Here is a 115,343-nt window from a genome sequence, read left to right on the forward strand (position 1 = left end):
CCGGCACGCCCGTCAACGGCCACGGGCTACCAGCCGGACAACCCGTACCGATCATGTTCGGGGTGGGCGGCGAGCGCGACCTGACCGAACACACCCTCGACCACCTCGCCGGATACCGGGACTCGCGGCCGGTGCGGGTCGGCAACGACGCCTGGCGACAGCGGCAGCTCGACGTACTCGGCGAGGTGCTGCAGGGGGCCTGGATCATGCGCGACCACCTCGCCGACATCTCCCCCGGTACGGCACGATTCCTGCGCGCGCTGGCCGATCGGGCGGCGACCGGCTGGACCGAACCGGACGCCGGGATCTGGGAAGGCCGCGAGGGCCACCGGCACTACGTCACCTCGAAAGTGATGTGCTGGGTGGCACTCGACCGGGGGATCCGGTTGGCACGACTGATCGACGCCGACCCCGACACCGAGGTAGGCCGCTGGCGACGGGCCCGCGAAGACGTCCGAGCCGCGATCCTCGCCCACGGCTGGGACGCCCGGCGGCAGGCGTTCGTCGGCGCGTTCGGCTCGCCACACCTCGACGCCGGCGTACTGATCATGCCGATGGTGGGCTTCCTGCCCGGGACCGATCCTCGGATGGCGTCGACGATCGACGTCATCGAGCAGGAGCTGGGCCATGACGGACTGGTGCAACGCTGGACCGGCGCCGGCGACGAGGGAGCCTTCCTGATCTGCTCGTACTGGCTGGCCGAGGCGCATGCCCTGGCCGGCCGGCCGGACCGGGCACGGGCGGTGTTCGACCGGGCCACCCGGTGCGCCAACGACCTGGGTCTGCTGGCCGAGGAAGTCGACCGCCGCGACGACAGCCCGATCGGCAACTTCCCCCAGGGGCTGTCGCACATCGGGCTGATCAACGCGGCGTGGACCATCTCCGAAGCCGAGCTGGCCGTCGGCGTCCACCCCGCTCACACCGGCAGCGGCGCGGCCGACAACCGCAGCCCGGCCAGCGAGTCCCGGTAGGACCCGTCGTCGAGGACCCGGGCCACCGCATCGGCGATCCGGTCCGCGCAGCCGACGTCGAGCAACCGGTACGGCGCGTCCCGGTCGGTGCCCGCGCCCGCGTCGAGGTCGATCCCGATCCCCAACCGCCGCACCTGACGGGCGACCAACGGCTGGTCGCCGAAGAACGGTACGACGACCATCGGCACCCGGGCCAGGATCGCCTCGTGAAAGCTGTTGCCACCGCCGTGGGTGACGAACACGTCCGCCCGGCTGAGCACCCGCTGCTGGTCGACGGCGTGACAGACGGTCCAGTTGGCCGGATAACGGTCGAGGATCCGCCGCCCTCTGGTGGGAAACACGACGGTGACCTCGCCGCCACCCCAGCGCTCGGCCAGGCCGGCGACGCAGCGACGCAGCGCCCCGACCAGCCGTGGCTCGGCCTGCCACAGGTTGTCCAGCACCTCGGTGCCGAACGACAGGTAGATCAGCGGCCGACCGCCGCGCCCGGCCGGGCGTCGCCAACCATCGGAGAGGTAGCCGGCGAACTGGTACCGCCCGGTGGCCGCCCGGTTGGTCCGGAAGTCGGCCGGGGTCACCGACGGATACGACCAGAGGACGTCGAGGTCGCCGGGCAGGTGCAGGCTGTTGGAGACGAGTTCGACACCGGCCGGGTCGACACCGAGCCCGTACCGCCGGTCCAGCCGCTCGATCGCCGCCATGTTGGTCGCTGACCGCACACAGCGGAGCAGGTAGTCGGTGTCGACCAGCGGCCCGACCAGGCCCGGTATCGAACTCCACGCCGGCACGCCCAGATACCGGGCGACCAAGTGCCCCTCGACCGCGCAGAAGTCGTACAGGACCAGGTCGGGGTCGAAACCACGGGCCGCTGTCAGGCACTCGTCGAACAGCCGGTACGCCCGGTCGAACACCCGGTCGGCCGGGGTGTTGACGAAGTCGCGGCAGCCGGGCACCGAGACCGTCAGTCCGGCGAGGTCACCGAGGCGGGGCACGGTGGTCTGCCGGTCGACGAGCACGATCCGGAAGCTGTGCTCGGCCCGGTGGGCGCGGACCAGCCGCTTGAGGATGTTGAGATGCCCCTCGTTGGGAATACTGACGACCAGCACCCGTCGTCGTCGCGACATCGCGCCTCCCCGCACCCACCGCGCGGCCGCCGACCAGGCACGGCGCGCCTCAGCCCGGCTAGCGACTTCCCCGACGCGGGTCACCCAAACCGGCGGTCGCCGACGAGGCACCCGCCCACGACCCTGCCGGCCCGCTAACGTCGGCCGGGTGCCCCGCCAGCCGACCATCACCCAGCGACCGTGGCGGGTGGCCGAACTGTTGGGGCGGATGAGCCTGCCGGAAAAGGCGGGGCTGCTGTTCCACCCGATGATCGGCATCGGTCCGGGCGGAACGCTGGCCACCGCCGACCCGGACGCCGGCCTGCACGCCGCCGAGGAACTCGTCGCGCACCAGCACATCAGCCACGTCAACCTGGTCGGCTCCGCGTCGGCCGGGGAGCTGGCCCGTTGGCACAACCGGCTGCAGGAGCTGGCCGCGTCGACCCGGCTCGGCGTACCGGTGACGGTGTCCACCGACCCCCGGCACGCCCGATCGGCCAACCCCAACACAGCGGCGTTGGCCGGCCCGTTCTCCACCTGGCCGGAGCCGCTGGGGCTGGCCGCGATCGGCGACCCGGAGCTGGTCCGGCGACACGCCGACACCGTCCGACGCGAATACCTGGCGGTCGGCATCCGGGTCGCGCTGCACCCGCAGGCCGACGTCGCGACCGAGCCGCGCTGGCCACGCGTACTGGGCACGTTCGGTGAGGACCCGGAGCTGGTCAGCCGGCTCACCGTGGCGTACCTCGCGGGGTTGCAGGGCCCGACGCTCGGACCCGGCAGCGTCGCCGCGCTGGTCAAGCACTTCCCCGGCGGCGGCCCGGTCCGCACCGGCGAGGACCCCCATTTCCGGTACGGCGCCGAGCAGGCCTACCCGGGTGGCCGCCTCGCCGCTCACCTGGCGCCGTTCGTGGCCGCCGTACGGGCCGGCGCCGCGCAGGTGATGGTCGGCTACGGGCTGCCGGTCGGCACCGAGCTGCCGCCGGTCGCGTTCGCGTTCAACCACGAGGTGGTGACCGGCCTGCTGCGCCGCCGGCTCGGCTTCGACGGGGTGATCTGCGCCGACTGGGGGGTGCTGACCGACGCCTGCTTCCGGGGCGAGCACCGGCCGGCCCGCGCCTGGGGCGTCGAGCATCTCGACCCGGGGCAGCGGCTACGGACCGCGTTGCACGCCGGGGTCGACCAGTTCGGCGGTGAGGCCCGCCCGGACCTGGTGGTCGGCCTGGTCCGCGCCGGTCAGGTCACCGAGGAGCGGATCGACGCGTCGGCCGGCCGGGTGCTGCGGGACAAGCTCCGGCTCGGGTTGTTCGACCAGCGGTACGTCGATCCGGAGCGCGCCGAGGCCGAGGTCGGCAACGCGGCGGCCCGCGCCGACGGATTGGCCGCCCAGCGGGCCTGCGTGACGTTGCTGCGCAACGCCGCGCCGGGTGCCCATGCCCGGCTGCCGCTCGCCGCCGGCCTGCGGGTGTATGCCGAAGGGCCGTTGCGGGCCGCCTTGTCGCCCCGCTGGACGGTGGTGTCGCGGCCGGACCTGGCGGACGTGGCGGTGCTCCGGCTGGCCGCGCCGTACGAGCGGCGGGCCGGCCAGATCGAGGCGTACTTCCACGCCGGGCCGCTGGAGTTCCCGCCCGGCGCGCTGGACCGGGTGCTGGCAATCGCGGCGACCGTACCGACCGTGGTCGACGTCTACCTGGACCGGCCGGCGGTGCTGACCGAACTCGCCGCTCGGGTCGCGGCGCTGCTGGTCAGCTTCGGCGTCGACGACGCGGCCCTGGTCGACGTGCTCGCCGGGCAGGCGGCGCCGGCCGGCCGGCTGCCGTTCGACCTGCCCCGCAGTCAGCGGGCGGTGCTGGCCGGGCAACCGGACGCGCCGTTCGACGATCCTGACCCGGTGTTCCGCTACGGCCACGGACTGACGTACTGACCGGCGAGGTCCGTCGTCGATCTGCCCGGCACCCGTCAGCGGCGCGGTTCCCACGCGAAGAGTCGGGCGGCCAGCACGAGGGCGACGACGACCCAGCCCAGGGTGGGGGCCAGCAGGACCAGCGAGTCCGTCACGGCGACGCCGCCGTTCCAGGCGTCGACGACCAGTTCGGTGGCCGCGCCGCCGGGAAGTAGGCGCTTGAGCAGGGTGAAATCCTCGGTGCCGGTGATTCCCACCCAGCTCGTCACGGCGATCACCCCGAGGCTGACCGGCAGGGTCGTCACCTGGGCGTGCTCGGGTGAGTTCGTCAGCCCGGCGGTGGCCAACCCCAGGCCGATCAACATGATCAGCGTCGCGACGACCGCCGCCGCGAGCAGCGGCACGTTCGCCGGCTGGCCGGCCACCACCCCGAGTACGGTCAGGATCGCGGTGACCTGGACCAGGGCGATGACGGTCGCCGGGGTGAGCAGGCCGGCGAGGATCGTGGTGTCGCTCGCCGTGGTGGAACGCAGCCGTTTGAGGAAGAGGTTCTGCCGGCGGGAGGCGAGCGTGGTCACCGTGGTGGCGTACAACCCGAACGCGCCCACGGTGAACACCACCACCCCCGCGATGTAGCCGAGGCTGCCCAGCGTCGCGAAGGCGTCGTGCCGGTAGACGAAGAACCCGCTGACCACCACGGGCATGACGAAACTCGTGACCAGCACGAGCCGGTTCCGGAGGATCTGGGTCAGTTCACTGACAGCGATGGAGTGCATGGCGGCGCGGTCCGTCCTTGTTGTCATGGGGTTGTCACGGGTTCGGGGAGGTTCATTCGGTGCCGATGGTGCGAAACACGTCGTCGAGTCGGGTCGGCCCGGCTTCGAGGCCACGCAACTCCACGGTGTGCTCCTGCGCCCAGCGCAGCAGGATGTGCAGATCCCGCTGCAGGTCGAGGGTCTCGATGCGTACCGTGCCGCCGTCGCCCGGTTCGGCCGGCAGCGGCAGCGCCGGGGCGGATGCCGCCGGCAGCGAGAAGCTGATCACGGCCGGCAGGGACCGGGTCAGTTCCGCGACGGTTCCCTCCCGGCGCAGCGTGCCCTGGTGCATCAGACCGATCCGGTCGGCGCGCTGCTGGGCTTCTTCCAGGTAGTGCGTGGTGAGCACGACGGTCGAGCCGTCCTCGCGCAGCCTGTCGATGACGTCCCACAGACCGTCGCGGGACTGGATGTCCAGGCCGGTGGTCGGCTCGTCCAGGAAGATCAACTCCGGGGCACCGTACGCGGCGGTGGCGAAATCCAATCGCCGTTTCTCCCCGCCGGAGAGCTGGGCGACCAGGGTGCCGGACTTGCGGGTGAGGTCGACCATGCCGAGCACCCGGTCGACGTGGTCGACCCGCTGGCTGAGTCTGCCGATCAGCCGGACCGTCTCCCGCACGGTGAGATCCGGGGAGAACCCGCTCTCCTGCAGCATGATGCCCATCCGTGGTCGCACGGCCGCCCGGTCACGGGGGCTCTGCCCGAAGACCCGCACGACCCCCGAGGTCGCCGTACGGTGGCCTTCGACGGTTTCCAGCGCCGAGGTCTTGCCGGCTCCGTTCGTACCGAGCAGGGCGTAGAGCTCACCCTTGCGTATCTGGAGGGAAAGGTCCTTGACGGCGTGGAAATCACCGTAGGAGACGTTGAGGCGTTGGACGTCGATGACTGGTGTCGTGGACATGCCGTCAATTTCAGCGCTCAGCGCGCCCGCCGGTCAGTGCGACCACGTCACCACTTCGCGATGACATTCCCGCCGGTGCACCCGTGACGTAGTGTCACTGGTGGCCAGCCCGGAACCGGACGAATACTCAGGAGATGCCCGAGCACACCGAGCCCACGCGGCGGCGGCTACGCAAGCTCAACCTCGTCATGCTGGTCCCGCCGCTCGCGGTCGGCGGGGCTGCCGTGGTGGTGGCCGACTCCCGCACCTGGTGGGACGCGGTCATCCTGGCCTCGAGCGTGATCGGGGCGCTGGTGGCCTTCGAACGGTGGACTGCACGTGACTTGACCCGGTTCGCCCCGTTCTGTGTGATCGTCACCGCCGCCGTCTGGCCCCTCGGCGTACTGGTGATCGACAGCCCGAGAGCGTCGTACGGCCTGGCCCTCGCCGGCTCCCTCGTCGTCCCCCACCTGAAGCGGTACCGGGCCGCGGCGGCCGTGGGTCTCGTCGGCTACGTCGCCGTGGTGGGCGCCACACGGCTGCTGGTGTCGTCCGAGGACGTCTCCGATGTCCTCCTGCAGTACGTCGTCCTTCCCGCCGGTGCGGTCGCGGTGATCACCGGCCTGATGTTCCCGAACAAGCGGTTCTACGACGTCGTCGAGGAGTTGCAGGAGTCCCGCAGACGGGAAGCGGAGCTGGCCGTCTTCCGGGAACGGGTCCGGTTCGCCAGCGACCTACACGACATCCAGGGCCACACCTTGCACGTGGTGAAGCTCAAGATCGCGCTAACCCGCAAACTGGTCCGCAGCGACCCCGACCGGGTCGACAACGAACTGCGGGAGATCTACTCCCTGGTCAGCGACACGATCAAGCAGACCAAGGAGCTCGCCTACGCGCAGCGGCGGCTCAACCTCTCCGCCGAGTTGGAAAACGCCAAGAACCTCTTCGAAGCCGCCGGCATCCGGGTCCGCGTGGACCGCGAGGCCGAGGTCGACACCCGTGCGGACGAACTGCTCGGCCAGGTGCTGCGCGAGACGACGACCAACATCCTGCGGCACGCGCAGGCCACCCAGGTGAAAATCACTGTGTCCGGCTCGGGAATCAGCGTGGTCAACGACGGCGCGCCACCGAGTCCGCTGCCCGAGCTTCGCGGCCTGGCAACGCTGCGAGAACGGGTGGCCGACAGCGCCGGTGAGCTCACCGTGGAGCAGACCGACGGGCGCTTCCTGACCGCAGCGACCTTCCCGCGCCCGAGCTCTGGCGCCGGTGCCGGCCCCAGTGCCGAATCCCGTGTGGAGGACCGATGACGCAGGCCGCCGCCCCACCGACCACCGTGGTGCTCGCCGACGACGAAGTCCTGCTCCGCAAGGCGATGGCCGCACTGCTCCCACTCGAAGGCGACATCACCGTGCTCGCCGAAGCGGCCGACGGCGCGGCGGCCATCCAGGCGACCCTGCAGCACCGGCCCGACGTGCTCGTCATCGACTTGGAGATGCCCGGCGTGGACGGGCTCGCCGCCGTCGCGGAGATCCGCCGGACCCGGCCCGAGCAGGTCATCCTGATGCTGACCCGGCACGCCCGGCCGGGCGTGCTCCGCCGGGCTCTCCGACTCGGTGTCCAGGGCTTCGTCAGCAAGTCGGCCGAGCCGGCACACATCGCCTCGGTCATCGGCGCCCTGCACACGGGCAAGCGGTGGATCGATCCGGATGTCTCGGCGCTCGCCGTCATCGACGACTGCCCGCTGACCGACCGGGAGATCGACGTGCTGCGGGCGACCGGCGACGGGTATTCGGTAGCCGACATCGCCGCCCGGCTCCACCTCGCCGAAGGCACCGTCCGCAACTATCTGTCCAACGCGATGCAGAAGACCCAGACTCGGACCCGGCACGACGCCGCCCGCTACGCCCGCGAGCACGACTGGCTCTGAACCTGGTGGTACGCCGTGCACCGGCGCGGCGTCCGTGCTCAGTCTCGGGCGTGGACCTTGTGCAGCACAGCGGCGGCAACCAGACCGTACGCCAGATGCGGCACGACGTCCGACGCCCAGTCGGCGGCGCTCCACTGACGCGGATCGGACACCTTGAGCACGGTCATCGGGGCGTCGGAACCGGCCATCGCCAGCGCCGCGAGCAACCCGGTGGCCGCCCAGATCGGGACCCGCCGGGGGCCGACCACGGCGTAGAGCGCGGCTGCGCCGAGACCGGTGACGTAGCCGAGCAGCGGCCCGAGGCCGGCTCGCCGGTTGCTCGCCGTTTCCTCGTCACCGAGCGGTACGTGCAGCGTCTCGGCCAGCCGGCCGACACTGCGTTCCGGCGTGCTGCTCGCCGGCCTGGCCCGGCCGGCCATGTCGAGGTAGGTGACCATGTTGAGGGCGCTGGTGCCGGCCGCACCGGCCAGCAGCCCGCTCCAGATTCGCCGCATGCCGCCCGGGTACCCGGCCGTGCGGCGAGCTAACGCGCGCCCTGCTCCTCTGATGTCTGGACGCCTCTGATGTCTGGACGCCTGGAGTCGTCGGCCGCCGGCCCGGGCCGAGCCGGCCGGCCCTGGTACCCGTACTCCGTTTGGCGCTGATCCCCCTGCGGGATCATGATCCCGCAGGGGGATCACGGCGGAACACACAATTGTTCCCGCCCGGACTGCGCGGGGTGGCCGGCGGTCATGCGACGCCCCGCCTGGTCAGCCGTAGCCAGTCGATCGACGACAGCAGGTGAGGGTCAGGTGGTGAGGCGGGCGGCGAGGGCGGCGAGGTCGTCGACGAACCAGATCTGGTTGCCCCGGTTCGACTCGACGATCAGCTCACGCAGGGCCGTACTGGCGGCTGTCTGGGCGGTGAGGTCGCCGATCACGACCAGCCGCAGTCGGTAGTTGACGAACTTCTGCATGATCTCCCCGGCCACCCCGGTACGCAGCGTGAAGAACCGTTCGTCCAGTCGGCTCACCGGGACCGCCACGATCTCGGCGGCGGCGTACGCCAGGCCGATCACGTCGAGGGCGTCCTGGTCGCTGGCGATCAGCGGTCCGGCCGGGTCACAGACCAGCACCGGTACGCCGGACACCTCGACGATCTCGTCAGCCATCGCTGCCCGCTCCCTTGTTCGAACCGGTCTGGAACATGCCGCTGCCCGAGCGGGTCACCGTGTCGATCACCGACAGGATCTCGGTGACGGACGCCAGGCCACCGAACAGGATGATCTTGAGCCGCTGCCGGGTCGGGTCGTACGCGGTCTGTAGCCGCAGCGGCGGTTCGGTGGACTCCCGGACCCCGCCCTGCGATCCGGCGACGAGCAGGGTGCTCAACCGGTCGGCGTCACCGGCGCTCACCGCGTCCACGTCGACGATCGCCGAAACCTCGATGCCGGTCCGCGCCTCGCTCGCCGCAGCCACGGCACCCGCCGGTCGACCGGTGAACGCGTCGAGGTCGGCCGGCGCGATCCGGTACTGCTTGCCGATCCGTACGGCTGGTAGCCGGCCGTCTCGGATGTAGCCACGGACGGTACGCACGTGCAGGTCGAGGCGATCCGCCACCTGCTCGACCGACAACCAGGAACTACTCATTACTTCCCTATCCGCTCCGGCCAAGCTGACGATAGGTGAGCATAGCGGCGTCTTCCCTGCCGGTCCAAGATCCGGACGGTCCGCCGCCCGTACCCCAGGTTTGTCGCACCGGTTCGATACAACTTCTCGCGTAACGGATCACCGAAACACCCCTGGAGGGCAACTCAGTGGAAGCGGACGACGTCGCCTGGCAGCGGCGCAGCACGGTACGGGTGGTGCCCGCGACACGACCCCGCAAGCTGACGAAGGTCCCCTTCGTCGAGATGGCGGACGGACGGCTACAGGGCGTGGTGTCCAGCGGGTCGGACATCCAGCGGGTCTACGTCTCCTCGATCGCCGCCGGCACCCACGAGTTGAGCTGCGGCACCAACAACAACCGGCCCTGCGGCGGGCTGCACGGCGCGGCCTGCAACCACATCACCCTGCTGGCCGCGGAGGCGATCGTGCAGTACGGCGCCGACCAGGTCCTGCGCTTCCTCCGGCTGGAGACCGACGGCGAGATCACCTACGGTCACGAACTCATCTGGTTGCTCGACCGCTCCGTCACGATAGCGGCGACCTCGCCGGCACCGGCCGTGTTCAGCCGGTTCCTCCGCCATCTGTCCTACCTGGAACTTCCCGGCAGCAGCGACGCGCTGCCCGAGATGCACTGGTTCCCGGCCGGGGCGGTGAACCGCTGATGCGCGGCGCACAGCTCGCCGAACTCACCGGCGGTACGCCGGCCGGCGTACCGGAGGCGCTCGCCGTGGTCGACGGCTTCGACCAGGTCCTGGTCGGCGGCCTGGGCCGGCTCGCCCCGCAGCAGGCGGCGGCGCTGGCCGAGTTGGCCGGGGCGGTGGCGAGCACCCCGCTCGGTGCCGCCGTCGCCGAAGCGGTCGACAAGGTGGCCGCCGGATCGATCGGCGACGAACAGTTGCTGCGGCTGGCCGGTGCCCGTACGGCGATCCTCGGTGCCACCCACGACGCGCTACGCGACCGGCTCGACACCGCCCTCGGCCGGACGCGCGACGCGTGGACGGCGACGACGACCCCCGCCGGTACGGTGGACGGACGGCTGCTCGCCGCCCGGTCCTGGCTGGCCGAACTGGTCATCACCGGGTGGCGCAACGTCGACCACGACCTGGTGTCGACCAGCCAGCAGGCGCTGCACGCGCTGCTGGCCGAGCCGGCGCTGCGCCGCTGCGCGGTGCTACTCGACGGGTTCGCCGCCGAGTTGGCCTACGCCAGCCCGGTGGCGACCATGGATCGGCTGCCGGTACGCCGCTGGGCCGACCTGTGGACCCGCAGCATGCTGGCGACCAGCCCACCGGACCAACCGGCCGCGCCGGAGCCGGTCTCCGGTCGACTGCTGCCGCTCGGCGTCGACGTACACGAGCATTCGACCGCCGTACAGCTGCAGGTCCACGCCCTGCTGGAGACGGACGGCGGACCGGCCGGCGACGCCGCCGCGCGACTGGTCCGGGTCAACGTCTCCGCCGCCAAAGTCGACACGATCGTCGGCCCGGCGCTGTGGCAGTTGTTCGCCGAGCATCCGGTGCTGCTGGCCGCGTTGGCCGGGCGACTCAGCCTGGACGTCACCGACCTGCCCTTGCATCCCGGCGGTGACCTGGTGTGGCGCGACGACCAAGCCCGGCCCGGTACGCCAGCCGATCCGTTCGCGGCGGCCCGGGTGCGGCTCGGCGACGCACTCGCCCCGGCGGTGCCGCCACTGGACCGGCATCCGGCCACGATCGCCGAGCCGGTGCTGCTGGACGGCTACACGGTGGACACCGAGGGCGGGTTGACCTTCGACCTCGACGGCACCCGGATCGCGGTCGACGTCGACCGGCTGCCGGGCTGCGGCCCGCTCACCGCCGACCTGGTCGCCGCCTCGACGGCCTGCGTCGGGCTGCTGCGCTGGGACGATGCCGGCGGCGGCACCGCCGCCGCGACCGACACCGCGACCGCCGGCACCGCCGTCGGCGGCGGCTGGTCGGTGCAGCCGACCGGCGTACAGACGACGGTAAAGCGCAAGAAGGTCGACGTCCACACCGGAGACTGGGCGCAGGGACCGACCGACCCCAAGGTGGCCAAGGCGGTGGCCCGCTCCGGCGACACCATCGCGGTGCTGCGGGAACGGGCAGGACGGTTGTTGCGAAAATGACCCATTCGGTGAATCACCACGAGAACCGGCGGCAAGTGCTCTACTGGCGGCTGCTGGCCCGGCTGTTCGACGGGCAGGAGCAGGCCGCGTTGGAGCGGGCCAGCACGGCGGTGGTCGACGACGTCGGCCTGCCGGCCGCGCTGCTCGACCCGTCGGTCTCGGTCGACACCGTCGTGCAGCGGTTCCCGGAACTGGCCGACGAGCTGCCCGGCCTGCTCGCACCGAAGCCAGGGGACGAACCCGACGACGACGGAGCCGACGAGGTCGCAGCCGGCGACGTCGCGGACCAGGTCGGGGCCGATGAGGTACGCCGGGCCGCGCTGGCGTCGAAGCTGCTGCTCAACATCTTCGCCACCGGAAGCGGGGACGTGTCCGCGACCCAGTTGGCCACCTGGCAGGCCGACGCCGGCTGGTACCAGCAGGCCTGTGGGGTCACACCGGGCCGCCGCGACGGGGTGCTCGGCGCCATCGAAGGTGACCTGGTGCGCCGGATGCGACTGCGGGAGGTGCTGGCCGACCCGGCGTTGGCCCGTCAGCTCACGCCGAGCATGTCGCTGATCGAGCAGTTGCTGCGGGACAAGTCGAACCTGTCCGGGGTGGCGTTGGCCAACGCCAAAGCACTGATCCGGCGCTTCGTCGACGAGGTCGCCGAGGTGCTCAAGACGCAGGTGCAGCAGACCAGCGTCGGCACCATCGACCGGTCGATCCCGCCGAAGCGGGTGTTCCGCAACCTCGACCTGGACCGGACCATCTGGAAGAACCTGCCCAACTGGAGCCCCACCGACGAACGGCTCTACGTCGACCGGCTGTTCTACAAGCAGACCGCCAAGCGGACCACGCCGGCCCGGCTGATCGTCGTCGTCGACCAGTCGGGGTCGATGGTGGACGCCATGGTCAACTGCACGATCCTGGCGTCGATCTTCGCCGGGCTGCCCAAGGTGGACGTCCATCTGGTCGCCTACGACACCCGGGCGCTGGACCTGACGCCGTGGGTGCACGACCCGTTCGAGGTGCTGCTGCGTACCCAGCTCGGCGGCGGAACGGACGGCTCGGCGGCACTGGAACTGGCCCGACCCAAGATCGTCGACCCGCGCAACACCGTCATGGTGTGGATCTCCGACTTCTACGAGTGGAAGTCGCAGGAGGTCTTCGACGGGCTGCAGGCGGTGCACCGCAGCGGCGCCAAGCTGATCCCGGTCGGCTCGGTCTCCAGCGGCGGCCAGCAGAGCGTCAATCCGTGGTTCCGGCAGCGGCTCAAGGACCAAGGCACCCCCGTGCTCTCCGGGCACGTCCGCAAGCTCGTCGCCGAGCTCAAGAACTTCCTCACCTGAGACACCGAAGACACCGACCTCGCCGTACCGCCCGATCATTCCGATGAGGAGAAAACCGAGTCATGTCCGCAGAAATGCTGCGCGCCCCCGCCGAGATCAAGTACGCCGAGGAACTCGACTGGCTCGAATCGGTCGACGACGGCCCGAAGCCGTTCTCCTGGCGGCTCAGCCCCAAGATGGTGCGGCTGTTCATCCTCGGTTCGGAACGCGCCGACGGCTTGGACCGGACCATCGACCAGAAGTGGTTCGGTGACCGCAGCTTCGTTGAGCGCAGCATCGTCACCCTGGCCTCCGACCGGGGTCTGCTGCTGATCGGCGACCCGGGCACCGGCAAGAGCTGGCTGGCCGAGCTGCTGGCGGCGGCGCTCAGCCGCAACTCGACCCTGGTGGTGCAGGGCACCGCCGGCACCACCGAGGATCACATCAAGTATTCGTGGAACGTGTCGATGGTGATCGCCAAGGGACAGTCCCGGCAGTCGATGATCCCGTCGCCGATCATGACCGCGATGGAGCAGGGCGTGATCGGCCGGTTCGAGGAGCTGACCCGCTCCACCAGCGACGTGCAGGACGCGCTGATCTCGATCCTGTCGGAGAAGTACGTCTCGATCCCGGAGCTGGACTCGGACAACATCGTCTTCGCCCAGCCCGGCTTCTCGATCATCGCCACCGCCAACAGCCGCGACCGGGGCGTCAACGATTTGTCGTCGGCGCTCAAGCGGCGGTTCAACTTCGTGCGGATCCCGGTGGTGACCAACAAGCGCAGCGAGGCGGAGATCGTCAAGTTCCGCACCGCCGAGCTGCTGCGCCGCCACCAGATCGACCTGGAGGTGCCGCCGACCCTGCTCGACGTGCTGCTACAGAGCTTCGCCGACCTGCGTACCGCCGCCGCGTCGGCGACCAGCGACGACGAGAAGCTGGAGTCGGCGCTGTCCACCGCCGAGCAGATCGGGGTGTTGGAGGACGCGATCCTGCACAGCCAGTTCTTCGGCGACCGGACCCTGCGTGCCGAGACCCTGGCCGGCTCGATGGTCGGTTCGCTGGCCCGGCGCAGCCCGGAGGACCTGGCCATCCTCAACAAGTTCTGGCACGGGGTGATCGAGCCGCGTAGCAAGGCCGACGGCGGCGAGTGGCCGGCCTTCCTCGAAGGCGGCCGGCAGAGCATCGCGACCCTGTCGTGAGTACGCCGGCTGTGCACTCTGCCGCGGTCGGCGAGCCGGCACCCGGCCGGTTCGAGGCGCTGCGGGAGCAGTTGGCGAACGCCGCGACCACGTTCGCCGGCTCCCCGGACGCGCTGACCGGCATCCTCGCCGGCATGGTCGACGACGTCGACCGGGCGCTCGCCGAGGAGCTGGAGATCTTCCCGGTCTGTCACCACTCGCCGTCGTCGGCGTTGGCGATGGTCCGCCGGCTGCACCAGAAGCAGCCCAAGGTGATCTACCTGGAGCTCTGCGAGGACCTGCAGCCGCTGCTGACCGAACTACGCAACTGCGAGTTGCCGGTGGCGTTGCAGGCGTTCGCCAGCGACCTCGACGGGTTTCCGGCCGGGGCGGGACCGTTGAGTGTGATCGCGCCGATCACCGAGGCGTCCGCCGAGTACCAGGCGATCGCGTACGCCCTGGAGACGCCGGGGGTGGAGTTGCTGCTGGTGGACCGCTCCACCGACCACGTCTTCCAGTGGCAGTCCCCACCCGACGACGGGCCGGCGGCGACCCCGGCGACGGACGCCGACGACGCGGGTGACCCGACTCAGGAAGACGACAAGGCGCTGCACGGTGACGCGGTCGGGGTCGAGATCGGCGATCTGCGGCCGGGTTTCGCCGAACTGGAGGCGTACCTGCTGCACCACGGCAAGGTGCGGCACTGGTCGGAATGGTGGGACCAGTACGTCGAGCAGCCGCTGATCGGCGCCGACCACGACACGTACCGGCAGGTCATGGTCATGATCGGCAGCCTGTTCCGGCGGCTGCGGCCGGCGGACGCGCGGCGCACCGACCGCGACGAGGACCGGGAACGCTACATGTGGACCCGAATGCGCGAGCACCTGGCCGCCTCCGGCGTCGACCCGGCCGACTGCCTGTACGTCTGCGGCGCGTTCCACGCGGCGAGCCGGGTCGAGCAGTTCGGCGTACGGTCGACCGCGTCCTTCGAGATCACCCCGCGCACCGGCACCGAGTGGCGGTACGGGCTGATCCCGTCCAGCCACTCGGCGATCGAGGCGCAGTTCGGGCTGGCCGGCGGCGCGGTGTCGATCGCCGCCGCCACCTGGCAGAAGGCGCTGACCGCCAGCAAGGTCACCCCGTACCGGTTAGCGGGGCAGGCCGGTGGCCGCAAGCGTACGGCCCGCAAGTCGAAGGCGGCGGCCGTGGCGACGGCCGGAGCCACCGCCGGCGCGGCGGGCGGCGGCGCCGACCGGCTCACCAGCTTCCTGGCCACCCCGTCGCGGCCCGGTGAGCTCGACGAGACCGAACTGCTCGGCTGGTGTGTCGACATCGTGCGGCTGGCCCGGCGCAACAGCTACCTGGCCAGTACGGCCGACGCGATCGCCATCTTCGAGACGGCGGTGTTGCTGGCCGGGATGCGCAACCGGCGGCGGCCCACCCCGTACGACTTCGCCGACGCCGCCGTCACCTGTATCGAAAAGGACGTGGTGCCGGGGCGGCGCGACGTCCGCCGGCTCTGCGAGATCATGTTCGGTGGGGACCGGATCGGCCGGGTCGGCTACGACGCGTTGCCGCCGCTGGCCCGCGACGTCTACGACCGGCTGGCCCCGCTCGGGCTGGACCTGCGGAAACGGACCGTGCAGCGGGCGCTGCTGGATCTGCGTGGCGAGCCCACGTTGCGGGCCTGCTCCGATCTGCTGTGGATGCTGCGTCGGCTGCTACCGCCGGACGCGGTGCGCCCGATCATGGGCGAACGGCGGCTCGGGGAGCAGTCCGTACAGGAGAGCTGGGACGTGGCGATCGGCCGTCACCAGCGGTCGATCATCGAGCTCGGCTACGAGGGCGTCAGCATCGAGCAGGTCTTGGAGCTGCGGCTGCGCAAGGCCGCCTGGGATTCGCAGGCGACGGCGTCGACGGCGCTCGCGGCGGTCGAGGATTCGCTGCTCTATCTGCGCAACCGGCGGTTCACCGACGAGTTGGGTGCCCGCGCGGTGCAGTTGCTGGCCGCCGAACGTACCGTCGACCACGCCCCGGAGGTGCTGCGCCGGATCCGGTCACTGCTGTCGTATTACCGGACCACCGGCGGCGGTGAGCTGCCGGCCTGGTGTCAGGCGTTCGTCACCACCGGGTACGCCCACTACTGCACGCTGCTGCCGACCGCGTTCGTCGACGACGAGACCGGGTTGCGTCAGGTCGCCGCGATGTTGGGCTTCCTGATGAGCATGGAGAGCCTGGCGATGGCGCTCGGCTGCGACCGGGCACAGCTGGAGTTGGCGGTACGCCAGTCCCATCCGCAGGCCCCGGCGAAGGTGGCGCTGCTGTGGGCGGCGCAGTCCCAGCTTGGTCAGTTGCCGCTGGCCGAGTTGCGGGCCCGCTGTGCGGAGCTGCTGGCCAGCCCGTTGACCGTTGGGGCGTTTCCGCGTTACCTGAGTGGCTTCGTGCAAGCGTTGGAGCCTGTGCCGACGTTGGCACCGTTCGTCGTGGAGGTGTTGTCGGCGGCGTTCGGTCAGCTGCCCGATCGGGTGCTGCTGCCCTGGCTGCCGACGCTGCTGACCACGCTGCGCGATCAGGCCGGCGAGTTGTTGCCGGTGCTGGTCCGGGAGGCGGGTCGGACCTTCCCGGCGACGCTGCCGGCGTTGGACGCCTGGGCGCCGCCGTGGACGCCGGTTTCGGCGGCGGGCGGGTCGGCGGCGACCTCGCCGGCGGCGGGCGGATCGTCCGGCGGGCGGATCGCGCGGTACGCGATGGCTGGTCCGGTGCCGGAGTTGCTGGCCGGCTTTCCGCTGACCGGCGTCGCGGTGGCCGACCTGCTCGACTGCGCGGCCGAGCCGATCGGTACGGCGACCTCAGGGCACCGACCGGCCGCGCTGTCCGGTGATGTCGACCCGGCCGGCCCGCATCCGGCCGTGACCGACCTGCTGGAACGGTTCCCGGCGAGCGCGGTCGGGGCGGCGGCCCGGCTCGGACTGGTCGGCACCGCCGGTTGACCGGTCGGGGTGGGCTGGCCGACGCCAGCTGCCCGGTCGGGGTGGGCTGGCCGACGCTGGTCAGCCCACCCGACGGGTACGGATCACCCGACGGCGGCGATGGTGAGCAGGACCGCGAGGACGGCCGACAGTAGCGAGATCCCGAACGACCATCGTTGGAAACCGGCGTATCGGGTCGACAGTTCGGACGGCTCCGCGCCGACGACCGTCCCGTCCGTCCAGTCGTCCCGCGCCAGCTCCGGTTCGGCCCCGCGCCGGCGCACCACGCCGGCCACCGTCACCGGCCGGTCCGCCACGACGACGTACTCGTGCAACCGGTAGGTGATGCTCTTTCCCGGACGCGTGCCGCCGTCGCGGTCTGCCACCGACTGTCGGATCATCGGCGACCGGCTGGCCAACAGGCTCTGCCGACCGAGCGTGACGGTGACCGGAATGCGGGTCGGAGCGTCGCCATCGTCGGTGTAGAGGTGGCGGTCGCCCCATTCCTGCTCGACGGTCTCGGTCGTCTCGGTGGCCTCCGAGCTGATCTCGCGGGTCGCCCGTCGGACGATCTGATACCAGACACACGGCTCGCCGGAGAAGGGACCGTACCCGAGCCGGCCGTTGCCCGTCCGACCGGTGACGATCACCTTGGTGCCCGGCCGTGCGGCTGCCACCTGCGCGAAGGTGAGGACCGGTCGGCTCCGTAGCCGTCGCCACCGCAGCTGGCCGCGCCGGAACAGCACGGCGCTGAGCACCGCCACCACGTACAGCAGAAACGCGCTGAAGCCCACGACATCAGGATCGCCGAGTCGGGCAAGCGCACTGGCGCTCCAAGACCCCCTCGGCATGCTAGGTTTGCCGGGTTGCAGTTGATTTCCACATGGCACCGGAGCAACCGGGTGTCAGAACCGTCGGGCATTGGCAGACTCTGCCGGTCTCACCGGATGGATTGATGAGTGCGGCAGCAGGGGATCCGCACGTCGCGGATCCGCCACCCGGCAAGGAGCAGACATGGCAACTGGCACCGTCAAGTGGTTCAACGCCGACAAGGGCTTCGGCTTCATCACCCAGGACGGCGGAGAGCCCGACGTCTTCGCCCACTTCTCGGCGATCGCGTCCAGCGGCTTCCGCACTCTCGAGGAGAACCAGCGGGTCGAGTTCGACGTCGAACAGGGACAGAAGGGCCTGCAGGCCGCCAACATCCGGGTGATCTGAGGTTGTCCCCGTCCCTCGGGACGCGGCCGACGCCAGCGTCACCCAAGGGCGGGCACCTCTCCCCCGACGCCCTTCGTCGTCATTCGGATGCCCTGCAGCGTCAGCTCTTCGCCGACGCCGCCGGCTCGGGCGACGCTGGCGCCGATCAGCTCAGGCTGACCCGGGTCCCGCTCGCCCCGGAGATCCGGCTGTACCTCGCCGAGGACCCGACGCTGCTCTGGGCCCGGCTCGAAGCAGCGGCCGGTCGCCGACTACCACCGCCGTTCTGGGCTTCGGCCTGGGCCGGCGGTCAGGCGTTGGCCCGGTATCTGTTCGACCACCCGGAGGTCGTCGCCGGCCGGCGGGTGCTCGACCTCGCCTCCGGATCCGGCCTGGTCGCCATCGCGGCGGCCATGGCCGGTGCGGCCACCGTCGCCGCCAACGACATCGACCCGTACGCGACGACCGCGATCAGTCTCAACGCCATCGCCAACGAGGTGCGCGTCACCATCACGCGCGACGATCTGCTCGACGAGGGCCTCGTCGACGTCGACGTGGTGCTGGCCGGTGACGCCCTCTACAGCGGCGAGTTGGCGGCCCAGGTACTGCCGTTTCTCAGTCGGCACACCGACCAGGGCGTACGGGTGCTGGTCGGTGATCCGGGCCGGGGACACTGCACCGTCGACCGGCTCGAACCGGTGGCCAGGTACCGGCGCGCGACGCTCGGTGTCGCCGAGGATTCCTTGATCGACCGCGTTCAGGTGTTGGCGATGTCGCCGCGCCCCTGATTCGCATCGGGCGCGGGTCGCTGGGGCGCGGGTCGCTGGTCGCTGATGTCGGTCACCGATCGGGTCACCCCGGCCCCGGCGACCGGCTCGGCTCGGACGAGCCGGGCGGCCCGACGAGGCCGGCGTCGCGGGCCAGCAGCGCAGCCTGCACCCGGTCACCGACACCCAGTTTGGCGAAGACGGCCGAAAGCTGGTTACGGATGGTCTTGGCGCTCAGGCCGAACCGGCGGGCGATCTGCGTGTTGCCCTCCCCCGCCGCCAGATACCGCAGGATCTCCCGCTCGCGCGGGGTGAGCTGGTCGAACGGCGGGGGCAGCGCGGCCGGTCGCCGTGCTTCGCCGGCCAGCGCGGCCAGCCGGATGCCCGGCCCCAACACCAAACCTCCACCCGCGACGGTACGCAGTGCGTCGACCACCACGTCAGGATCGGTGTCCTTGAGCAGATAGCCCCGGGCGCCGGCCCGCATCGCGCGCGCCACCAACTCGTCGTCGTCGGCCATGGTCAACATCAGCACGGCGGTTCGCGGCCGGTGCCGCAGGATCCGCTCGGTGGCCGACACCCCGTCCCCGTCCGGCAGGGCGATGTCCATCGCGACCACGGTCACCTGCTCGTGGGCGACCGCGGCTATCGCCTCGGCGCAGGAGGCCGCCTCCAGCACCTGCCCCACCCACGACTCGCCGTCGAGCATCGTGCGCAGACCACGGCGTACCACCGGGTGATCATCCACGATCAACACTCGCGCCTGGTCCGGCATGCCCGCCCCTTCACCGTCCACCAGCTACCTCACTGTCCACCGGCTACCTCACCGGCCATCTTGCGGCACCGGCAGCGTCACCCGTACCACGGTCCCGCCGTCCGGTCCGTCGCCGATCTCGCTGCCGCCGCCGAGTTCGGCGGCCCGCTGCCGGATCGAGTCCAGCCCGACTCCGCCGGGCCGGGGCCGGGCAGCGCCGACGCCGTCGTCGGCCACTTCCAACGACAGTGTCCGGCCGACGCGGCGGACCCGGACCTCGCAGCGGTCGGCCTGGGCGTGCCGGGCCACGTTCGACAGGGCCTCGGTGACGATCCGGTACGCCGCCACCTCCACCGCCGCCGGCAGTTCCCGCAAGTCGTCGCCGACGGTCAGCCGTACCCGCAGGCCGGGGCCGTCGAAGCGCTGGCATTCGGCCCGTAGCCCGGATTCCAGCCCCTGGTCGAGGGCGGCCGGCCGGAGCTGGTCGACCAGGCGACGGACCTCGGCGGTGCAGGTACGCAGATCATCGGCGAGCCCGTCGAGGATCGGCCCGAGCCGTCCGGCACCGCTGGCGAGTTTGCTGGCCGCCCGTACCTGCATCGACATGCCGGCGAACGTCGGACCGAGACCGTCGTGCAGGTCCCGGCGGAGCCGGCGGCGTTCTTCCTCCCGGGCCAGGACCAGCCGTTCGCGGGAGTCCCGCAGTTCGCGGATCAGCCGGGCGGTGGACACCGCCACCGAGGCGTGCCGGGCGACGTCGGCGAGTAGTCGCCGTTCCACCGGGGTGAACCGGTCTCCGGGGCGGCGGTGCGCGACCACGAGCTGACCGATCCGTTCGCCGTGGGTCACCATGTCGAAGCGTTCGACCGATCCGGTCTGCTGGCCGTGGACCGCCGCGACGAGGTCGGCCCCGGCCGAGTCGGTGCCGGGCCGCTGGTCGACTTCGACGGCGACGTACGGCACCTGCAGCGACCGGGCGATGGTGCCGGTCAACAGCGCCGGTACGGCGTGTGGCTGCACGGTGTTGGCCAGCAGCCCGCCGAGGCGGGTCAACACCCCGTACGGGTCGTCGCGGTCGCCGTACAGCAGCCGGTTGACGCCGCGTTGCACCCGGTGCCGCAGCGGTTCGAAGGTGACCGCGATCAGTCCGGTCGCGACCAGCGACGCGTTGGAGGTGTCGCCGCCGAGGACCAGGTCACGCAGCACCGCGACCGTGGCCACGAAACCGACGATCACCAGCAGGCTCATCACCATCCAGACCAGGGTCCGGTTGATTACCTGTTCCAGCTGGTAGAGCCGGTAGCGCAGGACCGCCAGGGTGAGCCCGCCGGGGATGGCGACGACCATCAGCACCCAGGCGCCGGCCAGGTTGAGCCCGTCGAGGACCAGTCCGAGCAGGAACAGCGCGCCGGCGATCAGCAGGCAGGCGAGCTGCTGACGGGTCTCGCCGAGCGCCCGCCGCCACCGGCTGGCCAGGGCTGCCAGGACCGCGCCGACGGCGAGCAGTTCGACGGCGACCGCCACCAGGGCGATCTGGACGAACAGCCGGGCTCGGCCGGTGGCGGCCAGTTCGCCGGTCAGTAGCAGACCACGGGGGTCGTCGACGGCGGCGACCGCGAACCCGACGGTGGCGGTCACCGCGCCGCCGACGAGCACCCCGGCCACCGCCCGCCACCGCGCCCCGCCGGGCAGCCGCCCGTCCGGGAAGACCAGCAGGGCCAGGAACACCAGGGTGTACGGCGGCCACCACAGCCACTGCGCCAGCCAGGCCAGCGGCAGCCACGTCAGCCAGCTCAACGCCACCACCTCGACGGTGGCGAGCAGACCGGCGGCGAGCATCAACCGGCCGACCCGGTGGCCGGGCACCCCGGCCAGCACCAGGCCGCCGAGGGCGGTGAACGCGGCGGCGAAGACGGCGGTGAGCGCGATCGGGCCGAACAGCAGGTCGGCGCGTTGGTGGAGCTGGCCGGCGAACACGCCCAGCGCGACCGTCATCGTCGCCACGATCAACGGCCATCGGTACGGCCGGCGCCGGGCGGCGCCGCTCAATGGGTGGCCCAGCCGGCGGCGTGCATCGCGTTGTGCAGGAAGTTGCCCGAGTTGCCCTTGTTGTGCCAGGGCATCAGCTCGATGTCGTCGGTCAGGGTGCCGCCGCCCAGGTGTGGCAGGCTGCCGACGGCTTCGGCGACGCTCAGCCGGGCCTGTTCGGCGTAGTCCGGGTAGGTGGTGAGGAACCATTCGACGTGGTCGCGGACGGCCTGCAGCCGTAGTTGGATGGCGGCCGGGTCGGCCGGGTCGCCACCGGGCCGCAGGTCGGTCAGCTGCCACTGTGGGTCGAACACCGGTGCGAGTCGCCGCCCGGTGACATCGAAGAATTCGACGGCGCCGCCGAACTTGTCGCCGTCGGCCGGTTCGGCGAGCAGTTCGGCGAGGTCGGCGTAGGTGTGGGCGAAGGTGTTGTCGCTGGCGATCAGCAGGATTCGGCTGTCGGGGCCGCCGCCGAGGTCCAGACTCATCGGTTGTCCTCTCTCACGTGCTGGGTGTGTCGATTGTGCTGGTGCGGGGTGGGTCGGGACGCCCCCCGGTCGTCCCGACCCACCCCGGTCGACCGCCTGATCCGTGCGGGCTGGCCGGCGCTGACGCTCAGTGCAGGCTGGCGTTGACCGCGCGGGTGTAGTCGACCGACGCGGTCACCTTCGGCAGTCCTTCGACGTGACCGCCGGCGGCGATCCGCCCCGACCAGTACGCGTACCGGTCGGCGAGCAGCCCGACCCGGATGCTGCCGACGCTGACCAGGCACGATCCGATCGGATCCCGTGGTCTGCCCGGCACGTCCGCCACCGGGCAGGCGAAACCGTACTGCGGTTGATCCGTCCGGGGGTCGAACCCGGACCGGTCGTCGGCGCACGGGTCCCACGGCTCCGGTTGTACGCAGCCGTCGTAGTTGACCAGCGCCTGCCGGAACGTGTTCTGGAAGTGCTGGTTGACCGTCTGGTCGACGTCGGTGCGCGGTCGCGCCCAGTCGCCGGGCAGCGAACGGGTGCCGAACAGCATGCCGCTCATCTCGTCGTCGGACTCCAACGCCTTGGCCCAGCCCAGCTCCGAGTACGCCTGCAGCAGGCGAACCGCGTCGGTGACCTTCTTGCCGCGCTCCCACAGGATCCGGGAGTTGTCGTAGCCGAACCCGCCGGCCGGTGGGTTGACTCCGCTGCCGTCGAGCAGCACCCGGTAGAAGAAGCGTTGCCGGCCGGTGAGCATCGCGGCGGCCTTGGCCCGAGCGGCGTCGGTCGCGGCGGCCACCGGGGCGACCGGTGCCGACTCGAACGCCGGCCGGTACGTGTTGTTCCACCGCTGGTTGAGGTAGTGGATCTCGTCGTAGCAGTAGCCGTTCGGCTCGTGCGACCGTACGTCCCACGAGCAGTAGACGCCGATCGGGAGGACCCGCGTGGCGGTCTGCGCGACCTGCCAGTCACCGCCGTGCCACTTGACCCGCGACCGTACGGTGACCTGCAGGTCGCCGCTGGTGGTGTGGAAGCGTGGTCCCTCGTTCTCCACGACGTTGACGAAGCGTGCCTCGTAGCAGGTGTTGAACTGGGGACGTTTGGCGGTCGGCAGGCCGTGGTCGGCCAGGTGGTAGGCGTTGGGCAGAGTGGCCCGCAGCAGGGTGGACGGAATCGCGCGGGAACCCTGGGTGCCGACGCACGACGACATCGTGGACGCTTCCGGAATCCGGGCGGAGACCGCCTGGTCGGCGGTGCCCCACAGGTCGTACTGCGGCATCGGCACGTCGTGGCCGTTCCACAGCACGGCCTGCCGGATCTCCTCGACCTGGGCCGCCCAGCCGCTCATCGCGTCGCGGTAGTCCTGCACGAGTCTGGTGAACAGGGCGTTGGTGCCGCTGCCGGCCGGGGCGCTGAATCGGCGTACCTGGTTGTTGATCCGGTCTCCGGCGGCGGCGACCGCTTCGGCGCGGGCGGGGTTGACCTGGGCGGCGTACTGCGGGTTCTCCAGTTGCAGGACGTTGTAGGTGCGGGCGGCGGTGGTCCACGCGGCCGGGTTGGCGACCCGTTCGTTGGGCCAGCTGCCGCCGACCCGGCCGGCGGCCCAGCTGGTCAGATAGTTGATTGATCCTTCCGGCAGGTAGGTGTCGAGCACCGAGACCGGGTTGGTCAGGCTGGCACCGGCCGGTGCCGTGTAGGTCCCCTGGTTCGCCGCGTCGATGGTGGCGAACTTGAACGTGGGTGATTCCGCCAACGGGTAGTAGACGGTGGCGTAGTCCGGGATCGGCACGCCGGCGATCTCGTCGTGGTGCACGTACGTGGTGATCACCGTGTTGAGGTCGCCCTGTTCGATGCTCTGCAGTGCGACGTGGATCGCCAACGCCATCGAGTCGATCTTGCTTTCGATGGTCTGCAGTTGGGTGGCGATGTGCCCGAGTCGGGCGCGGACCTCGGCCACCGAGCGGGTCAGGTCGGTGAGCAGGCCGACCAGGTCGGCGTACATGGTGTTGAGCGCGGATTCGATCCGGTCGAACCGGTGGTGCATCCCGGTCGCGAGCCGGTTGATCTGCTCCCGCAGCTTGGCGATCTCACCGAGAATCAGCGCGTTGGGGTCCGGACCGCCGCCGGTGAACAGAGTCACCAGGCTCATCGCCGCGCCGAGCAGGTTGCCGGTGAGCACCGCAGTGCCCATCGCGGTCGCCGCCGCCGTCAGCCCCTGGTTGAGCACGGTGGTCAGGTACGAGTTGATCGCGGTCACCGAGGTGACGACCGCTTTGCCGACGGTCTGCAGCTGCTTGCCGAACCGTGGATCGGCGAAGCCCATCAGGGTGGACAGCACGTTGACCGTCTCCCCGAGACCTTCGAAGATCTTCTTGTTGCTCTCGGTCTTGATCCGCTCGGCTTCGCGGGTGGCGGCGTCCGGCTTCGGATCCTGGTTGAGCACGTACGTGGTCGAGTAGGCGATCACTTCGGTGAGCCGGGTGTTGCCGTCGGACTGCAGCACCGTCAGCACCCGAGTGGCCTGCTGTTCGACCAGCTCCCGGTATCCGACCCGGTCGCTGCTTTCGGCCCGCAGCGCGGCCAGCGGTACGTAGTGGCCGAGTGTGCCCGGGTTGTCGGGGCGGGCCGGGTGCACCCGCACCGCCAGCAGTCTGGTCTCGCTGGTCCGCACGCTGGTGCCGGTCCGGGTGGCGAACGCCGCGTCCCAGCCGGCGGCCAGGGCGTCGTCGGTGGCCGCCTGCTCGTGCAGGGTCCGCCAGGTCGTGCCGGTAACGTCGCGGACCCGGGCGTTCCATGCCGCGTCCTGGTAGCCGCCCCGGACCAGATCGAGGGCGTCCTCGACGACGTTGGCACCCTCCGCACCGACCGTGCTGGCCAGGAAGGCCCGGGTCGCCGCGCCGTCGGCCGTGGCCGGGCTACCCGGCTCGGCCAGCTTGGCCAGCACCGCCGAGGCGAACGCGAACCGGGACAGTTCGTCGCCCCGGCCCTCGGGCACGGCCTGGTCGGCTTGTGTCCGTACGGCTGCCGCGTGGGCGGCCACGTCGCCGCTGGACGCGGCCGGGTTGGCCGCCCGCCAGTCCAGCAGTTCGGCGGTGAGCAGGGCATTCTTGAGGCCGGCGGAATCCGGCCCGGTCAGCGCCACGGCGGCGGCGAACAGCGCCGCCCGCGCCTGGGCGTCGTCGAACGTCACCGGGTCGTTGGCCCGTACCGGCGTCTGGTGGGCGGTCGCCACGATCAGTCCGGCCAGGATGGTGGCGCAGCCCCGCCACCACGGGCCAGGGCCGGTCCGTCGCCGGCCGCGCGGTCTTTCTCTGGTACGCACGTGTGCTCCTCGTGCCAGGCGGGCCGCTACCTGGCCCGCTCACTGTCGAGCACGGTGCCGGGACGACTGTCCCGACCGACAGGGACACCTGTCCCGCCCTGTCGAATCCGGGCCGTCGGATTCCGGGCCGTCGAATCCGGTCCGTCAGATTTCGATACGCACCTCGTCCGGTCACGATCGAGAGGCCAGGGGCTGACGTTGACAATCCTCCCCGCCCTAAAGGACGGGGATTCCCTGGGTCGCCCCAGGGGGTTCCTGCTTCACCGACGACCGCCCCGTCCGAGAGGAGGACTCCCGGTGAGGTCTTACACCGCCTCCACAGGCAATCACGGAGAGCCCCTCCGCGAGAAGGTTGCGGGCCGCGTTCACGTCCCGGTCGTGGGCCTGCCCGCCATTGGGGATTTCGCAGCCCACGCCGACGTGCCGGAGACCCCGTTCTCCGGGTACAGCGGGTTGAGCTTGGAGCAGCGGATCCGGCGACGCCGCCTTCTCCCCCTGGTGGGCATCGCCACTCTGGTCACGCTGATGTTCATCGGGCCGGCCTGCTCCCAGTTGTTCTCCAGCGCCGATGGTCGTCCGGACGCGACGACAAGCGGTTGGCCCGCCGGCGACGGCACGACCGACGGCTGGCCCGCCGACACGACCGGCGGCGACGCAGCCACACCAACGGTGTTCAAGCCGTCCACGGTCGACCGGACCAGCGCGCCGCCGACGGTCACGTGGCCGGCGACGGACCCGCAGACGGTTGCGCTGGCCGAACTCGGCCGGATCCGGTCAGACGACCTGACCTGGCTGTACCCGCACGGACAGTACGTGGCGCAGCTGGCGTCCAAGAGCGTCGGCATCGTCGATCCACAGCAGGTCGCGGAGAACGGCTCGCACGTCTTCTATGCCAGCGACATCCTGGCCGAGCACGAGCGGCTTCGGCGCGAACACGAGGCGAGCGCGCCGGTCGCCCTGCTGCTGAGCACCGACTACGGCAAACGGCAGCTCTACGCCGGGCAGCCGCTGTGGATCACCATCGCGGTCGGCGACTTCACATCGGCTGACGAGGTCACCTCCTGGTGCGCCGACCGGTTCCCGTATCTGTCCGCCGCCGCGCTCGACAACCAGTGCGTGGCCCGCAAGCTGGAGCCGCCCCGTGACTAGCCAGCCGCCCGGACCGATGCCGCCGCCCGGACCCAAGCCGCATTCGGGGGCGGTGCCGCCGTACCAGCCGGGCTGGCTCGCCACGCCGACCCCGCCGCCGTTGGGACCGGGCGGTCCGTCGGTGCGCAAAAGCGGCGAGTTCGTCGGTACGGTGACCGGCGGCACCACCGTCGACGCCGTCACCCGTCACTTCCTCGGCGTACCGGTGCTGGTCGTCACGTCCCTGCTCGCCGGCGGCCTCCTGGCGGTCGACACCCTGACCGACGGCGGTCTGCTGGCCGCGCTGGTCTGGTCGGCCGTGGTGCTGGCCGCCCTGCTGCTGATCTACCGGATCACGCTGGGCCGCTGGTTCGGCCGGGCGCTCGGCGCGCTGGGCCGGCTGGCCGCCAGCGCGTTTCGGACCGTCGCCAGGATCGCGGCCCGCCTGGTGGCGTCCACCGTACGGACCGGTGTGGCCGTGCCCCGGCAGGGCACCCAGCTGCCGGTACGGCGGTTCCGGGTGCAGAGCCTCAGCGGCGAGATGGTGTCCTGTGTGTTGACCGGCGAGCTTGTCGGTGACGAGCCCCGCCACGGCGACGTCGTCCGGATCAGCGGTCACCAACGGCGCGACGGCCGGTACGCCGTACACCGGCTGTCCCGGCTGGCCCACCCGGCCGGCGCGGTGCTGGGCCGCGCCCATGCGCGGCCGTCGGTCGGTTACCGGCTGCAGCAGGTGGCCAGCGTCGCGGGTTTCGGGCTGTCCGCGCTGGTGCTGGCCGGAGCCGCCGCACTGATCGCCGGACTGATCGGCTGATCAGCCCGGCGACCATCCGGCCCGCCGGCTCCCGGCCCGGCAACCCGCCGGTCACCCGGTCAGTCGCCCAGCAGGACCATCCGCCGGCCGGCATGGGCGGTTCCGGCCATCGGGGTGGCCACCACCCGACCAGCCGGTACGGCGCGTTCCCGACCCCAGGACCGGATCTCGTCGATCTGCTCCGGGTTGGTCCGGCTCAACGGGAACGTGTTGGCGAACGTCTCGACGATGAACTCTGCCGAAATCTGGTCTGCCCCGCCCTTGATCAGCGCTTCCGCGCCGACGTCGTGCAGCGCCGACTCGATGTCCGAGCCGGCGAACCCCTCGGACAGCGAGACCAGCTTGTCCAGCAGTTCCGGTACCGCCGGCTGGTCCTGCCGGACGTACCGGCGGTAGTAGAGCTCGATGATCTCGCGCCGGTCGTCGGCGTCGGGCAGGTCGACGAAGAACAGCTCGTCGAATCGGCCCTTGCGCAGCAGCTCCGGCGGCAGGGCCTGGACGTCGTTGGCGGTCGCCACCACGAACACCCGGGCCCGGGATTCCTGCAGCCAGAACAGGAACTGGCCGACGAGTCGCCGCCCGATGCCGGTGCTGTCGGACTGGCCGGCCAGCCCTTTTTCGATCTCGTCGATCCACAGGACGCACGGGGCGACCCGGTCGGCGGTTTCCAGTGCCTCGCGGAGCCGGCCTTCGGACTGGCCGACGTACTGGCCGAGGGTGGCGGCCAGGTCCAGTCGGTACAGCGGCAGCCGCCATTCGGCGGCGATGGTTTTGGCCGACAGCGACTTGCCGCAGCCGGGCACCCCGACCAGCAGGACACCGCGCGGCGGGCGCAGCTGTGTGTTCCGCAGGTCGGCCACCATGATCTTGTGCTTGCGGTGGAGCCAGGACCGCAGGCTGGTCAGCCCGCCGACCGCGTAATCGGCCTCCCGGAGCCGGATTCGTTCCAGCCCGGCCAGGTCGCCGAAGTGCTTGTCCTTGAACTCGGCGAGGATCTCGACGTCCTCGCGCTCCACCGAGCCCTTGGTGACCATGGTCGCCAACACGTTGATCGCGGTCCCCTCGGGTACGCCGACCAGGAACTCGGCGGCCCGCCGGGCGTCACTGTCCGACCAGGCGATCGGCACCACCCCGTGGTGGTCCCGCAGGAACTCGGTGATCACCTCGTACATCTCGTTGGAGTCGGGCAGGTCGAGGCCGACACTCATGCCGAGCCGCTGCAGTCCGCTCCACAGTGGGGTGTCGGTGATCAGGATGATGCTGCCCGAGTTGCTTTCGGCGAGCCGGGCCAGCTCGGCGACGTGCCGGCTGGCGGTGTTGTCGTCGCTGAGATCTTCCGGGTCGACGAACACCATGGTGGCCTGGGCGCGGCTGGTGAACTGCGACGCGGCGAAGTCCATCGCCCCGGCCAGCGACCGGTCCTCGTACGCGGCACCGTTGGTCCGCAGGTCACGGACACCGGTGGCACGGGTGTAGATCCAGAACGGCAGGTTGGCCCGCTTGGGGGCGGTGGCCACCTGCTTGACCAGCCGCAGCGCCCGCATCTGCTCGATGGTGCGGACACCGATCAGCGGTACGCGGGCGGCGATGTAGCTTTCGAGGTCCCGGCGGGACTCGGCGTAGTTGGGCATGAGGTGCTCCTCGGCTGGTGGTCTTGCCCGGTGTTCAATCGACGATCCGGCGACGCGGCCGTACGGACAGGTCGGTCGACCACGCCGCCTCCGCCGCCGGAGCCGGTGTCGGAGCCGACACCGGCGGCGGGGTCGTCGGCCGTACGGTCAAAGGGTTGTCGCGCAGGGTCCGCAGCCGGGTTTCGACCAGGCGGCGGTCGACACCGTCGCGGCGGAGCCGGTCGACCTGTTCTTCCAGGGACTGCTGGGCGGAGCGGACCTGACGGTCGACCATGTCCACCAGCCGGTCCCGCAGCCCGACCGGCAGCCCGTGGTGTCCGGCCACCGCCCGGATCGACTCCAGCTCCCACCGGGCGTGGCCGAGGCTGCGGGCGACGGTGAACTCGTCGCGGGCCTGCCCCATCGCCCGGGTCAGCGCGGCGGCCCAGCTCTCCAGCCGCTGTGAGATCGCCCCGGTGATCCGGTTGGTGAGCCGCTCCCACGAGTCACCGGTGAAGTCCGTCTCGGCCAGCTGCGGCAGCTGACCGGGGTCGGCCGGCTCGGACCGGCCCCACCGGTCGAGGAACTCGGCCCACGCCCGGTAGTGGCCTCCTGTCCCGTACATGGTCAGTCGTCCCGGTGCTGGCCGCGCCGGACGATGATCTCGCCCGGCGGCAGCGGTTCCCAGTCGGGCAACGATTCGACGACCTTGCGGTGGCGTTCGGTGTGCCGTACGGACTGCGACCCGTTGACGGCGGGCGGCGAGTTGGCGGCCCGCAGCGAGTTGGCTGCCTGCGCCCACGGCGGGGTCGGTTCGGCTGGTCTGGTCATTCCTGGGTCACCGTCCTGTCTGCTGGTCGTCGTCGGCGGCGTCCGGGCGGGCGACCCGGCGCTCGTACGGTGCCGATGCCTGCCCGGCGGCGGCGAAGTCCGCGATCATCGCCCGGACCTGCTGCTCGCCGGAGTCGGCCTCGCGGAACGCGGTGTTCCAGTCGACGAGTTCGGCTCCGGCGGCCCGCAGCTGGACGATCGAGTCGTGGCGGGCGCGTTCGACGAGCTCCCGGGCCTCCTGCTGGCGTCGGGCGGCGGCGTCGGCCTTGCCGTACACGATCGCCGCCCCGACGCCGACGGCTACCACACCGGACAGCAGCGCGGCGGCGGCACTGCCGGTGCAGCCACCGAACACCGCCGCGACGACGGCGGCGGCGACCGCCACCATCACGTACCAGCCACCGGCGCGGAAGGCGAAGCCGTCGATGAACGGTTTGCCGTGCCGGTCCCAGTGCTGGCTGAGCGAGTCCTCCAGCGTCTCCATCGGCTGCTGGAACGAGCCCGTCCAGCGGGGCAGCTTGAAGGCGATCGCGCCGGCGTTGTGGTCGCCTTCGAAGACCGCCTGCACGTCGGTGGGCAGGGACCGCCGGTAGTCGAGGGTGAAGCTGGCGTGCGCCCGGCCGAACCATTCGTGGCAGGCGGCGATGGACAGTTGCTGGGTCGCCTTCGACACGCCGGCGGCCTGCGGGTCCAGCGCCGACGTGGTCTGGATGGTGAGGAAGTCCTGGACCGCGTCGAGCGCGGCGGACCGCGAGTCGTGTTCCCGCTGCGCGGCGGCCAGGTCACCCTTGTTGCGGACCACCGCTTCGTGGTGGGCCAGTTCGCGGCGCAGCGGCAGTTCCTCGGTGTCGTACTCGCCGACCAGCCGGTCCAGGATGTCGTCGACCGCGTCTTCGAGCCGATCGCTGCGGGGAGTCTCCTCCGCCATCAGGGCGCGGTACTTCGTCACCAGTGCTTCGTGCACGCCGGCGCTGGACAGCACCGAGTCCATCGCCAGCCATTGCGGGGACACCTTGGCCAGGCGGGGGAAACGGGTCACCGCCGAGGGTGACCGGTACCGCTCCACTTCGAACCGCCACCGCGCCACCTGGGCCTGCTGCTTGGCGTCGTCGTCGAGCAGCTTCCGCTGCCAGCCGTCGATGGTGGTCCGGACCAGATCGACGCCGGCCGGACCGAACGCGCCCTGTGCGACGGCCTCCAGGATCACCGCGAAGTCCCGGCCGAGGGCGCTCGGGTCCTGGGCGGCCAGGTAGTGCCGCAGCCACCGTACGGCGCTGGGGTTGCGGTCCTGTCGGCGCAGCACCAGGGCCATGAACAGCGAGGTACGGTCGGCGGAGCGCCGGAACGCCTCAGTGATCGCCCGGTCGCAGAGTTCCCGGTCGTCGCCGGCCCAGGCGGCCAGGGCGACCAGCACCGGGGCGAGCCAATAGCGAGGCGTCTGGATCATCAGGTGTTCGCCGATGGTCTGGACGGATTCCGGTGACACCAGGCCGACGTCGAACGCCTGCAGCATGCCGACGGAGCTGCGCCGTACCTGGTCGTGGTGGCGGAACTCGTGGTCGAGCTGATCCTGCACGATGCCGATCCGGGAGGTGGCGAGCTGAACGTTGTCGCGCAGTTCGCTCTGCCGGATGAACGCCAGGAAGTCTGCGCGCAGCAGGGTGAGCTCGGTGCGGGTCTCGCGGGTCTCCGCACCTACCTGGTCGACTTGCTCGCTGACATCTTGGACGCGCTGTCCGGTCTGCACGACCAGGGAGGCCAGGTTGTCCACCTTGTTGCGAAGTGCGTAATCGATTTCTGCCATGGTCGTCCAATCGGCTAGTCGACGACGGTGCCGTCAGGAAGGACCGGGCGCAGCGTGCCGCTGGCGTACACCTCGATGAAGGCGTATCCGCCGGTGCGGACCAGCGTCCGGGCCTGGGCGAAGGGTTCCGGCATCGGGTCCGCCGGGGCGAAGTGGTCGAGAATCGACTGGAACAGGTCCAGTCGGTGATCCACATAGGGTGGGCCGAGGAAGCATTCGGAGACGAAACCGAGCGGTACGTCGCCGTACTCCTGCTCGTATTCCTGGCGGACCCAGGCGGCGAGTTCGGCGCGGGCGGCGGTGTCGAGGCCGGCGTCGAGTCGCCGGACCGCCTCGAACAGGCCGGCGTGCCGGGGCCGCCGTTTCGCCCGTACGCCGGGGGTCACCGATTGTCGCGACCCCGTCTGTTGGCCGATGGTGGGCCGCAGCTCCACCCGGCGACGGTGTGTGAAGTCCATGCCAGTCCCCAGCCGAGTCCCGTGGTCCCGTAGTCCCGTGGTCCGTACGGTGCCGACCGGTCGGTCGCACCAGCACTGGGATCTGACGGACAGCATGTGGCGAGACTGGGCGACGGAGCAGGCTCCGCCGGGAAGGGGTAACTCGTTCGGCGGTGATCCTCCTGCGGGATCATGATCCCGCAGGAGGATCACCGCCAGACGGATATGGTGTCCGGCGCCGTCGTGAGCGGCGCCGCAGAGGGCTACGGTACGGCGACCGCCGCCTCGGAGCCCCTCGCCGCGGAGCCCGGCATCCGGGTCACGCTGGGCAGCAGCGGGGCGGCCTCGGCCGACCGGCTGTTCACGGCCGCGTCCGGGCACATCGCGGTGAGCAGGAACGTCTGCCAGGCGATGTCGATCGGGTGGGTGTCCGGCAGGCCGAGCTGGTAGTGGCTGAGGTTGATACCGGTAGACACCTGTCGGTTGCCGTCGCGGCTGTGCATCGAGTACGCCAGGTGGCCGAACACCGCGCCGTCGTGTCCCCAGAACACGCCGCACGGAGTCGGCAGCGAGTAGATTCCGAGCCCGTAGCCGCCGGCCTCGGGAACGTCCGGCAGGAACGGCACCGTGGTGAGCATCTCGTCGAGGGTGCCGTCGCTGAGCAGCTCGCCGTCGAGCAGCGCCCGGAAGAACGTGTTCAGGTCGGCGGTGGTGGCGATCATCTCGCCAGCGGTCCACGCCCAGCTCATGTTGAACTCGCTGAGGTCGCGGGTACCGAACGGGGCGAAGTAGGCACCGCCGTGCGGGCCACGGATGCTCGGGTCGGTGCCGGGCAAGTAGGTGTCGGTGAGCCGCAGCGGACGCAGGATCCGCCGCTGTACCTCGTCGGCGGCGTCGTTGCCGGTGACGGCTTCGATCAGCAGTCCGGCGAGGACGTAGTTGGTGTTGGAGTAGCTGAACGCGGCCCCCGGCGGGTTGGTCACCGGCATCGCCAGACCGATCGCCACCAGGTCGGCCGGCGCGTACGTGGTGACCTGCATCTGGTTGATCGCCGCGTACGAGTTGATCATGGCATTGGTGTAGTTGCCGATGCCGCTGGTGTGGTTGAGCAGCATCCGTACGGTGACCTGCTCGCCGACCTCTCCGGGTACCGTTTCGGGCAGCCACTGCCCGATCGGGTCGTCGAGGTCGAGCCGGCCTTCGTCGACGAGTTGCAGCACGGTGGTGGCGACGAACGACTTGGTGATGCTACCGACGCGGTGGCGCATCTGCGGGCGCATCGGTCGGGGCGTGGTCAGGTACGCCTGGCCGGCGGCGTCACGCCATTCGTGTCGGCCGTCGCGTACGGCGGCCAGGGCGCCGGGGACGCCGGCCTCGGGTACGGCGGCGAGCGCTTCGCGCAGTTGCGCCCGGTCGAGCGCGCCGGAGGACGGACCGCCGGCGGTGTCAGGTCCAGCGGTAGCTGGCCCGGCGGACGGTCCGGGCTGCGCCGTGGCGGACGTGGGTACGACAGCGATCGTGGCCACCAGCGCCGCACTGGTGGCCACGATCTTCAGTGTCCGAAGAATACTAGACATATTTACATGTTCGTCGCACCTCCGGATGAACGCATCCTGCTCAGGCGCGAGATTTGACTCCACGTCGACGGGCACCGACGACGAGCAGCACACCGAGCAGCACCGTCGCGCCGCCGACGGCGGCGATCAGCCCGGTCGAGGAACCGGTGATCGGCAGTTCGTCGTCTCCGCCACCGCCAGCACCGCCGCCGGCGGTCGTGAAGACGATAGGCACCGTGTTGTCCGACGGGTCGGACTCGGTCGACGGCCCAGAGCTGCCGGCGGTGATCGTGCCGTCGTCGCCGGGCGTCGAGATGACCTTCAACCGTACGGTGTGGGTGATCCGCCCGGCACCGGACGCGGTGGCCGGGAAGAGGCTCTCGAAGTTGCACCGCAGTGCGGGCGACTCGGGCAGCTGCGTACCCGGCTCACCCTCCGTGTAGCACCACTCGGCCGGCAGCAGGACGGTGCCGGTCGGCGCTGTGATCGTGACCCCCGGGCCGCCACCGTCGGACGGACCGTTGTTCACCACCGTGTACGTCAGGTCCACGGTGTCACCGGGCTCGCCGGTCACCGGCGCGGCCGTCACCTCGATGTCCAACGTGTTCGGCTTCGTGTATACGGCGAAGTAGGCGACGTTGTCGTCGGTGTCGATCTCGTCAGGGGTCGACGCCGCCCGGCCCGCCGATTCCTGGGCCTTCGCCAGTGCCTCGTTGATCGACTTACCGCTGGCCGCCGACGCCCGTGCCTGCGACGGTTCGCCAGCGCCGAGCCAGGTCTCGAACGATCCGCTGGTCTCCTGCGGGCCGGCCAGGTTGGTGCCGAAGTACAGGTCGAACAGGGACTCGCCCTGCTCGTCGACGAGATACAGCACGTCGCCCGGGGCCAGCGGCAGGGTCAGCGCACAGGTGACCCGGCTCGGGCCGTACGCGTACCCGTCCAGTTTGGGGTCGTTCGGCCAGTAGGTGGTGTACTCGCAGTCGTCGTACTGGTCGACGAAGCCGACACCGGTCGGCAGGTTCAGTGCGATCGTGTAGCTGTCGGCGGTGCTGTCGCCTTCGTTAGCCACGGCTGCGTGGAGCGGGGCGGTGTCGCCGGGTCCGACCGGATCCGCTTCGGTGTTGATGTCGTCGACCACGGCCACGAGGTCAGGGCCGGAGGTCAGCACGGTCACCGGGAAGGTGACCGTGTTGTCGCTCGGGTTGGCGTCCTCCTGCGCCGAGCTGATCGTCACGCTCATGGTGCCGGCGTCACCGGGCGGTGCGCCGGCCCGGCTCGCCAGCCGGGCCGGGTGGATGTGGTCGGTGAAGCCGGCGTCGAGTACGCCGTACGCGCAGGTCACGGTCCGACCGGTGAGCTCGCATCCGGGGTGGTCGCCCTCCGTCAGCTCCACGCTGTCGTCGACCCCGGTGGCGTCGAGGACGATCGTGACGTCGCTCGCGGGGGCCTCCCCGTAGTTGTAGACGTACATGCCGAGGGTGACGCCGGAGTTGTCCACTTCGGCGACTGGGTCCCGGTCGAACGAGACGAACAAGTCCGGCTTCGGCTCCTGGGCGGCCGCCGGCGCGGCGATCGCGACGACGACGGTGCCGGCGATCATCGCGCCGGCACCGATCCGGGCCCAGCTTGCAGTGTTCAGCTTCATGCTGCTCCTGAGTACGGGGGAAGTCGCGACTATAGCGACAGTGCACATAGGCACACTGCCCCATTGCACTCGGGAACCAGGACGCTACCGGAGGTTCATCTGGGCGTTGAATCCGTTCGTAGCTGTGCGAAGTCGGTGGTCAGGGCGAACGGGTCGGCGACCTGGGTCGGCTCGCGGCGGTGCATTTCGGCGGCCAGCTCCCGGCTGGCCCGGATCACCCGGCCGCGTAGCCCGGCACCGTCCTCGCCAGCACCGTCGATGGTGCCGCTCTGGCCGGACCAGTCCTCCGGTGCGGCGAAGATCGCTGTGGGCACGACCGCCGCCCGCAGGTAGGCGAACATCGGCCGTACGGCGAACTCCAGGGCGAGCGAGTGCCGGGCGGTGCCGCCGGTGGCCCCGATCAGCACCGGCTTGTCGGTCAACGCTCCTTCGGCGAGCACGTCGAAGAACGACTTGAACAGTCCGCTGTAGGAGGCGTTGAAGATCGGGCCGACCGCGATCAGCCCGTCCGCGCCGGCGACGGCGTCCAGCGCGGTCCGCAGGGCCGGTGCCGGAAAGCCGGTGAGGGTGTGGTCGACCACCTCGTGTGCGTGGTCACGGAGTTCGATCACCGTGCTGTCCAGGTCGACGCCCCGGCCGGCCAGCTCGGCGTGGACGGCCGCGGCGAGCTGGTCGGCGAGCAGCCGGCTGGTGGACGGCTGGCTGAGGCCGGCGGTGACGACGGCCAGGGAACGTCGGGTCATCGTCGTCACACCCGGGCGGCGGCCTGGCCGGCGTCGGCGGCAGCGTCGGCGGTCTGCTGGTTGGCGTCGACGGCCGACCGGCTGGCGGCGACGAGCGAGGCGTGGGTGGGCGCGTCCGGCACGTGCGCCGGCCGGCCGATGGCGAACTCGCGCCGCAGCACCGGTACGACCTCCTCGCCGAGCATGTCGAGCTGCTCCAGCACCGTCTTCAACGGCAGTCCGGCGTGGTCGACGAGGAACAGTTGCCGCTGGTAGTCGCCGACGTACTCGCGGAAGGTCAGCGTACGGTCGATGACCTGCTGCGGGCTGCCGACCGTGAGCGGCGTCTGCGAGCTGAAGTCTTCCAACGACGGACCGTGACCATAGACTGGGGCGTTGTCGAAGTACGGTCGGAACTCGCGGATCGCGTCCTGCGAGTTGCGGCGCATGAACACCTGCCCGCCGAGGCCGACGATCGCCTGGTCGGCGCTGCCGTGGCCGTAGTGGGCATACCGTTCCCGGTAGAGGCCGACCATCCGCTGGGTGTGCTCCTTGGGCCAGAAGATGTGGTTGGCGAAGAAGCCGTCACCGTAGTAGGCGGCCTGTTCGGCGATTTCCGGGCTGCGGATCGAGCCGTGCCAGACGAACGGCGGTACGCCGTCGAGCGGGCGCGGCGTCGAGGTGAAGCTCTGCAGCGGCGTACGGAACTTGCCCTTCCAGTCGACGACGTCCTCGCGCCACAGTCGGCGCAGCAGGTCGTAGTTTTCGATGGTGAGCGGGATACCGTTGCGGATGTCCTGGCCGAACCACGGGTAGACGGGGCCGGTGTTGCCGCGTCCCATCATCAGGTCGATCCGACCGTCGGCCAGGTGCTGCAGCATCGCGTAGTCCTCGGCGATCTTGACCGGGTCGTTGGTGGTGATCAGCGTGGTCGCGGTGGAGAGCAGCAGCCGCTCGGTCTTGGCCGCGATGTAGCCGAGCATCGTGGTGGGCGAGGACGGCACGAAGGGTGGGTTGTGGTGTTCGCCGCTGGCGAAGACGTCGAGGCCGACCTCTTCGGCCTTGAGCGCGATGGCGACCATGGCCTTGATCCGCTCGCGCTCGGTCGGTTCCCGTCCGTTGGTCGGGTCGGGGGTGACGTCACCGACGGTGAAGACGCCGAACTGCATGGTCTGCTCCTCTTCAGCGGCGAGGGCCGCTTGGTTCCCTCGGACTACCCGACCAAACATAGTTGCTTCGTCAACTATTCCGTCGGTCGGGGCGTGGGGAAGGCCGCGTCGACCAGGCACCCTTCCAAGGTGCGAAGAAACCGTTCGATGTCGTCGAGGGTGAAGTAGGTGGTGTCGGCGGTCAACGCCAGCCCGAGCCCGTCCGGTTTGTCAAGGATCTCGATCCGCGTCCGCCAGGTGAAATGCTCGAACCGCTCGGCGAGGACGAACGACGTACGGGACATGGCGTCGCGGACCTCGGATTCGGTCACCGGCCGGCCGAACAGGTCGACATCGGGCGCGAGGCGGATGTCGTTGAGGTAGCAGTGCGGGTTGACCCCGGTCGCGTACGGCAGGCCGGCAGCTTCGAACGCGGCGGCGAGTTCCAGCGGGTCGTAGTAGGCGTGCCGGTAGCCGTCGAGCGCCGCCTGCCACACCCTCGGCATCAACTCGGCCAGGCCCAGACGACCGGTCAGATCGGGTCGGCGGTCTGGCCCCGCTGGGCCGGCGGTCAGGTCGACCGGCACCAGGGCGAGCTGGTTGAGCTTGGCGATCGCCTCCGGATAGCCGGCGAGCATCCGGTTGTTGACCATCGTGTGCATCCCGACGACGGGCTGCCCGGACCACGCGCCGACGACGATCGCCGCCGCGCCGAGCAGCACGGTCGAGCTGGTCGTCTGGTGCCGTTCGGCGAGCAGCCGTACGGCAGTGTCGGCCGCTTGCGAGACCAGCACGCCACGGCGGAACCGGGGCGTCAGCGGGGCGAGTTCGGGCAGCCGGGTCTGCCGGGACAGCTGGCGGGTCACGTCGACCCAGTAGGCCGCCGCTCGGGCGGAACGGCGCTGGTGCCGGTCCTGCTGTTCGAGTTGGGCGACGTCGGCGGATTGCAGGCCGGGCGGGGTGTCGATCGCGCCTCGGGACAGCAGCAGCCGCAGGTCGCGCAGCACCAGTTCGGCCGCCCGGAAGTCGACGGTGGTGTGGCTGAAGACGACGACGATCTGGCGTACGGCATCGTCGACGGTGACCAGCGCGAACCGTTGTGGCCACTCGTCGGCGTGGGCGAACGGCGTCGCGGCCAGCCGTTCGGCGACCGTACGGCCGATGACCGTGGCGTCACCAGCGGAGTCGGTGACCATTGACACCGGGATCTCGCCCTGGTCGGCGACGAGCTGCCGGGGTTCGTCGCCGGTCAGGTCCAGTCGGGTACGCAGCGAGGCGTGCCGGCTGACCAGGGCGGCGACGGCGGCCAGCACCCGGTCGGGGTCATGCTGGTGCCGCCGGGGCACCGGGACGGCGCGACGCAGGGTGAACATCACCTGGCCGGGTCCGTGTCGGCGGATCGCCATCCACAGCGCCCGCTGGCCCCAGGTGATCGGGGCGGTCCTGGCCGTGCCGGGGGCGGCGAACCGGACCGTACGGATCTGCCAGTCGCCGGACGGCAGGTCGCCCGTGATGTCGGAGCCGGCCGGGGCCACCACCGATGCACACCTCCACGGTCGGTGAGGGGCGGCGCGCCACCAGTGGGCGCGGTACAGATGGCGTCAGTATCGATGACGATCTGGTTGTCGTACGAGGTCCGAGTAAGCGCTTTCCTTTGCCCGATCGGCTACTGGACAACCCCACCGACCCGGCCGGGTTGGCCGCGACCGGTACTCTGCGTCACGTGTGTCCCGCCTCCCTCGACGCCGACGCCGTCCCCGGTGCCGGCAACGCTGACCGTGCAGACCACGCAGACGACGCCGCTCTCGGGCCGGCGGCGGATCTCGTCGCGCCGGTAGCGGGACTGGACGACGACGGACACCAGCGTCTGCACCAGTCGACCGCCGTCTGTCAGGTCCGGGACCGGGTCCGGCTGCTGTTCGTCAACGCGCAGGAGACCGCGCCGCTGACGGCGATGGGACTGACCAGCTATCCACGGTGGATCGCCGAGGCGACCGGCTTGGCGCCGGAGCAGATCGTCACGATCGACGTGGCCGATGGTGCGCCGCTGCCGGCGACGATCGAGGCGGACGCGGTCGTCGGCGGCGGCTCCGGCCATTCGTCGTACGAGCCGTTGCCGTGGATCGCCAAGACCAAGGAGTTCTTCCGGGCCGCCGGTCGGGCGGGCCTGCCGGAGCTGCACATCTGCTGGTCGCATCAGGCCAGGTCGGAGTCGGTCGGCGGGCGGTCGGCGGGCGGCCCGCGCGGGCGACGGTTCGGCGTCGACACGGTACGGCTGACTCCGGCCGGCCGGCGTGACCCGCTGTTCGCCGGCCTGCCGGACGAGTTCGACCTGTTCACGTCGCATGTCGACGTGGTGGAGCGGCTGCCGGCGCGCGCCGACGAGGGGGCGGTCACCGAGTTGGCGTACAGCCGGATCTATCGCAACGAGGCGTTGGCGATCGGGCCGACCGTACGGACGATCCAGGCCCACCCCGAGATCACCGCGACCATCGTCGCGGCGCTGGCCCGCAGCCGGCGCGGCGCCCTGGTCCGCGAAGGCTGGCTCGGCCCGGACGACGCCGACCTCGACGCCTTCACCGCCACGCTGTACGCCCGGGAGGCGCGGATCGTGGCCACATCGCGGCAGCTGCTGGGCAACTGGCTGCGACACTACGTCCGGCCGGGCCGGCTGGACTGGTCGGCGACGATCGGCGCTGGTCAGCCTGGCGTCGACGACCGGGTACGGGTGCCCGCCGCTGTCGGCGGTGTGCTGTGACGGGTGTGCTGCCGGTGCCGCGCAGCAGCGCCGAGGCCCGGCTCTACGTCGAGCTGCACCCGTGCGACTGTGGCGAGGTCCGGTTCGCGCCGCAGGTCGACGTGGTGGCGCTCGACGACGGCGACCTGGCGACCCGCTACCACGGCGACTGTCCCCGCTGCGGATCCGCCCGTGAGTTCTTGTTCCGGCTGCCGGCCGAGCCGGTAGCCACGCCGGCCGGCGCCGGCTTCGCCTACGGCGGCCCGGAACCGTCGCAGCTGATCGACCCGGGCCAGTGGCTCGCCACCGCCGACCGGTACGCCGACCTGGTCCCCGCCGACATCACCGGACTCGACCCCGACCAGCAACGCCACGCCCGAGCGGCACTGACCCAGGCGGTCGCCGCCCTCGACGAAGTCCTCAAGTTCGCCCCGGCCGACGCCGCCGAGGTCCCGGCGGCAGCGTTCACCAGCGACACCGGACGACAGACACGGGTACGGGAACCGGGCCGCTTCCGCCGCGACCGCCTCACCGCCCTCCGCACCACGTACGCCACCCTCCTCACCGGTTCGCCGGCTGAACCGCCAGAACGAGCGCAGTAGCCAAGGACCTACAAGTCGCCGACCGCGATCTGCCCACCAGGGCCCACGGCAGCAGATCCAGGAAGCCGCCGTACCGCTATCCAGTGCGAAGTTGTCCCTTCGGTCGAAGCCACAGGAAACGCCCGGGAACGATCTCATCGCCGCTTGACTCGAACCGATTGCACATGGGGTAAGGAAGCCGGCATCTCGTCCCCAACCCAAGCTAGTTCGAGGGAAGAAAGCCGCCCACCAGAAAGCCATAGCACCAGTTCACCAACATATTCTCCAGCTATATCATAAATACGGGCATCAACCGGGTAGACGCCGTCAGCAACAGAAGCAGCAGGTATCTTTTCCGGAACGACTAGGTCGATGCTCGGCGACCCGAACGGCTGCCAGTGACCCGATACATACGCTGCACCGAGCTGGACCCTTAGTTCAACCACTCCAGGAGCACCGCCGACCAGAATTGCAAGGATAAGCCCATATTCATTAGGAGCAAGATCTCGCAGGCAACCGCCACCTCCATCGACTGGGTGCCGGCTACCTATCATGACACTGAGCCTTTCCGGGTAACGGCATGTGACTGCGCGTAGTGTCCGTTTCACGTGGTTCGGTTGTGTTCGATGTGGAGGATGACCAGGGCTGCCGCGACGATGTCGCCGATCTTCCATGGGCAGAGGGTCACGTTGCGCAGGGCTTTGAAGGTCATCTTGAGGAGGCTGTTGCCGCGTTCACCGACCGCGCGGAGCCGGTTGTGGGCTCGGTTGAACTGCTGCTGGATGTCGGTGAGTTCTCCGTTGGGTGGTGTCTTGAAGGCGACGGCGATGGTGTCGGCTTCTCCTTCGTATCCCAGGTCGGCGAGGGTGCGCACGTCGTCGCGGATCTCGGTGAGAGTGGTCAGCATGCCGGGGTGGGTACGCAGGCATCTGGTGTCGTGTTCTCTGCCGGGTCGGACCGGGGAGGTCCACAGCGGCCAGCCGTCCGGGGCGCTGACGACCTGGATGTTGCCGCCGTGGTTCTTGTGCTTCTTCGACCACCACAGGTCCACGCCGGGGGTGGGGCCGGGCGTGGAGATGCGGTCGGTCTCGATCAGGGTGCCGTCGAGGAGGATGTAGTCGTAGCCGGCCGTCTTGGCGGCCAGTAGGGCCGCGTGCAGGCCGGGAGCCTGGGCCGCCAGCACCTGGATGCCTTCGTGCGGGTTGTCGTAGCCGGTGGAGTTGCTGATCGTGTTGTCGCGGGCCAGCTGGGTCATGCGGGTGCCGTCGAGGAGCCAGCGCAGGACCAGGACGGCCTGCCGGAAGCAGGTCAGTGCCCTGCGGCCTTGGCGGGTGCCACGGCGTAGGCGTTCGGCGTGCAGCAGCGCCGACACGCGCAGCACGGTCTCGTCCCGGACGGGCAGGGCGGCGGTGTACGTGATACTCATAGGTGCGCGGGACTCCGGTGGCGGGTGATCGGTGAGAGGACCACTTCGTATCGGAGTTCCGCGTCTTCGCGTCGCGATCAGCCAGGAACGGGCGTTTCCCGCACACTTCGGACAGTCACTTTCTGCACCCGCAGCCTTACCCGGAATGGCTCACTCCAGGGAATTTAGATGAAATAAACGCCGTCCCGAGTCTAGAAACACCGAGGGTTATTCAGGCTAACGTCGAGCATAAGCTTGACCTGCGGCGATGTACACGCCTGAATAACCCTCACCATTAACCATGTACTTTGGTGCCGAGACGAAGTTATTTCTGCAGCTCGAACCGCTACCTATTCGCCACCACTATCAGCAAAACTGTCACATGCCACCAGGAGCTCAAGAAATTCCCCGAAAGAGCCGGCAATCCGCCGAGGGATGCGCTCCTCATCGACGTAGACGACGGCAGGCTCGCCTTGAGGTCCAGATTCAGAATAATCAAGCATAACCGCATCATGACCAGCCGAAGGCATATCACAAATGACAACACCGACGTCTGGGTAGCCCCACTCAGCAATCATGTCAGCGCTTCCGATACCGGAGCTTTCCTCGATTCCCCACTCTCCACCGATTCCACGAATTGCGCTGATCTGAATGTGGTCGGGCGCCCACGTGGTCTCGAATGCAGTCGGGCAGCACCTGTCCCTTGGAACCCCACCGTTCCTGCGGTACAGCAGGTCAATGTAAGCCGGAGGAAGACGCACACCCAGGAGATGCTCGGCCCGCTGAACCATCGAGGGCACCAATTGTGGGCCAGTATAGTAGTCGTCTTCCTCGAAAAGTGTGTCCATATCCCACCCGCTACTTGAAGCCACCAGTATGTCCCGTCTTTGCGTGGACGGTTCGATCAACGAGCTGCATGAGCCCTTTGTCTTGATGATGATGCCACGTGTACCCAGTCGGCGTACTGGAGAGCCCAGCTGCCCGATTAGCGCGGGCGAAATCAGTCGAACGATTACCCGAAAGCGTGATTCGAACATCTGGCACAGATGGATGCCGTACGGACGAAAAATCGGGAAAACCATTCCTATCGAATGGGATACCAGTGACGGGATGCGCGCTTCCCGCCAATGCCCCGTTGCGAACCTGCGGCACGCCTCCCGACGCGCATGCACACGTCGATGGATGCCCTTGGACCGAACCACCACAATTGTGCACCAGTACCGGCGTGTCGCCGGACATCACATAGTACGTGTGGATGTCGGCGATGGTGAGGTTGTGGACGGTGCGGGTTTCGTTCCAGGCTCGGATGGCGGTTATCTGCACATGGGTGCCGGCGGCGGTTCGCAGAAGCTGGCCGACTACGAGGTCGGCGGCGTCGACCCATTCGTTGAGCTCGGGGATCCAGAAGGGGTGTTTGTCGGTTGCGACGATCGTGGCGGTTGGTTCGTTGTCCTGGATGGTGATGGCGACGAGGTTCTTTTCACCGTTTCCGGTGATGGTGTCTGTGACTTGTTTGGGGGCGGTTTCTCCGGTTTCGGGGTCGGTGGCGAGGACGGTGTCGCCAACTTCGACCTGCTCGATGGGTTTGGTGGTCCCGTCGGCCATGAGAACCGGCGTACCGGGGATGAAGCTGTTTTTGCATGCACTCAGCTGGAGCCGGTGGCCGGTGCCTGCCCCGAATCCGCTGCCTCTTCTTTTGCCGCCGCCGCTGACGACGCCGACCCCGTCGAACATGCCGTACACGATTCCGATTAGAAAAATGTTGTCGTCAGCCACCTTCATGCGGAAGTCGTTGCTGCAGTAGCCCTTCTCGCAGATCTGCAGCAGGACAATGGTAGCTTCGACGTCGGTTTGAGCCGGATCACAGTTTAGGGTGTTTCCGCAGTAGAAATCGCCGTAACACCATTGGTCGCCATGGCAGTGCTCAGCCAGATACCCCACCAGCGCGGCGGCGTCGGGCCCACCCGGTGGGACCGGATAGCCGTTCAGGAGGACTTGACCAAATCCGTCGGCCTCGACCTCATATCTCTCATTCTCGACGATCGTTTTCGGGACGAACTTGTCAGGTGACGCGTATTTGGGCGGGTTACCGTGCACTTTGTTTTTGTCGTAGGACCTCAGGTGTCCGTCGTTGTCGGCTGTCGGGTACAGGCCGGTCGGGTCGGAGAAGGTGGTGGGGTTGTTGTTGGCGTAGGCGTAGCCGTTCATCTGCTGCGGGTCCGTCAGGTCCATGAGGGGGTCGACGGTGGTGAAGCGGCCGTGTGCGGGGTCGTAGAGGCGGGCGCCGATGTGGGTGAGGCCGGTGGGGTCTTGGGTGCCGCCGAGGAAGCCTTTGTCGCCGGGCCAGCCGGCCGGGGGTGGGGTGGTGCGGGGGTTGCCGAAGGGGAGGGTGCGGCGGTGGGTGAGGTCGAGGGTGGTGGGGTCGATGGCGATCTGGTGGGTGCCGTGGTGGTCGGGCACGAGCCAGGTGAGGCCGGTGACGGTGCGGACGGCGACGGTGGCACCGTTGTGGTGGTAGTAGCGGGTGCCGTCGATCTGGCCGTTGGCGTTGGTGCGGCGGAGTTCGGTGTGGCCGAGGTAGAGGGTGGTGCCGGTGTCGTCGCGGCGGAGGAGCCGGTTGCCTGAGGTGTCGTAGACGTAGGTGGTGTCGAGGCCGGTCTGCGTGGTGGCGGCGAGACGGCCTTCCGGATTGTAGGTGTGGGTTTGGGTGACGCCGTCGACGGTCCGTTCGTCGGTGTGTCCGCCGGTCGTGTAGGTGAAGGTGTCGGTGCGGGTGGTCTCACCGATGTAGTCGACCTCGGTGACGGCGTGCGGCTGAGGATTGGTGGGGGTGGGGTAGGTGTAGGTGGCGGTGGTGGACCCGGTCGCCGTCCAGGTGGTTTCGGTTTCCCGGTTGCCGGTGGCGTCGTCGTATTCCCATTGCTGCCGGTAGGGGTCGGCGCCGGTGCGTTGGGGGTTGGTGCAGGGGGTGGTGGTCTGGGTCCAGGCGTCGGTGAGGCGGCGGAAGTTGTCGTAGGTGAAGCATTCGGTCTGGTCCGCGACACCGGCTGTTTCGCCGGCCATGGAGGTGATGTTGCCGGCGGGGTCGTAGGTGTAGGTGGTGGTGGCCGCGTCGTCCCAGGTGTTCGGGGTTGTTTGGTGTTCGGTGTCGATCTGGGAGGCGGCGAGGCGGCGGGTGCCGGGCTCGACTGGTGAGGAGACCCGTACCCGGTCGGCGCCGGTGCCGAGGATGCGTTGGGCGATCTGGCCGTCGTAGTGGTAGCTGGTCGCGGCGACGTAGGTGTCGTTTTCGGTGGTGAGGGTGGTGGGCAGGCCGGAGGCGGTGTGGTAGCCGTATTCGATTGTTTCGGCGGGGAGACCGCCGACGGCGGGGATGGTGGTGGTTTCCGGGGCGCCGTTGTCGTGGTAGCTGTGGCTGGTGGTGTAGGTGCCGGCGAGTCCGGTCTCGGCGGCGGGGATGGTGACGGTGGTGCCGAGGGGTCGGTAGCCGTCGTCGTAGGCGGTGACCGTACTGGTGTAGGTGTCGGCGCCGACATGCCGGCTGGACGAGGTCAGCAGACCGGCTCCCAAGGTGTCGTACAGCCAGGAGGCCCGTAGGGTGCCGGTGGGGTTGTCGTCGCGGAGTTCGGTGGGGCGGCCGAGGGTGTCGTAGCCGTACCAGAGGGTTTCGCCCCGGCCGTCGGTGGTGGTGACCAGCTGCCCGGCGTTGTCGTAGACGCTGGTCGAGGTGCCCGCGTCCGGGTCGATGGTCTGCCAGCGGCGGCCGAGCAGGTCGTAGTCGTAGGTCCATTGGTTGTCGGCGGGGTCGGTGACCGAGGTCAGTTCGTCGCGCAGGTTGTAGCCGTAGCTGGTTTCCTGGAACGCGCTGGCCGTGGTGGCGCCGTCGTGCTGGCGTAGGTGGGTCAGCCGGCCCCGGACATCCGTCAGGGTGGTGGTGGGGGTGCCGCCGGCGGGTGGGGTGACGGTGACCCGGTCACCGCCGTAGCCGGTGATCGTTTCCCACTGGAGGCTGTCAGCCGACCAGAACTGGTCCCGGATGGGTCGCCCGGCGCCGTCGTACACGGTGCGGGTCTGGGTGTCGACAGCGGTGTCGGCGAAACCGACCAGCGTCCCGGTGGGTGCGGAGGCGTTGTTGTAGAACGTCGACGTCTTGACCGGCAGGCCCCGGCCGTCGTACCGGGTGTCGACGATGGTCCGTTTGCCGTCCGGGGCGGTCGCCTGGGTCTGGCGGGGGCGGAGCAGCCCGTCGGAGATGTCGAACGCGGACACCACACCGCCCGTGGGGCTCAACGTTTTGGTCTGGATCGTCGCCGGCGCCGTCAGGGAGACGGTGTACACGTATTCGGTGTCCGGGGTGTCGGTGGGGCCGCGTTCGGGTGCCCACACGTGGGTGAGCCGGCCGAGAGCGTCGAGCCACGCCGTGGTCGTCTTGTCGTTCGCGTCGACCGCGCTGGTCGGCAGCCCACGGGTGGTGTCCAGGGTGACCGTCGTCTCGTGGCCGGCCGGGTTCGTCGTGATCACGGTGCCGAGCAGGTCGTTGTTGTTGTGGACGTAGGTCGTGGTCGTCTCCCGGCCCAGGGCGTCACCCGCCACCTCGATCCGGCCCCACGTGTCGTAGTCGGCGGTGGCGACCATCACCCAGTCCGGACTCCCACCGGTGAAGTCGGCGACCTGCTCGACACGGGTCACCTCCCCCCTTCGTCGGGGCCGCGCCGTGGGTGGTGGCGTGGTCGTGGAACACCCGCGACTCCGACAACACCTGCCCGGACGTCGGCGCCACCTTGCAGGGACCCTCCGCGAGCTGGGTCCGGTTCGCCACCCCCACCAGATACAGGTTGGTGTTGATGTTGCTGCTGTACCAGGTACGGGTACAGCGGTCATCAGTGGTGACGGTCGGGTCACCGAGATCGGACAGTTCGGTGCGGTAGCCGAACGTCTGATGCCACGAATGCTCCGTCTCGGACCGCCGCCAACTCGCCGTGTCGGTCACCCACGTGAAATGCCGCTCCACCCCGACCCGGACGAGCACCGAATGGTGCACCGTCGGCACCGCCCAATGCGCCGGGTAGGTCCGTGCCCCGGTCTGCCAGCCCTCGACCGTGTACACCGACTTCGACAGCGGGATACCGCCGGCCCCGTCGAAGACGATCTCCTCCAACAGCTGACCCCGCCGCCACAGGTCGTCCCGGATCGCCTCGGACAGCGAGTTGCTCACCGTCGACACCCGGTCCTCACCCGTGTCCGTGAGGTCGAAGCTCAGCCCCCGGAAGTAGACCCGTCGCGTCTGCGACCGCATGCCGCCGCTCGTCGGGCCGACCGTCGTCGTCACGTCGGTGTAACCCCGCCAATCCGACCACGACCGGTACGGCAACGAACTCGCGTAGACCGCCGCCCCGTTCTCGTGCCCCCACAACACCTGCGCCGACCCCGACGCCGAGCCCAACGTGTACTGGTAGTCGTGCACCACCGGCGGTGACCCACCCACCAGATCGTTCTCCACCACCTGGGTCACGATGTACTTGTTCCACCACCCGAACCCCGCGCTGTTGTCCTCCGGCTTCCAATACTTCGGGAAACAGCGGTGGATGTTGTTGTCCGGATCCGGGAACGCCCCGCCGAACTGGCACCCCGACCCCGGACTCAGATACGTGACGTCGATCCGGCCACCCGTCTCGGTGAACACCTGCGACACCCGATACTTCCGCGGCTGCGCCATCCCCGCGTTCGGATCGTAGTCGGCCCGCTGATCCCGCCGTGTTCCCCCGAACCGCACCTGCGGCAACACCACCGCCGGCGTCCGCGACGACCCCGTCCGGGTGATCGACTGCAACCACAACGCCGCCGACGTGCTGTTCCCCGTCGCCGGGAACAACTGCTCCAACACCCACGAATCCACCACCGTCCGGTTCGCCCCCGGCCCCGTCCGCACCGACGTCGACACCGACGTCAACCGCTTGTCCGACCAGAACGACGGCGCCGGATTCGACGGACACGACGACGCCGACACCCCGCAATACAGATCCCACGGCGTGTCCGGCCAGTTCGCCGCCGCAGGCGACGACGGCGCGCTCCCGCACGACGACACACACCGGTCCGACCAGGTGAACTCCACCCGCGCCGGCGGATCACCCGCGAACCCCGTCGACGCCGTCACCCCGTAATCGATCCGCGTCAACCGGACCGCCCGGTCATACGACTGCGTCCCACCCGCGCCGAACCCCGACCGCTGCACCTCCTTCTCATAGAAATACGCCATCGCGTTCCCGTGCACATCCACCACATACGACAGAGACCACCGCCACGCCTGCCAACACGACGACACCGCGAACCCACCCAGGTCGAAACACGGCTCACCCTGATTGTTCGCCCGCACCCGCACCGTCGCCGTCGAATTCGTCTGCACATTGCCCGGCACCGTCTCCAACCCGAAGTAATACTGGGTGCCGTCCTGCGTCGTCAACCGCCAATACTCACCCGTGTTCGACGGCAAGTCGCCCTGATCCCCGTTGTTCGACCCCGCGAACGCCTGCACCATCTCCCCGTCATCATCCGCCAACCGCCACCTGTTCGACCCGTCCCGCACCAACTCCGTCGACTTCCCACCCCACACCAGGCGCAGATTCGGCAACCGCCAACACAAATCCCCGTTCGCCTCCGTATAGTGCGCCGGATTCTCCAGATCATCCGCACACGACCGATACGCCCGCTCGATATAACCACCCGCCCGCAGATCCCACCCCTCACCCACCGCACCCGCCTGCACATTCCGACCCGCCGTCTGCCCGTCCACCCCACCCGAGCTGTACCCCAACCCCACCCCCGGCTCCAACCCACCCGGCACCGGCGGCACACCCATCCCGTACGACCACCCGAAATCCCCCGACGACCCACCCGACGACCACTCCGCCGACACCGACAACGGCGTCTTCGTGAAATCCCCCGTCTCCCCCGACTGCACCCCCGTCACCGCGAACACCACCGCACCACCCGACGACAACGTCGACGACTCCCCCAACCCCGAAAACACCCCACCCCGCCGCACCTGATCCACCCCCGGCGCCGCCTCCACCACCGCCGACACCACACCCGACCCGTTGTCCAACCGCGACGACACCACCGGCCGCCCCACCCCACACCCCACACCCTCCGGCGACGTCACCACACACCCCGGAAACGCCACCACCCCCAACCGCGCACCCCAATCCCCACCAAACGCCCCCGAAAACCCCGACGTGTCCACCTCCACACCCACCCGACCCGCCCGCCACCAACCCACCATCCGCCCGCACCACCCGGAACAACACACCCGACACACCCGCCGACACCGCCACCGACCGATCCAACACCTCCACACCCACCCGCGACACCGACCCCGAACCATCCCCAGACCCCGGCCGGCCCACCGAACCACCCTCGACCGACGGCGCCGGACCCACCGCGAAACCCGACTCACCCACCGGCACCGAATCGACCGCCGGCACATCCACCACATCCGACACCGCCACCGGCCACACCGGCTCACGCGGCACGAACCCCGGCAACCCCGGCTCATCCCCAGCCCCAGCCGCGACCTTCGCCTCCGACACCGGCACCGACCGCTGCCCCACCCCCGGATCCCCGCCGACCCCACCGGAGCCGCCACCACCCCCGGCGCCGCCAACAACGACGCCGACACCACCACCACCATCACCACCGCCACCCGACCACGAACCCCGACCCACCACCCGAACCCACCACCACTACCAGCACGAAGACCACGACGACCCGACATCAACACACCCCCGTGAACACGACCGGCAACGTCCCGCCGACCCTAAACACCCCACCAGAAAGCTGTAAACACACCAACACAACCAGCCACCACAAACCCACCACCCAACCAGAAAACACCCCCAAAACTCACCAACAGCAACCGGCCACAGTGGATGATCGACAGAACCACCGGAACCCTGAACCAATCAACGGCAGCGCCGGCACAGGCTGAGAACCGAGCCAAACCAAGACGACAACCACATCACCCGGACAACGAAGCGCCGGCCCTGCCACGAGGCAGGGCCGGCGGTGGGGCGGTCAGGCGTCGAACGTACCGGCCTTGATCTCCTGGACGAAGCCGGTCCACTGGGCCGGAGTGAACGACAGCACCGGACCGGCCTGGTCCTTGCTGTCGCGTACCTGGGCGGTGCGGTCGGCGTACCGGCCTTCCACGCAGGCGCCGTTGTGGCCGCTGCGGCTGCTCGTCCGCCACTGGTTGTCGAGTGTCTTCATGCTGCCTCCCTGTCCCGAAGCGCCTTGATCATCTCGGCCGACGCCGCGGGCAACAGAGCCGACGCCCACAGCATGCCGAAGACCTTGGCGCGCCACGTCGAAGCCGACCACAGAAGGAAGAGGCTGATCAAGACAACTTGAGCAAAACATTTGGCAACGTCTATTCTTAGACACTTCGACCGGTTGACTCAAGGTGCTTCTCACATTACGTTCGGTACCCGTCACGTCATTGACACACGGGAGGAATGACCTTGACCAGGAGTATGCGTGCATCGAGCTTGGCTATCGCCCTGGCCGTCGCCTTGCTGTCGACCGGAGCGAGCGCCGTAGCCTCTCCACCGGCATCGGACCCGTCGCGGGCAGCGGCTCGGCCAGGGCTGGCGCCCGCCGGCGCGGAGGGCACGTACCTCGACGAGGAGGGCAACGTCCTGTCGATGCGGGGGCAGGACGCCGACCTGGTAGCAGGCAGTGCCCTGCTCCTTGGCTGCACACCGGGCAACGGAGCTGACTATCCGCACTACACGGCGCCTGACGTCTCGGGTCATGGAACCTACGTCAAGGGAACGTGCACCAACAACACGGCCAAGGTCTACAACTGCTTGTACGAGTGGTACACCGACGGCACCTGGCGCCGAAAGTCGTGTTCGAGCACGGTGACGGTGACGGCCGGCGGCGGGGCCGGGAACAGGTCCAACGCTCGGCATGTCTGTCACTCGACCAGCCAACTTATCTCCTGGCGCAATCACGAGGACGTTGACGTCATCGGCGAGATCGACGACAGCAACCGACCCTACAGGCAGGCCAACGTCTACTGCGTAGTGAACTAGCCGTAGCGTTTACGGTGGGTTATAAAGGCTTCCGGTAGGTATGGGCGTCAGCACCTCACACCTCGCCGAGGGCGTCCCCATGGATCAAGCCGACACGCCGCCAAAGACGCTCATGGCCACTACAACTAGCGGTTTATCATCCGACGATGACACTGCAGCCCACTGACGAGCTCTCTGCTGCGGCATGGCTGTATGCGACCGATGTCGACCCGACGCGGTTGATCACGTTCGGGCCGGCCTCATTCCCCGCGTACGCACGCCTTCGCTACCTGCCCGATCCGGACTTTCCGGGTATGCGCGAGTCGGACGTGCGGCTGCCATCTCGCCGATCCACTGAGATCGACATGGCCCGAACAGCGTTGGAGGCCCTCGCCGACTACGGCTCCTCCACGCGCGACTGCTATGTCTGCGTGTGGGAGGGCGGCGCGACGTTCCGGAATCCCGCACTGACTAGCGGACCCATGCTGGACCTTCCGCACCGGCGATACGTCCTGTTCACCGGCACCCTGGACGACTTGATGGAGTGGAGCGACTTGTTCGACTCCGAGGTTTACTCAGCGCCGGCATTTGTCTGGCCGGCGGATCATGCATGGTGTTTCGCCAGCGACGTCGACCCTCATTGGGCCGGCATCGGAGCCGACCGTGAGGTTGTCGACCGCCTCGTCGCGGACAGGAACCTCGATGTGGTGCGTGCGGACCCGGAAGAGCGGCAGCCGACGTACTACTGACAGCCATTTCATCGTGCGCGTAGATCACTGAAGGGTGAACGCCGACCCTGCTGAGGCGGGGTCGGCGTTCGTCGGCGGTCTCGCCGGGGTTGACGTCAGGTGGTCAGTGGTGCTGCTTGGCCAGCTCGACGAAGGAGCGCCACGCGTGCGGGGCGAAGGCCAGGGTGCCGCCGTCGCGGTTCTTGGTGTCCCGGACCAGGACACGGCCGGGAAGGTTGTCGGCAACCTCGACGCAGTCGCCGCTGTTGCCGTTGCTGCGGGTGCTCTTGCGCCACGTCGGTTCGCTGCTCATGTCATACCACCCTCAGGACTAGATCGCGGCCTTGCTCACGAGTCACTGGTTAACACGGAGAAGTGCCGACCCTGCCGAGGCAGGGCCGGCGGTGGGGCGGTGTCAGGCGTCGAACGCACCGGCCTTGATCTCCTGGACGAAGCCGGTCCACTGGGCCGGAGTGAACGACAGCACCGGACCGGCCTGGTCCTTGCTGTCGCGTACCTGGGCGGTGCGGTCGGCGTACCGGGCCTCCACGCAGGCGCCGTTGCCGCCGCTGCGGCTGCTCGTCCGCCACTGGTTGTCGAGTGTCTTCATGCCGTCTCCCTATCCCGGAGGTTCCTGATCATCTCGGCCGATGCTGTGGGCGACAGAGCCGATGCCCTGAGCATGCCGAAAACCTTGGCACACCGCTGCACGTCGTCACCCTCAGCGTAGAGGTCTCCGGTGGGTCCTTCGATGTAGACGACCCCCGGTCCCTCGTCGAAGCTGAGGATGTGGAAGCTCGACAACATCGAGGCGTATGCACCTTCTTGGGATGGGATGACCTGAATAGCGACGTTCCACTACTCCTGGGCATTTCCAGTAGTGCGGTGAGCTGCTCGGTCATGACCTCCGGACCGCCGATCTGGCGGTGCAGGACCGCCTCGTCGATAACCGCGACCAAGCGCAGCTTCTCCTCGGTGAGCAGCTTCTGCCGCCCCACCCGGACGGCGACGTTGGGCCGGCGACTGACGGAGATGATTCGGTGGAGCTGCTCGGCGTCGACGTCGTGCCGGAGCACGTTCATCGGGGGTCAGCGGTTGAACTGGCCGATCTTGATCCCGTGGACGAAGCCGGTCCAGGTGCTGGCGTTAAACGACAGTACCGGTCCGGCCTGGTCCTTGCTGTCGCGCACCTGGGCGGCGTGGTCGACGTACCGGGCTTCCACACAGTCACCGGAGGAACCAGACCGGGTGCTCTTGCGCCACGCTGAATCCACGTCATGCTCCTTTGCTAGGTTGCCAGATCGCTGGCGATCCTAGCCAAGGTATCGCGGGAGGCCGTTGGCGACAGAGCCTCGGCAGCGAGCTGCTCAAACGCGGCCGAGTAAGCGGCGACCTCGGCCGGTTGCTCCAGGTAGAGCGCAGCGGTGAGGGTGCCAACGTAGACCAAGCGATCTTCGGCCGCTTCAGGAAAGGGCTCGGGCATCGGCGGGAAGTCAAGGATGGCGAAGCTGCCGTCGAAACCAGCACCGGCCCCGAACGGCAGGATCTGAATCTGCACTCGGGTCCGGTCGCAGTCCGCGATCAAGCGGTCGAGCTGCGCGCGCAGCACCTTCGGTCCGCCAACCACTCGCCGTACCGCAGCCTCGTCGAGGATCATCCGCAGAACCGGCTGATCGTCTGTGCCGAGGACGGCCTGCCGGTCCATCCGGAGGGCGACCTGTTGTTCGAGCTCACTGTCGCGCATCGGAATCGGCGCGCCCCGGAAGGCTGCCCGCGCATACTCCTCGGTCTGCAGAAGGCCCGGGACCATCTGGCATTGGTACGACCGGATGACCGACGCTTCGGATTCCATACCGACGTAGGTCACGAACCACTCGGGTAGCACCTCGCTGTAGCGCTGCCACCAGCCGCGCTGCCGGGCTTGTCGTGCGACAGCGATGACCGCCTCAGCCTGCTTGCCAGCGACGCCGTAGAGCCCAAGGAGCGCCCGCACGTCGTTCGGATGCGGCCGGACCTCTGCGGTTTCGATACGGGACAGCCAGCTCCCGTCGTGATCGACCTGCCGGGCAGCCTCGGTCGATGAGAGACCTGCCTGCTCCCGCAGCCGTCGGAGCGTCATCGCCAGCCGTCGCCGTTTGACTGTTGGGCTTTGTCGTGATGGCACACACGCATCCTGCACTTCACCCAGCTGCCGATCAAGGCCTCTGCCTAGCGCAAGTTGATCAAGCGACTTCTGCGATACGCATATTGCGGATTTCATTGGCGCCTGTCATGGTGGTGGGGCACATGTGGACGCCGACCGCATCACCGGTACGGCGGCCAGCGCGGTGCGACTGACGCGGCACCGACGCTCTCGTCCTGCAGCGAGGAGACAGCCCGATGGTCACCTACGAGGCGTACGTCGTCGCCGTGGCAATGACCCTGGCCAGGCGACACCGGCCGGTGTGGTCCTGGAACAAGTGGCAGCAGGTCTGCCGGTGCGGATCGACGTTGCCCTGCCGGGCACGGCACCGCATACCGATCAACCGGGGCCACTGGCCGGACCAGGGGTGCTCGCCCCCGCCGCCAAGCGGTCGATCGAACAGGAGAGCGAATCAATGATTGAAGTGGGAGCGGTGTGCGGGGCGGCCCTGCTCGGCTTCTGCGCCGGACTGTTCTCGTTCCGGGTGAAGTCCAGGTGGTGTCCCCAGTGCGGGCTCACCACCTGGCCGACCGAACGAGGCGCCGACGGCGTCGAACGACCACGCCGCGACGCACGACTCGGTGAATAGCCGACTGCTCCGCACGCCAGAGCCCAACCCCGGCGACGTACTACTGATCGGCCGAGAAGCGAGCGTGCAGTTCGCCGGCGACCGACGACTCACGTTCCGCGTCATCTCCGTCGACCAGAAGCCGACCTACCACGGCTGGATCTGGCTCACCGGCTACGTCATCGACGAACGCGGATTGGCTGCCGAACGGCGAGAGATCTTCGTCCAACGACGCGGACTCTACCGACTACCCAAACGACAGACGACCTGACAACCGATCAAGGAGAGAAGAAATGATAATCCTCGACATGCTGCGGGACTGGTGGCTGCGCTGGCTCGACTGGCGCTCCGGCCGCTCCACCGCCTCCCGGCGACTCCACGCCCTCCGACTCCGACAGACGATAACCGCCCGACACCGCCGACTCGACAACAACCGAGGACGCCACTGGCGCTCCGAACCCACCACCCTCCTGCCGACCCTGCGCCCACTGATGACCTACGGCCAACAACTCGGCTACCGACTACCAACCACCGCCACACGGTGACCAGACGGTCGACGTACAAGATCAACCGCCGCAGGCGTCAGCGATGTGAGGCTGGGATACCTATCGAGTCGCGGGTTAGGTATCCCAGCCTCACATCGTGACAGCGACCGTCCCGAGCAGCAGTCAGCAGTGCGGCCGGCACGGCAGGCGGGGACGAGCCGGGCTGCAGACCCGCCGACTCCGTACCCGTGTTGGACAACTTCTTGTACGTGAAGTTGGGAGCCGCCATGCGTACCGTCACCTACTCGGAGGCCCGGCAGAACCTGGCCAAGCTGCTCGACCACGTTGTCGACGACGCCGAGGAAGTCGTGGTCACCCGCTCCGGCCGCGAGGCAGCGGTGATCATCTCCCTGCGCGAGTACGAATCCCTGAAAGAGACGGCATACCTGATGGCCAGCCCCGCCAACGCGCGTCGGCTCAACGAAGCCGTCGAAGAGCTGCGCAACGGCGGCGGCGAGCTACGCGACTGGATTGTCGACCAGTGAGCGGGCGGTGCAGCGTCGCGGCCGCGCTGGGTGACACCGGCAGCATCGCTGCAGCGTGCAGGTCCCGGTCCGCTAGCCTTGTCCGCGTAGACCCCGGTCGCCCCTACCCCTCGTGGGTACGCCGCCGGGGTTTTGTCTTGTCCGCATCCGGTTGCTCCAGACAGTTCGACGCGGCCGTTCCGGTACCGGCGGGCAGGCTCCAGATCGTCCGGCCGGCATCGCCGAGGTGAGGCCTATCCACCTCAAAAATTGAAAATAACGTGGATAGGCCTCACCTCAGCCTGCTCCGTCGGCGGATCGGGGTGCGGCCAATATGCCGGCGGCGGTCAGCCGCACCTGGTTGGCGGGTGACTGTCCCGGGGCGGCCGGGTCAGGGGTGCGGCGGCGGGTCGAGCGGGGTCAGGCTGCCGAGGAAATGGCCGATCGACTGGCCCACCCCGATCATCTGCCGCTCCCGCTGCGCGACCGCCTCCGGCGTACCCGGCCCGGCCAGCAGATCCTGCGGCAAAAAGGAGACGGAGTCGGCGTACGGGTCGGCCACCCGCACCACCAGCAAGCCTTCCATCGGCAGCGCGATCACCACGTACGCCTCGGACAGCTTGCCCACCCGCCACTGCCGGTCGGCCGCGACCAGGTCGTACGGCGGATAGTCCGGATGCACCCCGAGCAGCGGGCGCTGCGAAAACAGCGTGAACGGCGCACCCGGCACATGCTGCGGCTGCACCGGCTGCATGCCGTTGGTCTGCGACAGCCAATGCCGGTAATCCCCCGGCAGCCGCCGCCCCAACGCCTGTTCGAGCGACTGCAACTGCGCCTCGTCCAGCTGCCCGTACGGCTGGCGCTGCGCCGGCCGCCACCCCGTGACCGACGTCGACTCGTCCACGAACGGCGGTGCCGCCCCCGGTGCCAGCCGCCGCACCGTCACCCAATACCGGCTGGCGCTCTCGAAACGCACACCGGCGAAATACCAGGTCTCGGTGCCCACCGGGAACGTCTCACCCAGCCGCAACCGGTGCTTCGCCGACTCGGCCGACCCGGGAAACGCCACCGCCAGCAGCGCGGACACCGGCTGACCCGGGTCGACCCCCAGCACACCGATGCTGCACGTCCCGGTGTTGACCTGGGCGTTGCTCGGGATGACCTCGACGTCCTCGTACGACTGCACCGACTCGACCCGCTTCCTCTACTGGTCGTCAACCACCGAGCATCTCATGCAGCGTCGGCTCGTCCGGCAACTCGAAGCCCAGCTCGCTGCGGGCGGCCCGTTCCGCCTCGGCCCGGCTGACCGGCGCACGCCCCGCCCCGGCGGCCGGCGGCGGCACCACACCAGCCGTACCGGCCGATGGCGATGGCGACGACGGCGACATCCCGCCCGCGTCGGGCGGAACCGAGCCAGCGACCCACGTTATCGACCGCTGCTGCCCGTCCGGACCCAACTCGACCGCGAGCAACTGGACCAGTTCCCCGGCCGGACCCCGGTCGACGTAGTAGACGAGGTATCCGTCGCGCCGGTCGAGCACCGTACGGCCCGGTGCCGACGCCGCCGCCAGCCCGGCGGCCGCCACCCCCGCCGACGCGCCGACCCGCGCATCGACAAGGGTCCGCCCGTCGACAGCGGCCCGCCCCTGGAAGACGGCCCGCCCGCCGGTCCGGGACGCCTGCCGGGGAACAGCCGGCACCGGCGGCGGAGGCGGCACCACCGGCGTACGGTCCAGGTGGGCGTAACCGTCACTCATCAGGTCCAGGAACGCCCGCACCGGCATCGGCTGCGGATGGCTGTGGTTCCACGGGTTACGCAGCCAGATGTGCCCGTCCCGCGCCGCCACCACCTCGTACGCGTGCCCGGCCCGCAGATCGTACGGCGGCATCCCGTACGGCAGATGCTGGTAGCTGTCCGGTGACCTGGTGCTGGCGATCACCGGATTGCCCCGGGCCAGCAGCCGCGCCACCGTCGCCTCGACCACCGGCTCGCTGCCCGGCGCCGTGGGGAACCGCCCGGTACGGGCCGGCTCGCCGGTGAGCTGCGTCAGCAGCTCCGCCCACAGATCCGGGGTGCTGCCCGGATCCATCCGCGCGTACCCCAGCGGCGCCGCCTGATGCGGGTCGGACCGGCCCTGCCAGCCCTGCCACTGCTGCTGCCAGTGGACCTGCCGGGCCGCGCCCCAGGTCCGGTCGACGGCGGCCAGCGCCTTCTCCAGGATGCTCACCCACGCCGCGCCCACCCCGGCCTGGTCGGCGTAGGCGGCGCGCGGCGGCGGCGCGCCACGCACCGGAACGTCAGGAGTCACCGTGATCCGCAGCCGCCGACCCGTCGGGGTGGTGTGGCCACCCGGCAGGCTGCTCTCGTGCAACAGGACGTCGACGGTGCCGTCCGGGTTCGGATGCATCAGCGCGCCGATCGCCTGCGGCTGGTGCCCGGCGACCGCGCCGACCGAGGCCAGCAGGCCGCAGTCGCCGAGCCGGCCCTGCTGTACCTGCTCCCGGCGGGGCAGCCCACCCCACAGCGGCACCGGTGCACCCGAGTGCGGATCCACGGGTCGGCCGTACTCGATCGATTGGTCCGACGCGGACTCGGGCAACGTGGCCCGGTCGGCGTACACGTGGGTTTCGGTCGCAGTGACGGCGACCGGCCCGCCCTCGGCGGCCGAGGTCGCGACGCCCAGGGCCGGCGGTGCGGTGGGGGCCAGGTCGCGTAGCGCCTGGGTGAGCGCGTCCGGGACCAGCACCATCGACCGGGTCCCGGCCACGTAGTGAAAGCCGTGCGTGCCGAGTATCCGGGTCACCGCCGGGCTGTCGCCGTACGCGCCGACGATCGTCGCGTACGCCCGCCGGGTGTCCTCGGCGAGCAACGCCCGCCGGCCCGCCTCCGTCGCCAGATCAGACCCCGGGTGTACGCCACCCACGTTGACCTGCGGCGCGCCGGCCAACGCGTACGGGGTCAGATCCGGCTGGCCGGACAGGTCGACGTACACGCCGTCGCGGGCGACCCGCTCGGCCAGCGCCGGGTCGACGGCCCGCACCGCGTCGAGCTGGTCCGGCCGCAGGCCGATCACCTGACCGGCCGACACCGGCAGGTACGGCAGGCTGCGCTGGCCGTGTTCGGCGTCGACCGCCAGCCGCTGCAGCCGCTCGGTCAGCTGTGGAGCGGCGGGTACGTGTCCGTCGTGGACGAGGCGGTCCCAGTGGTCGCGTTGCTGGGCCCGCTGCGGCTCGCTCAACGTGGTCGGGTCCGCGCCGAGGATCGCCAGCACACTGTCCGGTGTGATCGCCGGTACGGTCAGCCGCAGCAGGTCGTTGGCGACGTCAGGCGGCAGCTGCGCCCAGCGGGCGTAGGCGTCGGCGGTGCCGTCGACGAGGCCGAGCGCCTGCGCCCGTACGGCGATCTCGGCCCGCAGCGCCAGCCTGGTCGCGTCGCCGCCAGCGACGCTGTAGCGGGTCGTCAGGTCCCGCAACTCGCTCAGCTCACGCGGCTCAGCCAGCGGCGGCTGCGGTGGCGGCGTCGATACGCTGCTGTCATGCCCAGCGCCAGCATCGGTGACAGCAGCCGCGCCAGTGACAGCCCGGCTGTCCGCGACCTCTACGCCGCCATCATCGCCGACCCCGACGACATGGACCTGCGGCTGCGCTACGCCGACGCCGTCGAACCCACCGACGGAGACCATGCCGAGCTGATCCGACTCCAGCTCGAATACGACCGGGCCAGGATCGCCGGCACCCCGAGCGCGCCCGAGCTGTCCCGGCGGATGCACGGACTCGCGGTCAGACTCGAACCCCGACTCTGCGCGGACATCGCCGGGCTCGTCGACGACTGCGGGGTACGGCGTGGCTTCCCCGAGCTGATCGAGCTTCCCGGTGCCGACTTCCTCGACCGGGGCGCGGAGATCTACCGCCGGGTTCCGGTCCGCCACGTCCTGCTCACCGACGTCGGCCCGGACCTGGTCGGTGCGATCGCGGCGAGCCCGCTGCTGGCCCGACTCACCAGCCTCGGACTGGACGGCAACCCGATCGGCGACGACGGGCTGCGCGTCCTGCTGGCCTCGCCGCACCTGCGGCGGCTCCGCTGGCTGGGGTTGGCCAACTGCGGTATCACCACGGTCGGTGCCGAACTGTTCGCCGAACTCGCCCCTCGGGTTTTGCCTGACCTGCGATTCGTCGACTTCGCGCGTAACGACGCCGAGCTGGTCCCCCACGGTGAGGGCTTCGACGCCGTCGGCGGGCAGGACCCGATCGACGTCTACGTTCCGGCTATCGCCGAGCGGATCACCGCCGCGCACGGGCCGCTGCCCTGGCTCGACCCCGCCATCGCCTGGCGGGGTGGGTTCGTCGATTTCGGGGCGGTGTGATCGCGGGGGTGTCGGGTTCCGGTTCGCCTCGGCGATCCGTTGCGCGTGGAACCGGATACTCGGCGGGATCTTGTACGAGTCGTCGGGCAGCGCGGCGGCCTGATTCGAGAACTGACTCTCCAGGTAGTCCTTGAACCGGCCGAGCGACCGGCCGAGTTGCCGCGCCACGGCGGCTGCCCCGAGGACGCGCAGCTGCCCGGACTGGTCGGTGAGCCCGACGACGTCCGATGTCGACCGGTCGAGGGCCGGCGGCCCGTGCAGCGGGCGCAGCTTCAGTGAGCCGGCCAGGGCGGCGACCCCGCCCGGATATTCGGGAGCCAGGCCGATCGAGAAGACCACCCGGTCGTACTCCTGCCGGGTGCCGTCGTCGAACTCCACCAGGAACGTGCCGTTCACAGTGTGCCGCGCGGAGACGATCGTCCGCAGCGTCTGGTCGATCCGGGGATCGGCGGCGGCCACGTCGTAGGCGCCGAGCCCCGGCACCGTGTTGCGGCGGTTGTAGCCGCCGGCGAAGCTCGACGTGAGCTCCAGCTCGGCGTCCCGGGCCGGGTCCCCGGTCCGGTTCTCCGGCAGCAGCGGGACTCTGCGCGCCGACCAGTCGATCGTCGCCGCCGGTGAGGCGGCGGCCTGCTCGACGTCCCACGCGCCGGAGGCGCCCGCCCCGAACACCAGCACCCGGTCACCCGCCCGGTAGGCGTCGGCCAGGTTCTGCCCGCCGAAGTCGACGCGCCGCCGATCTGACCGAGGATCACCGAGCCGGCCGTCGGCGTCGAACCGGCCAACGGCGTCGAAGCGGCCAACGGCGTCGAAGCCGAGTCGGCGCGCGACGTCGGCCGGCAACGCGGCCACCTCGACCGGCCGCCCGTCCGGACCGTACGGCTGCCCGGTCGTCGAGTCGACAGCGTAGCCACTACCCGGATCGACCAGCAGCGGATCGGTGAGCCGACCATCAGTGTCGGCCAGCAGCGGCAGGTCGGCGCGGATCGGGCGGGTGCCGCCGAGCACCGTACGCACCGACTCGGGCAGCGCCGCCGGGTCGACGACGGCCCCGCTCCGATCCCGGAACACCGGCACCGAACCGGAGCGGTCCACCTGGAAACCGGTCGCCGGGTCGACGTACCGGCCGGAAGTCTCCTCCGGCGCGGCCGGCACCCGCGCCGGACCCGGACCGGCGGCGATGTCCACAGTAGTCGTGTAAAAGTCGCGGCCACCGACCGTGACCCGGTAGTTGGCCCCGGCCGGCCAGCCGGCGGCGGCGGCCGCGTCGCCGGCCGGGCGCGGGGTGATCGCGGTCGCGACACCCTGATAGCTGGGCATCCCGGTGTACGCACGGCCCGCGCCGACCGCCGCCGCGAAGTCACTGGAGCGCGCGAACTGGGTGCCCTGGTCGGCGAAATCGGCCGGCTGGAACGACAACCCCGGGATCTCCAGCTCGCTCGGGACCTGCCCCATCAGCAAATCCTGTCGGTCGGCCCACGGGTCGTGGCCCTGCGACACCACCATCACCGGCGGCACCCCGACGCCGGTGTCCGGCGGCGCGCCGAGCGTGGCGAAGTCGGCGGTCGCCGCCCAGCCACCACCGATCACCAGCCGTTCGAAGACGTGCCCCGGTTCGGCGTCCAACACGGCGTCCACCCGCTCGGTCAACGCCACGTCCGCCTGGTCCCGCGCCGCGGCCGCCTGCCGCGCCCACTGGCGGGCCTCCGCCCGTACCTCCGCCTGGGCGGCCCGGACCCGCTCGACCAGGCCGGGCGTGTCCCGGGCCACGTCCAGCAGACCGGACAGGTCGGCGAAGGCCGGTCCGAGCTGGTCGCGCACCACGTCCAGGCGGGCGTCGGCGGCGGCCGGACCGACCAGCGGTACGTTCGGCTTCTTGGCCCACACCGAGTGGGGCGGATCCTGCTCCAGCAGTCCGCTGGAGATCAACAGGCTGATCGCGTCGGCGTGCAGTTGGGCGACCTGGGCCGGATCGGCGTGCCGGCCGGCACCGGCGTCGCGCAGCTGATGCGCGACCGTCCGCAGCTCCGCGAGCCGGCCCATGTCGCGGGCGGTCAGGTGGCGCTGCCCGTCGCCTTCCGGCCGGGCACCCTCGGCCAGCGCGGTGGTGGCATCGGTACGCATCCCGTCGGCCCGTTCCCGGGCGATCGCGTCGACTTCGGCCAACGCGGCGGCCACCGCGCGGCGCACGTGGTCGGCCGAGGCCCGGTCGGACACTCGTACGGTGGCCCGGTCGGCGTCGACGGCGACACTGGCGACCGGGGCGACGGCCACGTCCGACGGCACCGGGACAACGGTGACCGTGACGGTCAACAGCGTAGCCGCCCGGTCCGGCCCGGACGCGGCATCGGGCGCTGTCGCCGGGTCCAACGTGACGGTGCCAGTGTCCGGGTCGGCCACCGCCCCCGCCGGCAACAGGCCGACCGTCAACGCCTCCCGTACGGCTGCGGCCGCGACGCCCGGGTCGGCGTCGGCCAGCGCGCCGCCGAAGACGGTGCCGGCGGCGGCGCTGCGCAGATCCGGCCCGTCCGGCCCGTCCGGCGTTACCGGCCCCTCGGGTCCGGGTCGTCCGTCGGCGGCCAGACCTGGCGGCCCGCTGTCCGGCCCGCCCGCCGCGCCGCCGCGTACTCCTCCTTGATCACCGACGGCGGCATGCTCCGGTGCGCGGTCACCACCCCGCTGTGATCGATCACCCAGCTGCCCTGGCCCAGCCCCATCCCCTGCGTCTGCTCCCGCCCGGACAGGATCTCCCTCGCCACCCAGCCGAACTCGAACTCGTGCAGCGCCATCTGATTCGGCGTGCCGACCAGCCGCTGGATCAGCTCCTGCGCTTCGTCCCGGGTCACCGTTGATCCCTCCCGCTGCCGACGGTGCGTCCATCGACCACAACGCGTGCGTGGCCGCCACGTAGTCGGCGGGCGGCCGGGTCGACGTCGTACCGTACTGCGGATCCCACCACACCGGCCCATCCGCACCGTACGGGTAGACGATCACGAAGGCGTGCGAACCGGCCGGCTGCACCTCACCGTTGGCGTCCAGCAGCAGCCGCCGGCTGGTTCCGTCGAAGCTCAGCCAGTCGGCGACGACCAGCGCCGCGCTGCCCGGACCCCCCGCCGCCACCCGCGCCTGCAGATCCGCGTACTGCCGCGCCACCGCCACCGACCGCCGCTGCGGATCACCCGGCAGGTCCGCCGGCGGCGCCACCCACTCGCCACCCAACCACGCCTCGGCCCGACCAACCCCGTCCGATTCCCCCGTCAGCCGGTCGATGCTGCCGTCCGGCAACCTGTCGGCCCAACGCGGCAACGACACCATCGGCCGACCAAGAAAAGTCGACAAACCCGCCAACGAACAATCCATACAATTGTTACCCCGACCCGGCCGGGACGGCCCACCATCATTCACCAACCCACCAAAAGGATGCGACGACGGATCCGCACCCACCACAAAACCCTCACCCGACCACAACACCGACTCGACATCCGCCTGAAAACCCACCTCCTCCAACGGCGCCAACTCCAACGGACCCACCGGACGCGGACCCGACAACCCGGCCGCGTTCGCTGATCCGGCACCGACCGGAGTTGCTAATCCGGCACCGGCCACACCTGCCGACCCGACATCCGACCCGCCCGCCGCGCCGTCGAATACTGGTTGATCGTCACCGGTACGGGCAGACTCCCCTGCGCCGTCACCGTCCCGTCCCGATCGATGATGTAGCTCCCCAGGCCCACGTGCATCCCCTGGTCCCGCTGCGGCGACGTCAGGATCTCCTGGGCCAGCCAGCCGAACTCGAACTCGTGCAGCGCCATCTGATTCGGCGTGCCGACCAGCCGCTGGATCAACTCCTGCGCTTCGTCCCGGGTCAATCCTGGTCCCTTCTGTTGCGGATGGCGCGTCCATCGACCACAACGTGTGCGTGGCGGCGACGATGTGCGCCGGCGGTGCGGTCCACGTCCGACCGTCCTGCGGATCCCACCACACCGGCCCGTCCGCGCCGTACGGGTAGACGATCGTGAAGGCGTGCGAGCCGTCCGCCACAGCGTTACCGGCCGCGTCGACCTCGACCTGTCCCGTGCGCTGGTCCAGACTCAGCCAATCGGCGACGACCAACGCGGCACTGCCCGGACCCGCCGCCGCCACCCGCGCCTGCAGATCCGCGTACTGCCGGGCCACCGCCACCGCCCGTTGCGGGGGCGGCCCCGGGATGTCGGCCGGCGGTGCCACCCACTGGCCGCCCAGCCACGCCTCGGCCCGGTCGATGCCATGCGATTCGCCGGTCTGCCGGTCGATGCTGCCGTCCGGCAACCTGTCGGCCCAACGCGGCAACGACACCATCGGCCGACCAAGAAAAGTCGACAAACCCGCCAACGAACAATCCATACAATTGTTACCCCGACCCGGCTGGGACGGCCCACCATCATTCACCAACCCACCAAAAGGATGCGACGACGGATCCGCACCCACCACAAAACCCTCACCCGACCACAACACCGACTCGACATCCGCCTGAAAACCCACCTCCTCCAACGGCGCCAACTCCAACGGACCCACCGGACGCGGACCCGACAACCCGGCCGCGTTCGCTGATCCGGCACCGACCGGAGTTGCTAATCCGGCACCGGCCACACCTGCCGACCCGACATCCGACCCGCCCGCCGCGCCGTCACGTACTCCTCGACCACCACCGTCGCCGGCAGGCTCGGCTGGGCGGTCACCACGCCCGTCAGGTCCACGATGAAGCTCCCCTGACCGATGTGCATCCCGTCTCGCCGTTCCTGGCTCGACAGGTCCTCCTGGACCAGCCAGCCGAACTCGAACGGATACATCTCGATCGGATTCCCGCTGCCCAGGAGCCGACTGATCAGCGCGCGGGCCTCGTCCTCGGTCATCTCCCCGGTCATTGATGTCCCTCCCCTGCTCCGGCAACGCCATCGACCACAGACCACGGCTGCCGCGTACGTAGTCGGTGGGCGGCTGGGACCATGTCCGACCCTGCTGCGGATCCCACCACACCGGCCCGTCCGCGTCGTACGGATAGACGACCACGAAGGCATGCGAGCCAGCCGGCATCGAGTTGCCTTCTGCGTCGGTGACCGGTGCACCGGTGACCGGATTGACCTTCATCCACTCCGCGATCACCAAAGCAGCCGCGCCCGGCCCGGCGGCGGCGATCTCCTGGTGCAGCTCCGCGTACGCCGCCGCGACCAACGGCGACCGCAGCTCGGGCGATTGCGGCAGGTCGGGAGGGGTGCCCAGCCATTCCCCACCGATCCAGGCCGCAGCCCGCAACGATCCGTCACTCTCCCCCGACTGACGGTCGATCCCACCGCCGCCGGCCGGATCAGGCCACCGGGGCAACGACACCTCGGGTCGGCCGAGAAAACCGGACAGCGCGGCGAGCGAGCTGTCCAGACAGTTGTTTCCCCGCCCCGGCTGGGTCGGTCCGCCGTCGTTGACCAGCGTGCCGTACGGGTGGGTCGACGGATTCGCGCCGGCGACGAAGCCGTCACCGGACGACAGGCTCTCCACCACCGCCGCCCGATGCCTGGCGTCCTCGAGCGGTGCCAGCTTGGTCGGCCCGATCGTCCGGGTGTCCCCCAGCGGTGGCCGGCTCCCCCTCAGGTCTGGCCGGCCGCCTGGCAGATCCGGGTCAGTTCCGCCTCGTTCGGCAGCGGCACCGTCGTGAAGTGACGGGTCACCGATTCCGCCGTCGCCCGGTCGATCCGGCGGAAGGTGTGGCGTTCCTGATTCGCGTACAGGATCGACACCGCCACGTCCGGTCGGAAGTTCCACCGGTCCGTCCGACGGTCCCAGATCACCGCCCGGGTCGGCCCGGGGAGGTCCGCCAGCGCTATCACGTTCACCGGCGTCTCCGTCTGGTCGATCAGGCGGTACAGCAGGTAGTACTGGAACATCGGTTCGCCCATCGGTCACCGTCGTCTCGTCGCGGTCGGGACGTTGCCCGGCGGTCGTCTCCGTAGGTGGCGACGGATCTGCTGCCGGCGATGACGCGGCATCGTCCGACCTCGTGGTCAGCGCTGGGTCGCCGCCTGGCAGATCCGGGTCAGTTCCGCCTCGTTCGGCAGCGGCACCGTCGTGAAGTGACGGGTCACCGATTCCGCCGTCGCCCGGTCGACCAGCTGGGTCTGCTCCCGGTCCGGCGTGGCGTACAGGAACGTCGCCGCCACGTCCGGTCGGAAGCCCCACCTCGACGTCGGCCGGTCCCAGATCACCGCCTGCGTCGGCCCGGTCCCGCGCGCCACCGCGATCACGTTCACCGGCTGGCGATCCGGATCGTTCGGGCGGTGCAGCAGGTAGTAGTGGAACGTCAGGGGGTCCATCGGCTCTCCCTAGCAGGTCCGGATCGAAGCCCGGCAGGTCGGACAGGTCCAATCCTCGCTCAGCGAGGACGTCTCGGAAGTCACGTCCCTGTTCGGCGAGCCACGCGGCGTACTCCTGACGCAGCGGGAGCCGGTCCGCGCTGCTGATCCACGTGGCGAAGCTGGTGTTCTTCGGCACGCCGAACCGTTCGACGAGCTGCGCCATTCCGCCCGGCATCGCTCCTGCGGCACCTTCGACCTTGTTCGTCGCCAGGATGTCCAACAGCGCGTGCATCCGATCGGCTGCCGAATACGCCGGATCCCGCATCCTTTCGTACAGCACGTGGGTTTGATGGCCGATGCGGTAACTCGTCGCGGTCGGGAACTGCAACTCGTACGTCCGACCGTTTGGTGCCACCAGGGTGACGTTCAGTCCGAAAAACCGGTTACCGGGTGCCCAGAAGTTCTTGACATCCGTGACCTGATGGCCGTCGGCCACCAGCGCGTCCAGCACGCCGAGCACCGCCGGACCGTACGCCTCGGTTTCCGGTCCCCGGACGGAGAACCGCACCAGGTCGTTGACCTCGTCCAGGGCTTGCGACATGTCGTAGCCGACCGGCGCGAACTCGGCGGTGAACTTACGGGCCATCGACTCGGCACCCTTGACCCGGTGTTCGGTGCCCACCGGGGTGAGCGTGTCCGTCCCGGTCAGCCCGAGTTCGGCGGTGATCCGTCCGCCGACAGCGTCGAGCTCGGCCAGGATGGCGTCGGCGTCGACCTGGGCGGCGGCCAGCGCGGCGAGCAGGGTCGAGCGGTCCTGTTCGGTCAACCCGTCCAGGTACGCCGGCTCCGAGCCCACCGGGTCCGACGCTGCGGGATCGGTCGGCCCGGTGGCGTCAGTCGGCCCGGTGGCGTCAGTCGGCCCGGTGGCGTCAGTCGGCCCGGTGGCGTCAGTCGGCCCGGTGTTGGCAGCCGTGGTGGTCGCCGGTGTGGTGGTCGCCGTCGCCGGGCCGGGGACGATCGGGTTACCGTCGGCGTCGAGCACGATCGACCACACGCCGTCGACCGCGGTGGTGTGGATCGGACCGGTGTCGGAGACGGTACGGGTCTGCGCGTCGATCCAGACGATGTCGCCGTTGTGGTTGACCGCGTTCCAGGTGTGTGAGCCGCCACCGACGGCCGCTGTCCAGCTGGTGATGATGACGGCGGCGGCACCCGGACCGGCCCGCCGGAGCTGATCGGCGATCGCGTCGAGACCGCTGAGGCCGGTGCCCTGGTGGGCGTAGGTGGCTCCCAGCCACTGTTCCTGCCGCCGGGTGTTGTTGCCCTCCGGACCGTTCGGATCGGCGACGCTGGCGGCGACCTGCGGGTCGCCGTACCAGGTCGACAGGACCGACAGCCCGACGTCGCCGCAGTTGGTGGCCCGCCCGGAGACCTGATGCCCGCCGTCGTTGACCAGCCCGGCCCACGATCCGGTCCGGGGGTCCGGGTGCCGCTGCGGCCGGCCGTCCGGATCCTGCGGCACCGCGTCCGCCAACGCCTGCTGGTCGGTTGCGGACGGTGGCACCACACCCTGGGGTTGCCCGTACGGTCGGGTGTCGGTCAACGGCCGGCCGTTGCCGAGCGCACCCGGCTCGGTCGGCGGGGTGGTCGGCACGTCGCCGGTACGGCCGGGGTCGGCGACCGGTTCGACGTTGAGCGCAGGCAGGAATTCCGCACACGACGCGCATGGTGGACGGTAACTGCCCTGCCGGTATTCGACACCGCCGCTGACGGCCCGGCCGATCTGGTGAGTGACGATCTTCGACCCGTCGAGGCGGCTGAGGGCGTAGTCGCTCAGGTCGCCCGGCATGCCCGCGTCGCGCCACTGCCGCTCCAGCTTGTAGAGCTGGTCGGACACGAGGGCGACCTCGCTGCACTTGCCGTGCCCCGCGCCGGTCCTGGTCCGCCCGGCGATCTGGTCGAGCACGGCCTGGGCCAGCGGGTGTACGGACGGTTGCGTCGCCGGGGTGGTGCTCTTGTCGGCGGTCATGCTGGTGTGGGTGGTGATTTCCCCGTCCGGGGTCATCAGCGCTCCACCGACGCCCGGTTTCCTGCCCCTGGAGATGTCACCGCCGACAGCGGCCTGGACGGCGTCGGCGAGGCTGCGGGACGCGTCGATGAGCGCCAGCTCGGCGTCCGGGCTGTTGGGGTCGCCCGGAACATCGACCGGGTCGAGTTGCCAACTGTGGGTGCCGTTGGCGGTCGGGCCGGTGGATCGGCGCAGCGTGTCCGGGTCGACTCCGCCGGCCGGGGTCGGCCGCCCGGCCGAGGTGTCGCCCGCATCGGACGGTGCCGGGCCGGCGGGGGTCGGGCCGGCGGGGGTCGGGCCGGCGGGTGCTCCGGTGTTCACTGGCACGACGCCGACCACCGGCGGGCCGGTCGTCACCGGCGATCCGCTGGTGACCGACCCTGCGGCGGTGTCGGCCGGCGGGGTCAGCGGCCCGGGTACGGCGGGTCCGAAGGTCACCGAACCGGCCGAGTTCGCGGCTGCCGGGTTGACGACCCGACCGCCGGCAGCTGGGGCGGTCGACGCTGGCGCGCTGGCCGGAATCGACGCGGCCGGAGTGGTCGCCGTAGCCGGAGTCGACGCGGCCGCAGTGGTCGCCGTTGCGGGATTCACCGGCCCGGCAGCCGCAGCAGGAGCCGCCGCAGGGGTGCTGGTCGCGGGTCCGATAGGCACCGCCGCAGGCGCGGCCGGTGCCGACGTGGTGGGCGCGGCGGCCGCGACCGGCGGCGGGTTCGTCGCGGCCGGGGTCACGATCCCCGGCGGTACGCCCGCCGGAGCGACCACCGGATCGGCCACAGCGCTGTCCAGATCCGTCTGCCGTACGGCGACCGGTACGGCACGCTCCGAAGAAGAGGCGTCCGCCATCGCCGCGTCGGCGCTGTCGTCGCGCTGATCGGCACCCGTCTCCACCCCCGGCCGCTGACCAGACGTACCGTCGCCGCCGATCTCCGGCCCGGTCGTCGCCGCAGGTCCGGCCGCGAACCCGTCCGAGGCCGCGACCGGGTCCGAGGGGGCGACCGATCCCGAGGCCGCAACTGGATCCGGCACCGTCACCGACTCGGGCACGGAGACCGGGTCCGACGGTGTCATCGTGCCGGACGCGGTGCCGGCAGGTGGTGCCGCGCCGTCGGGTGTGGTCCCCGCAGCGGGTGGCGCCACCTCATCCGGGGCGGTGACGGCGCTGGGGGCGGCTGGCGGAGGGACCTGCACCGAACCGGAACCGGTCGACGGTGCGGTGCTCACCTGACCGTTCGCGCTCTCGGTCTCGCTCGTGGCGCCGGGCCCCGCCGGGGTGCCGGCCGGAGCGGAGGTCGAGGTGTCGGATGCGGCACCGGAGTCCGGGCCGGCTCCCGTGTCCGGGCCGGCACCAGCAGCGGTGTTGCCGCCGGCACCGTTCGGCGTACCGGTTCCACCAGCGGCGCCGCTGCCATTCGGCGTACCGGTTCCGGCGTCACCGCCCTGACCTTGGCCGAGTCCGCCCAGATCCGCCGTACCGACCGGGCCCGGCGTCGGGCCACCGAGACCGGCACCGCCGGAGCCTGGCGCGTTGACGCCCAGGTCCGCACCAAGCTGGTTGGTCAGACCGGCCATGCCGCCGCCGACCGAGGCGCCGGCCATGGTGAGGCCGCCCCGGCCGGCACCACTGGTGAACCCGCCGAGCACACCCTGCCAGCCCGGATTGGTCCACTGCTGGTTGACCGCGAGGTTCGCCGCGACGCTCGCCGCCGGTGACACGATGGCGTTCTGCAGTCCGGCACCGACCGATCGTCCACCCCAGCGGACCACCCCGGCACCCGGGAAGCTGAACGTGGACGGATTGAACCGGACCGGGACCCTGGGGGCGACCGTGTTGCGCATCCACCGGTTGCCGGCGACCCCGAGCACCCCGCCGAACGCGCCGCCGACCCCGGCGGTCGCGGTCCGCCGCAGATCCCACTCGGAACGGGACCCGGTCTGCATCTGGTACGCCTGGGCACCCACGTCGATGATCAGCTCTTCACCGATCTCCTGGGTGAGCTCGATCGCCACCCGCCGGGCCAGCCGCTCGGTGCCGGCCCGGGTCACCTGCGTCACGGCCTGCCGGCCGGCGTTCTGGATCATCGCCCGCAGGCCGGCCCGGGTGAACATCTGACGGCCGAGTTGGGCGAGCAGCCGCCGGAAGGCGACCGTCACGGCCTGACGGCCGGCGGCGAGGATGCCCGGGATGGTGCCGGCGGAGACACCACCGAGCCAGGCCATCAGCAGCGCCACGAAGACCGCGATGACGGTGACGATCACTGCGATGAGGACGGTCAGTTTGGCGTACTCGATCTCCAAGGCGGCGTTGTCGCAGCTGGCGGCGAACGACGCCGCTGCTTCCTGGATCACCGGCAGGCCGGTGTTGCGTCCCGCGCCGTAGGTGCTCCACGCCGTCTGGAACGCCTGGCCGGCGTCGCCGCCGAGGTTCTGCAGCACCACCATGGCGGCATGGTCGCCGTCGACGACGGCGTCGGTCAGCGCCTCGGCCAGCTCGGTCCAGGCCGCGGCGAGCTCCCGCATCTTGTCCTCGTCACCGCTGGGCCACGCCTCGCCGGCGCTGACCCAGCAGATGGCGTCCCACACCCAGCCGTACTCGCCGAGGGTGGCCTTGGGATTGGCGATCGCCAACTCGCGCGCCTCTCTACCCCGGGAGGTCCCCTTGGCTGCGGGCGGTCGTCTCGTCGCCGCCGCCGAACCAGGTGGCCACGGCCTCGTCGACGTCGACCGTACCGTCGACGACCTCCACGACGGACGGCCCGAGCTGATGCATCCACGTCACGAGCTCACCGCCGCTTTTCATGGTGGCGCCCACCGGGGCGTCCTCGCCTTCGGCGAGGTAGTGCTCGTTGAAGGCCCGGCCCGGCTCGTCGTCGCCCCAGGGCGTTTCGCTGTTGAGGCTGTTGATGGTGCCGGCCAGCCGCTCCCAACGGGCCGCCAGGTCGTCACCGACGCCGGTGAGTTCGACCCCTCCGGTGCGGGCCGCGCCCGGGTTGAGAGCGGTCTCGTTAGGTTCGGTCACGTCCGATCATCTCCCGGTAGGTCCGCGTCGAGCTGACGAAAGATGCCCTCCAGGTCGTGATCCATGTGTGCCTGGAACTGGGCGTCGGGAAGCAACGGCCGGCACAGCTCCTCGACCTGCGCCATCGCCTTGTCGGTCGCCCGCCGGATCGTCTCGGTCACGGTGGCGGACAGTTCCTTCGAGTTGGGACGCCGGTAGATCCTCGGATCGAACTCGACCTTGATCACCTGCCCGCGCGGCCCGACCGTGGCCGTGACCAGCCCGTCGTCGGAGGTGACCGTGGCCGACACCGACCTGAGCTTCTGCTGCAACTCGCCGACTCCGGAACGCATCCGCTCGAACTGCGCCATCAGCTCGTCGGCCCGGGCCCGCAACGACTGCGTGTCCACGATGTCCTCCCCGGAGCCGCCTCGCCGCCAGCACACGTACGGTCGAGTGATACTCGTCGACCAGGTATCGCCTCGACGATACTGAACACCCGCCATCGCCACGAGCCCGTAGGCCGCCGACAGCCACGCCGGCCAGGGTGTGACGGCCCTCGTTAGGATGCGACGACCGCGCGGCGGCAAGGAGGTACGCCATGCCAACCGGATGTCACGGTCGGCTGGCCGCTGTACGGGCGGTGCTGTCGATCGCGTTGTTCACCGTCGCCGGCACCACCATGGCGCTGGCCGCCCCCGGCACCGCGCTGGCCGGCACCGCGCTGGCCGGCACCGCGCTGGCCGGCACCGCGCTGGCCGCCCCCGGTTCCTGCCGGTCACCGGTCGATCCGGGCCAGCCGATCCCCCAGCTCCCCTGGCACCAGCGGTGGCTCAACGCGGAACGGGTATGGCCGTTCAGCACCGGCGCCGGGGTACGGGTAGCGGTCGTCGACTCCGGAGTCGACGACGACCATCCGCAGCTCGCCGGGCAGGTGGCGACCGGTTTCGACGCGCTCGGCGACGAGCCGGGCGGCAATGTCGACTGTGTGTCCCACGGCACGGCGGTGGCCAGTGTCATCGCCGCCCGGCCGGTGGACGGCATCGGCTTCCACGGGCTGGCCCCGGACGTGGAGATCCTGCCGGTACGGGTCAGCGAACGGGTCAGCCAGCAGTCCGGCGACGACAGCCGCGACGGCGGTCCGACCGTGACCGCCGCCCGGTTCGCCCAGGCGATCCGCTGGGCGGTCGACAACGACGCCGACGTGATCAACATGTCGGTCACCCAGTACCTGCCGGACTCGCGGGTACGGGACGCGATCACGTACGCCCTCGCCGAGGACGTCGTGGTGGTCGCCGCCGCCGGTAACCTGCACCAGTCCGGGGAGCGCCCCGACCCGCCACCGTTCCCGGCCGCGTACGACGGGGTGCTCGGCGTGGGCGCGATCGACCAGCAGGGACTGCGGGTGGACAACTCCCAGATCGGCCCGTACGTCGACCTCGTCGCTCCGGGTGGTGCCGTGGTGGCCGCCACCCGACGGTCCGGGCACGACGTCTGGAGCGGGACCAGTTTCGCCACGCCGATGGTGGCCGCGACCGCGGCGCTGGTCCGAGCCGCCCAGCCGGAACTGACCGCGGCCGAGGTGGTGCATCGAATTCTCGCCACGGTGGATCCGGCCGCTGGCGCGCCGGAGGCGGGCTACGGGATCGGCGTGGTCAACCCATACCGGGCGGTGACGGAACGGCTCACGGGGCAGCCGCCGGTGGCGATCGCCCCGATGCCGGACATACCGCAGGATCCGGCGGCGATCGCCCGAGCGGAGCACTGGTCGCGGCTGAGTCAGCTGGCGGTCGGTGGCGCGGCGGGCATGGCGGGCGTCGTGGCCGTGGTGACGGTGGCGGTCCTGATGTTGCCGCGTGGTCGGCGGCGTCGGTGGCGGTCGACGCGGCACGTGCCGGCACCGGTGGCCGCTGTGGACGTCGACGAGCCCGACGAGGCGTTCTTCCGGGTCCCGGGTCCACCCCGACCAGACTGACCGACGCTGACGGCCACGACCGACCCGTACGCGCGCCGGCCGCCGACCGCCGACCGCCCCTTACGGGCGCCGACCGACCCCCGCGTTACTCGAACTTGGTGCGGTTAGCGGCCTCGCGCGCCTGCATCCGGATCGCGGACTCGCGCAGCGCGTTCTCGATCCGGCCGAGCAGGTCCTTGAGGCTGTCCGCCGCCGCCTCCCATTCGGTCTGCCGGCGCAGGTACGCCTCCTGGGCGTCGCCTTCCCACGTCGCGACCAGTGGCTGGATTCCGGTCTTGAGGTTGTCCAGCTCGGCCACCATGTTGCCGGAGGCGTTCTTGCAGTTGTCGGCCGCGCCGTTGAGCGCGGCGAAGTTGTACCTGATCTCCATGTCGTCTCTCCGGTCCGGCTCAGAGCTTCAGGGCTGCGGTGATCTGACCGGCGCTGGCGCCGGCGGAGTCCATCTCGGACCTGGTTTCCTCGTCGCTGACCTCGTAGTCCTTACCGGCCGACCCGACCGCTTCGGCGATCGACCGCAGCGCCACGTTCAGCCGGGCCATGTCCTGGTCGAACCGGTCCCGGACCTGCTGGAACGACCCGGCGCCGGCGCCTTTCCACTGGTCGTAGAGCGGGGCCAACTGGTCCATCAGCCGGTTCAGGTTGCCGGTCAGCCGGTCCGCGACGCCGTCGACGTCCTTCTCGGTCTTCACCATGAGGCCGGTGTCGGTGTTCATTCCCGCCATGGTCGATGTCACCCCGTTCCGCGTCGATGTCGCCCCACCCTGCCCGGGGCGCTGCGTACGGTGCGCCCGCACCGTCTGTCAAGACAGACGGTAACGGGTGCTGTCCAACCACGCCAGGCCCGTCGACTGTGGTGGCCGCTGACGATCATCGACGTCCGCCGCACAGCCGGGGCGCACTGTCCGGCGACGCCCGCCGCGCGGCCGGGGCGTGCTAGCCCGCGACGCTTCGTTTGGCCGCCACCGGGTCCAGGGCGGGACCGCTCGGTAGCCGGACCACCAGACCGGCTGGCAGGGCGACCACCTCGACGTCGCCGTACCCGAGCATCGTCGGCACCGCCGCCGACGCCAGCGGATACCGGTAGCCCTGGTCGGTGACCAGGTGCAACACCCCGGTCGGCGCGTCCGGCGACGGCATCGCCTCGACCAGGGCACCGTACCCGGGTTCGATGACGACCCGGTCGGCCAGCGGCACCCCCTGCGGGGTCGCCTCGGCGGTACGCACCGGGTCGCGTACCGGGTCGACCTGAGCGTCGAGCAGCACCGTCGGCTCGGGCTGGCCGGGTGCGTACCCGGCGCAGACGGCGGGCTGGGCGTCGGCCAGCCGGGCGATCTCCGGCCGACGCTCCGGCGGCTGCGGGCCGCCGGTGCTCGGCGGTGCTTTGGGGGCGGAGACCGCCGCGTCCGCGTCCAGCCCGATCGCGCGGGGACGGCCGTCGCGGTACGCCTGACGGGTGGCCGGATCGGCTAGCAGCACCTCGGCCGTCAACTGGGACAGCGGGGTCAGCCAGGTCCGTTCCACCAGGTAGTACTGGCGGCTACCGGCCTGGCTCTCCACCACGTGGACCTGTCCGACGAGTGCGTCCGGCAACGCCCCGGAGGGCTCTCCCCGACCGGCCACCGGGCGGGCTCCGATCGGTTCTCCCGCCGGCAGGGCGTTCAGCCAGGCACCGCCGACGTCGACCACCGGCTCCGACCGCAGTGTGAGTCCCTCCAGGACGATCGCCTCGTCGGTGATCTCGTGCCGGTGGTCACGCCAGATCAGATACAGCCCCGCTGTGCCGACGTCGCGTACGAGCAGCGCGGTGTCGCCCGGGTCGCGGCCGCCGGCGGGTGGCCGGCCCACGGTCAGCACCGTCGTGGTGACCGGGTCCCCCGCCTCGTCCCGGGCCAGCTGGGAACAGAGGGTCCACCCGCCGTCGAGCATCCGGTCCGGGTCCGGCAGCGCGTCGGGTGCGTTCGGGATGCCGATGCTCGGGCCACGTGCCGCGCCGACCAACGAGTTACGGGAAACGCTGCGGGTGGGTACGGGTGCCTCCATCGCCAGCAGCGCCGAGGCGTAGTTGAGCACCGGGTGCAGCCGCCCGTCGCGGAACAGGTAGCGGGTGCCGGTCTCCTTCTCCAGGATCACCGTGTCGCCGTCTCGCCACGAGGTGGCGCCACCGGGGACGATGAAACCGAACACCCCGACCGCGCCGAGGCAGAGCACGGCGACCATCATGCCGGCGAGCCCGGCCCCGCCGAGCCGGCGAAACGGTGCGACGGCCGGGTCGGGGTCCCTTGCCACCAGCGCGGAGGTCATCCGTTGGACGAGGAACTGGTACGACTGGACCTGGTCGCGCCGCGACGGCATGACAGCCTCTCTCTCCGGTACGGCCCGTACGTGCGCCGCACACGGCCTTGCCGCCTACGATAGGCACCGAGGACACGGCGGCGGCCGGGGACACGGCGAGGAGCGATGATGATCAGCCGAGCCGAGGCGTTGGCGCGGGCCCGTCGATGGGCGGCGCAGGACCGGCCCGGCGCGGAGCCGGAGGTCGGGCTGCACGAGTTCGACGACGGGTACGTGGCCTGGCGGGTCGAACCGGTCCCGCCTGATCCGCAGGTTCCGGTGGCGACCGGGCAGCCACGGGTGGTCATCGATCGGCAGACCGGCGAACTGTCGGTCTGGCCGTCGCTGCCGGCGCCGGTGATCGCCGCGCGCTACCGGGCGGAGCACGACGCGCGGCAGGCGGCCGTCGGGCGGTTCGCGCCGGAGGTACGGCACGTGTTGCAGCAGGCGGGCTGGTTTCCGGGTCGGGACGTGTCCGCTTCGGTGGACCGGTGGCTGGCCTCGTTCGCCGACGAGTTGGCGGGGCTGAGCGTGTTTCCGGCCGCCCGGTCGGCGATGGTCGAGTTCGGTGGCCTGACCGTGCCCCAGTTCGGCCTGCACGGTGAGCCGGGGGGCGGGTTCACCAGCTATCTGCACCCCACCGGAGGCGGCGTGGTCACCGACGCCGCCCGGGTCTTCGCCGAGGAGTACGACGATCCGGTGTTCCCGATCGGCAACCACGCCGACGGTCCGTCCGAGCTGGTCATGGACGCGCAGGGGCGGGTGTTCCTGCTGCACTGGGCGGAGGAGTTCTTCGTCGCCGCCGGCATCGACGCCGCCCTCACCGCGCTGATCCGGGGCGACGACCTGGTCGCGGCCAGCGAACGGACCTGGTGAGCGGCCGACGAACGCACCTGGTGAACCGCCAGCGAGCGCACCAGCTGGTGAACGGTCAGCCGCCCATCGCCCGCATGAAACCGAACAGGCCGAGCACCGCGCAGGCGAGGGGGACGACCGCGAGCTGCGCCACGATGTCGAGTCCGTCGCCGAACCGGGCCAGCCGGGGCGACGGTGCCCGTCGGCTGTAGATCACGCCGGCACCGACGACGAGCCCGGCGACCAGCAGCGCCGCCGGCAGCAGCAGGGCCACCCGGATCACCACGGCGGCGTCGCCGGCTGCGCCGAGCAGCAGCACCGCGAGCCCGACCAGGCCGGCACCCAGCAGCGGCAGCCGGTAGCGGACGGTCGGCACCAGCCGGGCCCGCAGCAGGTACGCGGCGGTGACGACCCCGGCGAGCAGCAGCGCGCCGACCGTACCGGAGTGGACCAGGACGGCGACGGCGACGGCCGTCACCACGGCCGCGCCGAACAGCAGTCCGGTGAGGATCTCGTCGGCGCGGGCGGTGGCCTGGTAGATCGTGTCACGGCTCGGCTGCGGATCGTCCCGCAGCAGATCCTCCGGGGTGCGCGGCAGCGTCGGCATCGGCATCTTGCCCAGCCGTACGGCGAGCAGCGGCATCGCCGGCAGCAGCAGCGTGGTCAGCCCGACGACCACGGCGGCGGACCCGGCCGGGTCGAACGGGCCGAGCGCGCCGAGCGCCGCGACCGCGCCGCCGAGGCCGACGGTGACCGCCGCGACGAAGACCCGGCTGGCGTCGCCGACGCCGATCAGACCGACCACCCCGGCCAGAACCAGGATCATCGCGCCGAGCAGCAGGTGGGGTGCGCCCATGGTGGCGAGCCGTTCACCGGCACCGAGGATCAGGGCGCCGCCGGCGAACGCGTACGGCAGCGCGATCGCGGCGAGCACCGCGCCACCCAGGGAGTCGGCCATCGCCCGGGACATCAGCACCCCGGCGGCGAGCAGCACGGTGGCGGTGGCGAGGGCGGCGGCTCCACTGAGCCAGCCGGGTTCGGCGGCGGTGACCAGGACCGCCAGGCCCAACAGCAGCAGCGCCCCGGCGGTGAGCAGGCCGGTCAGCCGGGTGGCGGCCGGTGTCCACGGCAGCCCGCGCCGGCGGGCCCCGGCGGCGACCGCTTCCATCAGGTCGTCGTACGCCGGTTCGGGCCATTCGGTGCGGGCCGGGACCAGGTGCAGCGTCTCGCCGTCGCGTACCTGCTGGGCGGCGAGGGTACGGGTGATGTCCAGGCTGGAACCGTCGGTGCGGCGCAGCGCCCAGCCGCCGTGCGCGATGCCGTCGGTGGGTTCGGCGTCGACGTGCCGCAGCACCGCCGGCAGCAGGCTGACCAGCGGAAGGTGTTCCGGTAGGGCGAGGTCCAGCCGTCGGTTGGCCGTCACGACGGCGATCCGGGCGAGTCCTGTTCCGGCCTGGGTGACCACTGCTGACTCCTCGGTACGAGGAACGGGCCAGATGCCCGAGGCTGCCATGACGGGTGAAGGCTACCTACCATGTGCCGGTGTCGCCGGTTGCGGTCGTCGCCCGTGACGGAGCGAGGCGGTGTCGGACCGCGGCGGGGTCGGGAAGGATCGATTCGTGGGCACGGTGGTGGTGAAGCGCCCGGCGCGGCAGCCGGAGCCGGAGTATCCGTCCGGCGAGGTGCTGCTCGACGCGCCGCCGGAGTTGCCGGCGCCCACCGGCCGGTCGTGGGGTCAGCTGATGATGCTGCTGCCGATGTTGGCGGGTTCGGTGGCGATGGCGCTGATGTTCGCCGGTCGGGGTGGTTCGACCTTGAGTTACGTCACCGGTGGCCTGTTCGGACTGTCGGCGATCGGGATGCTCGCCTCCCAGTTGACCAACCAGGCGGGTGGGCCGAGCAAGCAGGAAATGCTGCAGCGCCGCCGGGAGTACCTGACCCATCTGTCGCGGCAGCGGCAGCGGGTGCTGCGGACGGTGGAGCGGCAGCGGATGGCCGCCACCTACCGTCACCCGGAACCGGACGCGCTGTGGTCGATTCCCGTCGGGCCCCGGTTGTGGGAACGGCGGCGGGGGGACGCGGATTTCGCGACGGTCCGGGTCGGTCTCGGCGAGCAGGAGTTGGCGACTCCGCTGGTGCCGCCGCCGGGGACGACCTTGGAGAAGTTGGAGCCGATGTGCGCTCTGGCGTTGCGTCGGTTCCTGACCACGTACGCGCGGGTGCCGGATCTGCCGGTGACGATGGCGTTGAACGGGTTCGCCCGGGTGCATCTGCGCGGTGACGCCGCTGCCGCCCGGGGGTTGGCGCGGGCGATCGTCGCCCAGGCGACCGCGTTCCACGCCCCCGACGACCTGCTGGTGGTGGCGTGTGTGGCGGCGGACCGGCGAGCCGACTGGGAGTGGCTGAAGTGGCTGCCGCACGCGCTGCATCCGACCCGGACGGACGCGCTGGGGGCGTTGCGGCTGGTCGCGCCGAAGGTGAGCGGTCTGGAGGCGATGCTCGACGACGTGGTGGCCAACCGGCCGCGGTTCAACCTCTCCGGGTCGGATCCGCAGGGGGTCGCCGGTCCGCATCTGCTGGTGCTGCTCGACGGTGGCGACCCGGCCGGGTCGGATCATCTGATGACCGACGGCGGGGTGGAAGGGGTGACGATCCTGGATCTGTCGCAGCCGCCGCCTCGGATCCTGGACCGGTCGCGGCTGGTGCTGGAGGTGGCGGCGGACGCGACGATGCACAGCGTCACGGTGGACGGGCGGGCGGCCATCGGCCGGGCGGACACGGTCGCGGTGTGTACGGTCGAGGCGTTGGCGATGCAGATGGCGCCGCTGCGGCTGTCCGCCGCGTCCCGGGGCGAGAAGGCGCTCAGTGTCGAACTCGGCCTTGCGGATCTGCTGGGGCTGGGTGACCCGTACGAGTTCGACGTGGAGCGGGCGTGGACGCCGCGCCCGAACCGCAACCGGTTGCGGGTGCCGTTGGGGCTCACGCCGGACGGCGAGCCGGTGGACCTGGACCTGAAGGAGTCGGCGCAGGACGGCATGGGGCCGCACGGCCTGCTGATCGGGGCGACCGGTTCGGGTAAATCGGAGTTGCTGCGGACGCTGGTGTTGGCGCTCGCCGCCACCCACCCGTCGGAGACGTTGAACTTCGTCCTGATCGACTTCAAGGGTGGCGCGACGTTCACCCGGCTCGACAAGTTGCCGCACACCAGCGCGGTGATCACGAACCTCTCCGACGAACTTCCGCTGGTCGACCGGATGACCGACGCGATCAACGGCGAGCTGGTACGGCGGCAGGAGCTGCTGCGCGCGGCCGGCAACTACGCCTCGCAGCGCGACTACGAGAAGGCGCGGGCGGCGGGTGCGCCGCTGGAGCCACTGCCCGCCCTGTTGATCATCTGTGACGAGTTCTCCGAACTGCTCACCGCCAAACCCGACTTCATCGACATGTTCGTCCAGATCGGACGGGTCGGCCGGTCACTCAGCGTCCATCTGCTGCTGGCCTCCCAGCGGCTGGAGGAGGGCCGGCTGCGTGGGCTGGACACCCACCTGTCGTACCGGATCGGGTTGCGGACCTTCTCGGCGATGGAGAGCCGGGTCGTGCTCGGCGCCACCGACGCGTACGAACTGCCCCGCTCACCCGGGCACGGCTACCTGCGCTTCGGCACCGAACCACTGGTCCGGTTCCGGGCCGCGTACGTCTCGGGAACGTACCGCAGCAAGACCGCCGAGGCGGTCGCCGCCGGCGACGGCGACGAACGGGTGCAGGAGTACACCACCGGGTACGTCGCCGCGCGGCTGCCCCGGACCCCCACCCCGGTGGTCGAGGAGGAGTCCCCGGACGTGGTCGGCGAAAGCCTGCTGGACATCCTGGTCGCCCGGCTCACCGGCCGGGGTCGACCGGCCCACCAGGTGTGGTTGCCGCCGCTGGGCGAGCCGATGACCCTCGACCAGTTGCTCTCCCCGCTGGCCGCCGACCCGCAGCGCGGCGTCACCGCCGCCGACCCGGCCGTACAGGGCGCGCTGCGGGCGGCGGTCGGCATCGTCGACAAACCGTTCGAGCAGCGCCGGGACGTGCTGTGGCTGGACCTGGCCGGATCCGCCGGCCACACCATCGTCGTCGGCGGCCCGCAGAGCGGCCGGAGCACCCTGTTGCGGACGATGGTGGCGTCCCTGGCGCTCACCCACACCCCCCGTGAGATCCAGGTCTACTGCCTGGATCTGGGCAGCGGTGCGCTCGCCGCGCTGCGCGACCTGCCCCACGTCGGCGGCATCGCCACCCGGCTCGACACCGGGCAGGTCCGGCGCACCATCGCCGAACTGCAGCTGCTGATGACGCAGCGGGAGCGGCGGTTCGCCGAGCGGGGCATCGACTCGATGGCCACCTACCGGCGGGAACGCGGGCACGGCGGCCACACCGACGACCCGTTCGGCGACGTGTTCCTGGTGATCGACAACTGGGCGACGATCCGGTCCGAGTTCGAGGACCTGGAGCCGGCGATCAACGACATCGCCAACCGGGGCCTGTCCTTCGGTGTCCACCTGGCGGTCACCGCCGCCCGCTGGATGGACCTGCGCCCGGCGATCCGGGACGTCTTCGGCTCCCGGTTGGAGCTGCGCCTGGCCGACGCCAGCGACTCCAACCTGGACCGGCGGGCGGCGATGAACGTGCCGGAGAAGTCCCCCGGTCGGGGCATCACCCCGGACGGGACGCAGTTCCTGTCGGCGCTGCCCCGCGCCGACGGCGTCGCCGAGGTGGAAACCCTGGCCGACGGCACCCGCAAGCTGGTCGGCGACGTCGTCGCCGCCTGGCAGGGTCCCGGTGCCCCGCCGGTACGGCTGCTCCCGGCGATGGTGCCGTACGGTTCGCTGCCGGACACCGGCCGTCCCGGGCTGCCGATCGGGATCGCCGAGATCGACCTGCTGCCGGTGCACCTGGACTTCGCCACCGACCCGCACTTCATCGTCTTCGGCGACGGCGAGTCCGGCAAGAGCACCTTCCTGCGGTCGCTGGCCCGGACGATCACCGACCGGTACGAGCTGACCGAGGCGCGGATCATCATCGTCGACTACCGCCGCAGCCTGCTCGGTGACGTCACCACACCGCACCTGATCGGCTACGGCTCCTCCGCCCAGCTCACCGAGACGATGGTGACCGAGGTGGTCGGGGTGCTGCGGGACCGGTTGCCGCCGGCCGACGTCACCCCGGACCAGCTGCGGGCCCGCAGCTGGTGGCGGGGCCCGGATCTGTACGTGCTGGTCGACGACTACGACCTGGTGACCGGCGGGAGCAGTAACCCGTTGGGTCCGCTGCTGGAGTTCCTGCCCCAGGCCCGCGACATCGGCCTGCACCTGGTCGTCGCGCGCCGCTCGGGCGGGGCCAGCCGGGCACTGTACGAGCCGCTGCTGATGCGCCTGCGGGAGCTGAGCACACCGGGGATCGTGATGAGCGGCAACCGGGACGAAGGGGTGCTGCTCGGCACCGTACGGCCTGGTCCGCTGCCGCCGGGTCGGGGCTGGCTGGTGGCTCGGCGGGGCGGCACCCGGTTGGTGCAGTTGGTCCACCTGCCACCTGCCACCTGAGCCGGTTTCCCCGTCCTGCCCGTACCGGCCGGTCGCCCGTGCGTCGTACGGACGGTTCTCAATGTTGCCGTCAGGGGTTAGTTTTGTCGTGCCGGCCCGGACGTGGGCGCTCGATGGTGGATGGGGTCGGGACCGAGGACGAACGGGGAGACCGATGGGCGACGAGTGGCTCGTCGACGAACAGATCGACGTCGATATTCAAAAGTTGCAGGACTTCGCCACCAGCATCCGGGAGGAGCTGGAAACCAACTTCGCTCCGAGCCTGGCCGCCGGCATCCGGCCGATGCTGACGGAGCCGATCCCCACCGATCCCACCTGGTCGGAGAGCCAGCTCTTCGTGTCCCGCCACGACGAGTCGCGGCAGGCGATCGGACAGCTGCTCGGCGACGTGGCGCGCGGCATGGCCGCGCTGAGCACGGCGGCCATGTCGATCTCCGCCGAATATCTCGCCGGCGACGCGTTCTCCCAAGCCACCAACCAGGACGTGTTGCGGGCGTTCAGCGGCATCGAGGGGCAGCAGACGCTCGACGACTACTGGCAGCAGGAGGACAGTGCCGAGAACGACCCGGCGAACGTGGTCCCGGCGGAGCTGACCGACCCGGAGCACTACTTCGGCGAGAACTCCTCGGGCACCTCCGGTCCTGACGGCGGAACCCCGGCGCTGTACCAGGAAACGGTGATCGCCGAGGGCGAGACGGGTGAGTACGTCATCCCCGCCGATCAGGAGGACATGCACGACTCTCGGTTCGACACCCCGGACTACCAGGCTTGACCACGGTTGACGCAGTGAGGGACGACAATGGGTGACGACTACTTCGGATACCGGTACGTGCCCCTGCCGATGTACGCCGGTGTCTCCGACGACTATCTGGAGATTGACCACTCCGACCCCAACCGGGTCTACGATCCGACGTCGTACGACAACGTCGACATCGAAACGATGTGGCGGTGGGTGCAGAAGCAGAGCGACGAACGTGCCGGCTCCCTGGCCGACATGTGGCGCCGGGCGAGCACCCTGTTGCAGAGCACCCGGGACAATCTGCACCGGCACGCGAACGCGTTGGCCGCCGCGTGGACCTCACCGGCTGGCGAGTTGTTCTTGCACAAGGTCGGCGCCGCGATCTACTCGCTGGATCAGTGGCGGGAGGCCGCGGACAACAACGCCCGTGGCCTGGACCTCATCCGCGACAGGATCAAGTCAACTCAGGAAGAGTTCATCCCGCTCTACGAAAACTACCTCGCCGAGCAGCGCGCACAGGAAGCGAAGCGCAGCGCCGACGAAGGCATCCAGTTGGGCGACCTGTTCGGCATCAACAACGGCAAGACCATCGACGAGGTCAAAGAGGAATTCCACGAACGGGCCAAGAACCTGGTCAAGCCGTTGGGTGACATGTTCGTCGACACCTACCTGGACTACATCTCCCGAGGCACCACCTACCAGGGTCCGACCAACGCGGTCGTCACCTACCCGGGCGACGTGCCGACTCCGGTGCCGCCGCTGGCCGGACCGGGCGCGCCCCCCGGACTGCCGGGCGGCCTCGGCGGCGGTGCCGGGCCGGCACCCACCCGCCCGGACCTGACCGGCTCCGAGCTGACCGGGCCGCCGCGCCCGCCCGGGTCACCGCCCCCGCTGCCCGACGGAGTGGGACTGGCCGGCGGCACCGTCGCCCCGCCGGCGCCGGGGCCGGCACCCGCCGCCCCGCAGGTGACCCCGCCGGCCGCGGCACCGCCCCCGAGCCCGGTGGTGCCGCCGGTGCCACCGCCGGCCGCTCGACCGGGCACCCCGCTCACCCCGCAGGCCACCCGGCCGACCGCGCCCGGGACACGACCGGCCACCCGACCAGCGGCACCACCTCGACCGACCCTGCCCGGAGTCAGCGGACCCGGCGGTGGAGCCGGTCCCGCCGCACCCGGCTCGGCGCGGCGAGGTACGCCGCCCGCCCGCCCGACTCTGCCCGGCACCAGCGGGGCACCGGGAACACCAGGCCGGCCGGCCGCCCCCGGCTCCGGCCGAGCGGCCGGCCGGGGTGCCACACCCGGCGCGCCGCAACTGCCGGGCAGCACCGCCGGTCGACCCGCCCGTCCCGGCGGCCGGGTCGGGCGGAGTCCCGTCCCGCCGCCCAGCCTCGGCGGCTCGTCCGGCGCGGTCCCGCCCGGCGGTGCCGCCCGACCCGGTACCGGTGGCCGGCCGACCAGCCCGGGGCAACCGGGCCGTCCCGGCACCCCCGGCACCGGAACACCCACCCCGGGTGGTCGGGGCACCGGGCGGGCCAGTCTCCCCGGCCGGGGCGGGCCGGGAGCCCAACCACCCGGCCGGAGTGCCGGTCCGGCACCCGCTCTCGGCGGTCGGCGCGGCGAAACCCCTCGGACCCGGCCGACCCGGACCGGTGACACCGAGCCGGACACCTGGCGGTACGGCGACGGCGACGACGAGCTGTGGCAGACCGACCAGGCGCCCAAGGGCAGCATCGACACGCCGGACGAACACCGGCCCAAGGATCAGGGACGGACGCTCGGCCAGAGCTGACGACACGGCACCCGGTCGCCCCGTCGCGGGTGTCCGGGTCCGTACCATGCGATGAGAGACACCCGGCGACGAGCGACCACCGTCGACGGTGGCGGTGCCGGTCGTCAACGGTGGCGGTGCCGATGGAGCCCTCGGCGGGCCGACCCGACCCCGGACGCGGAGCCGGCGACGGACGGAAGGTGAGACTGGATGCGTGGCCTGCGAGGCGCGGTGGCGCTGCTGTCGACACTCGCGGTCGGCCAGCTCGCCGCGATCGCCGTGCTGCCCGCGTCGGCCCGGGCCGACGCGATCCGCGAGCAGGCCTGGCACCTGACCGCCCTCGAACTCGCCGAGCTTCACCAGCTCACCCAGGGTGAGGGCATCACGGTCGCGGTCGTCGACACCGGAGTCGACGCCAACCATCCCGACCTGGTCGGCAACGTCCTACCCGGTGTCGACCTGCACGACGACACCACCCAGGGACAGGTCGACCGGCAGATCCACGGCACCGGCATGGCCTCCCTCATCGCCGGCCACGGTCACGGACCGGGCAACGGCGACGGTGTGCTCGGGATCGCCCCCAAAGCCAGGATCCTGCCGATCACGGTCGTGCCGGAGCAGGGTCTGACCAGCTCCACGATGATCGCCGCCGGGATCAACTGGGCGGTCGACAAGGGCGCCGACGTCATCAACGTGTCCATGGCCACCGGAGGAGACCCGGATCTCGATGACGCGGTGGAACGCGCCTACCGCAGCGGGGTGGTGGTGGTCGCCTCGGTCGGTAACCGCGAGGACGTCCTGATCGCCGACCCGGCCCGCCATCCGGCGGTGATGGCGGTGACCGGCAGCGACCGGGCGGGCGGACTCGGCCCGGAGTCGATCCCGGCCGACGAAATCGCCCTGGCCGCGCCCTCGGTCGACCTGACGGCGGCCGCCCCGGGCGGCGGGTACGTCACGGTGACCAGCACCAGTGGTGCCACGGCGATCGTGTCGGGGGCGGTGGCGCTGGTCCGGGCCAGGTTCCCCGACCTGTCCCCGTACGACGTGTTCAAGCGGGTGTTGGAGACGACCACCGACGCCGGACCGCCCGGCCGGGACCCCGACTTCGGATGGGGGGTGCTCGATCTGCGCCGGGCACTGACCGGGGAGCCGGACGGCCGCGCCGACGCCGCTGCCTCGCCGACCCCGACCGACAACGAGACCGCGTACGCCTGGGATCCGGGGACCGAGGACGAAAGGTGGTACTCGCTGGTCGTCCTGGTCGGGTTGCTGCTGGTGCTCGCCGTACCGGTGACCGGGGCCGTGCTGCTGCTGCGGTGGCGGCGACGACGCCGACGCGGCCGTTCCGACCAGCGGCCGGGTCCGGGAGGGGCGGCCGCGCCGACGCCGGCCGGATCCGCCCCGGGTAGGCCGGCGGACGACCGGGCATGGCGACGGCCGGCACCATGAGCGGGCCCACCGCCGACCCGCCGCCGGCCGGGGAGCCGGCGCGGCCAGGCCGGCGTCCACTCGCCGTCGTCTTCGCCGTACTGCTGATGGTGCCGGCGGCGGTGGTGTGGCTGATCGCCGGGGTGGGGTTCGTCGTCGCCACCGCCCGCAGCGAAGGCTCCTTCAAATGGCTCCTGTGGATCGTCGGGTTGGGGATCCTCGGCATCTGCCTGCTGGTGGTGGCGATGACCCTGGCGGGGATGTGGCTCGCCTGGGCCGGTGACTCCAACGTGTTGCGGGTACCGGCCGGTTTCACCGTGGGGTTGTTCGTCGTCGTCCTGGTCACCCTGCTGGCGCAGGGGCGGCTCGACTACCAACCGACGATGACGACCCCGCTGGTGATCGGCACCCTCGCCGGGATCTCGCTGGTGCTGCTGCACACCCCGGCGGCCCGACGCTGGTTGGCCGCGCCATCGACCTGACCGGTCGTCACGAGTCGGCCTGCGGCGGTGGCTCGGCACCTGGCGGGTCGGGCGGTAGCCAACGCCGTTCGGCGGCGTCGAACCGGGCGAGCGGCTCGTCCCCACCATCGCGGTCGATCTTGTGCAGGCCGGCACCGTCGGGCACCACGAACGATTCCATCCGCGGCGGCCCGTCCCACCAGCCCTGCTCGGTGGCGTCGGCGGGTGGCCAGCGCAGCACCACCGCCCAGTCGTCGTCGGCCCGGAACGGCGACCCGTCCCCGAGCAGGTCGAGTCGCTCGTAGAGCCGTCGCGGCGTCTCCCGCCCGGTCCCCCACCAGCGGTGCACCAGGCCAGCGACCCGGTCGTACCCCTGGTCGAGATAGGACCGGACGTAGCGGTGCGGGACCACCACCTGCAGCATCGGCGGCGCCGCCGGGTCCGGTCCGGCGGCGGCCGGCTCGCCGTCGGTGCCAGCGCCCGGCGCGCCCGGCGCGAGTGTCGTCTCCGGCGGCCCGTCGGCGAGCAGCCGCTGGCGCTCCTCGTCGACCGCCTCGGTCAACGCGGTCCGCAACCCGTCCAGCCATCCGTGCAGCGCCTGAACGGACTCACCCGGGATGCTCGCGGCCAGCGGGGTTCCGGGGTTGAGCATCAGCTGCCAGCTCGGATCCGGCCACGCCCCCGCGAGCTGCACACTGCTGAGGACGACGAAGTCATGATCGCCGAGCACCTGCCGCAGCCGCTGCTCGGAGGTGAACACCGGCAGACTCGGCTCGCCGGCCGCGTCCGGCAGGCACCACCAGGGAAAATCCGGATCGGTGACGTCGCGCGAAGCGGAACCGTCCGGGGCCAGCGGGACCACCAGCTCCGAGCGCAGCAGCGCGGCTGTCAGCGCGTCCGGGTCCTGCCCGTCGATCGCCGCGCGCAGTTCCTCCTCGCCGGGCACCGGGCCGGTCGCCGCGCCGACCGTCGGGCCGGTCGCCGCGAGCCGGGCCAGTTCCGCGCCGGAGACCCGGGCACCGATCGGCAGACCCGGATCGACCGCCAACCACCACTGTGGGTCTTGCCACCAGGAAGCGAGGTCGGTGATGCTGACCAGCCGGTATTCGACCCGCTGCCCCGGCAGACAGGCCGCGATCGCCTCCGGCGAGGTGAACGCCAGCACATGGGTCTCGCCGTCGAGCCGCGCGGTAGGCCAGGCCGCCGGAGACACCCCGCCGTCGGTCTCCGGTGGCGGCACCGGGAGCAGCAGCGGACCCGAGGCCAGGGCGGTGAGGTACGCCTGCCGGTCGTCGCCGCAGGCCAGCATCGCCCGCTCCGGGTCGGTGACCGGCTGCCAGTGATCGGTCACCCGGATGCCGTCCTGGCCGGTCACCAGGTGCCGTCCGACGCGACACGGGCCGGCTGGACGCCGAGCACCAACGCGGTGATCGCCTGGTCCAGGTCGTCGCCGAAAAACCAGTCCCCGCCGTGGTCGAGAACGAAGACCCGCCCGGTGGCGTCGATCGCCAGGATGCCGGTGTCCGCGCCCTCCACCCCCAGTGGACTCAGCGGTACGCCCACCGCGTCGGCCAGCCCGGCCAAGGTGGCCACCGAATGGACCGCCCGAAACGGATCGAAGTCGACATCGCCGGGGGCGATCTGCTCGCCCTCGCCGGCGGGCCGCAGCCGCAGGCCACCGAACTCGGCGTACGCCCGGATCGCGGCCGGTCCCACCAGGTGGTGGCGGCCGTCCGCGCCGACGTACGCGGCGATCCGCACCGCCCAGTCCCGGCCCCGCTCGTCGTCGCGGTAGCCCGGATGCCACCCGGCGGCGACCAGGGCCTCGACGACTACTGTCGGAAAACGGTCGGTCATTCCAGCACCTCGACTCCGAACCACTCCAGCAGAGCGGCACAGGACCGGCACGGCACCAGCGCGGTGCCGTGGACCGGGTCGCCGGGCTCCCGGATCCGGGTGAGGCGCACTCGTGCTCCCCACAGTGCCGCGCGGGCGGCGGTGGGAGTGAGTGCGGCCGCGCCCCCGTCGGACTCGGCCGCGTACAGCCGATCGGACAGCAGCACCGGTTCGGCGCACCATCCGGTGAACCGCTCCCGCTGCCCGTTCGGCAGGTCGTCCAGGAACCGTGCCACCAGGGGATGCAACCGGGGCCGCTGATCGCCACGGACGGAGGTGTGGGTGTGGACCGTCCCCCCGATCAGCAACGCGCCCGCCGCCAGCGGCAGCATCCTGGCCTCGGTCACGCCCGCCCCCTCCAGGTCCGATGCCGACGGGGCAAGACTAGTCGGGCAGGCTCACACCGGTGGGCCGCTGCTGCACGTGACGTTGACGGTCTGGCTGTTTCGGGCACCACCGGCGTTTCCCGCGACCAGATGGATCGGATAGCTTTGACCGACGACGCACCCGAAGTACAGCGGGTTCGTCGACTCCGCCGGGAGGCCGGACACGAACCAGCCGGAGATGGTGACCGTACGCGAGACGGTCGCCGAACACCGGATCGAACTCGCGAACGATTCGCAGGAGATCGACGGCTGCTCGGGCGGGCTGGGGAACGGCGCGAGCCACGCCGTCCGCATGACGTTGGGCGAGCCAGGCCCTGGGTCGACGACCTGCCCCGTGGCGGCCCCTGCCATGACACCCGCCCGCACCTGGGCGGGGGTGGCGGTCCGATTGCTGGACAGATACATCGCGGCGAGCGCCGCGATGTGCGGCGCGGCCATCGAGGTGCCGCTGAGCGCCATGGTCGCGGTGGTGCTCGTGTGCCAGGCGGAGCGTACGGACACGCCTTGCGAGAAGATGTCGAGGCAGCTGCCGTAGTTGGAGAAGAACGCGCGCTGACCGTTGCCGTGCGTCGCGCCGACGGTGATGGCGGCGGGAACCCGGGCGGGCGACTGCGCGCACGCGTCGATGGCGTCGTTGCCGGCGGCGACGACGTAGGTGATGCCACTCGCGATCGAGTTCTGCACCGCCTGGTCGATGGCGGGGCTGGCAGGGCCGCCCAGGCTCATGTTGGCGATCGCCGGGCCGCTGCGATGGGCGGTCACCCAGTCGACACCGGCCACGACGCTGGCCGTGGTGCCGAAACCGGCACAGTCCAGGACCTTCACCGCCACCAGTTGAGTCCGGGAGGCACTCCGCCGCTCGCTGAAGTCGCCGCCGACGATGCCCGCGACGTGTGTCCCGTGGCCGTCACAGTCGGTGTTCGCGCCGCCGATGGTGTTGGTGCCCCAGATCGGCGTGGGACCGCCCAGTGCGGAATGGGTGGTCAGGATGCCGGTGTCGAGGACGTAGGTGGTCACCCCCAGACCCAACGGCGGCACCGGAAGACCGGGTCGGTTGGGGCCGGCCACCCCTCCCACAGCCGGCGTCAGCCGCTGCGGGCGGGGGCCCGAAGGACGGGAACGCCCTGAATCGACGCCACGGAAGCGTCGGTTCTGTTCCACGAACGCCACGTCCGGGTGCGCCGCGAGCTGGCGCGCCTGCCGCTCGTCCATCCTGGCGGCGAATCCGCGTACGGTGGATCGGAAGGTGTGGGAGATGGCGAGAGACGCCGAACGGGCCAGGTCGACCTTTCGCGAAGCTGACGGCTTGTAGACGACCAGGTAACTGTCGTCGATCGCGTCCGCCGCGCCGAGTCCGTGGATGGCACCGGTCAGCTCGGCCGCCGCGGGTCGCCCGACCGCGCCCACCAGACTGGCCGCGACGGCTCCCGCGAGGAGGACACTCAACGTACGTCTCATGCTGGATTTCCTTGTCGGTCGGTCCTGGACACGTTGATCGTTCCTGGACACGAAGACGCACGCGGATCCGGACGTCATCATCAGACGGGACCATACTGAACAGCGGCCCGGTACCGGTAGCGCCCCCGAGTCGGACACCCCAGCGCCGGCGTCGCGACGGCGTAGGCGTACGGGGATCCGCAGGCTGGTGACGCTGAGATATCGTCGGATTGTCCTGTCCCGCTGCCGTCCGAAGCCGGAGCCAATGACGCGCACCCTCTCGGTCTCACCGCAGCAGCCCGGCGCCTATCCGTCGATCGGTGACGCCCTGGCGACCGCGCCGGACGACGCCGTGGTCTCCGTCGCCCCCGGCACCTACTACGAGGCCCTGTTCGTCAACGACCGCCGGGTGACGATCGTGGCCGCCCAGGGGCAGGGAACGGTCACCGTGGACGCCTCCGGTGGCGCCTATCCGACCGTCTCCTGCACCGGCGGCCGGGTCGAATTGCGGGATCTGGTGCTGCGCTCCGCGGACGCGCCGACCGTGTCGGTGGATCGGGGCCGCCTGACCATGACCGGCTGCGAGGTGAGCGCCGGGTTCGGTGCCGCGATCAACGTGGGCGGCCGGTCGGAGTTCACCCTCGACCGGTGCCGGGTCACCGCCGGCCGGTACGGCCTGGTGGTCGAGGACGCCGACGGCACGGTCGACGGATGCGAGTTCACCGATCTGGCCGAAGACGGGATGATCGTCCGGATCGGCGCGGCGCCGACCATCCGGTCCACGACGATCACCCGGTGCGGCAACCGGGGCGTCTACGTCTACCAGTACGGCAAGCCGACTCTGGAGACGTGCGACATCTCCCAGACCGGCGGTGCCGGTGTGGCAGCCGCCCACCAGAGCGCCCCGGTGCTGCGACGCTGCCGGATCCGCGACACCCGTGGACCGGCGGTGTCGTTCGGGCGCGGCTGCCGGGGCAGCGTCGAGGAGTGCAGCACCGAGAACACCGCCGTACCGGCCATCGAGGTGGCCGAGGGCGCCGAGCCGACGATCGTCACCGGTACGGCCGGCAAGCGGGCCGTGTTCGGTACGGCGGCCGCCCAGGTCGGTGGCGAACAGGACACCGCCCGTGCCGAGGAGCTGCTGGCCGAACTGGACGCGATGGTCGGGTTGGAGTCCGTCAAGGACGAGGTCCGGGCGCTGATCGACGAGATCCAGGTCAACGAGTGGCGACGCAGCGCCGGGCTGCCGGTGAGCGCCGTCAGCCACCATCTGATCTTCGCTGGCGCGCCGGGCACCGGTAAGACGACCGTCGCCCGGATCTACGGCGAGTTGCTGGCGGCGCTCGGCGCGTTGCCGGGCGGGCCGTTCCGGGAGGTGTCCCGGCGGGATCTGGTCGGCCAATATCTCGGCCACACGGCGGAAAAGACGGCGGCGGTCTTCGAGCAGTCCCGGGGCGGTGTGCTGTTCATCGACGAGGCGTACACGCTGTCGCGGTCGTTCGGCAGCGGCGGCGACTTCGGCCAGGAGGCGATCGACACCCTGGTCAAGTTGATGGAGGACCACCGGGACGAGATCGCGGTGATCGCCGCCGGCTACACCGGGGAGATGTTGACCTTTCTGGACGCCAACCCCGGTCTGGCGTCCCGGTTCGCCAAGACGGTCGAGTTCGGCAACTATTCGCCGCGGCAACTGGTGGTGATCGTCGAGCGGATGGCGGCCGGCGACGAATACCTGCTGGCCGACGGGGTGGCCGACGTCCTGCTCGACCATTTCTCGCTGGTCGAGCGGGACCAGAACTTCGGCAACGCCCGCGAGGCGCGCAGGCTCTTCGAGGGGGTACGCAAGGCGCAGGCGCAGCGCCTGCGCCAGTCGGGCCGGCGGCCCAGCCTCGACGAGCTGCGTACGGTCGCGGTGGCCGATGTGCGCACGGCGGCCGGCCGATGAACGCGGAGACCGGCAGATGAGCCATGACCACTGAGCCTCAGCCGGGGACCGAACCGCACCGTCCGGCGGCCGAACCCTGGCAGCCGGGGCCGACGGCGCGGCCGGCCGCCGTTCCGGTGGCACCGCCGCCCACTGTGAGCACGACCGGTCCCGCGTTGCGCGCCACGGCGCGGCCGGTCTCCGGGCCGCCTGGCTGGTCGGCCGGCCAACCCACCTCCGGTGCGGTGGCGGGATCGGGCGCCGCCACGGCCAGCGGCAGTTCGGTGGTGGCGCGGGCAGCCGTACCGCCGCCGCCCGGCACCGCCGGCCCGGGATCCGCCGCCGGATTCGGCGGTGGTCTCGCCGCCACCGCCGCTGCCACCGGGGCGACCGGGGCGACCGGGACAGCAGCGGCGGCCGGCCGGATCCGACCTCGGCGACCCCGGCCGCACACCGGTCCGTTCACCCTGGGACAACTGGTCTGCTGGCAACTGGCGGCCGCCACGATCCTGGCCGCCGCCGGGCGGGGCACGATGACGCTACTGGTGACCGCGACGATCGCCGTCGCGGTGGTGGCACCGACGGTGATCCGGCTGCGCGGGCGATGGCTCTACCGGTGGATCGCGATCTGGCTGCGCTACCGGACACGGTCCCGACGGCTACCCGCCGGTGGCGGAAACCCGGCCGCCGACCTGCTGCGGTTCGTCGAGGACAGCGCCGAGTTGACCGACGTCGAGTTCGACGGGCGGCCGGCGGCGGCGATCAGCCATCGCGGTGGGCTGTGCGCGGTGTTCGAGCTGGACCCGTCCGACGGTTCGGTGTTCGTCGGGTCGGCGCTGCACCTGCCGTCACCGGCGGCGCTGCTGCCGGCCGCCGACCCGGCGGCGCATCCGGTCACGGTGCAACTGCTGGTACAGGTGACACCGGCACCGTGGGCGAGCACCGGGCGTGGGCTGGTGGAACGGTCGTACCGTGAGCTCACCGGCGGGGACGTTCCCACGCATCGACGCGCCTGGCTGGTGGTGCAGGCACCGCGTACGCCGGACGTGTACTCGGACGGGGCGTTGCGGCCGGTGCTGGCGTCGGCGCTGCGGCGGACCGGCCGGCAGTTGAAACAGGACCGGCTACCGGCCCGGACGCTGGGCCGCGACGAACTGCTCGCCGCGATCGGCTATCTCGCCCAGCTGCCGAGCGATCTTGCCGGTGCCAACCTGTACGGCACGGCCAGCAACCGTACGGCCGCTCAGGAGACCTGGCAGACCTGGTGGAGCGGCGAGACGCCCCAGGTGTGCCGGCGGTTGACCCGCTGGCCCGAGCTGCCGTGGCACCTCGACGACGTACTCCGGCAGCTGCCGATGGTCGCCACGGTGGTGTCGATCGCGGTGGCCAGGGAGTCGACCGGCCGGCCGACCACCGTCGCCGACGACGACGCGGAGATCATGGTCACCGCGGCCGTCCGGCTCAGCGCGCCGGACCTGGCGACGCTGGCGGCGGGCGACCGGGCGCTGACCGACACGATACGCGAACGTGGCGGGTCGGCGGAACGGATCGACGGGGAGCACAAGTACGGGCTCGCCCTCACGCTTCCCCTCGGGGGGTTTCCACGGTGACCGGCCCACTGTCCATGGTGGCGCGACCCGGGCTGCACGCCGGCGCTCCGGCGGCGGTCGGTGCGGTACGGCTACAGGCCGGCGGCGATGGTCTGGTGATGGGCCGCAACCGGCAGGGCGACCTGGTCGCCGTACGGTTGTTCCGCCCGGAGCCGACCAGGTTGCTGCTGTTCGGCGGGCTGCGCTGCGCGCAGCTACTGGCGCTGCGGGCGCTGGCGCTCGGCGCGCATCTGTTCGTCCAGAGCGCTCGTGAACCGGACTGGCACGGGTTTCTGCACCAGTGCGGCCTGGGTCGGAAGTCGGCGTCGTTCCTGCCGCCGGGGACGCAGCCGCCGGTGCCACGGTCACCGGCGCATCCGCAGTTGCTCCTGGTGGACACCGGTCCGTCGATGGGTCCGGCGCCGGACGGCGGGGTGCCGTGGCGGGCGACGCTGCGGGTCCGTAACGACCTGGGCAGTTGGGATCTCGATCCGCTGGTCCGCAGCGACCTGGTGATCTTTCAACGGTTGTCCGAGGCGGAGGCCACACTGGCCGCCACCACGTTGGGTTTCACCGAGGCGCAGAGTTGGCTGTCCCGGATCCACCCGGAGATGGTGGGGCTGGTCAGTCAGGGCAGGCTGCAGTGGGTGCTGCTGCAGCCGACCTCGATGGAGACCGCGCTGTTCGGCCCGGTCAGCCGGGCCTGACGACCCGGCGGCCCGGTCGGTCGGGCCTGACACCCCGACCGGCTGGTCAGCCGGACCGTAGTTCCGCCAGGTCGGTGGTGCCGCGCAGGAACAGCAGGCCGAATCCGGCGGTCGCGAGAGCGGCCAGCAGACCCACTCCGCCGAGTACGGCCAGATCGGCGAACGGGATCGGCACGCCGAGAGTCACCCCAGGTGTTTCGAGGATCCGGCCGTACTGCTCCCAGTCGGCTGCCGTCCGGCAGGCGTCCGCCGGTTCGCAGTAGCCCAGGCTGCGGGCGCCGGATGAGACCTCGGTGCCGAGGCCCCGGGCCATCGTCACCCCGGAAGCGAGCGCGAGCAGGCTCGCCGGGACCAGCGGGGCGAGGGCTTGGATCAGGATCGAGCGGGCCAGCACAGATCTCGGCACCCCGGTGGCGACCAGCGCGGCGTGCGCCCGGCGACGACTGACCACGCTCTCGGCGACCGCGACGGCGAGCCCACCGGCGGCGACGATCAGCCCGAGCAGCACCGCCAGCTGGACCAGGGTGACCGCGTTGAGATAGAAGTCGTACTCGGTCGGATAGTAGGGCTGGCCCGCCTGTTCGGCGAGTTGCCGGTCGGCCTGTTCCCAGGCGTCGAACTCGGTCGTCATGTAGGCGCCGTAGCCGGCCGTACCGGCCCCGAACAGGATGCAGACCAGCAGCCCGGCGAAGGTACGCGCACCGTGCCACGGGTCGGTGAGCAGCCGCCGGGCGGCCAGCAGGGTGGCGGGTCCTCGGCCGGCCCGCAGCAGTAGCCGTCCGGTGGCGTACGAGATCCAGCCGGTGCCGCCGGCGACTCCGATCGCGGTCGCCAGTGCTCCGGTGAAGGCGAGCACCGCGACGACCCAGAGCGGGATGCCCAGCTGCTGCCGGTGAATCCACTCGACGAGCGGCCGGATCAGGAAGCTGACCACCACGCCGCCGACGATCAGCAGGCCGGGCCAGATGCCGGGTCGGCGTTCCCGTACCCGCCGGTGCACACCGTACGGCGAGATGGTGACCTGCCGCAGCATCGCGGCGGCGACGACGGTGGCGAGCAGCGGGATGCCGGCGACGATGGCGAGCAGTGCCCAGACCGGGGGCAGCACGTCGGTGGGCAGCGGCAGCAGGCCGTTGGCGTCGGGCCGGTGCAGCAGTTCGCGCCCGATCAGGTATGCGGCGAGTCCGACCAGCGCGCCGATGCCGGCGGCCAGTCCGGTCTCGGTGGCGGCGATCGCCCGTACCTGGCCGGGGGTGCCGCCGGCCAGCCGGATGGCGGCCAGTCGGCTGTTGCGGGCCGGCGCACCGAGCCGGGCGCACTGTCCGGCCAGGGCGAGCACCGGGATCGCGAGCAGCAGCAGGGTGGCGGCCACTCCGGGGCGTAGGCCGGCTTCGGCGAGCAGCGCGGGCCCGTACTGCGGGGATCGGTTGTTGCGCTGGTCGACGACGGTGGGTACGGCGATGACGGTGGCGGCGGCGAGGAAGGCGAGCGTCGCCAGGGCCGCCGCGAATCCGGTCAGTGCGATCCGGGCGGTGTCGGTGCGGGTGCCGGCGCGGGCCAGCCGCAGCAGGGTGGCCGGGCGGATCACGAGCCGGCGACCAGGGTGACGGCCCGGCCGAGCCCGGCCGGGTCGATCTCGCCGTCGCGCAGGGTGATTTCCCGGTCGGCGTAACCGGCGACCCGGGCCTCGTGGGTGACCAGGACGACGGTCGTACGCTGCTCGCGGGCGAGCCGGACCAGTTGGGTGAGCACCTGTTCACCGGCGAGGGAGTCGAGTGCTCCGGTCGGTTCGTCGGCGAACAGCACCCGTGGTTCGGTGACCATGGCGCGGGCCATGGCGCAGCGCTGCTGCTGTCCGCCGGACATCGCCCCCGGTACGGTGTCGACCAGTTCGGCGACGCCGAGCCGGTCGAGCCAGGTGAGCGCCGCGGTCCGCGCCGCTCGCCGCCCCGTGCCGGCGAGGAGCAGCGGAAGCGCGACGTTCTCCCCGGCGGTCAGCTCGGGGACGAGTTGGCCGAACTGGAACAGCACCCCGAATTCGGTCCGCCGCAGCACCGCGCGCGCCGACTCCGACAGCAGGTCGACGCGCTGGTCGCGGTAGAGCACTTCGCCGGCGTCGGGGCGCAGGATGCCGGCGAGGCAGTGCAGCAGGGTGGACTTTCCGCAGCCGCTGGGTCCGGTGACCGCGACGATCTCGCCTTCGGCGACGTCGAGGGTGACGCCGCGCAGGGCGGGGGTGGATCCGTAGGAGCGGACGATGCCCCGGCCCTGGAGCAGTGGTGTGTTCACTGGTGTGCCTCCCGGTGCAGGTCGGCGACGCGGCCCACGGTGGTGTCCAGCCACCGCAGGTCGGCGTCGAGGTGGTTGATGGCGTAGTCGGCGGCGACGACCTCGCCGAGGGTGGCGTCGGGGGCGGTCTTGGCGCGGGTGAGTTCGCGCAGTCGTTCGGTGTGTGCCTGTCGTTGGGCGGTCAGGTAGCGGCGGGCCCGGTCGGCGTCGGCGGCGAGCAGCGCCACGGTCACCTTGGCCAGCAGGGTGCTGGTGACGTGCGGGGCCGGTGGTTCGACGGCGTCGAGCCACTGGTCGAGTGCGGCGCGGCCGGCGTCGGTGAGGGCGTACGAGGTGCGGTCCGGCCCGCCGGCGCGGTCGCGTTGCGCCTCGGTGACGAGGCCGTCGCGCTGGAGTCGGCCGAGGGTGGCGTAGACCTGGCCGAAGGCCAGCGGTTTGGCGCCGGGTAGTCGCTGGTCGTGGTCGCGTTTCAGCTCGTACCCGTGTCGGGCGCCCTGGGACAGCAGTCCGAGCAGGACGTGGGTGGTGGACACCTGGCAAACTATTCACCCAATGAATAGTCAAGTCAAGTCACCCGGCAAGGGCTCGCCACAGGAGACAGGTACAACCTCGGTGTATACACCTGGGGTAGAGTGGCCGGCATGTCGCTCGGTCAGACAGTCCTGGTCACGGCCGCGAGTCTGCCCGCGCTGTGGCGGCTGATGCGCGCCGACGGACTACGCACCGAGTGAGCATTCTCGGTCAGACGCCGGAGGGAAAGGTCTCCAGTTCGCGCAGGTCGACGTGCGGGGTGCGCAGTGGCCGTACCCCGCGACTGCGGGCGCACCACACGAACGCGTCGTACCGGTCGGCGAGCACGGTCGGCACGTAGTTGCCCCACCGCTCCCGCTGCGGCTGGTAGACCACCCCGATCGCCCGGTGGTCGAGCTCGTCGGTGAGCAGCTGCGCCCGGCTGTCGGGCGGGAACACGAACAAGGCCTGCGGCGGGACGGCCGCCGCCGCCAGTTCGGCCTCCAGGGAGCCGGGCCGGGCCGGCGGTACGGGCATCAGCCGCATCGGCGCTCCCCAGTGTCCGCCGGCCACCACGGTGCCCTGGTAGGTGCCGAAGCCGACCAGCACCACCTGCTCCGGCCCGTACCGCTCGCGGGCCAACTGGCCGATGTTGACCTCACCGAGGTCGACCATGTCGGTGGCCCGGGCGTCACCGACGTGGGTGTTGTGCGCCCAGACCACCGCCTTGGCGGCCGGACCGTAGTGGGTGAGGAGCCGGTCGAGGGTGTCGTCCATGTGCCGGTCGCGGACGTTCCAGGAGAGCCGGCCGCCCGCCGTCAGCGCCCGGTAGTAGCGTTCGGCACCCGCGACGACCTCGGCGTTCTGCCAGGCGGCGAAGCTGCCGGCCCCGTCGGCGGCGGCCTGCCGACGCAGCCGGACCAGCAGGTCGACCACCTCGGCCTCGCAGCCGGCCGGGACCAGCCGCAGCGCCGACGCGTAGTCCTGCGGGTCGGTTCCGTACGGTTCGAAGCAGCGGTACGCGGCCAACGCGGCCGGCACCTGGTCCGGGCGGTGTTCGCGCAGGAAGACCAGGATCTCCCGCAGCGACTCCCACAGGGAGTAGACGTCCAGGCCGTGGAAGCCGACCCGGGCGGACTCGCCGACCGAGTCGTTGTGCCGGCGCAGCCAGCGGCAGAAGTCGACCACCTCGTCGTTGGCCCACATCCAGGTCGGCCACCGCTCGAAGGTGTGCAGCGCCTCGCCGGGGTCGGACGGGGCGTCGGAGCGGCCCCGTACGCTGCGGTCCACCCGGTCGCAGTCGGGCCAGTCGCCCTCGACCGCGACCAGCGAGAAGCCGCGTTCGACGATCAGCCGACGGGTGATCGCCGCCCGCCACGCGTAGAACTCGTGCGTGCCGTGGCTGGCCTCGCCGAGCATCACCACCCGGGCGTCACCGACCCGGTCGATCAGTGGGTCGAGGTCGTCGGGACTGGTCAGCGGGGTCGCCAGGTCGGCGACGTCAGCGGCGTAGCGGGCCACCGGGCCGGCGTACCCGCCGACCGAGATACGAAACGCCGACCGGTGCGGTCACCGCGCGGCGGGGCCAGGGGTGCCAGCGGGGTCAGCGGACGCCAGGTCGGCGAGCCGGTGCGTGATCGGCCGGGTAGCCGGATACAGCTCCCGGTACGCCCAGTAGTACTGCTGGTAGCGGGCCACGGTACCGGGGTCGGGGTGAACCTCGCCGGCCCATCTGGTCCAGTCGTCGGCAGCGGTGGTCAGTCCGACGCCGACTCCGGCCAGGAACGCGTCGCCGTAGCTCGCGCCGATGGTCTGCCGAGGGATCGACTGGGTGCGTCCGGTGACGTCGGAGACGATCTGTGTCCACAGGCTGCGGGCACCACCTCCGACGGCGATCACCCGCCGCGCGGGCTCGGTCGCCTCGGCCATCGTCGCCAGGTTGTGTCGGACGCCGTACGCGGTGGCTTCCAGCAGCGCCCGGTACAGATGGCCGCGACCGTGGTCGAGAGTCAGTCCGGCGATCACTCCCCGCGCCCGGTCGTCGAAGATCGGCGTCCGTTCACCGGCGAAGTACGGCAGGACGAGGAGCCCGTCCGAGCCGGCCGGCACCGCTGCGGCCTGCGCGGTGAGCTGCGCGTACTCCGGTCCACCGGTCAGGTCCCGCAACCACTCGACGGCCGCGCCGGAGGTGGCCATGCCGGCGGCCAGGCAGTGACTGCCCGGCAGTACGCCGGTGGTGGCCCACAGACCCGAATGGCGGACCGGCCGGTCGACGACCCGGATCAGGAACATCGTGGTGCCGTACATCAGCATCAGGTCCCCGGGTCGGGTGGCACCGACGCTGACCGCTTCGGCCCAGGCGTCGATGGTGCCGGCCGTCACCGGGGTGCCGGCCGGCAGCCCCGTTTCCGCCGCCGCCGCGTCACTGACCCGGCCGACCACGTCGGTGGGCCAGGACAGCCGGGGCAGGCGCAGTCCGGGGGCGATCTCGTCGGCCAGGTCGGTGGCCCAGCCGCCGCGATCGATGTCGTAGAGCGGATCGCACTGACTGGCCGAGTGGTGGTCGAGGACGTATTCGCCGGTGAGTCGGTGCACCAGCAACGAGCTGGCCATCATGAATCGCTGGGTCCGCTGCCAGACCTGCGGTTCGTGTCGGCGTAGCCACAGCAGCTTGGGGCCGATCGCCTGGCTGGTCAGCGGGCTGCCGCCGCGCGCCAGCAGGACTTCCGGCCCGTACGCCTGGTTGAGTTCGGCGATTTCGGCGGTGGCCCGGGTGTCGACGCCGTAGAGGATGGCCGGCCGTAGTGGGTCGCCGGCTGCGGTTGTGGGTAGCAGGCACGGGCCGATGCCGCTGACCGCCACGCCGGCGACCGCGCCCGACGGGGCACCGGCCAGCAGTTCCCGGGTGACCGAGACGAACTCGTCCCACCAGATTCGGTCCGGGTCGTGTTCGACCCAGCCAGGTCTGGGCCGGGACACCCCGTGGGGTCGGACGGCGGTCTGTAGCACTTTCCCGTCCGGGGTGGTCAGCGCGCCCTTTGTGGACGACGTCCCGACGTCCACCCCGAGCAGGTACGGGCCGGCGGGGTCAGCGGCCATCGGCAGGTCCGGCGTCGCTGTGCCGCGCGTCGCGCGGGTGCGCGTCGCGCGGGTGCGCGTCGCAGCCGTGCAGCTGGATCTGCGGCAATCCGGTGACGTCCTCGTCGTGCTCGCGGTCGATCCGGATGTCGGCGAGTTCCTGCAGGAAGACCTCGCCCTGGCTCCAGATGGTGGCGCGGAAGACGTGCCCGCCGCGGACGTTGCCGCCGGCCTCGGAGAACAGCGCGTGGCAGTGGGCCCAGAGTTCGCCGTCGAGCCGGCACACGTTGCCCTGCACCGAGAGGATCTCCATCGGGCGTTGCAGCACCACGGTGTCGATCTCGTCGGCGAATTCGTGCTCCTGGCGGATCGGCAGGGTGGTGATGTCCCGGGGGTTACGCAGATAGACCTCGCTTATCGTGCCGATGACCGACAGGATCACGGCCGTCTCCACGCCGTGGTCCCGGCAGGCTTGCTCGATCGCGTCGGTGAGCTGGGTACCGGGCGCGAGGCTGACCGCGATCACCCGACCGTTGTGTCCGGCTCGACTGGTCATCTCCGGGTTGTCGACAACCTTGCTGGTGCCGGCGGTGACGGTACTGGTCATGATCGGTTCCTCCACAGTGGTTGTCGGGTCACTTGACGCTGCCCATGGTCATTCCGGTGACGATGTGGCGCTGCGCGAAGAGGGTCAGGATCAGGACGGGGATCATGATGATGGTGGCGTACGCCATCATCGGCCCCCAGTCCAGCGACGCCTCGTGCACGAAGTTGAAGACGGCGACCGGCAGCGTGCGGCTGTCTCCGTCGGAGAGCACCAGGGCCATCTTGAAGTCGTTCCAGGAGAAGATGAAGGCGAGGATGCCGGCGGTGAGCATGCCCGGCCGGGTCAGTGGCAGGGCGATCCGCCAGAAGGTCTCCAGCCGGCCGCAGCCGTCGACCTCGGCGGCGTCGTAGATCTCGGCGGGCAGACCCGCGAAGAAGTTGACCATGATGAAGACGGTCAGCGGGAACGTGATGATGACGTGGGAGAGGATCAACGCCGGATAGCTGCCGACCATCCGCAACGCGGTGAACGCGACAAAGAACGGCACCAGGTACGCCACCCCGGGCAGCAGCCGGGCGGTCAGCAGCGACAACGACAGTCGGCTCTGCCGGTAGCGAGCGATGCTGTACGCGGCGGGCAGCCCGATCGCCAGGCCGAACAGGCTCGACGCGGTGGCGACCAGCAGGCTGTTCATCATGTATCGGGTGAACGGGGTCTGCTCCAGCGCGCTGCGGTAGTTGTCCAGGGTCGGCGAGAAGCTCACCCACTGCGGCGGGATCGTGTAGATGTCGACCTGTTGTTTGAAGGACGAGGTGACCATCCAGAAGAACACGAACGCCGCCGGTGCCAGCGCGACGACCAGCGTCGCCCAGAAGGCGAGCCGTCGCAGGATCCTCCCGACGTCACGCGCACTGCCTCGGCCGACGCCGCGCGCCCTGCCTCGGCCGGCGTCACGTCGGGGAATTCGACCGACGCGGCGCGGCACGGTGGTCATGCTCATGGCCGGCTCATTTCTCCTCGGTACGGGCACGGACGTAGGTGAAGGCGATCGCGACGCCGAAGACCAGCAGGGTCAGGAAGACCAGCAGTGCCGATCCGTAGCCGAAGTGCAGGTAAGACAGGCCTTGCTTGAACGCGTACAGGTTGAGGGTTTCTGATGCCTGTCCGGGTCCCCCGTCGGTGATCACCTTGATGATGTCGAAGGTCTTGATCGCGTCGATGAGCCGGAAGAGCACCGCGACCAGGATCACCGGCCGCAACAGCGGCAGGGTGACGCTGAAGAAGGTCCGGATCGGTCCCGCTCCGTCGACCTTGGCGGCCTCGAACGGTTCCTGCGGTAGCGCGGCCAGCCCGGCCAGCACGATCAGCATGACCAGCGGCGTCCACATCCAGGTATCCACGATGGCCAGTGCCGGGATGACCAGGTTGGCGTCGGAGGTCCACAGCAGGGTCGGTCCGCCGAAGCTCTGCACCAGGTAGTTGAAGACCCCGATGGTCGGGTCGTACATCATCTTCCAGACCAGGGCGACCGCGGCCGGCGTGGCGATCATCGGGAACATGAAGAACGTGCGGGCGATCCCTCGCCCCGGGAACCGGCGGTGGAACAGCAGCGCCGCGCCGACCCCGATCACGACCTGCAGGCCGACGGAGAGGATCACGAAGTACGCCGTACGCCACAGGCTGCCCCAGAACTGTCTGGCGGTGAGCGCCTCGGTGAAGTTGTCCAGGCCGATCCACTCCGGTGGACGCAGTCCACCCGACCACTGGTGAAAACTCAGGTAGATCGTGTAGACGATCGGGAAGGCGAGCATCGCGACCACGACGACGACTGCCGGTGCCGGCAGGATGTACCGGTCGTACCGGTCCATCCAGTCGAGCAGCGGCCGGCGTCGCGGTGGCATCGATCCGGATCCAGCCGGCGGGGTCTGCGGGGCCGGTGGGGTCGGCGGGGCCGGTGGGGTCGGCGGGGCCGGTGGGGTCGGTGGGGTCGGTGGCGCCGGTGGTGTTTCGGTGAGCTGGGACATCACAGGGTCCTCTCCCGCGCGGGGGCCGGTGACCGGGGTCGGGTGTCCGGACGGGACGCCGTCCCACCCCGGTCACCGGCCGCGCGAGTCAGCTATCGCATGGCGTCCAGGAGTCCCTGGAGCTGTTCGTTCTGCTGGTCGGCGACCTGTCGCAGCTGGTCACCGGTCTGGCCTTCGAGGGCCCGGTGAGCCACCAGCCCGGCGATCTCCCGTGCCTCGACGCCGGGGGTGACCGGCGGGTTCATCTGTGCCCGCGCGTTCTCGGTGCTGTCCAGCACGACCTCGCTGAACTCCGGTGTCGGGTCGCCGGCGGCGAACTCGGGCGACTCCCAGGCCGACGCCCGCGGGCTCGGCCAGCCGGTCAGCTTCAGATCCAGGTTCATCTGCTTGCTGGTGGCCCACTGGATGAAGTACCAGGCGGCGTCGCGCTGCTCGGAGAACGGGTTGATCGCGTATCCCCAGCCGCCGATGAACGGTGCCGGGTCGCAGTCGGCGCGCGGCACCGTGGTGTATCCGACGTTGCCGGCGACCCGCGAGCGGCTCGGGTCCTCCAATTCGCTGACGAACAGGTTGACGTCGAGGAAGGCGAAGACGTTGCCCTGCGCGAACTGCTGCGACGGCACCGGCCAGTCGAATCCGGCGATGCCGGGCGGGCCGTAGTTGTAGCCGAGCTGCCCGTACACCTCGTACGCTTCGAGCGCTTCGGGCGAGTTGATCACTGCCTGGCCGTCGTCGCCGACCCACTGACCGCAATGCGCGTAGAGGAACGACGAGAACGGCGTGGTGGTCTGGTACGGGATGCCGCGTAGCGCGAAGCCGTACAGCCGGTTGTCCGGATCGTGAACGGCCTGCGCCGCCGCCGCCCATTCCTCGAACGTGGTCGGCACCGGCAGACCAGCCTGTTCCAGCAGGTCCTTACGGTAGTAGACCAGGTCGGTCTGCATCTCCCACAGAACGGTGACGGTCTGGTCGTCGACCTTCATCGCTTCCCGGACACCGGTCCGGAAGTCCTCGAAGTCGTATTCGGGGTCGGTGACGCCCGGGTTGTCGATGTACGGGCCGAGGTCGGTGTACCAGCCGTTGCTGGCGAACTGGAGCCCGTCGACCTCCGGGAAGGTGGCCATCACGTCGAAGTCGCTGGCCCGAGAGGTGAGCCGGACTGGCAGGTTCTGCCGGTAGCTGGTCACGTCGGCGGACTCGATGTCCACGGTGATTCCGGTCAGCTCGGTGAACTCGTCGAGGTTGTCGCGCAACGCCTCCACCTGTCCGGTGTCGGCGAGGTAGACCTTGAGGGAGGTCCCGTCGTACCGCTTCCAGTCGAAGGTGTCGCCGTCGAATTCGGGGCCGTCGCCGCCGCCGGTGGAACCACAGGCGGTGACGGCGAGCATGGCGGTCAGGCCGATCGCAAGCGCCCGTACGGCCGGACGCGCGGTGAGCAACATGTCTGATGTCTCCTAACGCGGGAATGTTCTCGCGGGTGCGCCGTCGTCGCGTTCCTGCACGATTTCCTGCGCGACGACGGTGCAGGGCACCTCGCCCACCCCGTGGACGTTGAGGGGGGCGATGGTGAGCCGAACCCGGTCGGCCGGTAGGCCGCCGCATCCGACCAGGCCGACCACGGTCCAGATCCGCGAAGTAAGGGCCAGCGTGGCCGCCCAGTCGCGGCGGACCCGGTCCGGCCGGTAGTGCTCCAGGTAGGTTCGGGCGGCGTCGGAGGGAAATGGTGGACGCAACCACGGGACGAGATCGGTCCACTCGGATCGGGCGTGCGCCCCGCCCGGGGAATCGAGATAGGCGCAATCGGTCAACAGCACATCGCTGTCGAGCTCGGCGAGCAGGTCGGCCAGGGTTTCGGCGGCCGGCTCGGTCAGGTGTGGGGTGTCCAGGTAGTAGTGCGGATCGTCGCGCCAGCGGTCGGTGTCGCCCCAGCCGGTGACCAGCAGGACGGCGTCTCCCTTCGCCGGGGTGGCGGCAGCGAAGGCGGCGCGCAGCAGGTCCGGGTCGATGGCGCCGACCGAACCGGACGGCTCGCGCGGTCCGACCCGTACGACGCTGGCGTCGCGGTTGACCATCCGATCGGGGGCGAGTCGCTCGGTGGTCGCTCCGCCCGGCGTACCGAGGCCGGGTCCGAGCAGGCGGGTCGCGGATCCGCTGCCCATGGTGATGTGGAACAGGTTCGCGCCGTTGGCCGTGAGCGTCACGATGTCCTCGGTGCGGTAAGGCGCTTCCCACGGAAGCAGGGCACCGGCCGGCGTATCGGAGGTGATCGGCCTGGTCAGGTTGATGGTGGTGGGGTGGCTCACCGGATCTCCTCCACGGTGTCGTCGGTCGCCCACACGGTGCAGGGGGCACCGTGCGCGCCGGCCAGAAACAGCGGCAGTACGGTGACCGTGATCCGTTTGCCACGCAGTGCTCCGCAGTTCGCCAACGCGGCCACCGGTGAGGTGGCGGCGTGCAGCACCACTGACGAGGCCCAGTCCGGGGCACCTCCACCGGCTCCCCGTTGCGGCGTGTAGTGACGCAGGTAGATCCGGGCCTGCTGGGAGGGGAACGGCGGCCGGTCCCACGGCTGGCGCGACGACCACTCGGGATACATGTACGCCTCGCCGAGGTTGCCGATGTAGGCGCAGTCGGTCAGCATCAGGTCGCTGTTCTTCTCCTTGAGCAGGGTGGCGAGGCGTTCCGCGCCGGCCAGTGAGAAGTGCGGCGAGGTGCTGGCGTACTCGTCGCCGAGCGTGCGGTAACGCTGGTCGTCCCCCCAGCCGGTACGGAGCAGCACGGCGTCGCCGTCGCGGTAGTCGGGGTCGTCGGCGAGTCGGTCGATGTCAGCGGCGTCGATCTCCGCGCCAGCCTCCTTGGGTACGTCGAAGACGACGGTGGGCCGGTTGACCAGTGGGCCGTAGTCGAGTTCGTCGACGCGGGGCGCGGTGTCGTCGTAGCAGGCACCGAGCATCAGCCGGGTGCCGGCCTCGCTGTGGAAGCTCATCTGATGCACGCTCACGCCGTGCCGTCGGTGGGTCAGGGTGGGGGTCAGTTGAAACGGTGAGTCCCAGGCCCAGACGTTTCCGACCGGCATGAACGGATACAGCGGCAGGGTGAGGTTGACGACCGTCATCGGTCACTCCTTCGAGGGGCGGGGACGTCGTCGGCACCGGATGAGGCGGCACCGGATGAGGCGGCGCCGGTTGACGCGGTACCGCTCGACGCGACGCCCTCGGTGTCCGGGAAGCAGAGCCGGGGCTGAGCCGCGGCCCATTGCCGACGCTGGTCGGCGAGCACCCCGCCGACCAGGTAGACGTGCTCGATCACCTGCTCGGAGATGGCGCGGGCGTCGCCGCCGCGCACGACGTCGAGAAGCACTCGGTGGGTGTCGGCGATGTCCTGGGTGCCGAGGGAGGGACCGACCATGTTGAGCCAGAGTCGGAAGAGGACGTGCTGTTCGTCCCAGAGCTTGCGCACCCGGGGGAGTTCGCAGACCAGGCACAGGGTGCGGTGGAACGCGTAGTCGAGCTGGGCGATCCGCCGGGTGTCGCCGGCCAGACTCGCCTCGTGCATCTCGGCGATGATCTGGTCGAGTTCCGCGAGGTGCTCGTCGCGTAGCAGCGGTGCGGCCTGTTGGTAGGCCAGTGTTTCCAGCACTGCCCGGATCATGTGCAGTTCCTGCACGTCGGATTCGGTCAGTTGGACGACCCGGGTGGTTCGGGTGGACTCCTCGACCAGCAGCCCGTCGCGTTTGAGCAGCCAGATCGCTTCGCGCAGCGGTGCCCGGCTGACGCCCAGTTGGCGAGAGAGAGACTCTTCCACGATCCGGGTGCCGGGGCTGAGCGTGCCGTCGAGGATGGCGGTGCGCAGGACGTCGTAGGTCGACTCGCTGAGTACGACCTTCTGCGGTACTCGAAGCTGGGTGGTCATGGTGCCTGCTTCGACGTTGCCGGTCATCAGGTGCCCTTCTCGATGTGCCCCGTGCTGCGGTGATCCAGCGGCGGGTTGGTCGGTGCAACAACGCTCCCACCAGGGCTTTTACGTTATCGTCGACGGTGTACGGTAGACGGAAACGTAGCCGTAACAATCGGGGATTGTCAAGAGTCAGCAGCTCAGGACGGCGATAACGGTCGCGTAACGCCGCCGTGCCGGTTTCCTGATCGGTACGACTGGCCGTCGCGGACTAGGCTGACTGAGCATGGAGGAGCAGTCGCCGGACGCCCAGCCCGCAGGCGCGGACGCCCAGCCCGCAGGCGCGGACGCCCCGCCGAAGGGCCGGCGCGCCCCACGTGCCCGCACGCCCAAGCCCGACTTCACGCCGCCGGTGGTCGATCCGGCGGAGCAGTCGACCGCCGGCGACAAACCGGACTCCGGCGCGCGACCGCCGTCCCGGCCGGCGCGTCCCCGCCGGGCTCCCGCGACGATCGCTCCGGTCCTGTTCCAGCCACCGACCGCACCGCCGCTGGCGACTCCCCCGGCTGCGCAGCCGCTGGCGACTCCCCCGGCTGCGCAGCCGCCAGCGCCGGAGTCCGTACCGGAGAAGGCCCCGGCCAGAAAGACGACAGCCAAGAAGAGCCCGGTCAAGAAGGCCCCGGTCAAGAAGGCCCCGGCCAAGAAGGCGGCACCGAAGAAAGCGGTACCCAGGAAGACCGCGGCCAAGAAGCCGGAACCCGAGGCTGCGGCCACGACGGCCCCACCCGCCGCCAACGAATCGACAGAGGCACCGCTCGTCAGCCAGCCGCCGCAACCGATCAGCGAGCCGACGCCGTCCGCGAGTGAGCCGCCGATCGCACCGGCCAGCGTCCCGCACCGGACCTTCGTACGGCTGATGGCCCGCCCCGACCACGCCCCGGAACTGCTGGCGCTCGCCGCCGTCGACGCGATCGGCCCGGCGGCCAAGGAGTGGGCGGCCAGGTTGCGACACGAGTATCCGGCCGCGACCGATGACGCGCTGGCGCGCTTGGCGGTCCGCCGGTTCGTCCGGCTCGGTGGCCTCGGGGCGGCGGCGGCCACCGGTGCCGGTCTGCTCGCCCCGGTGGTTGAACTGGCCGCTGTCGGCTGGACCGAGGCCGCCCTGGTGTTGCACGTAGCGGCGGCCTACCAGATGGATCCGACCGAGCCCGAGCGGGCGGTGGAGTTGCTGGTCCTGGCCCTGATCCACCCGGACGACGAGTCGGCTCGGGCAGCGGTGGACCGAGCCAGCCGCACCGTACCCGACTCGGCGGATCTCGCCGTACGGCTGGTCGACGCCGCGCAGCGGATCGTGCAGACGGTGGCCGGTCCGGCCGGGCTGTCCGGCGGGTGGGCGCTGGTGCGCGCCGCCGCCCGGCTGCTGCCCGGGGCGCGGGTGTTGGCCGCTTCGGCCGGTGACATGATGCTGCTGGAACGGCTGGCCGCGCGGGCCACCGCCCACTACCGGCAGGCGGGTACGGCGACCAGCACGCCGGCGGCGGTCACAGCCAGTTGAACCATTCCCGGGGCAGCAGCGCGTAGCCGACGAAGGCCACCACGTCGAGCAGGGTGTGCGCGATGATCAACGGCATCACCCGGCGGGTACGCAGGAAGAACAGCGACAGCACCACGCCCATGACCACGTTGCCGACGAACGCGCCAAGGCCCTGGTAGAGGTGGTAGGTGCCGCGAAGCAGGCAGCTGGTCGCGATCACGGCGCCGATCCGCCAGCCGAGTTGGCGCAGCCGGGTCATCAGATAGCCGACGATGATCACTTCTTCCAGGATGGCGTTCTGGGCGGCGGCGAGGATCAGCACCGGGACGGTCCACCACAGGTCCGGTAGGGCGGCCGGCACCAGGCTGGCGTTGACCCCGAGCGCCGCCGCCGCCCAGAACAGGCCGATCCCCGGCAGTCCGATCCCGGCGGCCAGGGCGGCTCCCCAGGCGACGTCCCACCATGGTCGCCGGGTGTCGAGGCCGAGTCGCGCCCGGGCGTCGCCGGAGTCGCGGTTGAGCAGGTGGATCGCCAACAGCACCGGCACCAGGGCGAAGAAGATGCCGAGCAGCTGGTAGGTCAGGTCCAGCCAGGGACGTGCCGACACCGAGGCGTTCATGGTGGCGGTCTGCTGCGACAGCGGCCGGTCGGCGGTGAGTCGGGCGGTGATGGTGACCAGGGCGTAGATCGCGGACTGGCCCAGCGAGACGCCGAGGACCAGCAGGATCTCCGTACGCAGGACGCGCGGCGCGGGCAGCGGTGCCGCAGGCGTCGGCGGCGGCGCTGGCGGGGTGCCGGCGGGCGGTGCTGCCCCGGCGAGATCGACCGTCACCGGATCACTCTGCCTCAGTCGGGGAGGGAGCAGCAATATCGCACAAATTGTGCGCCGGACCAACACGAAGAGTGTTGATCCTTGAGCACAGCGGTACGGACCCGGTGACGACTCGTTGACCAGAAGGACGCAGATGAGCAACCTCTCGCAACTACTGAAGGAGAGCTGGGTCCTGGTCGAGGAGCGTCACGACGACGTGGCCGCCCACTTCTACGCGCGGATGTTCCTCACCGACCCGGGGTTGCGTCAGCTGTTTCCCGTTCATCTGGACACCCAACGCCGCTGCCTGGTCGAAGCGCTCGTCACCGCGGCGGCGTCCATCGACGACCCGGAGCGGTTCACCGAGTACGTCCAGGGGCTGGGCCGGGCCCACCGCAAGTTCCACGTCCAACCGTCGCAGTTCGCCGCGTTCCATGGTGCCTTGCTGGAGGCGCTGCGCACCGTGGGGGGTGACCGGTGGACCATCGAGTACGACCAAGCCTGGGCCGACGCTCTGGGCCTGCTGACCAGCAACATGATCACCGGCCTCGAACAGGATGCCGACCCGGCGTTCTGGCACGCCGAGGTGCTCGCGCACGAACGCCGCGGTGCCGACATCGCCGTGTTGACCTGCCAGCCGCTGCAGCATCCGCTGCGATACCAGGCCGGCCAGTACGTCAGCGTCGAGGTGCCGCGCTACCAGCCGCGCCTGTGGCGGACGTACTCGATCGCCAACGCGCCCCGCCCGGACGACACGGTGGAGTTCCACGTCCGCGCGGTCGGTGCCGGCTGGGTGTCCAGCGCCCTGGTGCGCCGGGTACGGCCGGGTGATCTGCTCCGAATCGCGGCGCCGATGGGCACGATGGTGCTGGATCGCGAGTCGCCGAGGGACATCGTCTGTCTCGCCGGCGGGGTGGGTTTCGCCCCGATCAAGGCGCTGGTCGACGAGTTGACCCGGTTCAACCGAAGCCGGTGGGTGCACGTCTATCTCGGCGCGCGGCACCGCGACGAGTTGTACGACCTCGACGAGTTGCTACGGCTGGCCGCCACCTATCCGTGGCTCAACGTCGTACCATGCTGCACCGACGATCCGAGCTGGACCGGCGAACACGGCGAGGTGTCGGAGGTGCTTGCCCGCTACGGGCCTTGGCACGAGCACGACTTCTTCGTCTCCGGTTCGGCGCCGATGGTGCGGGCGAGCCTGCGGACGCTCGCCGAGCTGGAGATCCCGGCCGACCGGATCCGCTACGACAGCTTCGGCGACATCTGACCCGTTCGGCCGCTGCCCCGGTACTCCGTCACCGGGACCAGGCTGGAGCCGGGCGGCATCCGGTCCACGTACAGCCGGCCTTCAAGATGGTCGATCTCGTGGGCGACCAGTCGGGCCATCGCCCGGTCGAAAGAGGTGATCACCCGGCTGCCGTCGAATCGGGTGTGTTCGACGTCGATCCGCAGCGGCCGGGGCACCGCCCCTCGGACGTCCAGGAAGGACAGGCAGCCTTCGTACTGTTCGTCGGTCTCCACCGAGGTGTCCACGATCCGGGGGTTGAGCAGCACGAGGGGTTCGGCGTCCAGGTCCGGGGGTCGGATCAGCGCGGCGGCCCAGGGCAGACCGATCTGTGGGGCGGCCAGCGCTACTCCTTTGGTGAACGGGTGCGCGTCGTCGACGTGGGCCAGGACGGCGCGCAGTCGGTCGGCCGCGTCCCGCGCCACCGCCCCGTCCGCGGGCAGCTCGAACGGCTGGGCCGGCTGTCGGAGGATCTCGGCACCGCGCTGCACGATGCCCAGTGCGCGCATCCGATCGCTGGCCGGCTCCGGCCCCGAGACGGGGGCGGATGCCGGCCCCGAGACGGGGGCGGATGCCGATGGCGACGCCGACACGGACTCCGAGGGTGCGGCCCGGAACCGCCACTCCAGCCGGTAGCGGGCGTTGAGCAGCGGAGCCTCGGTGGACCATTCCAGCGTCGTCCGGCCGTCGCTCTGCTGCCGGCGCAGCGGGGTCCGTAGCGGGGCTTCCTCGGCCGACAGCGATGTCTCGACCCCCCAGACCTGCGGGTCGAGCCCGGCCGGGAAATCCAGCCGTACGGTGAGCTGCCGGGTCGGCAACCGGACCGCCCGTTGGAACCAGTGGCCCCATTTCTCCTGGCCGACCCGGTACGTGTATTCGATGGCGACCCGCTGTCCCGGATAGAGCGGGAAGCGTCCTTCGGCGTTCTCGAAGTGCAGCCAGACTTCCTTGAAGGCGTCCCGGTCGTGCTTGGTGTGCCACTGCATCGGCTCGCGCTGCTCCGGTACGCCGCAGTAGGCGTGCAGGTCGAGCTCGGGGAAGGTGAGGGGATGGTCGCGGTGGTGCAGGTTGGAGCGCTCCGGGTCGTCGGGGTAGCGGTCGACGGCGATCCGGACCAGGTAGCGGGTGACCGGTTCGGTGCCGGCGTTGTAGAGCGCGCGGCGGACGGTGCAGTGGTAGTAGCCGTCCTGGTAGCGCAGGGCGGCCACCTCCTGTTCGACGATCAGTCCGGTCCCCGGCGGCATCCACTGCTCCGGCACTGGTGGTTCGCGCAGTGCCGCGCCGGCCCGGCCGTGGCGGAGTTCGTCGTACTCCTGGAATCGCTGCCAGATCGCGCCGCCGGCGCCGAGTACGGCCTCGGCCCGTCGGGCGAAGTCTTCGGTCGGGCGGTGCCGGCGTCCTTCGACGTGACTGATGTACGACGGGTCGAAGCCCATCCGCGCGGCCAACTGCTTCTTGGTCATCGACCGCTCCGCCCGCCATTGGGCGAGCTCGGCCGCGAAGGTGTCGGCGGCGCGGTCGATGGGCGAGCTGGTCATCGGATTCTTCCGTGGATACCCCGGCGTTGCGGCCGGGGAGGAAACGGAACCCCTGCGGAGCAGGACAGGGAAAGCCGATCCGCCGCCGAGGCGGATCGGCGTCCACTCACCCGCCACCCCCCTGGGCTCACGACCGAATCGTTAGACTGTGGACTGTGTCCAGGACCGTGAAGCGGGCGTTCAAGTACCGCTTCCACCCCGCCCCCGGGCAGGCGGCCGAGCTCGCCCGGACGTTCGGTTGTGTCCGGCTGGTCTACAACAAGGCCCTGGCCGCCCGCGCCGAGGCGTGGACCCTGCGGCGGGAACGGGTCACCTACCGGGCGACGTCGGCGATGCTGACCGCGTGGAAGAAGACCGACGAACTCGCCTTCCTCGGCGACGTCTCCTGCGTCCCTCTGCAGCAGGCGCTGCGGCACCTGCAGACCGCGTCCACCAACTTCTGGGCGAAACGGGCCCGGTATCCGACGTTCAAGTCGAGGAAGCGGTCGCGGCGGTCGGCGGAGTACACGACCAGCGCGTTCCGGTGGCGCGACGGCCGGCTGACCCTGGCGAAGATGACCGCACCGTTGGACATCGTGTGGTCGCGTCCGTTGCCGGAGGGTGCGGTGCCGTCGACGGTGACCGTGTCGCAGGACCCGGCGGGCCGCTGGTACGTCTCCCTGCTCTGCGACGACCGGATCGAGCACGTGCCGGCGTCGGGTGCGGTCGGGGTCGACGCCGGCCTCGACAGCCTGTTCACCCTGTCCACCGGGGAGAAGATCGCCAACCCCCGGTATGAACGCCGCGACCACCAGCGGCTGGCCCGCGCCCAGCGCAACCTCGCCCGGAAAGCCCGAGGTTCGGCGAACCGGGCCAAAGCCCGGCTGGCGGTGGCCCGCGTGCATGCCCGGATCGCCGACCGCCGCCGCGACCACCCGCACAAGCTGACCACTCGGCTCGTTCGTGACACCCAAACGATCGTGATCGAGGATTTGACCGTCCGTAACATGGTCGCCAACCACAGTCTGGCCCGCGCGATCTCGGATGCGGGCTGGCGGCAGTTCCGAACCATGCTGGCAAACAAGACCGCCTGGTACGGCCGGGACCTGGTGGTCGTGGACCGCTGGTTCCCGTCGACCCGGCGGTGTTCGGCCTGCGGCGTACTGGCCGAACACCTGCCGTTGGCGGTCCGGTCGTGGACCTGCCGGTGCGGGCGGACCCACGACCGGGACGTCAACGCGGCCCGCAACCTTCTCGCGGAGGGGCTCTCCGTGATTGCCTGTGGAGGCGGTGTAAGACCTCACCGGGAGTCCTCCTCTCGGACGGGGCGGTCGTCGGTGAAGCAGGAACCCCCTGGGGCGACCCAGGGAATCCCCGTCCTTGAGCTTTAGGGCGGGGAGGATTGTCACGGTGAGCGTCCCCTCAGGCCGGAACATCAGTCTGCTTTCCGACTCGGACAGCGGGCTAGCAATGGCGCGTTGCCGACACAAATCTTGACAAGCCGTCAACGAGACTCCGCTCCAGCCCAGCCCGGCAGCCGACCCGGACCCACGCCGGTACGGATGATCAGGATTGCGGACTGTAACCGGTGTCACCCCTTCGGGGGGCGTTCACACCAAAGTCTGGTTAGGCTAGCCTTAGCGCGTTAGGGTGATGCGACAGCGTAAGTCGGAAGGATCGTCACGGTGGCAGCGATGTGGCTGGCAGACAGCCCGCGAAGGGTTCCGGTCGCTCTCACCTGGGCGGACGCGTCGCCGAGCAGCCGACCGCGCACTGGTGCTGCCCCCCGCCCGACCACCCCCCACTCGTCTGGCTACTCACTGTGACCGCCGTCATCAGCCGCCGGGCGCATTCCCCCGCGCCACTGGCCCCAGTGACCGCTACTCTGCGTGCCATGTTCGGCACCGACGACCTGCCGGGTCTGCACCCGGGCCTGCTGGTGTCGAACGAGACGGGCTGGGTGCCGGCGACCACGCTCATCGACGGCGACCAGTTGCCCACCCTGCTCGCCTCGGCCGCCCGTCGGTGGCAGGCCAAGCGGCACGCCGCAGCCGCCCTGGCGTGGAAGGCGTACAGCTACTGGGTGGCGCTACCGGCCGCCCTGGGTTGGGCGGCGGCCCGGCGGGTCCCGCTGTTGCGGGCCAGCGACGTACTGCTGCGGATGGACGAGGCCGGGCCGCTGGTCGACATCGGCCTGCGCCCGAGCGTCACCGTCGCGGTGCTGCCCAACGACCCGCTCGCCGTGTCCGGGCTGCCCGAGGTCGTGGTCGTGCCGGACGACGCCGCGCTGCTGGGCCTGCTCCGCGCGTCCTTGCTGGATGAACACCTCAACCCGCTGCTGGACACAATCCACCGCCAGGTCAAGATCGGCCAGCGGACCTTGCTCGGATCGCTGGCGTCCGGCGTCGCGTACGCAATCCTGCAGGCCGCCGACACGCTTCCGGGAACTCCGGCCGAAACGATCGGGACGCTGCTCGACGCGCTCGACGTCGCCGATCTGATCGAGCTGGTGCCCGGCGCGGACGGCGAGCCGACCGTCCAGCGCAAGACCTGCTGCCTGGCGTTCACCCTGCCCGAACCGAAGATCTGCCCGGGTTGCTGCATCCGCCCCAACTGACGTCCGCGCCAGCTGACGGCCGTGATCGGCTGAGCCCCCGCGAAGGTCGATCGCGGGGGCTCAGTCTCGTCACTGTCTCACCTTGCCCGGGTACGGTCAGCCTCAGCCGAGGATCCGATCAGCCGAGGTTCTGGTACGTCGCGGTGAGGGTGGCCCGGGCCAGGGTGTGGAACGTCAGATTGAATCCGACGTACGCCGCCGACGCGTCCGGCCCGACGTCGAGCGTCTCCACGTCGAGGGCGTGTACGGCGAAAATATAGCGGTGCGGCCGGTCGCCGGCCGGCGGGGCGGATCCGTCGTACCGGGGGTTGCCGAAGTCGTTGCGGACGCTGAACGCCCCGGCGGCCACCTGCTCTGGTGCGCTGCCGGCACCCTGGGCCAGTTCGGTCACCGACGCCGGCAGGTTGACCAGCAGCCAGTGCCAGAATCCGCAGCCGGTCGGCGCGTCCGGGTCGTAGCAGGTGACGGTGAACCCTCGGGTCTCGGCCGGAAAGCCGGACCAGGACAGCTGCGGGGAGAGGTTCTCGCCGCCGGCGCCGGTGAAGATGTGCGTCTTGGCGATCGGCTCGCCGTCGGCGATGTCGGCGCTGGTCACGGTGAACGCGCCGACCGGCGGCAACAGGTCGTACGGGCTGGGTGCGACAGGACGGTCCAGGTTCATGCCTGGCATCTTGCCGCACCCGGCACCGGTACGCAGCTCCGCACCGGTGCCGGGACGGTCGTCGTCAGAACCGGTCGGCGCCGGCGGTGACCAGTTCGGCGTCGCGTTCGGCGGCCAGCCGGTGGCGCAGCTGCTCGCCTTCGATGTCGACGTTGGGCAGGATCCGGAGCAGGAAGACCGGCATCCACCAGGCGGCCTTGCCGAGCAGCGACATCACCGCCGGGACGATGGTCATCCGGACCACGAACGCGTCGATCAGTACGCCGATCGCCAGGGCGAAGCCCATGGACTTGATCACCGGGTCGTCGAGGAGCATGAACCCGCCGAAGACCGCGATCATGATCAGCGCGGCGGCGGTCACCACCCGGGCCCCGTGCCCCATGCCGTTGATCGTCGCCTGCACCG

At 70.6% G+C, this 115,343-nt stretch carries 93 protein-coding genes and 1 pseudogene (2 of these 94 only partly in view); 35 read left to right on the top strand and 59 right to left on the bottom strand.

The window, feature by feature from the left end; all coding sequences use genetic code 11:
- Nucleotides 1-971, top strand: a pseudogene (locus O7632_RS00960) (glycoside hydrolase family 15 protein); its annotated part reaches 919 nt to the left of the window's first position; the annotation flags it as partial.
- On the opposite strand, the gene O7632_RS00965 reads toward O7632_RS00960, so the two are convergent.
- A complete protein-coding gene (locus O7632_RS00965; RefSeq protein WP_278110602.1) occupies nucleotides 917-2,095 on the bottom strand; it encodes a glycosyltransferase in 1,179 nt (392 codons plus the stop codon). The pseudogene O7632_RS00960 and the gene O7632_RS00965 sit on opposite strands and share 55 nt — an antisense overlap.
- A 148-nt stretch (nucleotides 2,096-2,243) precedes the next feature.
- Here O7632_RS00965 and O7632_RS00970 point away from each other — a divergent pair, with 148 nt between their 5' ends.
- Nucleotides 2,244-3,998 carry a glycoside hydrolase family 3 N-terminal domain-containing protein gene (locus O7632_RS00970; RefSeq protein ID WP_278110604.1) on the top strand — a complete coding sequence of 585 codons (1,755 nt, stop codon included), beginning with the start codon at nucleotides 2,244-2,246 and terminating at the stop codon, nucleotides 3,996-3,998.
- Nucleotides 3,999-4,033: 35 nt separating this feature from the next.
- On the opposite strand, the gene O7632_RS00975 is transcribed toward O7632_RS00970, so the two are convergent.
- Both O7632_RS00975 and O7632_RS00980 read right to left on the bottom strand, forming a co-directional pair.
- Nucleotides 4,034-4,753 carry an ABC transporter permease gene (locus O7632_RS00975; protein ID WP_278110606.1) on the bottom strand — a complete coding sequence of 240 codons (720 nt, stop codon included), beginning with the start codon at nucleotides 4,751-4,753 and terminating at the stop codon, nucleotides 4,034-4,036.
- Nucleotides 4,754-4,805: 52 nt separating this feature from the next.
- Nucleotides 4,806-5,693, bottom strand: coding sequence for an ABC transporter ATP-binding protein (locus O7632_RS00980; protein WP_278110608.1), 888 nt, complete (start codon nucleotides 5,691-5,693; stop codon nucleotides 4,806-4,808).
- Nucleotides 5,694-5,827: 134 nt separating this feature from the next.
- On the opposite strand from O7632_RS00980, the gene O7632_RS00985 reads away from it, so the two are divergent.
- Nucleotides 5,828-6,979 carry a histidine kinase gene (locus O7632_RS00985; protein WP_278110610.1) on the top strand — a complete coding sequence of 384 codons (1,152 nt, stop codon included), beginning with the start codon at nucleotides 5,828-5,830 and terminating at the stop codon, nucleotides 6,977-6,979.
- Nucleotides 6,976-7,599 (top strand): response regulator transcription factor, encoded by a 624-nt coding sequence (locus O7632_RS00990; RefSeq protein ID WP_278110612.1) that lies wholly within the window; start codon nucleotides 6,976-6,978, stop codon nucleotides 7,597-7,599. Before O7632_RS00985 ends, O7632_RS00990 begins: the two co-directional genes overlap by 4 nt.
- A 38-nt stretch (nucleotides 7,600-7,637) precedes the next feature.
- On the opposite strand, the gene O7632_RS00995 is transcribed toward O7632_RS00990, so the two are convergent.
- From O7632_RS00995 to O7632_RS01005, 3 genes are all read right to left on the bottom strand, one after another.
- A complete protein-coding gene (locus O7632_RS00995) occupies nucleotides 7,638-8,093 on the bottom strand; it encodes a hypothetical protein (RefSeq protein WP_278110614.1) in 456 nt (151 codons plus the stop codon).
- Between the two features lie 293 nt (nucleotides 8,094-8,386).
- On the bottom strand, nucleotides 8,387-8,749 hold the full coding sequence (locus O7632_RS01000) for a DUF4180 domain-containing protein (RefSeq protein ID WP_278110615.1): 363 nt from the start codon (nucleotides 8,747-8,749) through the stop codon (nucleotides 8,387-8,389).
- The gene (locus O7632_RS01005; protein WP_278110617.1) at nucleotides 8,742-9,227 is read right to left on the bottom strand and encodes a helix-turn-helix domain-containing protein; all 486 of its coding nucleotides are present in this window, start codon (nucleotides 9,225-9,227) and stop codon (nucleotides 8,742-8,744) included. The genes O7632_RS01000 and O7632_RS01005 overlap by 8 nt, the downstream gene beginning before the upstream one ends.
- A gap of 263 nt (nucleotides 9,228-9,490) precedes the next feature.
- Here O7632_RS01005 and O7632_RS01010 point away from each other — a divergent pair, with 263 nt between their 5' ends.
- From O7632_RS01010 to O7632_RS01030, 5 genes are all read left to right on the top strand, one after another.
- Entirely contained in the window at nucleotides 9,491-9,907 is a 417-nt protein-coding gene (locus O7632_RS01010; RefSeq protein ID WP_278119750.1) for a hypothetical protein, read from the top strand.
- Nucleotides 9,907-11,370, top strand: coding sequence for a hypothetical protein (locus O7632_RS01015; protein WP_278110619.1), 1,464 nt, complete (start codon nucleotides 9,907-9,909; stop codon nucleotides 11,368-11,370). The genes O7632_RS01010 and O7632_RS01015 overlap by 1 nt, the downstream gene beginning before the upstream one ends.
- Nucleotides 11,367-12,701, top strand: a complete 1,335-nt coding sequence (locus tag O7632_RS01020) for a VWA domain-containing protein (RefSeq protein WP_278110621.1) — start codon at nucleotides 11,367-11,369, stop codon at nucleotides 12,699-12,701. The genes O7632_RS01015 and O7632_RS01020 overlap by 4 nt, the downstream gene beginning before the upstream one ends.
- Nucleotides 12,702-12,763: 62 nt before the next feature.
- Nucleotides 12,764-13,879, top strand: coding sequence for an AAA family ATPase (locus O7632_RS01025; protein WP_278110622.1), 1,116 nt, complete (start codon nucleotides 12,764-12,766; stop codon nucleotides 13,877-13,879).
- An 11-nt stretch (nucleotides 13,880-13,890) separates the two neighbouring features.
- The gene (locus O7632_RS01030; RefSeq protein ID WP_278110623.1) at nucleotides 13,891-16,848 is read left to right on the top strand and encodes a DUF5682 family protein; all 2,958 of its coding nucleotides are present in this window, start codon (nucleotides 13,891-13,893) and stop codon (nucleotides 16,846-16,848) included.
- Nucleotides 16,849-16,931: 83 nt separating this feature from the next.
- Here the strand turns inward: O7632_RS01030 and O7632_RS01035 are convergent, their stop codons facing one another.
- Nucleotides 16,932-17,621 (bottom strand): hypothetical protein, encoded by a 690-nt coding sequence (locus tag O7632_RS01035; protein WP_278110625.1) that lies wholly within the window; start codon nucleotides 17,619-17,621, stop codon nucleotides 16,932-16,934.
- Nucleotides 17,622-17,841: 220 nt separating this feature from the next.
- Here O7632_RS01035 and O7632_RS01040 point away from each other — a divergent pair, with 220 nt between their 5' ends.
- Together O7632_RS01040 and O7632_RS01045 are read left to right on the top strand one after the other, a co-directional pair.
- Nucleotides 17,842-18,045, top strand: coding sequence for a cold-shock protein (locus O7632_RS01040; RefSeq protein WP_278110626.1), 204 nt, complete (start codon nucleotides 17,842-17,844; stop codon nucleotides 18,043-18,045).
- Nucleotides 18,046-18,137: 92 nt separating this feature from the next.
- On the top strand, nucleotides 18,138-18,812 hold the full coding sequence (locus O7632_RS01045; protein WP_278119752.1) for a 50S ribosomal protein L11 methyltransferase: 675 nt from the start codon (nucleotides 18,138-18,140) through the stop codon (nucleotides 18,810-18,812).
- 64 nt (nucleotides 18,813-18,876) lie between these two features.
- Here the strand turns inward: O7632_RS01045 and O7632_RS01050 are convergent, their stop codons facing one another.
- From O7632_RS01050 to O7632_RS01065, 4 genes are all read right to left on the bottom strand, one after another.
- A complete protein-coding gene (locus tag O7632_RS01050) occupies nucleotides 18,877-19,566 on the bottom strand; it encodes a response regulator transcription factor (RefSeq protein WP_278110629.1) in 690 nt (229 codons plus the stop codon).
- Nucleotides 19,567-19,614: 48 nt separating this feature from the next.
- Nucleotides 19,615-21,540 carry a sensor histidine kinase gene (locus O7632_RS01055; RefSeq protein ID WP_278110631.1) on the bottom strand — a complete coding sequence of 642 codons (1,926 nt, stop codon included), beginning with the start codon at nucleotides 21,538-21,540 and terminating at the stop codon, nucleotides 19,615-19,617.
- 50 nt (nucleotides 21,541-21,590) lie between these two features.
- Entirely contained in the window at nucleotides 21,591-22,061 is a 471-nt protein-coding gene (locus O7632_RS01060; RefSeq protein WP_278110632.1) for a hypothetical protein, read from the bottom strand.
- Between the two features lie 127 nt (nucleotides 22,062-22,188).
- The gene (locus O7632_RS01065; RefSeq protein ID WP_278110634.1) at nucleotides 22,189-25,368 is read right to left on the bottom strand and encodes a hypothetical protein; all 3,180 of its coding nucleotides are present in this window, start codon (nucleotides 25,366-25,368) and stop codon (nucleotides 22,189-22,191) included.
- A gap of 420 nt (nucleotides 25,369-25,788) precedes the next feature.
- Between O7632_RS01065 and O7632_RS01070 the strand changes: the two genes are divergently transcribed.
- The gene (locus O7632_RS01070; RefSeq protein ID WP_278110636.1) at nucleotides 25,789-26,517 is read left to right on the top strand and encodes a hypothetical protein; all 729 of its coding nucleotides are present in this window, start codon (nucleotides 25,789-25,791) and stop codon (nucleotides 26,515-26,517) included.
- Nucleotides 26,510-27,310, top strand: a complete 801-nt coding sequence (locus O7632_RS01075; RefSeq protein WP_278110638.1) for a hypothetical protein — start codon at nucleotides 26,510-26,512, stop codon at nucleotides 27,308-27,310. Before O7632_RS01070 ends, O7632_RS01075 begins: the two co-directional genes overlap by 8 nt.
- A 59-nt stretch (nucleotides 27,311-27,369) precedes the next feature.
- Here O7632_RS01075 and O7632_RS01080 read toward each other — a convergent pair whose 3' ends face one another.
- The 10 genes from O7632_RS01080 to O7632_RS01125 form a co-directional block, all read right to left on the bottom strand.
- A complete protein-coding gene (locus O7632_RS01080; protein WP_278110639.1) occupies nucleotides 27,370-28,941 on the bottom strand; it encodes an AAA family ATPase in 1,572 nt (523 codons plus the stop codon).
- Nucleotides 28,942-28,975: 34 nt separating this feature from the next.
- Nucleotides 28,976-29,545 carry a hypothetical protein gene (locus tag O7632_RS01085; RefSeq protein WP_278110640.1) on the bottom strand — a complete coding sequence of 190 codons (570 nt, stop codon included), beginning with the start codon at nucleotides 29,543-29,545 and terminating at the stop codon, nucleotides 28,976-28,978.
- Between the two features lie 2 nt (nucleotides 29,546-29,547).
- The gene (locus tag O7632_RS01090; protein WP_278110642.1) at nucleotides 29,548-29,751 is read right to left on the bottom strand and encodes a hypothetical protein; all 204 of its coding nucleotides are present in this window, start codon (nucleotides 29,749-29,751) and stop codon (nucleotides 29,548-29,550) included.
- Between the two features lie 7 nt (nucleotides 29,752-29,758).
- On the bottom strand, nucleotides 29,759-31,555 hold the full coding sequence (locus O7632_RS01095) for a hypothetical protein (RefSeq protein WP_278110644.1): 1,797 nt from the start codon (nucleotides 31,553-31,555) through the stop codon (nucleotides 29,759-29,761).
- A 14-nt stretch (nucleotides 31,556-31,569) separates the two neighbouring features.
- A complete protein-coding gene (locus tag O7632_RS01100) occupies nucleotides 31,570-32,013 on the bottom strand; it encodes a hypothetical protein (RefSeq protein ID WP_278110645.1) in 444 nt (147 codons plus the stop codon).
- Between the two features lie 242 nt (nucleotides 32,014-32,255).
- The gene (locus O7632_RS01105) at nucleotides 32,256-33,539 is read right to left on the bottom strand and encodes a serine hydrolase domain-containing protein (RefSeq protein WP_278110647.1); all 1,284 of its coding nucleotides are present in this window, start codon (nucleotides 33,537-33,539) and stop codon (nucleotides 32,256-32,258) included.
- Nucleotides 33,540-33,609: 70 nt separating this feature from the next.
- A complete protein-coding gene (locus tag O7632_RS01110) occupies nucleotides 33,610-35,193 on the bottom strand; it encodes an LPXTG cell wall anchor domain-containing protein (RefSeq protein WP_278110649.1) in 1,584 nt (527 codons plus the stop codon).
- A 95-nt stretch (nucleotides 35,194-35,288) separates the two neighbouring features.
- Complete coding sequence (locus tag O7632_RS01115; protein WP_278110651.1) at nucleotides 35,289-35,936, bottom strand: FMN reductase; 648 nt, start codon at nucleotides 35,934-35,936, stop codon at nucleotides 35,289-35,291.
- A 5-nt stretch (nucleotides 35,937-35,941) separates the two neighbouring features.
- Nucleotides 35,942-37,084, bottom strand: a complete 1,143-nt coding sequence (locus O7632_RS01120; RefSeq protein WP_278110653.1) for an LLM class flavin-dependent oxidoreductase — start codon at nucleotides 37,082-37,084, stop codon at nucleotides 35,942-35,944.
- A gap of 74 nt (nucleotides 37,085-37,158) precedes the next feature.
- Entirely contained in the window at nucleotides 37,159-38,601 is a 1,443-nt protein-coding gene (locus O7632_RS01125; RefSeq protein ID WP_278110654.1) for a condensation domain-containing protein, read from the bottom strand.
- A gap of 116 nt (nucleotides 38,602-38,717) precedes the next feature.
- Between O7632_RS01125 and O7632_RS01130 the strand changes: the two genes are divergently transcribed.
- Together O7632_RS01130 and O7632_RS01135 are read left to right on the top strand one after the other, a co-directional pair.
- Nucleotides 38,718-39,821 (top strand): hypothetical protein, encoded by a 1,104-nt coding sequence (locus O7632_RS01130; protein ID WP_278110656.1) that lies wholly within the window; start codon nucleotides 38,718-38,720, stop codon nucleotides 39,819-39,821.
- On the top strand, nucleotides 39,818-40,402 hold the full coding sequence (locus O7632_RS01135) for a hypothetical protein (RefSeq protein WP_278110658.1): 585 nt from the start codon (nucleotides 39,818-39,820) through the stop codon (nucleotides 40,400-40,402). The genes O7632_RS01130 and O7632_RS01135 overlap by 4 nt, the downstream gene beginning before the upstream one ends.
- Nucleotides 40,403-40,985: 583 nt before the next feature.
- Here the strand turns inward: O7632_RS01135 and O7632_RS01140 are convergent.
- From O7632_RS01140 to O7632_RS01160, 5 genes are all read right to left on the bottom strand, one after another.
- The gene (locus O7632_RS01140; protein WP_278110660.1) at nucleotides 40,986-41,807 is read right to left on the bottom strand and encodes a transposase family protein; all 822 of its coding nucleotides are present in this window, start codon (nucleotides 41,805-41,807) and stop codon (nucleotides 40,986-40,988) included.
- A 329-nt stretch (nucleotides 41,808-42,136) separates the two neighbouring features.
- The gene (locus tag O7632_RS01145) at nucleotides 42,137-42,634 is read right to left on the bottom strand and encodes an SMI1/KNR4 family protein (protein WP_278110661.1); all 498 of its coding nucleotides are present in this window, start codon (nucleotides 42,632-42,634) and stop codon (nucleotides 42,137-42,139) included.
- A gap of 10 nt (nucleotides 42,635-42,644) precedes the next feature.
- Nucleotides 42,645-46,475 (bottom strand): polymorphic toxin-type HINT domain-containing protein, encoded by a 3,831-nt coding sequence (locus O7632_RS01150; RefSeq protein WP_278110663.1) that lies wholly within the window; start codon nucleotides 46,473-46,475, stop codon nucleotides 42,645-42,647.
- Nucleotides 46,369-49,065 (bottom strand): hypothetical protein, encoded by a 2,697-nt coding sequence (locus O7632_RS01155; RefSeq protein ID WP_278110664.1) that lies wholly within the window; start codon nucleotides 49,063-49,065, stop codon nucleotides 46,369-46,371. Before O7632_RS01155 ends, O7632_RS01150 begins: the two co-directional genes overlap by 107 nt.
- Before the next feature lie 791 nt (nucleotides 49,066-49,856).
- Nucleotides 49,857-50,051 carry a DUF397 domain-containing protein gene (locus O7632_RS01160; protein WP_278110666.1) on the bottom strand — a complete coding sequence of 65 codons (195 nt, stop codon included), beginning with the start codon at nucleotides 50,049-50,051 and terminating at the stop codon, nucleotides 49,857-49,859.
- A 251-nt stretch (nucleotides 50,052-50,302) separates the two neighbouring features.
- On the opposite strand from O7632_RS01160, the gene O7632_RS01165 reads away from it, so the two are divergent.
- Together O7632_RS01165 and O7632_RS01170 are read left to right on the top strand one after the other, a co-directional pair.
- Nucleotides 50,303-50,878 (top strand): hypothetical protein, encoded by a 576-nt coding sequence (locus O7632_RS01165; RefSeq protein ID WP_278110667.1) that lies wholly within the window; start codon nucleotides 50,303-50,305, stop codon nucleotides 50,876-50,878.
- A gap of 146 nt (nucleotides 50,879-51,024) precedes the next feature.
- A complete protein-coding gene (locus O7632_RS01170) occupies nucleotides 51,025-51,606 on the top strand; it encodes a hypothetical protein (RefSeq protein ID WP_278110668.1) in 582 nt (193 codons plus the stop codon).
- Between the two features lie 103 nt (nucleotides 51,607-51,709).
- Here the strand turns inward: O7632_RS01170 and O7632_RS01175 are convergent, their stop codons facing one another.
- The 5 genes from O7632_RS01175 to O7632_RS01195 all read right to left on the bottom strand — a co-directional run bounded on the left by O7632_RS01175 (nucleotide 51,710) and on the right by O7632_RS01195 (nucleotide 53,704).
- Nucleotides 51,710-51,898, bottom strand: coding sequence for a DUF397 domain-containing protein (locus O7632_RS01175; protein ID WP_278110669.1), 189 nt, complete (start codon nucleotides 51,896-51,898; stop codon nucleotides 51,710-51,712).
- A 102-nt stretch (nucleotides 51,899-52,000) separates the two neighbouring features.
- Entirely contained in the window at nucleotides 52,001-52,195 is a 195-nt protein-coding gene (locus O7632_RS01180; RefSeq protein ID WP_278110670.1) for a DUF397 domain-containing protein, read from the bottom strand.
- Nucleotides 52,192-52,431, bottom strand: coding sequence for a Scr1 family TA system antitoxin-like transcriptional regulator (locus O7632_RS01185; protein ID WP_278119754.1), 240 nt, complete (start codon nucleotides 52,429-52,431; stop codon nucleotides 52,192-52,194). The genes O7632_RS01180 and O7632_RS01185 overlap by 4 nt, the downstream gene beginning before the upstream one ends.
- A gap of 242 nt (nucleotides 52,432-52,673) precedes the next feature.
- Complete coding sequence (locus O7632_RS01190; RefSeq protein WP_278110671.1) at nucleotides 52,674-52,859, bottom strand: DUF397 domain-containing protein; 186 nt, start codon at nucleotides 52,857-52,859, stop codon at nucleotides 52,674-52,676.
- A 14-nt stretch (nucleotides 52,860-52,873) separates the two neighbouring features.
- Nucleotides 52,874-53,704 carry a helix-turn-helix transcriptional regulator gene (locus tag O7632_RS01195; RefSeq protein ID WP_278110672.1) on the bottom strand — a complete coding sequence of 277 codons (831 nt, stop codon included), beginning with the start codon at nucleotides 53,702-53,704 and terminating at the stop codon, nucleotides 52,874-52,876.
- 358 nt (nucleotides 53,705-54,062) lie between these two features.
- Between O7632_RS01195 and O7632_RS01200 the strand changes: the two genes are divergently transcribed.
- From O7632_RS01200 to O7632_RS01215, 4 genes are all read left to right on the top strand, one after another.
- Complete coding sequence (locus tag O7632_RS01200) at nucleotides 54,063-54,356, top strand: hypothetical protein (RefSeq protein ID WP_278110674.1); 294 nt, start codon at nucleotides 54,063-54,065, stop codon at nucleotides 54,354-54,356.
- On the top strand, nucleotides 54,349-54,606 hold the full coding sequence (locus O7632_RS01205) for a hypothetical protein (protein WP_278110676.1): 258 nt from the start codon (nucleotides 54,349-54,351) through the stop codon (nucleotides 54,604-54,606). The genes O7632_RS01200 and O7632_RS01205 overlap by 8 nt, the downstream gene beginning before the upstream one ends.
- Nucleotides 54,607-54,628: 22 nt before the next feature.
- Nucleotides 54,629-54,880, top strand: a complete 252-nt coding sequence (locus O7632_RS01210; protein ID WP_278110678.1) for a hypothetical protein — start codon at nucleotides 54,629-54,631, stop codon at nucleotides 54,878-54,880.
- Nucleotides 54,881-55,107: 227 nt separating this feature from the next.
- Nucleotides 55,108-55,365: a type II toxin-antitoxin system prevent-host-death family antitoxin gene (locus O7632_RS01215; RefSeq protein WP_278110680.1), complete on the top strand. Its 258-nt coding sequence runs from the start codon at nucleotides 55,108-55,110 to the stop codon at nucleotides 55,363-55,365.
- 370 nt (nucleotides 55,366-55,735) lie between these two features.
- Here the strand turns inward: O7632_RS01215 and O7632_RS01220 are convergent, their stop codons facing one another.
- Genes O7632_RS01220 through O7632_RS01235 form a run of 4 tightly spaced genes read right to left on the bottom strand, consistent with a single transcriptional unit; the run spans nucleotide 55,736 to nucleotide 71,504 of the window.
- Nucleotides 55,736-56,530, bottom strand: coding sequence for a DUF6406 domain-containing protein (locus tag O7632_RS01220; RefSeq protein WP_278110682.1), 795 nt, complete (start codon nucleotides 56,528-56,530; stop codon nucleotides 55,736-55,738).
- Between the two features lie 28 nt (nucleotides 56,531-56,558).
- Complete coding sequence (locus tag O7632_RS01225; RefSeq protein WP_278110685.1) at nucleotides 56,559-70,724, bottom strand: toxin glutamine deamidase domain-containing protein; 14,166 nt, start codon at nucleotides 70,722-70,724, stop codon at nucleotides 56,559-56,561.
- 13 nt (nucleotides 70,725-70,737) lie between these two features.
- Nucleotides 70,738-71,115: a hypothetical protein gene (locus tag O7632_RS01230; protein WP_278110687.1), complete on the bottom strand. Its 378-nt coding sequence runs from the start codon at nucleotides 71,113-71,115 to the stop codon at nucleotides 70,738-70,740.
- Complete coding sequence (locus tag O7632_RS01235) at nucleotides 71,112-71,504, bottom strand: YbaB/EbfC family nucleoid-associated protein (protein ID WP_278110689.1); 393 nt, start codon at nucleotides 71,502-71,504, stop codon at nucleotides 71,112-71,114. Before O7632_RS01235 ends, O7632_RS01230 begins: the two co-directional genes overlap by 4 nt.
- 344 nt (nucleotides 71,505-71,848) lie before the next feature.
- On the opposite strand from O7632_RS01235, the gene mycP (O7632_RS01240) reads away from it, so the two are divergent.
- Entirely contained in the window at nucleotides 71,849-73,069 is a 1,221-nt protein-coding gene (gene mycP / locus O7632_RS01240) for a type VII secretion-associated serine protease mycosin (RefSeq protein WP_278119755.1), read from the top strand.
- Nucleotides 73,070-73,154: 85 nt separating this feature from the next.
- Here the strand turns inward: mycP (O7632_RS01240) and O7632_RS01245 are convergent, their stop codons facing one another.
- The 3 genes from O7632_RS01245 to eccB form a co-directional block, all read right to left on the bottom strand.
- Nucleotides 73,155-73,439, bottom strand: coding sequence for a WXG100 family type VII secretion target (locus O7632_RS01245; RefSeq protein ID WP_278110690.1), 285 nt, complete (start codon nucleotides 73,437-73,439; stop codon nucleotides 73,155-73,157).
- Nucleotides 73,440-73,458: 19 nt separating this feature from the next.
- Nucleotides 73,459-73,782, bottom strand: a complete 324-nt coding sequence (locus O7632_RS01250) for a WXG100 family type VII secretion target (RefSeq protein WP_278110692.1) — start codon at nucleotides 73,780-73,782, stop codon at nucleotides 73,459-73,461.
- 220 nt (nucleotides 73,783-74,002) lie between these two features.
- Complete coding sequence (gene eccB / locus O7632_RS01255) at nucleotides 74,003-75,421, bottom strand: type VII secretion protein EccB (RefSeq protein WP_278110693.1); 1,419 nt, start codon at nucleotides 75,419-75,421, stop codon at nucleotides 74,003-74,005.
- A 108-nt stretch (nucleotides 75,422-75,529) separates the two neighbouring features.
- Between eccB and O7632_RS01260 the strand changes: the two genes are divergently transcribed.
- Nucleotides 75,530-76,276 carry an SUKH-3 domain-containing protein gene (locus tag O7632_RS01260; protein WP_278110694.1) on the top strand — a complete coding sequence of 249 codons (747 nt, stop codon included), beginning with the start codon at nucleotides 75,530-75,532 and terminating at the stop codon, nucleotides 76,274-76,276.
- A 55-nt stretch (nucleotides 76,277-76,331) separates the two neighbouring features.
- Here O7632_RS01260 and eccD read toward each other — a convergent pair whose 3' ends face one another.
- Nucleotides 76,332-77,720 (bottom strand): type VII secretion integral membrane protein EccD, encoded by a 1,389-nt coding sequence (gene eccD / locus O7632_RS01265; RefSeq protein WP_278110695.1) that lies wholly within the window; start codon nucleotides 77,718-77,720, stop codon nucleotides 76,332-76,334.
- 154 nt (nucleotides 77,721-77,874) lie between these two features.
- Here eccD and eccCa point away from each other — a divergent pair, with 154 nt between their 5' ends.
- The 5 genes from eccCa (at nucleotide 77,875) to O7632_RS01290 (ending at nucleotide 86,250) form a co-directional block, all read left to right on the top strand.
- On the top strand, nucleotides 77,875-81,834 hold the full coding sequence (gene eccCa, locus O7632_RS01270; RefSeq protein WP_278110696.1) for a type VII secretion protein EccCa: 3,960 nt from the start codon (nucleotides 77,875-77,877) through the stop codon (nucleotides 81,832-81,834).
- 154 nt (nucleotides 81,835-81,988) lie between these two features.
- Entirely contained in the window at nucleotides 81,989-82,606 is a 618-nt protein-coding gene (locus O7632_RS01275) for a hypothetical protein (protein WP_278110698.1), read from the top strand.
- Between the two features lie 27 nt (nucleotides 82,607-82,633).
- Nucleotides 82,634-84,361, top strand: a complete 1,728-nt coding sequence (locus O7632_RS01280) for a hypothetical protein (RefSeq protein ID WP_278110699.1) — start codon at nucleotides 82,634-82,636, stop codon at nucleotides 84,359-84,361.
- A gap of 189 nt (nucleotides 84,362-84,550) precedes the next feature.
- Nucleotides 84,551-85,789, top strand: a complete 1,239-nt coding sequence (gene mycP, locus O7632_RS01285) for a type VII secretion-associated serine protease mycosin (RefSeq protein ID WP_278110701.1) — start codon at nucleotides 84,551-84,553, stop codon at nucleotides 85,787-85,789.
- Entirely contained in the window at nucleotides 85,786-86,250 is a 465-nt protein-coding gene (locus O7632_RS01290; protein ID WP_278110703.1) for a hypothetical protein, read from the top strand. Before mycP (O7632_RS01285) ends, O7632_RS01290 begins: the two co-directional genes overlap by 4 nt.
- Nucleotides 86,251-86,257: 7 nt before the next feature.
- On the opposite strand, the gene O7632_RS01295 is transcribed toward O7632_RS01290, so the two are convergent.
- From O7632_RS01295 to O7632_RS01310, 4 genes are read right to left on the bottom strand one after another with little or no spacing between them, the layout of a single operon-like run.
- On the bottom strand, nucleotides 86,258-87,604 hold the full coding sequence (locus O7632_RS01295) for an SseB family protein (protein WP_278110704.1): 1,347 nt from the start codon (nucleotides 87,602-87,604) through the stop codon (nucleotides 86,258-86,260).
- Nucleotides 87,601-88,086 (bottom strand): SUKH-3 domain-containing protein, encoded by a 486-nt coding sequence (locus tag O7632_RS01300; protein ID WP_278110705.1) that lies wholly within the window; start codon nucleotides 88,084-88,086, stop codon nucleotides 87,601-87,603. The genes O7632_RS01295 and O7632_RS01300 overlap by 4 nt, the downstream gene beginning before the upstream one ends.
- The gene (locus O7632_RS01305) at nucleotides 88,083-88,472 is read right to left on the bottom strand and encodes a YwqJ-related putative deaminase (protein ID WP_278110706.1); all 390 of its coding nucleotides are present in this window, start codon (nucleotides 88,470-88,472) and stop codon (nucleotides 88,083-88,085) included. The genes O7632_RS01300 and O7632_RS01305 overlap by 4 nt, the downstream gene beginning before the upstream one ends.
- Nucleotides 88,473-88,523: 51 nt before the next feature.
- Nucleotides 88,524-89,969 (bottom strand): S8 family peptidase, encoded by a 1,446-nt coding sequence (locus tag O7632_RS01310; RefSeq protein WP_278110708.1) that lies wholly within the window; start codon nucleotides 89,967-89,969, stop codon nucleotides 88,524-88,526.
- A 244-nt stretch (nucleotides 89,970-90,213) separates the two neighbouring features.
- Here O7632_RS01310 and O7632_RS01315 point away from each other — a divergent pair, with 244 nt between their 5' ends.
- The 3 genes from O7632_RS01315 (at nucleotide 90,214) to O7632_RS01325 (ending at nucleotide 94,168) form a co-directional block, all read left to right on the top strand.
- Nucleotides 90,214-91,893, top strand: coding sequence for a right-handed parallel beta-helix repeat-containing protein (locus tag O7632_RS01315; protein ID WP_278110710.1), 1,680 nt, complete (start codon nucleotides 90,214-90,216; stop codon nucleotides 91,891-91,893).
- Nucleotides 91,894-92,027: 134 nt separating this feature from the next.
- Nucleotides 92,028-93,482: a type VII secretion protein EccE gene (gene eccE, locus O7632_RS01320; RefSeq protein WP_278110712.1), complete on the top strand. Its 1,455-nt coding sequence runs from the start codon at nucleotides 92,028-92,030 to the stop codon at nucleotides 93,480-93,482.
- Nucleotides 93,479-94,168, top strand: a complete 690-nt coding sequence (locus O7632_RS01325; protein ID WP_278110714.1) for a hypothetical protein — start codon at nucleotides 93,479-93,481, stop codon at nucleotides 94,166-94,168. Before eccE ends, O7632_RS01325 begins: the two co-directional genes overlap by 4 nt.
- A gap of 46 nt (nucleotides 94,169-94,214) precedes the next feature.
- Here the strand turns inward: O7632_RS01325 and O7632_RS01330 are convergent, their stop codons facing one another.
- The 12 genes from O7632_RS01330 to O7632_RS01385 all read right to left on the bottom strand — a co-directional run bounded on the left by O7632_RS01330 (nucleotide 94,215) and on the right by O7632_RS01385 (nucleotide 106,528).
- Entirely contained in the window at nucleotides 94,215-95,756 is a 1,542-nt protein-coding gene (locus O7632_RS01330; protein ID WP_278110716.1) for an FtsX-like permease family protein, read from the bottom strand.
- Nucleotides 95,753-96,457, bottom strand: coding sequence for an ABC transporter ATP-binding protein (locus O7632_RS01335; RefSeq protein ID WP_278110718.1), 705 nt, complete (start codon nucleotides 96,455-96,457; stop codon nucleotides 95,753-95,755). Before O7632_RS01335 ends, O7632_RS01330 begins: the two co-directional genes overlap by 4 nt.
- Nucleotides 96,454-96,990, bottom strand: a complete 537-nt coding sequence (locus O7632_RS01340; RefSeq protein WP_278110719.1) for a PadR family transcriptional regulator — start codon at nucleotides 96,988-96,990, stop codon at nucleotides 96,454-96,456. The genes O7632_RS01335 and O7632_RS01340 overlap by 4 nt, the downstream gene beginning before the upstream one ends.
- A gap of 208 nt (nucleotides 96,991-97,198) precedes the next feature.
- On the bottom strand, nucleotides 97,199-98,386 hold the full coding sequence (locus tag O7632_RS01345) for an erythromycin esterase family protein (RefSeq protein ID WP_278119756.1): 1,188 nt from the start codon (nucleotides 98,384-98,386) through the stop codon (nucleotides 97,199-97,201).
- Nucleotides 98,387-98,536: 150 nt separating this feature from the next.
- Entirely contained in the window at nucleotides 98,537-100,066 is a 1,530-nt protein-coding gene (locus tag O7632_RS01350; RefSeq protein ID WP_278110720.1) for an FGGY-family carbohydrate kinase, read from the bottom strand.
- On the bottom strand, nucleotides 100,056-100,652 hold the full coding sequence (locus tag O7632_RS01355; protein WP_278110721.1) for a PPC domain-containing DNA-binding protein: 597 nt from the start codon (nucleotides 100,650-100,652) through the stop codon (nucleotides 100,056-100,058). Before O7632_RS01355 ends, O7632_RS01350 begins: the two co-directional genes overlap by 11 nt.
- 28 nt (nucleotides 100,653-100,680) lie before the next feature.
- Nucleotides 100,681-101,592: a carbohydrate ABC transporter permease gene (locus O7632_RS01360; protein WP_278110722.1), complete on the bottom strand. Its 912-nt coding sequence runs from the start codon at nucleotides 101,590-101,592 to the stop codon at nucleotides 100,681-100,683.
- A gap of 7 nt (nucleotides 101,593-101,599) precedes the next feature.
- Entirely contained in the window at nucleotides 101,600-102,616 is a 1,017-nt protein-coding gene (locus O7632_RS01365; protein WP_278110724.1) for a sugar ABC transporter permease, read from the bottom strand.
- 92 nt (nucleotides 102,617-102,708) lie between these two features.
- Nucleotides 102,709-104,058, bottom strand: coding sequence for a sugar ABC transporter substrate-binding protein (locus O7632_RS01370; protein ID WP_278110726.1), 1,350 nt, complete (start codon nucleotides 104,056-104,058; stop codon nucleotides 102,709-102,711).
- Nucleotides 104,059-104,070: 12 nt separating this feature from the next.
- On the bottom strand, nucleotides 104,071-104,919 hold the full coding sequence (locus O7632_RS01375; protein WP_278110727.1) for a cyclase family protein: 849 nt from the start codon (nucleotides 104,917-104,919) through the stop codon (nucleotides 104,071-104,073).
- Nucleotides 104,916-105,731 carry a cyclase family protein gene (locus O7632_RS01380; protein WP_278110729.1) on the bottom strand — a complete coding sequence of 272 codons (816 nt, stop codon included), beginning with the start codon at nucleotides 105,729-105,731 and terminating at the stop codon, nucleotides 104,916-104,918. The genes O7632_RS01375 and O7632_RS01380 overlap by 4 nt, the downstream gene beginning before the upstream one ends.
- On the bottom strand, nucleotides 105,728-106,528 hold the full coding sequence (locus O7632_RS01385) for a GntR family transcriptional regulator (protein ID WP_278110731.1): 801 nt from the start codon (nucleotides 106,526-106,528) through the stop codon (nucleotides 105,728-105,730). The genes O7632_RS01380 and O7632_RS01385 overlap by 4 nt, the downstream gene beginning before the upstream one ends.
- A gap of 268 nt (nucleotides 106,529-106,796) precedes the next feature.
- Between O7632_RS01385 and O7632_RS01390 the strand changes: the two genes are divergently transcribed.
- Nucleotides 106,797-108,065, top strand: a complete 1,269-nt coding sequence (locus tag O7632_RS01390; RefSeq protein WP_278110732.1) for a hypothetical protein — start codon at nucleotides 106,797-106,799, stop codon at nucleotides 108,063-108,065.
- Here the strand turns inward: O7632_RS01390 and O7632_RS01395 are convergent.
- The gene (locus O7632_RS01395) at nucleotides 108,052-108,801 is read right to left on the bottom strand and encodes a CPBP family intramembrane glutamic endopeptidase (protein WP_278119758.1); all 750 of its coding nucleotides are present in this window, start codon (nucleotides 108,799-108,801) and stop codon (nucleotides 108,052-108,054) included. The two genes, O7632_RS01390 and O7632_RS01395, sit on opposite strands and share 14 nt — an antisense overlap.
- A 208-nt stretch (nucleotides 108,802-109,009) precedes the next feature.
- On the opposite strand from O7632_RS01395, the gene O7632_RS01400 reads away from it, so the two are divergent.
- Nucleotides 109,010-110,125: a globin domain-containing protein gene (locus O7632_RS01400; RefSeq protein WP_278110734.1), complete on the top strand. Its 1,116-nt coding sequence runs from the start codon at nucleotides 109,010-109,012 to the stop codon at nucleotides 110,123-110,125.
- Here O7632_RS01400 and O7632_RS01405 read toward each other — a convergent pair.
- Nucleotides 110,101-111,681, bottom strand: a complete 1,581-nt coding sequence (locus O7632_RS01405; RefSeq protein WP_278110736.1) for a peptide deformylase — start codon at nucleotides 111,679-111,681, stop codon at nucleotides 110,101-110,103. The two genes, O7632_RS01400 and O7632_RS01405, sit on opposite strands and share 25 nt — an antisense overlap.
- Nucleotides 111,682-111,836: 155 nt before the next feature.
- On the opposite strand from O7632_RS01405, the gene O7632_RS01410 reads away from it, so the two are divergent.
- Nucleotides 111,837-113,051: a transposase gene (locus O7632_RS01410; protein ID WP_278110738.1), complete on the top strand. Its 1,215-nt coding sequence runs from the start codon at nucleotides 111,837-111,839 to the stop codon at nucleotides 113,049-113,051.
- A gap of 503 nt (nucleotides 113,052-113,554) precedes the next feature.
- The gene (locus O7632_RS01415; protein WP_278110740.1) at nucleotides 113,555-114,277 is read left to right on the top strand and encodes a hypothetical protein; all 723 of its coding nucleotides are present in this window, start codon (nucleotides 113,555-113,557) and stop codon (nucleotides 114,275-114,277) included.
- Between the two features lie 118 nt (nucleotides 114,278-114,395).
- Here the strand turns inward: O7632_RS01415 and O7632_RS01420 are convergent, their stop codons facing one another.
- Together O7632_RS01420 and O7632_RS01425 are read right to left on the bottom strand one after the other, a co-directional pair.
- Complete coding sequence (locus O7632_RS01420) at nucleotides 114,396-114,938, bottom strand: YbhB/YbcL family Raf kinase inhibitor-like protein (RefSeq protein ID WP_278110742.1); 543 nt, start codon at nucleotides 114,936-114,938, stop codon at nucleotides 114,396-114,398.
- Nucleotides 114,939-115,002: 64 nt separating this feature from the next.
- Nucleotides 115,003-115,343 carry the 3' end of an MMPL family transporter gene (locus tag O7632_RS01425; RefSeq protein ID WP_278110744.1) on the bottom strand. Its footprint extends 1,930 nt past the window's final position, so the window shows 341 of its 2,271 coding nt (coding positions 1,931-2,271); the start codon falls outside the window, past its right edge; the stop codon is at nucleotides 115,003-115,005.

It is taken from the genome of Solwaraspora sp. WMMD406, assembly GCF_029626025.1.
In the GTDB taxonomy this organism is placed as follows: domain Bacteria; phylum Actinomycetota; class Actinomycetes; order Mycobacteriales; family Micromonosporaceae; genus Micromonospora_E.

Bases quoted from the DNA above. Each gene is read 5' to 3' on its own strand.
- O7632_RS01050 (WP_278110629.1), bottom strand. From the start codon at position 19,566: ATGCCGGACCAGGCGCGAGTGTTGATCGTGGATGATCACCCGGTGGTA.
- O7632_RS01290 (WP_278110703.1), top strand. From the start codon at position 85,786: ATGAGCGGGCCCACCGCCGACCCGCCGCCGGCCGGGGAGCCGGCGCGG.
- O7632_RS01005 (WP_278110617.1), bottom strand. From the start codon at position 9,227: ATGAGTAGTTCCTGGTTGTCGGTCGAGCAGGTGGCGGATCGCCTCGAC.
- O7632_RS00990 (WP_278110612.1), top strand. From the start codon at position 6,976: ATGACGCAGGCCGCCGCCCCACCGACCACCGTGGTGCTCGCCGACGAC.
- O7632_RS01170 (WP_278110668.1), top strand. From the start codon at position 51,025: ATGACACTGCAGCCCACTGACGAGCTCTCTGCTGCGGCATGGCTGTAT.
- O7632_RS01420 (WP_278110742.1), bottom strand. From the start codon at position 114,938: ATGAACCTGGACCGTCCTGTCGCACCCAGCCCGTACGACCTGTTGCCG.
- O7632_RS01000 (WP_278110615.1), bottom strand. From the start codon at position 8,749: ATGGCTGACGAGATCGTCGAGGTGTCCGGCGTACCGGTGCTGGTCTGT.
- O7632_RS01365 (WP_278110724.1), bottom strand. From the start codon at position 102,616: ATGTCCCAGCTCACCGAAACACCACCGGCGCCACCGACCCCACCGACC.
- O7632_RS01010 (WP_278119750.1), top strand. From the start codon at position 9,491: ATGGCGGACGGACGGCTACAGGGCGTGGTGTCCAGCGGGTCGGACATC.
- mycP (WP_278110701.1), top strand. From the start codon at position 84,551: ATGCGTGGCCTGCGAGGCGCGGTGGCGCTGCTGTCGACACTCGCGGTC.
- O7632_RS01380 (WP_278110729.1), bottom strand. From the start codon at position 105,731: ATGACGGTCGTCAACCTCACCCTGCCGCTGTATCCGTTCATGCCGGTC.
- O7632_RS01180 (WP_278110670.1), bottom strand. From the start codon at position 52,195: ATGAAGACACTCGACAACCAGTGGCGGACGAGCAGCCGCAGCGGCGGC.
- O7632_RS01025 (WP_278110622.1), top strand. From the start codon at position 12,764: ATGTCCGCAGAAATGCTGCGCGCCCCCGCCGAGATCAAGTACGCCGAG.
- O7632_RS01350 (WP_278110720.1), bottom strand. From the start codon at position 100,066: ATGGCCGCTGACCCCGCCGGCCCGTACCTGCTCGGGGTGGACGTCGGG.
- O7632_RS01160 (WP_278110666.1), bottom strand. From the start codon at position 50,051: ATGAAGACACTCGACAACCAGTGGCGGACGAGCAGCCGCAGCGGCCAC.
- O7632_RS01300 (WP_278110705.1), bottom strand. From the start codon at position 88,086: ATGACCGACCGTTTTCCGACAGTAGTCGTCGAGGCCCTGGTCGCCGCC.
- O7632_RS01015 (WP_278110619.1), top strand. From the start codon at position 9,907: ATGCGCGGCGCACAGCTCGCCGAACTCACCGGCGGTACGCCGGCCGGC.
- O7632_RS01355 (WP_278110721.1), bottom strand. From the start codon at position 100,652: ATGACCAGTACCGTCACCGCCGGCACCAGCAAGGTTGTCGACAACCCG.
- O7632_RS01155 (WP_278110664.1), bottom strand. From the start codon at position 49,065: ATGGTGGGTTGGTGGCGGGCGGGTCGGGTGGGTGTGGAGGTGGACACG.
- O7632_RS01310 (WP_278110708.1), bottom strand. From the start codon at position 89,969: ATGAGACGTACGTTGAGTGTCCTCCTCGCGGGAGCCGTCGCGGCCAGT.
- O7632_RS01195 (WP_278110672.1), bottom strand. From the start codon at position 53,704: ATGACGCTCCGACGGCTGCGGGAGCAGGCAGGTCTCTCATCGACCGAG.
- O7632_RS01080 (WP_278110639.1), bottom strand. From the start codon at position 28,941: ATGCCCAACTACGCCGAGTCCCGCCGGGACCTCGAAAGCTACATCGCC.
- O7632_RS00985 (WP_278110610.1), top strand. From the start codon at position 5,828: ATGCCCGAGCACACCGAGCCCACGCGGCGGCGGCTACGCAAGCTCAAC.
- O7632_RS00995 (WP_278110614.1), bottom strand. From the start codon at position 8,093: ATGCGGCGAATCTGGAGCGGGCTGCTGGCCGGTGCGGCCGGCACCAGC.
- O7632_RS01055 (WP_278110631.1), bottom strand. From the start codon at position 21,540: ATGACGGTCGCGCTGGGCGTGTTCGCCGGCCAGCTCCACCAACGCGCC.
- O7632_RS01280 (WP_278110699.1), top strand. From the start codon at position 82,634: ATGGGTGACGACTACTTCGGATACCGGTACGTGCCCCTGCCGATGTAC.
- O7632_RS01210 (WP_278110678.1), top strand. From the start codon at position 54,629: ATGATAATCCTCGACATGCTGCGGGACTGGTGGCTGCGCTGGCTCGAC.
- O7632_RS01145 (WP_278110661.1), bottom strand. From the start codon at position 42,634: ATGGACACACTTTTCGAGGAAGACGACTACTATACTGGCCCACAATTG.
- O7632_RS00965 (WP_278110602.1), bottom strand. From the start codon at position 2,095: ATGTCGCGACGACGACGGGTGCTGGTCGTCAGTATTCCCAACGAGGGG.
- O7632_RS01415 (WP_278110740.1), top strand. From the start codon at position 113,555: ATGTTCGGCACCGACGACCTGCCGGGTCTGCACCCGGGCCTGCTGGTG.
- O7632_RS01345 (WP_278119756.1), bottom strand. From the start codon at position 98,386: ATGCTCGGCGAGGCCAGCCACGGCACGCACGAGTTCTACGCGTGGCGG.
- O7632_RS01115 (WP_278110651.1), bottom strand. From the start codon at position 35,936: ATGACCCGACGTTCCCTGGCCGTCGTCACCGCCGGCCTCAGCCAGCCG.
- O7632_RS01095 (WP_278110644.1), bottom strand. From the start codon at position 31,555: ATGGCAGAAATCGATTACGCACTTCGCAACAAGGTGGACAACCTGGCC.
- O7632_RS01245 (WP_278110690.1), bottom strand. From the start codon at position 73,439: ATGGAGATCAGGTACAACTTCGCCGCGCTCAACGGCGCGGCCGACAAC.
- O7632_RS01110 (WP_278110649.1), bottom strand. From the start codon at position 35,193: ATGAAGCTGAACACTGCAAGCTGGGCCCGGATCGGTGCCGGCGCGATG.
- O7632_RS01040 (WP_278110626.1), top strand. From the start codon at position 17,842: ATGGCAACTGGCACCGTCAAGTGGTTCAACGCCGACAAGGGCTTCGGC.
- O7632_RS01140 (WP_278110660.1), bottom strand. From the start codon at position 41,807: ATGAGTATCACGTACACCGCCGCCCTGCCCGTCCGGGACGAGACCGTG.
- O7632_RS01090 (WP_278110642.1), bottom strand. From the start codon at position 29,751: ATGACCAGACCAGCCGAACCGACCCCGCCGTGGGCGCAGGCAGCCAAC.
- O7632_RS01020 (WP_278110621.1), top strand. From the start codon at position 11,367: ATGACCCATTCGGTGAATCACCACGAGAACCGGCGGCAAGTGCTCTAC.
- O7632_RS01360 (WP_278110722.1), bottom strand. From the start codon at position 101,592: ATGAGCATGACCACCGTGCCGCGCCGCGTCGGTCGAATTCCCCGACGT.
- O7632_RS01120 (WP_278110653.1), bottom strand. From the start codon at position 37,084: ATGCAGTTCGGCGTCTTCACCGTCGGTGACGTCACCCCCGACCCGACC.
- O7632_RS00975 (WP_278110606.1), bottom strand. From the start codon at position 4,753: ATGCACTCCATCGCTGTCAGTGAACTGACCCAGATCCTCCGGAACCGG.
- O7632_RS01100 (WP_278110645.1), bottom strand. From the start codon at position 32,013: ATGGACTTCACACACCGTCGCCGGGTGGAGCTGCGGCCCACCATCGGC.
- O7632_RS01085 (WP_278110640.1), bottom strand. From the start codon at position 29,545: ATGTACGGGACAGGAGGCCACTACCGGGCGTGGGCCGAGTTCCTCGAC.
- O7632_RS01385 (WP_278110731.1), bottom strand. From the start codon at position 106,528: ATGACCACCCAGCTTCGAGTACCGCAGAAGGTCGTACTCAGCGAGTCG.
- O7632_RS01215 (WP_278110680.1), top strand. From the start codon at position 55,108: ATGCGTACCGTCACCTACTCGGAGGCCCGGCAGAACCTGGCCAAGCTG.
- O7632_RS01400 (WP_278110734.1), top strand. From the start codon at position 109,010: ATGAGCAACCTCTCGCAACTACTGAAGGAGAGCTGGGTCCTGGTCGAG.
- O7632_RS01370 (WP_278110726.1), bottom strand. From the start codon at position 104,058: ATGTTGCTCACCGCGCGTCCGGCCGTACGGGCGCTTGCGATCGGCCTG.
- O7632_RS01060 (WP_278110632.1), bottom strand. From the start codon at position 22,061: ATGAGTCTGGACCTCGGCGGCGGCCCCGACAGCCGAATCCTGCTGATC.
- eccB (WP_278110693.1), bottom strand. From the start codon at position 75,421: ATGCCGTCGCGGCGCGACCAGGTCCAGTCGTACCAGTTCCTCGTCCAA.
- O7632_RS01250 (WP_278110692.1), bottom strand. From the start codon at position 73,782: ATGAACACCGACACCGGCCTCATGGTGAAGACCGAGAAGGACGTCGAC.
- O7632_RS01390 (WP_278110732.1), top strand. From the start codon at position 106,797: ATGGAGGAGCAGTCGCCGGACGCCCAGCCCGCAGGCGCGGACGCCCAG.
- O7632_RS01260 (WP_278110694.1), top strand. From the start codon at position 75,530: ATGATCAGCCGAGCCGAGGCGTTGGCGCGGGCCCGTCGATGGGCGGCG.
- O7632_RS00980 (WP_278110608.1), bottom strand. From the start codon at position 5,693: ATGTCCACGACACCAGTCATCGACGTCCAACGCCTCAACGTCTCCTAC.
- O7632_RS01405 (WP_278110736.1), bottom strand. From the start codon at position 111,681: ATGACCAGCTCGCCCATCGACCGCGCCGCCGACACCTTCGCGGCCGAG.
- O7632_RS01175 (WP_278110669.1), bottom strand. From the start codon at position 51,898: ATGAGCAGCGAACCGACGTGGCGCAAGAGCACCCGCAGCAACGGCAAC.
- O7632_RS01315 (WP_278110710.1), top strand. From the start codon at position 90,214: ATGACGCGCACCCTCTCGGTCTCACCGCAGCAGCCCGGCGCCTATCCG.
- O7632_RS01275 (WP_278110698.1), top strand. From the start codon at position 81,989: ATGGGCGACGAGTGGCTCGTCGACGAACAGATCGACGTCGATATTCAA.